General features: G+C 68.7%; 108 protein-coding genes, 3 tRNA genes and 1 other RNA gene (2 of these 112 only partly in view). 73 read left to right on the forward strand and 39 right to left on the reverse strand.

Translation table 11 applies throughout. The features are described 5' to 3' along the window. Positions 1-278: the 3' portion of a hypothetical protein gene (locus KIT89_RS02240; RefSeq protein ID WP_297602870.1), read on the forward strand. It extends 100 nt beyond the left edge of the window; only the last 278 of its 378 coding nucleotides appear in the window; the start codon falls outside the window, past its left edge; it ends in the stop codon at positions 276-278. Between the two features lie 10 nt (positions 279-288). Here KIT89_RS02240 and KIT89_RS02245 read toward each other — a convergent pair whose 3' ends face one another. Then, positions 289-957: an HAD hydrolase-like protein gene (locus KIT89_RS02245; protein ID WP_297602871.1), complete on the reverse strand. Its 669-nt coding sequence runs from the start codon at positions 955-957 to the stop codon at positions 289-291. A gap of 64 nt (positions 958-1,021) precedes the next feature. On the opposite strand from KIT89_RS02245, the gene hemW reads away from it, so the two are divergent. Further along, positions 1,022-2,248, forward strand: a complete 1,227-nt coding sequence (gene hemW, locus KIT89_RS02250; protein ID WP_297602872.1) for a radical SAM family heme chaperone HemW — start codon at positions 1,022-1,024, stop codon at positions 2,246-2,248. Between the two features lie 6 nt (positions 2,249-2,254). On the opposite strand, the gene KIT89_RS02255 is transcribed toward hemW, so the two are convergent. Both KIT89_RS02255 and KIT89_RS02260 read right to left on the reverse strand, forming a co-directional pair. Next, entirely contained in the window at positions 2,255-2,626 is a 372-nt protein-coding gene (locus KIT89_RS02255; RefSeq protein WP_297602873.1) for a DUF4870 domain-containing protein, read from the reverse strand. A gap of 68 nt (positions 2,627-2,694) precedes the next feature. Then, complete coding sequence (locus KIT89_RS02260; protein WP_297602874.1) at positions 2,695-3,090, reverse strand: DUF4870 domain-containing protein; 396 nt, start codon at positions 3,088-3,090, stop codon at positions 2,695-2,697. Between the two features lie 217 nt (positions 3,091-3,307). On the opposite strand from KIT89_RS02260, the gene hrcA reads away from it, so the two are divergent. Genes hrcA through era form a run of 9 tightly spaced genes read left to right on the forward strand, consistent with a single transcriptional unit; the run spans position 3,308 to position 11,094 of the window. Further along, positions 3,308-4,327, forward strand: a complete 1,020-nt coding sequence (hrcA, locus tag KIT89_RS02265) for a heat-inducible transcriptional repressor HrcA (RefSeq protein WP_297602875.1) — start codon at positions 3,308-3,310, stop codon at positions 4,325-4,327. Continuing rightward, positions 4,328-5,431, forward strand: a complete 1,104-nt coding sequence (gene dnaJ, locus KIT89_RS02270; RefSeq protein WP_297602876.1) for a molecular chaperone DnaJ — start codon at positions 4,328-4,330, stop codon at positions 5,429-5,431. Positions 5,432-5,433: 2 nt separating this feature from the next. Continuing rightward, on the forward strand, positions 5,434-6,177 hold the full coding sequence (locus tag KIT89_RS02275) for a 16S rRNA (uracil(1498)-N(3))-methyltransferase (protein WP_297602877.1): 744 nt from the start codon (positions 5,434-5,436) through the stop codon (positions 6,175-6,177). A 4-nt stretch (positions 6,178-6,181) separates the two neighbouring features. Further along, positions 6,182-6,934, forward strand: coding sequence for a phosphotransferase (locus tag KIT89_RS02280; RefSeq protein ID WP_297602879.1), 753 nt, complete (start codon positions 6,182-6,184; stop codon positions 6,932-6,934). Between the two features lie 5 nt (positions 6,935-6,939). After that, complete coding sequence (locus KIT89_RS02285) at positions 6,940-7,293, forward strand: histidine triad nucleotide-binding protein (RefSeq protein WP_297602881.1); 354 nt, start codon at positions 6,940-6,942, stop codon at positions 7,291-7,293. 55 nt (positions 7,294-7,348) lie between these two features. After that, positions 7,349-8,389 (forward strand): PhoH family protein, encoded by a 1,041-nt coding sequence (locus tag KIT89_RS02290; protein WP_297603884.1) that lies wholly within the window; start codon positions 7,349-7,351, stop codon positions 8,387-8,389. Between the two features lies 1 nt (position 8,390). After that, complete coding sequence (ybeY, locus tag KIT89_RS02295; protein ID WP_297602882.1) at positions 8,391-8,852, forward strand: rRNA maturation RNase YbeY; 462 nt, start codon at positions 8,391-8,393, stop codon at positions 8,850-8,852. Next, on the forward strand, positions 8,849-10,171 hold the full coding sequence (locus KIT89_RS02300) for a hemolysin family protein (protein WP_297602884.1): 1,323 nt from the start codon (positions 8,849-8,851) through the stop codon (positions 10,169-10,171). Before ybeY ends, KIT89_RS02300 begins: the two co-directional genes overlap by 4 nt. After that, positions 10,168-11,094: a GTPase Era gene (era, locus tag KIT89_RS02305; protein ID WP_297602885.1), complete on the forward strand. Its 927-nt coding sequence runs from the start codon at positions 10,168-10,170 to the stop codon at positions 11,092-11,094. The genes KIT89_RS02300 and era overlap by 4 nt, the downstream gene beginning before the upstream one ends. 235 nt (positions 11,095-11,329) lie before the next feature. On the opposite strand, the gene KIT89_RS02310 is transcribed toward era, so the two are convergent. Further along, on the reverse strand, positions 11,330-12,031 hold the full coding sequence (locus tag KIT89_RS02310) for a response regulator transcription factor (protein WP_297602887.1): 702 nt from the start codon (positions 12,029-12,031) through the stop codon (positions 11,330-11,332). Next, positions 12,028-13,245, reverse strand: a complete 1,218-nt coding sequence (locus KIT89_RS02315) for a histidine kinase (protein WP_297602889.1) — start codon at positions 13,243-13,245, stop codon at positions 12,028-12,030. The genes KIT89_RS02310 and KIT89_RS02315 overlap by 4 nt, the downstream gene beginning before the upstream one ends. A 334-nt stretch (positions 13,246-13,579) precedes the next feature. Here KIT89_RS02315 and leuA point away from each other — a divergent pair, with 334 nt between their 5' ends. Then, positions 13,580-15,340 (forward strand): 2-isopropylmalate synthase, encoded by a 1,761-nt coding sequence (leuA, locus tag KIT89_RS02320; protein ID WP_297602890.1) that lies wholly within the window; start codon positions 13,580-13,582, stop codon positions 15,338-15,340. A 238-nt stretch (positions 15,341-15,578) separates the two neighbouring features. On the opposite strand, the gene KIT89_RS02325 is transcribed toward leuA, so the two are convergent. The 3 genes from KIT89_RS02325 to KIT89_RS02335 are packed head-to-tail and all read right to left on the reverse strand — an operon-like array spanning position 15,579 to position 17,949. Next, positions 15,579-16,325 (reverse strand): SDR family oxidoreductase, encoded by a 747-nt coding sequence (locus KIT89_RS02325; protein WP_297602892.1) that lies wholly within the window; start codon positions 16,323-16,325, stop codon positions 15,579-15,581. A gap of 35 nt (positions 16,326-16,360) precedes the next feature. Continuing rightward, positions 16,361-17,269, reverse strand: coding sequence for an RNA polymerase sigma factor SigJ (gene sigJ, locus KIT89_RS02330; protein WP_297602893.1), 909 nt, complete (start codon positions 17,267-17,269; stop codon positions 16,361-16,363). Continuing rightward, the gene (locus KIT89_RS02335) at positions 17,266-17,949 is read right to left on the reverse strand and encodes a TRIC cation channel family protein (protein WP_297602894.1); all 684 of its coding nucleotides are present in this window, start codon (positions 17,947-17,949) and stop codon (positions 17,266-17,268) included. Before KIT89_RS02335 ends, sigJ begins: the two co-directional genes overlap by 4 nt. 134 nt (positions 17,950-18,083) lie before the next feature. Between KIT89_RS02335 and KIT89_RS02340 the strand changes: the two genes are divergently transcribed. The 7 genes from KIT89_RS02340 (at position 18,084) to KIT89_RS02370 (ending at position 25,500) form a co-directional block, all read left to right on the forward strand. Beyond that, positions 18,084-18,794: an NUDIX domain-containing protein gene (locus KIT89_RS02340; RefSeq protein ID WP_297602896.1), complete on the forward strand. Its 711-nt coding sequence runs from the start codon at positions 18,084-18,086 to the stop codon at positions 18,792-18,794. Then, positions 18,791-20,068 carry a quinolinate synthase NadA gene (gene nadA / locus KIT89_RS02345; protein ID WP_297602897.1) on the forward strand — a complete coding sequence of 426 codons (1,278 nt, stop codon included), beginning with the start codon at positions 18,791-18,793 and terminating at the stop codon, positions 20,066-20,068. The genes KIT89_RS02340 and nadA overlap by 4 nt, the downstream gene beginning before the upstream one ends. A 3-nt stretch (positions 20,069-20,071) precedes the next feature. Further along, on the forward strand, positions 20,072-21,712 hold the full coding sequence (gene nadB, locus KIT89_RS02350) for an L-aspartate oxidase (RefSeq protein WP_297602898.1): 1,641 nt from the start codon (positions 20,072-20,074) through the stop codon (positions 21,710-21,712). Then, a complete protein-coding gene (gene nadC, locus KIT89_RS02355) occupies positions 21,709-22,626 on the forward strand; it encodes a carboxylating nicotinate-nucleotide diphosphorylase (protein ID WP_297602900.1) in 918 nt (305 codons plus the stop codon). The genes nadB and nadC overlap by 4 nt, the downstream gene beginning before the upstream one ends. 9 nt (positions 22,627-22,635) lie before the next feature. Continuing rightward, on the forward strand, positions 22,636-23,799 hold the full coding sequence (locus KIT89_RS02360) for a cysteine desulfurase family protein (RefSeq protein ID WP_297602901.1): 1,164 nt from the start codon (positions 22,636-22,638) through the stop codon (positions 23,797-23,799). Positions 23,800-23,941: 142 nt separating this feature from the next. Further along, positions 23,942-24,709: a DNA repair protein RecO gene (recO, locus tag KIT89_RS02365; protein ID WP_297602902.1), complete on the forward strand. Its 768-nt coding sequence runs from the start codon at positions 23,942-23,944 to the stop codon at positions 24,707-24,709. Beyond that, positions 24,706-25,500 (forward strand): isoprenyl transferase, encoded by a 795-nt coding sequence (locus KIT89_RS02370; RefSeq protein ID WP_297602903.1) that lies wholly within the window; start codon positions 24,706-24,708, stop codon positions 25,498-25,500. Before recO ends, KIT89_RS02370 begins: the two co-directional genes overlap by 4 nt. A gap of 19 nt (positions 25,501-25,519) precedes the next feature. On the opposite strand, the gene KIT89_RS02375 is transcribed toward KIT89_RS02370, so the two are convergent. After that, complete coding sequence (locus KIT89_RS02375) at positions 25,520-26,455, reverse strand: LysR family transcriptional regulator (protein ID WP_297602904.1); 936 nt, start codon at positions 26,453-26,455, stop codon at positions 25,520-25,522. A gap of 80 nt (positions 26,456-26,535) precedes the next feature. Here KIT89_RS02375 and KIT89_RS02380 point away from each other — a divergent pair, with 80 nt between their 5' ends. The 9 genes from KIT89_RS02380 (at position 26,536) to KIT89_RS02420 (ending at position 37,489) form a co-directional block, all read left to right on the forward strand. Next, positions 26,536-27,633, forward strand: a complete 1,098-nt coding sequence (locus KIT89_RS02380) for an aminotransferase class V-fold PLP-dependent enzyme (RefSeq protein WP_297602905.1) — start codon at positions 26,536-26,538, stop codon at positions 27,631-27,633. Between the two features lie 59 nt (positions 27,634-27,692). After that, on the forward strand, positions 27,693-29,270 hold the full coding sequence (locus KIT89_RS02385; protein ID WP_297602906.1) for an ABC transporter substrate-binding protein: 1,578 nt from the start codon (positions 27,693-27,695) through the stop codon (positions 29,268-29,270). A 58-nt stretch (positions 29,271-29,328) separates the two neighbouring features. Further along, positions 29,329-30,267, forward strand: coding sequence for an ABC transporter permease (locus tag KIT89_RS02390; RefSeq protein WP_297602907.1), 939 nt, complete (start codon positions 29,329-29,331; stop codon positions 30,265-30,267). After that, positions 30,264-31,130 (forward strand): ABC transporter permease, encoded by an 867-nt coding sequence (locus KIT89_RS02395; RefSeq protein ID WP_297602908.1) that lies wholly within the window; start codon positions 30,264-30,266, stop codon positions 31,128-31,130. Before KIT89_RS02390 ends, KIT89_RS02395 begins: the two co-directional genes overlap by 4 nt. Next, entirely contained in the window at positions 31,127-32,902 is a 1,776-nt protein-coding gene (locus KIT89_RS02400) for an ABC transporter ATP-binding protein (protein ID WP_297602910.1), read from the forward strand. The genes KIT89_RS02395 and KIT89_RS02400 overlap by 4 nt, the downstream gene beginning before the upstream one ends. Then, positions 32,899-33,981: a peptidase C39 family protein gene (locus KIT89_RS02405; RefSeq protein WP_297602912.1), complete on the forward strand. Its 1,083-nt coding sequence runs from the start codon at positions 32,899-32,901 to the stop codon at positions 33,979-33,981. The genes KIT89_RS02400 and KIT89_RS02405 overlap by 4 nt, the downstream gene beginning before the upstream one ends. A gap of 153 nt (positions 33,982-34,134) precedes the next feature. After that, the gene (locus tag KIT89_RS02410; RefSeq protein WP_297602913.1) at positions 34,135-35,520 is read left to right on the forward strand and encodes a glycine--tRNA ligase; all 1,386 of its coding nucleotides are present in this window, start codon (positions 34,135-34,137) and stop codon (positions 35,518-35,520) included. A 232-nt stretch (positions 35,521-35,752) separates the two neighbouring features. Further along, a complete protein-coding gene (locus KIT89_RS02415) occupies positions 35,753-36,775 on the forward strand; it encodes a hypothetical protein (protein ID WP_297602914.1) in 1,023 nt (340 codons plus the stop codon). Between the two features lie 66 nt (positions 36,776-36,841). Continuing rightward, positions 36,842-37,489: a DsbA family oxidoreductase gene (locus KIT89_RS02420; RefSeq protein WP_297602915.1), complete on the forward strand. Its 648-nt coding sequence runs from the start codon at positions 36,842-36,844 to the stop codon at positions 37,487-37,489. A gap of 201 nt (positions 37,490-37,690) precedes the next feature. Here the strand turns inward: KIT89_RS02420 and KIT89_RS02425 are convergent, their stop codons facing one another. Further along, complete coding sequence (locus KIT89_RS02425) at positions 37,691-38,176, reverse strand: aminoacyl-tRNA deacylase (RefSeq protein ID WP_297602916.1); 486 nt, start codon at positions 38,174-38,176, stop codon at positions 37,691-37,693. 30 nt (positions 38,177-38,206) lie between these two features. Here KIT89_RS02425 and KIT89_RS02430 point away from each other — a divergent pair, with 30 nt between their 5' ends. The 11 genes from KIT89_RS02430 (at position 38,207) to KIT89_RS02480 (ending at position 48,105) form a co-directional block, all read left to right on the forward strand. After that, the gene (locus tag KIT89_RS02430; RefSeq protein ID WP_297602917.1) at positions 38,207-39,274 is read left to right on the forward strand and encodes a Gfo/Idh/MocA family oxidoreductase; all 1,068 of its coding nucleotides are present in this window, start codon (positions 38,207-38,209) and stop codon (positions 39,272-39,274) included. Between the two features lie 37 nt (positions 39,275-39,311). After that, complete coding sequence (gene dusB, locus KIT89_RS02435; RefSeq protein WP_297602918.1) at positions 39,312-40,463, forward strand: tRNA dihydrouridine synthase DusB; 1,152 nt, start codon at positions 39,312-39,314, stop codon at positions 40,461-40,463. Next, positions 40,460-41,746 (forward strand): deoxyguanosinetriphosphate triphosphohydrolase, encoded by a 1,287-nt coding sequence (locus KIT89_RS02440; protein ID WP_297602919.1) that lies wholly within the window; start codon positions 40,460-40,462, stop codon positions 41,744-41,746. Before dusB ends, KIT89_RS02440 begins: the two co-directional genes overlap by 4 nt. 10 nt (positions 41,747-41,756) lie before the next feature. After that, positions 41,757-43,661: a DNA primase gene (gene dnaG, locus KIT89_RS02445; protein ID WP_297602920.1), complete on the forward strand. Its 1,905-nt coding sequence runs from the start codon at positions 41,757-41,759 to the stop codon at positions 43,659-43,661. Positions 43,662-43,671: 10 nt separating this feature from the next. Beyond that, entirely contained in the window at positions 43,672-44,475 is an 804-nt protein-coding gene (locus KIT89_RS02450) for an ATP-binding cassette domain-containing protein (protein WP_297602921.1), read from the forward strand. 38 nt (positions 44,476-44,513) lie between these two features. Next, positions 44,514-45,563, forward strand: a complete 1,050-nt coding sequence (locus tag KIT89_RS02455) for an NAD(P)-dependent oxidoreductase (protein ID WP_297602922.1) — start codon at positions 44,514-44,516, stop codon at positions 45,561-45,563. Positions 45,564-45,615: 52 nt separating this feature from the next. Continuing rightward, positions 45,616-45,691 (forward strand) — tRNA-Asn (locus KIT89_RS02460). A gap of 90 nt (positions 45,692-45,781) precedes the next feature. Then, on the forward strand, positions 45,782-46,693 hold the full coding sequence (locus KIT89_RS02465; protein ID WP_297602923.1) for an ATP-binding protein: 912 nt from the start codon (positions 45,782-45,784) through the stop codon (positions 46,691-46,693). Beyond that, positions 46,690-47,094, forward strand: a complete 405-nt coding sequence (locus KIT89_RS02470) for a response regulator transcription factor (RefSeq protein ID WP_297602924.1) — start codon at positions 46,690-46,692, stop codon at positions 47,092-47,094. Before KIT89_RS02465 ends, KIT89_RS02470 begins: the two co-directional genes overlap by 4 nt. Next, entirely contained in the window at positions 47,078-47,797 is a 720-nt protein-coding gene (locus tag KIT89_RS02475) for an AzlC family ABC transporter permease (protein ID WP_297602926.1), read from the forward strand. The genes KIT89_RS02470 and KIT89_RS02475 overlap by 17 nt, the downstream gene beginning before the upstream one ends. After that, on the forward strand, positions 47,794-48,105 hold the full coding sequence (locus tag KIT89_RS02480) for an AzlD domain-containing protein (protein WP_297602927.1): 312 nt from the start codon (positions 47,794-47,796) through the stop codon (positions 48,103-48,105). Before KIT89_RS02475 ends, KIT89_RS02480 begins: the two co-directional genes overlap by 4 nt. 11 nt (positions 48,106-48,116) lie before the next feature. Here the strand turns inward: KIT89_RS02480 and def are convergent, their stop codons facing one another. Further along, positions 48,117-48,683, reverse strand: a complete 567-nt coding sequence (gene def, locus KIT89_RS02485; protein ID WP_297602928.1) for a peptide deformylase — start codon at positions 48,681-48,683, stop codon at positions 48,117-48,119. A 40-nt stretch (positions 48,684-48,723) separates the two neighbouring features. On the opposite strand from def, the gene KIT89_RS02490 reads away from it, so the two are divergent. The 6 genes from KIT89_RS02490 (at position 48,724) to KIT89_RS02515 (ending at position 54,476) form a co-directional block, all read left to right on the forward strand. Further along, positions 48,724-49,641: a DMT family transporter gene (locus KIT89_RS02490; protein WP_297602929.1), complete on the forward strand. Its 918-nt coding sequence runs from the start codon at positions 48,724-48,726 to the stop codon at positions 49,639-49,641. A gap of 125 nt (positions 49,642-49,766) precedes the next feature. Further along, positions 49,767-51,002 carry a glycosyltransferase gene (locus tag KIT89_RS02495; RefSeq protein ID WP_297602930.1) on the forward strand — a complete coding sequence of 412 codons (1,236 nt, stop codon included), beginning with the start codon at positions 49,767-49,769 and terminating at the stop codon, positions 51,000-51,002. A gap of 55 nt (positions 51,003-51,057) precedes the next feature. Continuing rightward, a tRNA-Ile gene (locus tag KIT89_RS02500) sits at positions 51,058-51,131 on the forward strand. A 33-nt stretch (positions 51,132-51,164) separates the two neighbouring features. Continuing rightward, entirely contained in the window at positions 51,165-51,908 is a 744-nt protein-coding gene (locus KIT89_RS02505; protein WP_297602931.1) for a hypothetical protein, read from the forward strand. Between the two features lie 78 nt (positions 51,909-51,986). Continuing rightward, positions 51,987-52,817, forward strand: a complete 831-nt coding sequence (locus KIT89_RS02510) for a DUF1684 domain-containing protein (RefSeq protein WP_297602933.1) — start codon at positions 51,987-51,989, stop codon at positions 52,815-52,817. A 39-nt stretch (positions 52,818-52,856) separates the two neighbouring features. Beyond that, positions 52,857-54,476, forward strand: a complete 1,620-nt coding sequence (locus KIT89_RS02515; RefSeq protein ID WP_297602934.1) for a bifunctional 3'-5' exonuclease/DNA polymerase — start codon at positions 52,857-52,859, stop codon at positions 54,474-54,476. A gap of 2 nt (positions 54,477-54,478) precedes the next feature. Here the strand turns inward: KIT89_RS02515 and KIT89_RS02520 are convergent, their stop codons facing one another. After that, on the reverse strand, positions 54,479-55,033 hold the full coding sequence (locus KIT89_RS02520; protein ID WP_297602935.1) for a PadR family transcriptional regulator: 555 nt from the start codon (positions 55,031-55,033) through the stop codon (positions 54,479-54,481). 204 nt (positions 55,034-55,237) lie between these two features. Here KIT89_RS02520 and KIT89_RS02525 point away from each other — a divergent pair, with 204 nt between their 5' ends. Beyond that, positions 55,238-55,741: a DUF3145 domain-containing protein gene (locus KIT89_RS02525; protein WP_297602936.1), complete on the forward strand. Its 504-nt coding sequence runs from the start codon at positions 55,238-55,240 to the stop codon at positions 55,739-55,741. A gap of 99 nt (positions 55,742-55,840) precedes the next feature. On the opposite strand, the gene KIT89_RS02530 is transcribed toward KIT89_RS02525, so the two are convergent. The 6 genes from KIT89_RS02530 to aceE all read right to left on the reverse strand — a co-directional run bounded on the left by KIT89_RS02530 (position 55,841) and on the right by aceE (position 63,482). Beyond that, on the reverse strand, positions 55,841-57,073 hold the full coding sequence (locus tag KIT89_RS02530; RefSeq protein ID WP_297602937.1) for a beta-ketoacyl synthase: 1,233 nt from the start codon (positions 57,071-57,073) through the stop codon (positions 55,841-55,843). Positions 57,074-57,165: 92 nt separating this feature from the next. Continuing rightward, positions 57,166-57,414: an acyl carrier protein gene (locus KIT89_RS02535; RefSeq protein WP_297602939.1), complete on the reverse strand. Its 249-nt coding sequence runs from the start codon at positions 57,412-57,414 to the stop codon at positions 57,166-57,168. Positions 57,415-57,502: 88 nt separating this feature from the next. Further along, entirely contained in the window at positions 57,503-58,510 is a 1,008-nt protein-coding gene (locus KIT89_RS02540; RefSeq protein ID WP_297602940.1) for a beta-ketoacyl-ACP synthase III, read from the reverse strand. Next, entirely contained in the window at positions 58,507-59,421 is a 915-nt protein-coding gene (locus KIT89_RS02545) for an ACP S-malonyltransferase (protein WP_297602941.1), read from the reverse strand. The genes KIT89_RS02540 and KIT89_RS02545 overlap by 4 nt, the downstream gene beginning before the upstream one ends. Positions 59,422-59,506: 85 nt before the next feature. Then, positions 59,507-60,685 (reverse strand): CdaR family transcriptional regulator, encoded by a 1,179-nt coding sequence (locus KIT89_RS02550; protein WP_297603885.1) that lies wholly within the window; start codon positions 60,683-60,685, stop codon positions 59,507-59,509. A 70-nt stretch (positions 60,686-60,755) separates the two neighbouring features. Next, positions 60,756-63,482: a pyruvate dehydrogenase (acetyl-transferring), homodimeric type gene (aceE, locus tag KIT89_RS02555; protein ID WP_297602942.1), complete on the reverse strand. Its 2,727-nt coding sequence runs from the start codon at positions 63,480-63,482 to the stop codon at positions 60,756-60,758. Positions 63,483-63,626: 144 nt separating this feature from the next. On the opposite strand from aceE, the gene KIT89_RS02560 reads away from it, so the two are divergent. Both KIT89_RS02560 and KIT89_RS02565 read left to right on the forward strand, forming a co-directional pair. Next, entirely contained in the window at positions 63,627-64,097 is a 471-nt protein-coding gene (locus KIT89_RS02560; protein WP_297602943.1) for a peroxiredoxin, read from the forward strand. Between the two features lie 41 nt (positions 64,098-64,138). After that, a tRNA-Val gene (locus tag KIT89_RS02565) sits at positions 64,139-64,211 on the forward strand. Positions 64,212-64,223: 12 nt separating this feature from the next. Here the strand turns inward: KIT89_RS02565 and KIT89_RS02570 are convergent. Continuing rightward, complete coding sequence (locus KIT89_RS02570) at positions 64,224-64,526, reverse strand: hypothetical protein (protein ID WP_297602944.1); 303 nt, start codon at positions 64,524-64,526, stop codon at positions 64,224-64,226. A gap of 74 nt (positions 64,527-64,600) precedes the next feature. On the opposite strand from KIT89_RS02570, the gene KIT89_RS02575 reads away from it, so the two are divergent. Genes KIT89_RS02575 through KIT89_RS02600 form a run of 6 tightly spaced genes read left to right on the forward strand, consistent with a single transcriptional unit; the run spans position 64,601 to position 71,043 of the window. Beyond that, on the forward strand, positions 64,601-65,542 hold the full coding sequence (locus KIT89_RS02575) for a hypothetical protein (protein WP_297602945.1): 942 nt from the start codon (positions 64,601-64,603) through the stop codon (positions 65,540-65,542). A gap of 25 nt (positions 65,543-65,567) precedes the next feature. Next, on the forward strand, positions 65,568-66,458 hold the full coding sequence (locus tag KIT89_RS02580; protein WP_297602946.1) for an EamA family transporter: 891 nt from the start codon (positions 65,568-65,570) through the stop codon (positions 66,456-66,458). A gap of 18 nt (positions 66,459-66,476) precedes the next feature. Then, the gene (locus KIT89_RS02585) at positions 66,477-69,032 is read left to right on the forward strand and encodes a cytosine permease (protein ID WP_297602947.1); all 2,556 of its coding nucleotides are present in this window, start codon (positions 66,477-66,479) and stop codon (positions 69,030-69,032) included. Next, positions 69,029-69,841, forward strand: coding sequence for a Nif3-like dinuclear metal center hexameric protein (locus KIT89_RS02590; RefSeq protein WP_297602949.1), 813 nt, complete (start codon positions 69,029-69,031; stop codon positions 69,839-69,841). The genes KIT89_RS02585 and KIT89_RS02590 overlap by 4 nt, the downstream gene beginning before the upstream one ends. 42 nt (positions 69,842-69,883) lie before the next feature. Further along, complete coding sequence (locus KIT89_RS02595) at positions 69,884-70,624, forward strand: hypothetical protein (RefSeq protein ID WP_297602950.1); 741 nt, start codon at positions 69,884-69,886, stop codon at positions 70,622-70,624. After that, entirely contained in the window at positions 70,621-71,043 is a 423-nt protein-coding gene (locus KIT89_RS02600) for a reverse transcriptase-like protein (protein ID WP_297602951.1), read from the forward strand. Before KIT89_RS02595 ends, KIT89_RS02600 begins: the two co-directional genes overlap by 4 nt. Before the next feature lie 24 nt (positions 71,044-71,067). Here the strand turns inward: KIT89_RS02600 and KIT89_RS02605 are convergent, their stop codons facing one another. Next, complete coding sequence (locus tag KIT89_RS02605) at positions 71,068-71,679, reverse strand: GAF and ANTAR domain-containing protein (RefSeq protein WP_297602953.1); 612 nt, start codon at positions 71,677-71,679, stop codon at positions 71,068-71,070. A 283-nt stretch (positions 71,680-71,962) separates the two neighbouring features. Here KIT89_RS02605 and KIT89_RS02610 point away from each other — a divergent pair, with 283 nt between their 5' ends. Together KIT89_RS02610 and rnpB are read left to right on the forward strand one after the other, a co-directional pair. Then, the gene (locus KIT89_RS02610) at positions 71,963-72,721 is read left to right on the forward strand and encodes a GAF and ANTAR domain-containing protein (RefSeq protein WP_297602954.1); all 759 of its coding nucleotides are present in this window, start codon (positions 71,963-71,965) and stop codon (positions 72,719-72,721) included. Positions 72,722-73,022: 301 nt separating this feature from the next. After that, positions 73,023-73,405, forward strand: an RNA gene (gene rnpB / locus KIT89_RS02615) — RNase P RNA component class A. 8 nt (positions 73,406-73,413) lie between these two features. Here rnpB and KIT89_RS02620 read toward each other — a convergent pair. Then, a complete protein-coding gene (locus KIT89_RS02620) occupies positions 73,414-74,889 on the reverse strand; it encodes an SDR family NAD(P)-dependent oxidoreductase (protein WP_297602955.1) in 1,476 nt (491 codons plus the stop codon). 35 nt (positions 74,890-74,924) lie between these two features. After that, the gene (locus KIT89_RS02625) at positions 74,925-75,668 is read right to left on the reverse strand and encodes a VIT family protein (protein ID WP_297602956.1); all 744 of its coding nucleotides are present in this window, start codon (positions 75,666-75,668) and stop codon (positions 74,925-74,927) included. A 271-nt stretch (positions 75,669-75,939) separates the two neighbouring features. Here KIT89_RS02625 and KIT89_RS02630 point away from each other — a divergent pair, with 271 nt between their 5' ends. Further along, positions 75,940-76,947, forward strand: coding sequence for an acyl-CoA desaturase (locus tag KIT89_RS02630; protein ID WP_297603886.1), 1,008 nt, complete (start codon positions 75,940-75,942; stop codon positions 76,945-76,947). 117 nt (positions 76,948-77,064) lie between these two features. Here KIT89_RS02630 and ppgK read toward each other — a convergent pair whose 3' ends face one another. Continuing rightward, entirely contained in the window at positions 77,065-77,826 is a 762-nt protein-coding gene (ppgK, locus tag KIT89_RS02635; RefSeq protein ID WP_297602957.1) for a polyphosphate--glucose phosphotransferase, read from the reverse strand. Positions 77,827-77,854: 28 nt separating this feature from the next. Beyond that, a complete protein-coding gene (gene map, locus KIT89_RS02640) occupies positions 77,855-78,721 on the reverse strand; it encodes a type I methionyl aminopeptidase (RefSeq protein ID WP_297602958.1) in 867 nt (288 codons plus the stop codon). Positions 78,722-78,754: 33 nt separating this feature from the next. On the opposite strand from map, the gene KIT89_RS02645 reads away from it, so the two are divergent. Further along, positions 78,755-78,922: a methionine aminopeptidase gene (locus KIT89_RS02645; protein WP_297602959.1), complete on the forward strand. Its 168-nt coding sequence runs from the start codon at positions 78,755-78,757 to the stop codon at positions 78,920-78,922. Positions 78,923-79,011: 89 nt separating this feature from the next. On the opposite strand, the gene panB is transcribed toward KIT89_RS02645, so the two are convergent. Further along, positions 79,012-79,860, reverse strand: coding sequence for a 3-methyl-2-oxobutanoate hydroxymethyltransferase (panB, locus tag KIT89_RS02650; protein ID WP_297602960.1), 849 nt, complete (start codon positions 79,858-79,860; stop codon positions 79,012-79,014). Between the two features lie 22 nt (positions 79,861-79,882). Then, positions 79,883-81,616, reverse strand: coding sequence for an NAD+ synthase (locus KIT89_RS02655; RefSeq protein ID WP_297602961.1), 1,734 nt, complete (start codon positions 81,614-81,616; stop codon positions 79,883-79,885). Between the two features lie 69 nt (positions 81,617-81,685). Between KIT89_RS02655 and KIT89_RS02660 the strand changes: the two genes are divergently transcribed. Both KIT89_RS02660 and KIT89_RS02665 read left to right on the forward strand, forming a co-directional pair. Then, positions 81,686-83,023 carry a glutamine synthetase family protein gene (locus tag KIT89_RS02660; protein ID WP_297602962.1) on the forward strand — a complete coding sequence of 446 codons (1,338 nt, stop codon included), beginning with the start codon at positions 81,686-81,688 and terminating at the stop codon, positions 83,021-83,023. 17 nt (positions 83,024-83,040) lie between these two features. Continuing rightward, positions 83,041-85,953, forward strand: coding sequence for a bifunctional [glutamine synthetase] adenylyltransferase/[glutamine synthetase]-adenylyl-L-tyrosine phosphorylase (locus tag KIT89_RS02665; protein WP_297602964.1), 2,913 nt, complete (start codon positions 83,041-83,043; stop codon positions 85,951-85,953). A gap of 83 nt (positions 85,954-86,036) precedes the next feature. On the opposite strand, the gene glnA is transcribed toward KIT89_RS02665, so the two are convergent. The 3 genes from glnA to lipB form a co-directional block, all read right to left on the reverse strand. Further along, entirely contained in the window at positions 86,037-87,461 is a 1,425-nt protein-coding gene (gene glnA / locus KIT89_RS02670) for a type I glutamate--ammonia ligase (protein ID WP_297602965.1), read from the reverse strand. Positions 87,462-87,576: 115 nt separating this feature from the next. After that, complete coding sequence (gene lipA, locus KIT89_RS02675; RefSeq protein ID WP_297602966.1) at positions 87,577-88,581, reverse strand: lipoyl synthase; 1,005 nt, start codon at positions 88,579-88,581, stop codon at positions 87,577-87,579. Then, positions 88,578-89,225 carry a lipoyl(octanoyl) transferase LipB gene (gene lipB, locus KIT89_RS02680; protein ID WP_297602968.1) on the reverse strand — a complete coding sequence of 216 codons (648 nt, stop codon included), beginning with the start codon at positions 89,223-89,225 and terminating at the stop codon, positions 88,578-88,580. Before lipB ends, lipA begins: the two co-directional genes overlap by 4 nt. A 38-nt stretch (positions 89,226-89,263) precedes the next feature. Here lipB and KIT89_RS02685 point away from each other — a divergent pair, with 38 nt between their 5' ends. Further along, positions 89,264-89,674 (forward strand): RDD family protein, encoded by a 411-nt coding sequence (locus KIT89_RS02685; protein ID WP_297602969.1) that lies wholly within the window; start codon positions 89,264-89,266, stop codon positions 89,672-89,674. A 3-nt stretch (positions 89,675-89,677) separates the two neighbouring features. On the opposite strand, the gene KIT89_RS02690 is transcribed toward KIT89_RS02685, so the two are convergent. Next, a complete protein-coding gene (locus tag KIT89_RS02690) occupies positions 89,678-90,388 on the reverse strand; it encodes a DUF4191 domain-containing protein (protein ID WP_297602970.1) in 711 nt (236 codons plus the stop codon). A gap of 66 nt (positions 90,389-90,454) precedes the next feature. Between KIT89_RS02690 and KIT89_RS02695 the strand changes: the two genes are divergently transcribed. Beyond that, positions 90,455-92,014, forward strand: a complete 1,560-nt coding sequence (locus KIT89_RS02695; RefSeq protein WP_297602972.1) for a hypothetical protein — start codon at positions 90,455-90,457, stop codon at positions 92,012-92,014. Between the two features lie 13 nt (positions 92,015-92,027). On the opposite strand, the gene sucB is transcribed toward KIT89_RS02695, so the two are convergent. From sucB to KIT89_RS02710, 3 genes are all read right to left on the reverse strand, one after another. Further along, positions 92,028-93,470 (reverse strand): 2-oxoglutarate dehydrogenase, E2 component, dihydrolipoamide succinyltransferase, encoded by a 1,443-nt coding sequence (sucB, locus tag KIT89_RS02700; RefSeq protein ID WP_297602974.1) that lies wholly within the window; start codon positions 93,468-93,470, stop codon positions 92,028-92,030. Positions 93,471-93,528: 58 nt separating this feature from the next. Continuing rightward, the gene (lpdA, locus tag KIT89_RS02705; RefSeq protein ID WP_297602976.1) at positions 93,529-94,902 is read right to left on the reverse strand and encodes a dihydrolipoyl dehydrogenase; all 1,374 of its coding nucleotides are present in this window, start codon (positions 94,900-94,902) and stop codon (positions 93,529-93,531) included. Positions 94,903-95,010: 108 nt separating this feature from the next. After that, positions 95,011-96,516, reverse strand: a complete 1,506-nt coding sequence (locus KIT89_RS02710; RefSeq protein WP_297602978.1) for a leucyl aminopeptidase — start codon at positions 96,514-96,516, stop codon at positions 95,011-95,013. Positions 96,517-96,599: 83 nt separating this feature from the next. Between KIT89_RS02710 and KIT89_RS02715 the strand changes: the two genes are divergently transcribed. From KIT89_RS02715 to KIT89_RS02730, 4 genes are all read left to right on the forward strand, one after another. Further along, complete coding sequence (locus KIT89_RS02715; RefSeq protein WP_297602980.1) at positions 96,600-97,520, forward strand: proteasome assembly chaperone family protein; 921 nt, start codon at positions 96,600-96,602, stop codon at positions 97,518-97,520. A 168-nt stretch (positions 97,521-97,688) separates the two neighbouring features. Next, positions 97,689-99,152 (forward strand): RNA polymerase sigma factor, encoded by a 1,464-nt coding sequence (locus KIT89_RS02720; RefSeq protein WP_297602982.1) that lies wholly within the window; start codon positions 97,689-97,691, stop codon positions 99,150-99,152. A 9-nt stretch (positions 99,153-99,161) separates the two neighbouring features. Then, positions 99,162-100,430 carry a MurT ligase domain-containing protein gene (locus tag KIT89_RS02725; protein WP_297602984.1) on the forward strand — a complete coding sequence of 423 codons (1,269 nt, stop codon included), beginning with the start codon at positions 99,162-99,164 and terminating at the stop codon, positions 100,428-100,430. Continuing rightward, a complete protein-coding gene (locus KIT89_RS02730) occupies positions 100,427-101,182 on the forward strand; it encodes a cobyric acid synthase (RefSeq protein ID WP_297602986.1) in 756 nt (251 codons plus the stop codon). Before KIT89_RS02725 ends, KIT89_RS02730 begins: the two co-directional genes overlap by 4 nt. 14 nt (positions 101,183-101,196) lie before the next feature. Here the strand turns inward: KIT89_RS02730 and KIT89_RS02735 are convergent, their stop codons facing one another. Genes KIT89_RS02735 through KIT89_RS02745 form a run of 3 tightly spaced genes read right to left on the reverse strand, consistent with a single transcriptional unit; the run spans position 101,197 to position 103,119 of the window. Further along, the gene (locus KIT89_RS02735; protein WP_297602988.1) at positions 101,197-102,267 is read right to left on the reverse strand and encodes an alanine racemase; all 1,071 of its coding nucleotides are present in this window, start codon (positions 102,265-102,267) and stop codon (positions 101,197-101,199) included. Continuing rightward, entirely contained in the window at positions 102,264-102,911 is a 648-nt protein-coding gene (locus KIT89_RS02740) for an alanine racemase (protein WP_297602989.1), read from the reverse strand. The genes KIT89_RS02735 and KIT89_RS02740 overlap by 4 nt, the downstream gene beginning before the upstream one ends. Beyond that, positions 102,895-103,119 carry a hypothetical protein gene (locus KIT89_RS02745; protein WP_297602991.1) on the reverse strand — a complete coding sequence of 75 codons (225 nt, stop codon included), beginning with the start codon at positions 103,117-103,119 and terminating at the stop codon, positions 102,895-102,897. Before KIT89_RS02745 ends, KIT89_RS02740 begins: the two co-directional genes overlap by 17 nt. 183 nt (positions 103,120-103,302) lie before the next feature. On the opposite strand from KIT89_RS02745, the gene KIT89_RS02750 reads away from it, so the two are divergent. Next, positions 103,303-105,384, forward strand: a complete 2,082-nt coding sequence (locus KIT89_RS02750; protein WP_297602993.1) for a DNA topoisomerase IV subunit B — start codon at positions 103,303-103,305, stop codon at positions 105,382-105,384. Between the two features lie 12 nt (positions 105,385-105,396). Here the strand turns inward: KIT89_RS02750 and KIT89_RS02755 are convergent, their stop codons facing one another. Next, positions 105,397-107,868: a DNA topoisomerase IV subunit A gene (locus KIT89_RS02755; protein WP_297602995.1), complete on the reverse strand. Its 2,472-nt coding sequence runs from the start codon at positions 107,866-107,868 to the stop codon at positions 105,397-105,399. A 12-nt stretch (positions 107,869-107,880) separates the two neighbouring features. On the opposite strand from KIT89_RS02755, the gene KIT89_RS02760 reads away from it, so the two are divergent. Next, complete coding sequence (locus KIT89_RS02760; protein ID WP_297602996.1) at positions 107,881-109,008, forward strand: alkaline phosphatase family protein; 1,128 nt, start codon at positions 107,881-107,883, stop codon at positions 109,006-109,008. A 17-nt stretch (positions 109,009-109,025) separates the two neighbouring features. Here the strand turns inward: KIT89_RS02760 and sepH are convergent, their stop codons facing one another. Next, positions 109,026-110,039 (reverse strand): septation protein SepH, encoded by a 1,014-nt coding sequence (sepH, locus tag KIT89_RS02765; protein ID WP_297602998.1) that lies wholly within the window; start codon positions 110,037-110,039, stop codon positions 109,026-109,028. A 203-nt stretch (positions 110,040-110,242) separates the two neighbouring features. Between sepH and KIT89_RS02770 the strand changes: the two genes are divergently transcribed. Further along, positions 110,243-110,533: a DUF4193 domain-containing protein gene (locus tag KIT89_RS02770; protein WP_297603887.1), complete on the forward strand. Its 291-nt coding sequence runs from the start codon at positions 110,243-110,245 to the stop codon at positions 110,531-110,533. Between the two features lie 18 nt (positions 110,534-110,551). Here KIT89_RS02770 and KIT89_RS02775 read toward each other — a convergent pair whose 3' ends face one another. Next, complete coding sequence (locus tag KIT89_RS02775) at positions 110,552-111,001, reverse strand: DUF3093 domain-containing protein (RefSeq protein ID WP_297602999.1); 450 nt, start codon at positions 110,999-111,001, stop codon at positions 110,552-110,554. A 33-nt stretch (positions 111,002-111,034) separates the two neighbouring features. Between KIT89_RS02775 and dut the strand changes: the two genes are divergently transcribed. From dut to KIT89_RS02795, 4 genes are all read left to right on the forward strand, one after another. Further along, positions 111,035-111,496, forward strand: coding sequence for a dUTP diphosphatase (gene dut, locus KIT89_RS02780; RefSeq protein WP_297603000.1), 462 nt, complete (start codon positions 111,035-111,037; stop codon positions 111,494-111,496). Further along, on the forward strand, positions 111,493-112,107 hold the full coding sequence (locus KIT89_RS02785) for a DUF3710 domain-containing protein (RefSeq protein ID WP_297603001.1): 615 nt from the start codon (positions 111,493-111,495) through the stop codon (positions 112,105-112,107). Before dut ends, KIT89_RS02785 begins: the two co-directional genes overlap by 4 nt. Beyond that, a complete protein-coding gene (locus KIT89_RS02790) occupies positions 112,104-112,814 on the forward strand; it encodes a DUF3159 domain-containing protein (RefSeq protein WP_297603003.1) in 711 nt (236 codons plus the stop codon). Before KIT89_RS02785 ends, KIT89_RS02790 begins: the two co-directional genes overlap by 4 nt. Before the next feature lie 108 nt (positions 112,815-112,922). Next, positions 112,923-114,223: the 5' portion of an aconitate hydratase gene (locus tag KIT89_RS02795; RefSeq protein ID WP_297603005.1), read on the forward strand. It continues 1,513 nt past the right edge of the window; 1,301 of the gene's 2,814 nt are visible here — the first part of the coding sequence; its start codon is at positions 112,923-112,925; the stop codon falls past the right edge of the window.

Below are 114,223 nucleotides of genomic sequence, written 5' to 3' on the forward strand. Positions count from 1 at the left end.
GCGTGCTGCCGACCGCGGCCGTCGCGCTCGTGCTGCTCGTGCAGATCGTCATCGGCATCGTGGCGCCCTTCGTCGGCAACGAGCCCACGGGCGACCTCGTCGAATGGTGGATCTACCTCGTCACCGCCCTCGTGCTGCCCCTCGCATCGATCGCCTGGGCGCTCGTCGACCGCACCCGCTGGGCCACCGTCGTCATGGGAGTCGCCAGCCTCGCCGTCGCCGTCATGCTCTACCGCATGCAGCAGATCTGGTTCGTGCAGGGCCTGCCGATCGGCTGACGGCCCAGCCCTACAGGGCGTCGATCGCGTCGAGCACCGCGTCGAGCGAGTCGGCCAGGTCTGCGACGACGAGCACGGCATTCGTCTCGCGCAGGTCGTCGACCGTGAACACGCCCGTCGCGACGCCGATGAACGGCAGCCCCGCGGCCGTCGCGGCCTCGTCGTCGCGCGGCGTGTCTCCGATGATGACGAGCGTGTCGTCTGGCAGGGCAGCCCGAGCCGCGGCGGTGATCTCGCTGCGGTCGCGGGCCGTCGCGCCGAAGAACGAGCGATCCCAGTCGAACCACTCGGGCCCGAGCCCCGCGCCCTCGAGCTTGACGCGGGCGCGCACGAGTGAGTTGCCCGTCAACAGGGCGTTGTGCCAGCCGCGGGCGGCGACCGCGGTGAGGGCATCCACCACCCCCGGCGCAGGCTCACGCCGATCGCCCGCCTGCGCCCGCTCGATCGACAGCTCGTCGAGCACGGCGCGTGCGCGCTCGTGCCAGCGGTCGTCGAAGCCGAAGTGGGCGAGAATCTCGCTGAGGATGAGCCCGTCGGGCTTGCCGTGCGTGCGCGGGAGTGGTGGGTGCAGCTCGCGGCCCACGGTGCGCTCGACGGCGGTGTGGTAGAGCTCGCCGCCCCCGCCGAACGAGTTCAGCAGCAGGGTTCCGTCGACATCCCAGAGAATCGTGGTGGTCACCCGTCTACCCTGGCAGAGCCGAGCGGCCGTCGTGTTGCGCGACGGAGCCTGGGAGTATAGGCGGGTGCCCAGCGCCTTGCCCCTCGCCGACCCGGCCCCCGACGACGGGTTGCTGCCGTCGAGTGCGCTCGACGGCATCGAGCAGCGCGACTTCGGCGTGTACCTGCACGTGCCCTTCTGCCGCGTGCGCTGCGGGTACTGCGACTTCAACACCTATACCGCCGACGAGATTCGCGGAGTCAAGCAGAGCGACTTCGCTGACCAGGCGATCGCCGAAGTCGTCTTCGCCGCGCGAGTGCTCGAGGCCTCGGGCGCACAGTCGCGACCCGCGAGCACGGTCTTCTTCGGGGGAGGCACGCCCACGCTGCTGCCGGCCGACGACCTGCGCCGCATGCTCGACGCCGTGCGAACCACCTGGGGCCTCGCCGAGGGTGCCGAGGTCACGACCGAGGCGAACCCCGACTCGATCGATGATGCGGGCATCGACAGCCTCGCCGCTGCGGGCTTCACGCGGCTCAGCGTCGGCATGCAGTCGGCCGTGCCGCACGTGCTCGCGACCCTCGAGCGCACGCACGACCCCGCCAATGTGGGGCGCGTCGTCGCCGCGGCCAGACGGTCGGGGCTCGCCGTGAGCCTCGACCTCATCTACGGCACCCCCGGCGAGTCGCTCGACGACTGGCACCGCAGTCTCGACGAGGCGCTGGCCCTCGAGCCTGACCACCTCAGCGCCTACGCGCTCATCGTCGAGCCGGGCACGAAGCTCGCGCGGCAGATCGCGCGGGGCGAGGTGGCGCCCGTCGACGACGATCTGCACGCTGTCTTCTACGAGGCGGCCGATGCCCAACTGGCGGCTGCCGGCCTCGACTGGTACGAGGTGAGCAACTGGGCGACGGCCCCCGAGCACCGCTCACGGCACAATCGCGCCTACTGGACGGGCCACGACTGGTGGGGAGTCGGCCCGGGCGCCCACAGCCACGTCGGCGGCGTGCGCTGGTGGAACGTCAAGCACCCCGCCGCCTACGCCGAGCGCCTCGCGCGAGCAGTGAGCCCCGCGGCCGGGCGCGAGACCCTCGACACCGAGACGCGCCGCATCGAGCACGTGCTGCTGCAGACCCGCCTTCGCGAAGGAGTGTCGACGGATGCTCTCACCGCGCTCGGCCGCCGCAACGTGGCCGGGCTCATCGCCGATGGGCTCGTCGAGCCGGGCCCAGCTCTGCGCGGCACCGTCGTGCTCACGCTGCGCGGGCGCCTGCTGGCCGACGGCGTCGTCAGACGGCTGCTGCCCGACTGAGGCCCGCTACTTGATGAACGGGATCGTGAGCGGGTAGAGGTAGGCCTCGCCGCGGTTGGCCGCGATCGCCGCGATGATCGACAGCACGATGATGAGCACGCTCACCGCGATGATGATGAGTATGCCGACGATGAGCCACGCCGTGATCGCACCGATTGCGGCGGCGATGACCATCGTGAGCTGAAAGTTGAGAGCCGTCGCGGTGTGACCGCGCACGAACGGGCCGCGGTTGCCCAGCACGAGAAAGCCGATGAGCGCCGGAACGAAGCCGAAGAAGATGCCGCCGACGTGCACGAGAGTGGCCCAGAGCTTCTCATCGGCGGGGCTCATCGGCTGCGGTGCGGCGGCGTACGGGTTGGCAGGAGGCTGATCGGTCATGCGGCCATTAAACACCCGAGGGGCCCGGCCGTGGTGGCCGAACCCCTCGAAGCGTCGAACGCGGTGGACTACTTGACGAGTCGAATCGCGATCGGGTAGCGGTAGGCGATGCCGTCTTTGGCCTTCGTGAAGCCGATGATCGAGAAGATCACCGCACCGATCCAGACGAGCGGGGTGAGGAGGCCGAGCAGGCCGCCGAGGCCGAACGTGAACGCGGCGATGATCCAGCTCAGCACGTTGACCGCGATGTAGGCGATCAGCACGGTGATCTGAAAGTTCAGCGCCTCTTTCGACTCTTCACGCGTGAACGCGCCGCGGTCTTTGAAGACGAGGAAGATGATGAGCGAGGGCAGGATGCCCAGGATGCCGCCGAGGTGCGCGAACGACGCCCACTGACGGTCTTCGGCCTCGCTCAGCGGCGCGGCCGGCGCGGGAGCGGCGGGGGGAGGGGTCTGGTCAGTCATGGGTGCTGCCTTTCAATGATCCGATTGCGGACGGTGTTTCCCGGGGTGGAGCACGAATGTGCGACGCAACGGTGCGGTGCGGCATTCACCATCATCGGCGCGAGCACGAGGCAAACCTAGCGCGCGCATCACGGTTCGGCAACGACCACCTCTCTGTGTCGCGGGGTAGAATTGGCAGTCGTCAACAGTGAGTGCCAGTCATCGAGGGGAGTCGGCCATGGTCTCAGAACGTGCACTGCACGTGCTGCGCGCGATCGTGCACGACTACGTCTCGTCGCGCGAGCCGGTCGGCTCGAAGGCCATCGTCGACCGGCACCAGTTCGGGGTCTCTGCCGCGACGATTCGCAACGACATGGCGATTCTCGAAGAAGAAGAGCTCATCGCCGCGCCCCACACCTCGTCGGGTCGCGTGCCCACCGACAAGGGCTACCGGGTGTTCGTCGACCAGTTCGCCGACCTCAAGCCGCTCAGCGCGGCGCAACGGCTCGCGATTCAGCAGTTTCTCGACCAGTCGGTCGACCTCGACGACGTCTTCGCCCGCACGGTGCGCCTGCTCTCGCACCTGACGAATCAGGTCGCCCTCGTGCAGTACCCCACGTTGGGCAACGCGCGCGTGCAGCACATCGAGCTCGTGCCGATGAGCGCGACGCGCCTCATGACGGTCTTCATCACCGACGGCGGCCGAGTCGACCAGCGCATCATCGAACTGCCGGTCGAAGCCGACGAGGTCTTCGTCGGCGAGCTGCGGGCCAAGCTCAACTCGACGCTCGCGGGGCGCGCGCTCAGCGATGTGACCGACGTCGCGGCAACGCTCGGCGAGCAGTTCGCCCCCGACCGCCGCCCCGCCGTCTCGGTCATCGGCGAAGCGCTCGTGGGGCACGTGGATGCGCATCGTTCAGACCGGCTCGTCATGGCGGGGGCGGCGAACCTGGTGCGCACCGAGGGCGACTTCGCGGGCAGCGTCTACCCCGTGCTCGAGGCGCTCGAAGAGCAGGTGACCCTGCTCAAGCTCTTCAGCGAGATGCAGGTCGACGAGAAGGGCGTGTCGGCGCGCATCGGCCGCGAGAACGACGAAGCGCTCAAAGAGACCGCGGTCGTCACGAGCGCGTATCGCGTGGGGGGCGACAACACGGCCAAGCTCGGCGTGCTCGGGCCCACCCGCATGGACTACTCGAACAACATGGCAGCGGTTCGAGCCGTAGCGCGCTACGTGTCTCGACTGCTCGGTGAGGAATAAGTGGCAGACCATTACGAGGTGCTCGGCATCGACCGGCAGGCGAGCGCCGACGAGATCAAGAAGGCCTATCGGCGGCTCGCCCGTGAGCTGCACCCCGACGTCAACCCGAGCGGTGACGCGGCCGAGCGGTTCAAGCAGGTCACGCACGCCTACGACGTGCTGAGCGACCCGCAGCAGCGGCAGCAGTACGACCTCGGCGGGTCGGGCGGCTTCGGCGGGGCATCCGGATTCGGCGGATTCGGCGACATCTTCGAGACGTTCTTCGGCGGCGCTCAGCAGCAGCGCGGTCCGCGCAGCCGCCGCGAGCGCGGTCAAGACGCCCTGCTGCGGGTCGAGGTCGAGCTCGACGAGATCGTCTTCGGCACGACGCGGCAGCTCGAGGTCGACACGGCGATTCTCTGCTCGACGTGCGAAGGCTCATGCTGCTCGCCCGGTACGAGCCCGCAAACCTGCGACATCTGTCGCGGCTCCGGCCAGATTCAGCGCACCGTGCGCAGCCTGCTCGGCAACGTCATGACGTCGAGCCCGTGCGGCACCTGCCGCGGCTACGGCACCGTGATTCCGAGCCCGTGCCCCTCGTGCGCCGGGCAGGGCCGCGTGCGTGCACGCCGCGCGATTCCGGTCGACATTCCGGCCGGCGTCGACACCGGGGTGCGCATCCAGCTGCCCGGTCAGGGCGAGGTCGGCCCCGCGGGCGGCCCCAACGGCGACCTCTACCTCGAGATCAAGGTGGCCACGCACGAGACCTTCAGCCGCAGCGGCGACGACCTGCTCGCCACCGTCGAAGTGCAGATGGCCGACGCCATTCTCGGCACCACCGTCACGCTGCCAGGACTCGACGGTGACGTGCCCGTCGAGATCAAGCCGGGCACGCAGAGCGCCGAGATCATCACCGTGAAAGAACGCGGCATCACGCGACTGCGCGGCTCGGGTCGGGGCGACCTCAAGATCGGCGTGCAGGTCGTGACACCCGTGCGCTTGAACGCGAAAGAGACCGAGCTCATCAGACAGTTCGCCTCGAGCAGGCGACCGGTGCCTCCCCAGTTCTCGACCTTCCAGCAGGGCATCTTCTCGAAGCTCCGCGACCGCTTCTTGAACCTCTAGCCGTGGCGCACTTCTACCTCGAGTCGACGCTGAGCGAGCAGCTCGGTGTCGACGAGAACGTGGTGCACCTGCGCGACCCCGATGCTCGGCACGCCGTCACCGTCGCGCGCGTGCGGGTCGGCGAGCCGTTGCGGCTCGGCGACGGCGCCGGGCTCGTCGTGCACGCAGTGGTCGCGAGCATCGAGCCGGGCGACCTCGCACTCGAGGTCGAGCGCGTCGAACGATACGAGCGGCCGAGCCCGAGCATCCACCTCGTGCAGGCGCTCGCGAAAGGCGACCGAGACGAACTCGCCCTGCAGGCGGCGACCGAGCTGGGAGTCGACGCGGTGATTCCGTGGCAGGCGGCGCGCAGCGTCTCGCGCTGGGATGCCGCGAAGGCGGTGAAGGGTCGCGAACGCTGGCAGACGATCGCGCGCGAGGCCAGCAAGCAATCGATGCGACCGTGGATGCCCGAAGTGCAGCCCCTCGTCACCACCACCCAGCTCGTGGCGCGGGCTGCCGACTCGACCGTGCTCGTGCTCGACCCCGCCTCAGACCACCCGCTCACCTCGGTCACCGCGCACGACCTCGGGCATCGCGATGTGCTCGTCGTCGTCGGGCCCGAGGGCGGCATCACCCCTGACGAGCTGCTCGCGTTCACCACCGCCGGCGCTCGCTGCGTGCGCCTCGGTGCGAGCGTGCTGCGCACCTCGACGGCGGGCCCCGCGGCGATCGCCGTGCTCTCGGCTGCGCTCGGCCGCTGGTAGCCGCGTGCCCATCGACCTGTCGGCGCAGTTGCTCGGCGATGAAGCGCCGCTGCCGACCTCACTCGTCGCGCTTGCCGACGAGCTTGTTCCGGGCGCACGCCTCATGCCTCTCTGGCGCAACGACCTCGGCGGCATCACCGTGCGCATCGACCCGCGGAGCGCACGATCGTCGCTCGTGCTCAAATTCAGCCCGCCCGGCCGAGAGATCGATCTCGCTGACGAGCGCGCCCGACTCGACTGGAGCGCCGCCTGGCACCCCGTGCCGCGCGTGCTCGACGCGGGTGAGTACCCGACGGGCAGCGGTGGGCTGGCACAGTGGCTGCTCATGTCGGCACTTCCAGGCGAGAGCGCGGTCGCTGACCGGTGGCGTGCCGAGCCGAGGACTGCCGTGCGGGCGATCGGCGAGGGCCTGCGGCGGCTGCACGAGGCCCTGCCTGTCGCCGAGTGCCCATTCGTGGGCCCGACGCTCGAGACTGATCAGTCGATCGACGTGCTCGTCGTCGCGCACGGCGATGCCTGCGCGCCCAACACCCTGCTCGACGGCGAGGGTCGCTTTCTCGCCCACGTCGACCTCGGGGCGCTCGGCGTCGCCGACCGCTGGTCTGACCTCGCCATCGCGTCGATGTCGCTCGAGTGGAACTTCGGCGGCGGGTGGGAGGCCGAGTTCTTCGCGGCGTATGGCGTTGCACCCGACGGCGAACGCATCCACGCTTGGCGCGAACGCTGGGCCGGCTCTGAGCCGCCCGCCGTAGACTGAGGTCCATGAGCACCGCTGAGCCGTCGATCTTCACGCGCATCATCGCGCGTGAGATTCCCGCCGACATCGTGCACGAGACCGACACGGTGATCGCGTTTCGCGACATCGCGCCGAAAGCGCCCGTGCACGTGCTCGTCGTGCCCAAGACGCCGCGCTACCGCGACGTCGGCGAGCTCGCCGCCGGCGACCCCGCCCTGCTCGCCGAGGTCGTCGCCGTCGCGAATCTCATCGCCAACGAGCACGCCGACGGGCACTTCAGGCTCGTCTTCAACACCGGCGCCCATGCCGGACAAACCGTCTTCCATGTGCACGCCCACGTGCTTGCCGGAGGCCTGACCGAGGGGTCCCTTGCCCACTGACGACTCGGCGCGACCCGCGCCCGCCCGCGAACAGCTCGACATCGACGGCATAGCGATGGTGAGGCTGCTGGGCCCCCAAGACCGCCTGCTGGCGACTCTTGAGACCCAGTATCCGCTCATCGACGTGCACGTGCGCGGCAACCAGATCACCCTCGAAGGCGACCCAGACCAGGTTGCCGCAGCGCGCACGCTCGTCGACGAGCTGCTCGCGATGGTGCGCGGGGGCCACGACCTCGGCGAAGTCGAGGTCACCAGCTCTGCGCGCATCATCGAGAAGGGCGCCGGCAGCCCTGCCGAGCTGCTCAGCCAGGCCATTCTCACGAGCAGGGGCAAGAGCATCCGCCCGAAGACGCTCGGGCAGAAGGCCTACGTCGACGCGATCGATCTGCACACGATCGTGTTCGGCATCGGCCCAGCCGGCACCGGCAAGACCTACCTCGCCATGGCGAAAGCCGTGCAGGCGCTGCAGCGCAAAGAGGTCGATCGCATCATTCTCACCCGCCCCGCCGTCGAGGCCGGCGAACGTCTCGGTTTTCTGCCGGGAACCCTGACCGACAAGATCGACCCGTATCTGCGGCCGCTCTACGACGCGCTCAACGAGATGATGGACCCAGAGCTCGTGCCCAAGCTGCTCGCGAGCGGCGTGGTCGAAGTGGCGCCGCTCGCCTACATGCGCGGGCGCACGCTCAACAACGCGTTCATCGTGCTCGACGAGGCGCAGAACACGAGCCCCGAGCAGATGAAGATGTTTCTCACGCGGCTCGGCTTCGGCTCGAAGATCGTCGTCACGGGCGACATCACGCAGATCGACCTGCCCACCGGCGCGAGCGGGCTGCAGCTCGTCACGCGAGTGCTCGACGACATCGACGACATCCACTTCGCGCGACTCACGTCAGATGACGTCGTGCGGCACTCGCTCGTCGGCCGCATCGTCGACGCCTATACGAAGTACGACGCCGAGAAGCAGGCCAGGCAGTACGCGCGCGAGAACGGGCTGCCCGACCCCGAACCGGGCGCCAACCGCGCCGAGCGTCGGCGCGGTCTGCCGCGCGACCGCGCCACCCGTCGACCACGACCAGGGGCCGGAGGGCACTGACATGGCCGTCGAAATCAACAACGAGTCTGGGGTGGCGGTCGACGAGTCGGCACTGCAGCGACTCGCCCTGCACGCCTTCGACTTTCTCAACGTTCACCGCGACGCCGAACTCGCCATCGTGCTCGTCGACGAAGCCGCGATCGAACAGTTGCACGTGCAGTGGATGGACGAACCGGGGCCGACCGACGTCTTGAGCTTTCCGATGGATGAGCTGCGGCCCGGCAGCGACGACGAGCCGACCCCACCCGGCTTGCTCGGAGACATCGTGCTGTGCCCGCAGGTGGCGATGCAGCAGGCCGAGGCGGCCGGCCACTCGACACTCGACGAGATTCTGCTGCTGACCACCCACGGTCTGCTGCACCTGCTCGGCTTCGATCACGCAGAACCCGATGAAGAGAAAGAGATGTTCGGCGTGCAGCGCGACATCCTGGTGAGCTTCACGCTCGCCGAACGACGGCGATGACCACGCTCACGGTCGTCTTCTTCTCGATCGCGGGCGTGCTGGTGGCATTCGGCGGCCTGCTCGCCGCGATCGACGCCGCACTCGGCGTCGTCAGCCGCATCGAGCTCGTCGACGTCGCGAGTCAGCGGCGTCACCCCGAACGCCTGCACGCCGTGGCCGCCGACGTCGGCGCGCACGTCAACGCGCTCAACTTCTTGCGCATCGTCGCCGAGACCATCGCCGCGGTGCTCATCACCTTGGCCTTCTCGACGCTGCTCACCGAATGGTGGGCAGTGCTCTTGGTGAGCGCGGGCATCATGATCGGCGTCTCGTTCATCCTCGTCGGCTCGAGCCCCCGGTCGGTCGGCCGCGCGCACCCGCGGGCCATGCTCGCGCGCAGCGACTGGCTCGTGCGCGGGGTGCGCGTGCTGCTCGGCCCGCTCGCCGACCTGCTCGTCGCGCTCGGCAACCGGGTAACGCCCGGCCGCCCGTCGAGCGCGAGCTTCTCGAGCGAAGAGCAGCTGCTGAGCATGGTCGATGAGGCAACCGAGCTCGACGTGCTCGAAGAAGAAGACCGCGAGCTCATCCACTCGATCTTCGAGTTCAACGACACGATCGTGCGCGAAGTGATGGTGCCGCGCACCGACATGGTCGTGCTCGAGAAGGGCGCCACCGTCGCCGACGCCATGACGCTGTTTCTCAGCCGGGGAGTGTCGCGCGTGCCGCTCGTCGGCGACAGCGCCGACGAGGTGATCGGCGTCATCTACCTGCGCGACGCCGCGCGACTCACCTTCGAGAAGCCCCAGAAGGCGGCGACGGCCCTCGTCGACAAGCTCGCCAAGCCGGCGCTCTTCTTGCCAGAGTCGAAGAAGGCCGACGACGCGCTGCGGCAGCTGCAGCTCGAATCGAATCACCTGGCGCTCGTCGTCGACGAGTACGGCGGCATTGCGGGGCTCGTCACCATGGAAGACCTCATCGAAGAGCTCGTCGGCGACATCTCAGACGAATACGACCGCGAGCAGGCCGACAGCGAGCAGCTCGACGACAACCTGTTTCGGGTCAGCGCGTTCATGCCCGTCGACGAGCTCGGAGACCTCTTCGGCATCGAGCTCGACGACGACGACGTCGACACCGTCGGGGGCCTGCTCACCAAGCACCTCGGTCGACTGCCCGTGGCCGGTTCGACCACCGAGGTCGACGGGCTGCACCTCACGGCCGAACGCACCGAGGGCCGCCGCAAACGGGTGACGACCGTGCTCGTGCGGGCAGACCAAGCGCTGCTCGACGCGCGCATCGCGTTCGCGGGCGACCGCGACACCGAACGAGACGAGTCAGAATGAGCACGCGCAAACCTCGCGGCGGCGCCGAGCCCGAACCGGTGTTCCGCGCCGGCTTCGTGACCTTCGTCGGCCGGCCCAACGTCGGAAAGTCGACGCTCACGAACGCCCTCGTCGGCGAGAAGGTCGCCATCACGAGTTCGAAGCCGCAGACAACGCGGCGCGCGATCCGCGGCATCGTGCACCGAGCATCCGGTCAATTGATCGTCGTCGACACGCCCGGCATGCACCGCCCGCGCACGCTGCTGGGCGAACGGCTCAACGCCGTCGTGCAAGACACGCTGGGCGACGTCGACGTCATCGGGTTCTGCGTGCCCGCCAACGAGCCGATCGGGCCGGGCGACAAGTTCATCAACGAGCAGCTCGAGAGTTTTCCGCGCACGCGCAAGATCGCGATCGTGACCAAGACCGACGCGGCGGGCGGCACGCGGGTGGCCGAGCAGCTGCTCGCGGTGTCTGAACTGCGCGAGTGGGATCTCGTGATTCCGCTGTCGGCGGTCACGGGCGACCAGGTCGAGCTGCTCGCCGAGCAGATCATTGCGCTCATGCCCGAGTCGCCGCCGCTGTACGACGACGACGCGGTCACCGACGAATCAACCGACGATCGAGTCGCCGAGCTCATTCGCGAAGCCGCGCTCGAAGGGGTCAGCGACGAGCTGCCGCACTCGCTCGCCGTCACCGTCGACGAGATGGCAGAGCGCTCGCCCGGCGGAGTGCTCGACATCTTCGCCAACGTGTGGGTCGAGCGCGACAGCCAGAAGGGCATCATCATCGGGCATCGAGGGTCGCGGCTCACCGAGGTGGGCACGCGCGCGCGACTCGAGATCGAGCAGCTGCTCGGCCGGCGCGTCTACCTCAAGCTGCACGTGAAGGTCGCCAAAGAGTGGCAGCGCGACCCCAAGCAGCTCGGCAAGCTCGGGTTCTAGGGCTTCACACCACCGAGCCCACTCACCGCCCCGTGTCGGGCCTACCTTCCAGCCCGTGTCCGCTTGACCCGGAGTTTCGCTCGACACGCCGAGCTTGACGCGCGCGGCACGGCGTGTCGCGGTAAACACCGGGTTGAAGCGACACCTGACCCGCGCCGGGAAAGCACGGGGAGTGCGATGCGGGCGCGGGTTGCTGAGGTTCGGGCTGCTGAGGTGCGGGATGCTCGCACCCCGCTCAGCGCCGGGGCAGCAGCCCGCGGTCGTGGGCGTAGAGCACCACTTGCACCCGATCTCGCAGACCCAGCTTCGCGAGGATGCGCCCGACGTGTGACTTCACCGTCGCCTCGGCGACGAACTCGCGCGCCGCGATCTCGGCGTTGCTGAGCCCTTCGGCGACGGCCGCGAAAATCTCGCGCTCGCGCTTGCTGAGCTCGGGCAGCTCGCGGGCCAGCGCCGCCTCGAGTTCGTCGGGGCTGAGCGTGCGGCGAGCATCCCGAGCACCGCCCACGTGGGCCAGCAGGTCGCCGATCGCTCCCGGCGCGACGACCGCGTGGCCGCCGTGCACCGCGCGGATGGCGGCGAGCAGAAACTCGGGCTCGGCGTCTTTCAGTAGAAAGCCGCTCGCCCCCGCTCGGATCGCTCGCAGCGCGGCATCGTCGAGGTCGAAGGTCGTGAGCACGATGACGCGCGGCGGCGTGCGCCCCGACCGCTCTGACGACTGCAGGATGCCCGCGGTGCCCGCGATGCCGTCGGCGCGCGGCATCCGGATGTCCATGAGCACCACGTCGGGCCGTGTCTCGTCGGCGACGCGCACGGCCTCGCCGCCCTCGCCGGCCTCGCCGACCACGGTGAGATCGGGTTGCGAGTCGACGAGCATGCGCACGCCGCGCCGGAACAGCGGCTGGTCGTCGACGAGCAGCACGCGAATGGCGGTCACGCCAGCACCTCGGCGGGCTCGGCCTCGAGCGGCAGGCGCGCCCGCACGCGGAACATCGCGCCGTCGTGCACGCTCAACTCGCCACCGGCGAGGGATGCCCGCTCGCGCATCCCGTCGATGCCGTGCCCCCGCTCGCCCTCGTCAGCAGCACCGCGCGCCTCGTTCGTCACGACGAGGTCGACGGCCTGGTCGCCCCACTCGAGCTCGACGGCCGCTGCGCCGTCGCCGTGCCGCAGCGCGTTCGTGAGCGACTCTTGCACGATGCGGTAGAGCGCGAGCTCGCGCGACTCGGTGAGGCGCCCGCGGTCGCCGAACTCGCGCACCTCGAGCGTGAGCCCCGAGTCGCGCATCGAGTCGAGCAGTGCATCGAGGTCGGCGAGGCCCGGTTGCGGCCCGGCCTCTTGAGTGTGGCGCAGCTCGGTGAGCAGCACGCGCACGTCGGCGAGGGCATCCCGAGCGGTCTGCGCGATCGTCTCGAAGGCGTCGGCCGCCGCGGGGGAGTCGCCCGCCGTCGCATACCGCGCCCCATCGGCCTGCGCGATCACGACCGTGAGCGAGTGAGCGACGATGTCGTGCACGTCGCGCGCGACTCGCGTGCGCTCGGCTTCGAGGTCGGCGCGCGTGAGGGCGGCGTCGCGCTGGGTGCTGACCGTCGCGACGGTCGCGCTGAGCTGACGCCGATTCCGGATGCTGCGCACGAGCTCGCCGAGCAGCCAGGGCACGAGGGCGAACGCCGACGTCATGAGCACGAAGGTTGCCTGACGAACCACGTAACCCAGGTCGACGCCGTAGAACACCCCGCTCGACGCGATGCCCGTCACGAAGATGACCAGAGCGGCGAGCCCCGAGAACGCCAAAGCAATCCACCGGACACCGGGCGAACCATGCGCGGCTGCTCCGAACATCACGATCGCCGCTGCGACATAGACGAACCCGTTGATCGGCGGGCCGTAGAAGAGGGTGCCGAAGACTCCGATGCTGCCGCTCGCCACGAGCGACGCCAGCGCGAGTTCGGGCCGCACGCGGTGCAGTGCCACGCCGAGGCCCAGCAAGACCGCCACGGTGAAGGTTATGACGGCGGCGAGGAAACCGCCGCGCCACGCCTGGTCGAGCATGAGCGCGAGCATGAGGAACGCGCCCAGCGCGATCTCGGCGGGAAAGGCGAGCGCGACGCGGCGCTCGGGCGTGAACCACGTGATGAGTCGATCGAACATGTCCGTCACGCTACGGCTCGCAGAGCCTGCAGCCGAGCGAAACCCGCGCCGCTCACCCGAGCGGAGGAGCGATTTCATCCGAAAGGCCTACGGACAGCATCCCGAACCCCGACAACGCGGCCAGATTCGCCACAAATCGGCTGTCATACCTGCCCAAGCGCCCACATGCGCCAGATCTGGCACGAAGCGGGGCGTGATGGGCGCGCGGGTGTACCCTGAAAGGGTGTTCGGCCTGCTCCTTCTTCGTTGCCGCGACGAGGCTTAGTCAACCAGCCTCCCTCGTCGCGGAGTTTGTTGTCGGCTGACAACCCCCAACGACCAGCAGGAGCACAGCATGCAGAACCGCCAGCAGCCCTCAGGGATGCCGATTCAGAAGTATCAGCCGTATCACGAGCAGTTCCGCGTCGAGCTGCCCGATCGCACGTGGCCGACGAAGCGCATCGAGCAGGCTCCGCGCTGGTGCGCGGTCGATCTGCGCGACGGCAACCAGGCGCTCATCGACCCGATGAGCCCCGAGCGCAAGCGCGTCATGTTCGACCTGCTCGTGCGTATGGGGTTCAAAGAGATCGAGGTCGGTTTTCCGTCGGCGAGCCAGACCGACTTCGACTTCGTGCGCTCGCTCATCGACGAGAACCTCATTCCTGACGACGTCACGATCCAGGTGCTGACGCAAGCCCGTGAGCACCTGATCGCCCGCACCTACGAGTCGATCAAGGGTGCGAAGCGCGCGATCGTGCACTTCTACAACTCGACGAGTGCACTGCAGCGCGAGGTCGTCTTCCGCACCGACGTCGAGGGCGTGAAAGAGATCGCACTGCAGGGCGCGCGCTGGTGCCAGCAGTACGAGTCGACCGTGCCCGGCACCGAGGTGTTCTACGAGTACAGCCCCGAGAGCTACACGGGCACCGAGCTCGAGACCGCGGTCGAGATCTGCAACGCGGTGATCGAGCAGATCGCTCCGACGCCCGAGCGGCAGATCATCATCAACCTGCCCGCGACGGTCGAGATGGCCGGCCCTAACGTCTACGCCGACTCGATCGAGTGGATGAACCGCCACCTCGCGCGCCGTGACTCGGTGATTCTGAGCCTGCACCCGCACAACGACCGCGGCACGGCCATCGCGGCCGCCGAGCTCGGCTACCTCGCCGGCGCCGACCGCATCGAGGGCTGCCTGTTCGGCAACGGCGAGCGCACCGGCAACGTCGACCTCGTCGCGCTCGGCATCAACCTCTTCACGCAGGGCATCGACCCGCAGCTCGACTTCAGCGACCTCGACGAGATCAAGCGCACGGCCGAATACTGCAACCAGCTCAAGGTGCACGAGCGCAGCCCGTGGGCGGGCGACCTCGTCTACACGGCCTTCAGCGGCAGCCACCAAGACGCCATCAAGAAGGGCTTCGAGGCGATGGATGCTCAGGCCGCTGCTTCGGGCGTCGGCGTCGACGACCTCGTGTGGGGGGTTCCGTACTTGCCCGTCGACCCGAAAGACCTGGGCCGCTCGTACGAGGCCGTCATTCGCGTCAACTCGCAATCCGGCAAGGGCGGAGTCGCCTACCTGCTCAAGACCGACCACGCGCTCGACCTGCCGCGCAAGCTGCAGATCGAGTTCAGCTCGGTGGTGCAGGCGAAGACCGACGCCGAGGGCGGCGAGGTCACGAGCGACCAGATCTGGGCGATCTTCCAAGACGAATACTTGCCCGCGGCCGACCCCGACGCCAAGTGGGGCCGCTTCGAGCTGCTCTCGACCCGCACGGCGAGCGACATGACCGGAACGGTCTCGCTCAACGCGACCCTGCGCGACGGAGAGGAGATTGCCGCGATTGACGCGACCGGTAATGGTCCGATCGCGGCGTTCCTCAAGATGATGCAGGGGCAGGGCATCGAGATCCGTCTGTTCGATTACGTCGAGCACGCTCTGTCTGCGGGCGGGGATGCCCACGCGGCGTCGTACGTCGAGCTCGAGGTCAACGGCCGCACCCTGTGGGGTGTCGGCATCGACCCCGACATCTCGACGGCGTCGCTCAAGGCCGTCGTCTCGGCAGTCAATCGGGCGATCAGGCTCGAGAGCCCCGAGCGCGAGCTCGTCTCCGCCTGACGAACTCTCGCTCGCGCCCGTCAACAACTCAGGACGAACGCGGCGACCACCTGAGGCTTCACGCACCAGCGCCCGTCAACAACTCAGGACGAACTGCCAAACGACTGAACTCTCGAGGCGCACTTCTGCGCGTGAGCAGCGCACCCCGTCCCGATCGTCCTGAGTTGTTGACGCGCAGCGGGTGCGGGCGCGAGGGGTGCTGCGTGAGATCGTCCTGAGTTGTTGACGCGGGCGGCGGTCAGGGGGTGGTGGCGGCCCACTCCGCAAACGGGATGCCCGGGCCGGGCACCCCGGTGGTGTGCAGCCCGGCGCGGTAGGCGTCGGCGAGCCTGCCGGGCAGGTGCCACTCGACGACGCGACGGCGGGCGGCCTCGGGTGCGGCGCCGCGCGCCTCGACCCACTGCCGGGCGAACTCGGCGAGCGGCAGCACTTCGGGCCCTCCGAGGTCGTCGACTCGACCGTGTGCGGGTGCCGTCGTGGCGAGCGCGGCGAGCCGCTCGGCCACCGCGGTCGTGCTGATCGGCTGCACCGGAACATCGAGCGTGATGACGCGCGGCAGCCGTCGCTGCGGCCGCAGAAAGTCGGCGACGAATTCGTGAAACTGGGTGGCTCGCACGATCGTGTACGGCACGCCCGACCCGGCGATGAGCTCTTCGCAGGCGAGCTTCGAGCGGTAGTAGCCGAGCGGCACGGCGTCGACGCCCACGATCGACACGTAGACGAGGTGCTGCACGCCGGCGGCACGCGCGGCGTCGAGCAGGTGCTGCGTGGCGCGAGCATCCGACCGCCGGTTGGTGGCGAGGTGCAGCACGGTCTCGGTGCCGTCGAGTGCCTGCGGCAGCCCTGCCCCCGTCTGCAGGTCGGCGACGACGTGGTCGGCGCCCGGCCGCCGGCTCAGGATGCTCGGTGACTGCCCGGCAGCGCGCAGCGTCTCGACGACGCGGCGCCCGAGGGTTCCGGTGCCGCCCGTGATGGTGATGCTCATGGTGCTCCTCTCTGCGGGGCGCGCACTGCGCCCTCTCAGAGTCGACCGGATTGCTCGCCGCTCTGTGACACGACCGTGCGAGTGATGCGCTCGAGCTTGCGCGGGTTGCGCACGATGAGCACGCCGGCGACGCCGTCGCGGCCGATGTCGAGCGTCCAGAGCGCAACGGGCGAGGCATCGGGGCCCGGGCCGGTGAGCGCGAGGAAGGCCGTCGCACCGTTGGCCTGCACCGGCACGGTGTGCAGCCCTTGCCCGAACTTCTCGATCACGCCGAGCACGAAGCGCGCGACGCTCTCGGCACCGTGCACGGGCTTGCGTGCCGCGCTCGCGAGCCCGCCGCCGTCGCTGATCGCGACGGCATCGCCGACGAGCAGCGATTCGAGTGCGGCGAGGTCGCCGCCCTGCGCCGCCGTGACGAAGGCGGTGAGCAGTCGATGGCGCGTCTCGTCGTCGACGCGCTGCCGCCGGTGGCCGTCGAGGGCGCGACGCCCCCGTGAGACGAGCTGCCGGGCTGCGGCTTCGCTCGTGTCGAGCACGTCGGCGAGGCTCGCGTAGTCGTAGGCGAAGGCTTCACGCAGCACGAGTGCGGCCCGCTCGGGGCCGCTGAGCCGTTCGAGCAGCAGGAGGGTCGCGAGGTCGAGCGCTTCGGCGGTCTCGGCGCCGAGCGCGGGGTCGGCGCTCGTGTCGACCGGTTCGGGCAGCCACGGGCCCACATACTGCTCGCGTCGCACGCGCGCAGAGTCGAGGGCGGTGAGCGAGAGCCGCGTGACGATCGTCGTGAGGTAGGCTTCGGCGTTGTCGATGCCCGTGCCCGCGACGGCGCTCCAGCGCGGCCAGGCGTCTTGCACGACGTCTTCGGCTTCGGCCCACGAGCCGAGCAGGCGGTAGGCGAGGCCGGTGAGCCGGGGCCGTGCGGCTTCGAACTCGGCGAGTCCGGCGGTCATGGGCGGGGCCCCCGCGGCGGTCGGCCGGGTCGGGGCAGCCGCGGCAGGCGTTCGATGCTGCGCTGCTCTGGCAGGCTCCAGCCGAACAGCACCGAGGCGATGCGCACGGCGAAGGTGATGGCCACGCCCACGATGCCGGCGACGAGCACGTTGACGTCGAGGGCGAGCAGCACGGCGATCGTTCCCGATCCGGCGGCGGCGGCGACGGCGTAGAGCGAGCCCACGTGCATGAGCGCGATGGGCAGGTTCAAGAGCAGGTCGCGCAAGATCGACCCTCCGACGGCGGCGAGCACGCCGACGAAGACGGCGGCCACTTCGGGCAGCCCGACGGCGAGGGCCTTGGTCGTGCCGATCGCTCCGAAGAGGCCGATGGTGAGAGCATCCAGCACCGTGATGAGGCGGCCCAGCCGCGAGAAGACTCGCTCGAGCAGCATGCCGAGCAGGGCTGCCCCGGTGGCGACGACGACGTACCAGTTCGACTGCAGGGGAGCCAGCGGAACGTTCAGCAGCAGGTCGCGCAGCAGACCGCCCCCGAAGCCGACGACGATGCCGATGATCGCGACGCCGAGCCAGTCGAGGCGGCGGTCGCGAAACTGCGCGGCGAAGAGCGCGCCTTGCAGTGCCCCGATGCCGACGGCGAGCAGGTCGGCCCAGAGGGGAATCACGAAGACGGCGTCCACTGCTCCATTCTGGCGGGTGGATGCTCGCCGCGGGCACGACGCACCGACGGGTTCGTGTCACCTCTACCCGAAGTGCTAGACTGTGTTCAGGTCAGCGTGACTGTAACAGTCGGGGTCGAGCGGAAGGAGCATCCATGACGAGCACCACCGCCATCGGCCTCGCCGTCTCGACCGTCATCTTCGCCCTGCGCGCCGACGGCGACGGCGCACCGGCCGTCTGGATGCCCCTCGTGCGTCGCATCCGCGAACCGCACCTCGATCGCTGGGCGCTGCCCGGCGGCATGGTGCGCACCGACGAGAGCCTCGAAGGCGCTGCGCGACGCAACCTCGGTGAGACCACCCGCCTCGCGCCCACCTACCTCGAGCAGCTCTACGCCTTCGGCGACGTCGACCGCTCGCCCGACCAGCGGCTCGTCTCGATCGTCTACTGGGCCCTCGTGCGGCCCGATGAGGCCGAGCAGGTGACGCTCGGCGATAACGTGCGCTGGTTCGCCGCCGACGACCTGCCCGAGCTCGCCTTCGACCACAACCTCATCGTCGACTACGCGCTGTGGCGCTTGCGCACCAAGATGGAGTACTCACGCATCGCCCACGCCTTCCTCGGCCCGCGGTTCACGCTCGCCGAGCTGCGCGAGGTCTACGAAGCGGTGCTGCAGAAGCCGCTCGACCCCGCCAACTTCAGGCGCCAAGTGCTCGCCTCGGGCGCGATCGAAGCCACGGGCGAAGTGGTGACGGGCGGTCGGCACCGGCCCCCCGAGCTCTATCGCTATGTCGGCGACGTCGAACTCGTCGACGCCGGCCCCCTGACCCGCCGCCCCACAGCCACCGCAAGGACGACATCATGACCCTCAGCGTCGACACGACGATCCGCCTCATCACGAACGGCCAGGCACCGGGCGAGACGTGCACGCCCGAGCTCGCCCAGGGGCCGTGGCAGTTCGACGCCGAGCCGGGCTACGGGCCTGGCTCGTCGATGTTCGACGTCATCCCCACCGGCTCGCCGCGCCAGGGCTCCCTGCCCGAGCAGTATCAGCGCGCCTCGAACGACGAGCTGCACGCGCGCATCCGCGCTGCGAAAGAGACGCTCGGCGATCGCCTCGTCATTCTCGGGCACTTCTACCAGCGCGACGAGGTCGTGCAGCACGCCGACTTCCTCGGCGACTCGTTCCAGCTCGCCAACGCCGCGCTCACCAAGCCCGACGCCGAGTACATCGTGTTCTGCGGCGTGCACTTCATGGCCGAGACGGCCGACATTCTGGCGCGCGATGCTCAGCGCGTCATCCTGCCGAATCTTGCTGCGGGATGCTCGATGGCAGACATGGCAGACATCGACTCTGTGCAAGCGGCGTGGGACGAGTTGCTCTCGGTCTACGGCACCGAGCCCGACGCCGACGGCCGCGCCCCGATCATTCCCGTCACCTACATGAACTCCTCCGCCGCACTCAAGGCGTTCTGCGGCGCCAACGGCGGCATCGTCTGCACCTCGTCGAACGCGAAGACCGTGCTCGAGTGGGCCTTTGAGCGCGGGCAGCGGGTGCTGTTCTTCCCAGACCAGCACCTCGGCCGCAATACCGCCAAGGCCATGGGCGTGCCGCTCGAGCAGATGCCGATGTGGAATCCGCGCCGGCCGCTCGGCGGCTCCACTCGTGACGAGCTGCTCGATGCCCGCGTCATTCTGTGGCACGGATTCTGCAGCGTGCACAAGCGCTTCACCGTCGAGCAGATCGAGCGGGCGCGCGCCGAGCACCCCGGGGTGCGCGTCGTCGTGCACCCCGAGTGCCCCATGCCCGTCGTCGATGCGGCCGATGAAGCCGGGTCGACCGACTACATCAGGCGCGCCGTTGCCGGGGCGACGTCGCCGACCACCTTCGCCATCGGCACCGAGGTCAACATGGTCAACCGGCTCGCGGCCGAATACCCGCAGCACACCATCTTCTGCCTCGACCCCGTCATCTGCCCGTGCTCGACCATGTACCGCATCCACCCCGGCTACCTCGCGTGGGTGCTCGACGAGCTCGTCGCGGGCCGCGTCGTCAACGAGATCGCCGTCGACGCGACGGTGCAGGCCGATGCTCGCCTCGCGCTCGAGCGCATGCTCGACGCGAAGCCGCGAGACTGAGCCATGGCGCACATCCTCGTCATCGGCAGCGGCATGGCCGGGCTCGTCGCCGCGCTGCGCGCCGCTCGTCGGCACGACGTCACGATCGTCACGAAAGACGTGCTCACGGCTGGCTCGACCGCGTGGGCGCAAGGCGGCATCGCTGCAGCGGTGTTTCCCGACGACTCGGCGGCGCTGCACGCGCACGACACGCTGCTCGCGGGCGCGGGGCTGAGTGATCCCGCCGCCGTCGAGATTCTCTGCACCGAGGGGCCCCGCCGGGTGCACGACCTCGTCGCCCTCGGGGTGGCCTTCGACCCCGCGCCGGGGGCCGTCGCGCCCTTCGACGACGTGAGCGACTGGGCCCGCGGGCTCGAGGCCGCCCACTCGATCGCGCGCATTCTGCACGCGGGCGGAGACGCCACCGGCCGAGTGATCGAGACGGCTCTCGCCGCCGCGGTGCGCGAGGGGCGCATCCGGTCGCACGAATTCGCGCGCGCCATCTCGCTCATCGTGCGCGATGGCGCGATCGCCGGCGCGGTGATCGAGAGCCCCGCGGGCGTCGAGCGCGTCGCTGCCGACGCCGTCGTGCTCGCGACCGGGGGCAACGGGCGGCTCTACCGGCACACCACCAACCCGCCCGTGTCGACCGGAGACGGCGTGCTGCTGGCCTACGCGGCCGGCGCGGCGATCGCCGACCTCGAGTTCGTGCAGTTTCACCCCACGGTGCTTGCCGGGGGAGGGCTCGTGTCTGAAGCCGTGCGCGGCGAGGGCGCGACGCTGCTCGACGCCGACGGCCGACGCTTCATGCCCGACATCGACCCGCGGGCCGAGCTCGCTCCGCGCGACATCGTGGCGCGCGCGATCGCGCGGCAGATGCGGAAGCAGGATGGCCAGCCGGTGCTGCTCGATGCGACCGCGCTCGGCGCTGCCGTGCTGGCCGAGCGTTTTCCGACGATCGACGCGCTCGTGCGCGCGACCGGGGTCGACTGGTCGGTCTCGCCCGTGCCCGTCACTCCCGCCGCGCACTACGCCATGGGCGGCGCGCTCACCGACATGGATGGCCGCACCACGGTTCCTGGCTTGTTCGCTGTGGGCGAAACCGGGTCGACGGGGGTGCACGGGGCCAACCGCCTCGCCTCCAACTCGCTGCTCGAAGCCGTCGTCGTCGGGTGGCGCGCGGGCGACGCCGTCGGCGCGGCGGGCACCTCCGCTGCGCGCCCGCTGCCCCTCCCGCCGTCAACAATTCAGGACAATCTCCCTGACGGCCAGCTCGAGGCCCCCGTGCCGGTCGTTCGCGAGATCGCGGCCGACGCACTCGTCGACGGTAGCGTCGCGTGGAGTGCCGACCGCATCCGCGACCGCGCGTGGCAGGCGCTCGGGCTGGAACGCACGGGTCACGAGATGGCCGATTTCGCCCGAGAACTGGCGGATGCTCGCCCTGGCGACGACGAAGCCCGCTCGTTGCTGCCCCTCGCGCGCTTGACCGCCGCGGCGGCGCTTGCCCGCACCGAATCGCGTGGCGCGCATTGGCGTGATGACTTCCCCGAGACCGACCCCGCGCAGCGTGTGCGGCGTGCGGTCGAGCGACCCTCGGCAGATCGTCCTGAATTGTTGACGCCGACCGGCGACGCGCGGGTCGGCACGATGGAGGTGCGCGCATGACCGACGACGTGCAGGGGCTCACGCTCGCCAGCGTCACGGCGATCGTCGATCGAGCGCTCGACGAAGATGCGCCGTGGGGCGACGTGACGAGCGAGGCGGCGATTCCCGTGAGCGCGACGGCCACGGCGCGCGTCGTGAGCCGCGTCGACGGCGTGTTCGCGGGCGGACTGCCGCTCGAACTCGCCTTCACGCGGGTCGACCCGACCCTCGCGGTCAAACGGCACTCCGCCGAGGGCGACCCGATCGCGCCGGGCACGCTCATCGCCACCGTCGAGGGCTCGGCGCGCGCCATCCTGCGCGGAGAGCGCGTGGCGCTCAATCTCGCGCAGCGGCTCAGCGGCGTCGCGACCCTGACGCGGCGCTACGTCGAAGCGGTTGCGCACACGAGCGCGCGCATCGTCGACACGCGCAAGACCACTCCGGGGCTGCGCGTGCTCGAGAAGGCCGCCGTGCGAGCGGGCGGCGCCCACAACCACCGACACTCGCTGAGTGACGCGGTCATGCTGAAAGACAACCACTTGGCGGTGCTGCAGGCGCAGGGGCTCGACCTCACCGAGGCCATTCGGGCGGTGCGCGCGCGCATTCCGCACACGATGCACCTCGAGGTCGAGGTCGATCGGCTCGCTCAGCTCGAAGCGGTGCTCGCCGCCGAGCCCGACACGATCATGCTCGACAACTTCAGCCTCGACAATCTAAGGGCCGGGCTAGCCCTCATCGGCGGCCGCGCGACGGTCGAGGCGAGCGGCGGCGTGACGCTCGACACCGTGCGCGCGATCGCCGAGACCGGGGTCGACGTCATCTCGGTGGGCGCCCTCACCCACAGCGCCGCGGCGCTCGACCTGGGCCTCGACATCGTCATCGACGCCGCAACCCCGCACCCCGAGCTGGGCGGCGCTGCCGGCGGCGGGCGCTAGCGAGCATCCGTGTCGTTCATCGATCTTGACCAGGCGGCGACCACGCCCGTGCGCCGCGAGGTGCTCGAGGCGATGTGGCCGTGGCTCACGGGCGAGCACGGCAACCCCTCGTCGACGCACTCGCTCGGTCGTCGAGCCTCCGACGCGCTGACGGATGCTCGCGCCCGCATCGCCCGCCTCGCCGGCGTTCGCCCCGCGCACGTCGTGTTCACGAGCGGAGGCACCGAGAGCGACAACCTCGCCGTCATCGGCCTCACGCTCGCCGCCATCGCGCGCGGGCGGGGCCGTCACATTCTGGTGAGCGCGATCGAGCACGAGGCAGTGCTCGAATCGGCGGCGTACCTCGAGCGCTGGCACGGCGTCGAGGTCACGCGCGTCGCGGTCGACGCCGACGGGGTGGTGGATGCTCGCGCCGCGATCGCCGCCCTGCGACCCGACACCGCTCTCGTCAGCGTGCACGCCGCGAACAACGAGGTGGGCACGCTGCAACCGCTCGCGGCTCTGGGGGCCGCGGCGCGCGAGGCCGGAGCGCTGCTGCACACCGATGCGGTGCAGCTCGCCGGGTGGTACCCGCTCGACGCCGCTCGCAATCCCGACCTCGTGCACGCCGACGCCGTGACGATTTCGGGGCACAAGCTCGGTGCCCCGAAGGGAGTCGGGGCGCTGCTGCTGCCGACGGCGGCCGCGATCGAGCCGCTCATCCACGGCGGAGGCCAGGAGCGCGACCGTCGTTCTGGCACCGAGAACGTGGCGGGTGCGGTGGGGCTCGCGGCGGCGCTTGAACTGGCCGAGGCCGAGCGACCTGCGATCGCTGAGCTCGAAGCCCGGCGCGACGACTTCATCGCTCGAGTGCTGCAGTCCGTGCCCGGCGCGCAGCTCACCGGGCACCCGGCTCGGCGGTTGCCCTGCCACGCCTCGTTCGTCGTACCGGGCTTCGGCGGCGAGCCGTTGCTCATTGCGCTCGACGATCGCGGCATTCTCGCCTCGAGTGGCTCGGCGTGCGCGGCCGGCCGCGACGAGCCCTCACCCGTCCTGCTCGCGATGGGCTTCGACCCCGACATCGCCCGCACCGCAGTGCGCTTCACCTGGGGTGCGTCAACAACTCAGGACGAACTCGAGACTGCTGCCCGTGAGCTCGCAGAATCTGCGGCCTCTCTGGGCAGGTTGGGCTGAGCATCCACCGTTCGTCCTGAATTGTCGACCACGCCCGCAGCGCGATTGTCCTGAGTTGTCGACGCACCGCGTCGGGCGCGCTGAACGCCCGACGCAGCGCGCCGCCCGGCCGGTTCGCACCCGGGCACGCGATACTGGAGCGGTGCCGACCTACCGTGACGAGATCGTCGTGCTGCGTACCCACAAGCTGGGTGAGGCCGACCGCATCGTCACGATGCTGAGCCGCAACCACGGCAAGATTCGCGCAGTGGCCAAGGGTGTGCGCCGCACGGCGAGCAAGTTCGGTGCGCGCCTCGAGCCGTTCATGGTCGCCGACGTGCAGCTCTACGCCGGCCGCAGCCTCGACATCGTGCAGCAGGCCGAGTCGCTCGGCTCGTACGGCGCCGACATCACGGCAGACTACGGCAGCTACACGGCCGCGAACGTCATGGTCGAGACGGCCGATCGCGTCACGGGCGACGACGGCGGGGGAGTGCAGCAGTACCTGCTGCTGGTCGGCGCGCTGCGCTCGCTCGCGCGCGCAGAGCATCCGCCGGGGCTGACGCTCGACAGCTATCTGCTGCGGGCGCTGTCGATTGCAGGATGGGCGCCCACCTTCGGCGACTGCGCCGTCACCGGCGCGCCCGGCCCCCACAGCGCGTTCGTGGTGCAGCTCGGAGGTGTCGTCGCCGACGATGTCGCCCCTCCCGGCGCCCCGCGCGTCTCGGACGAGACGCGCGAGCTGCTCGCGGCTCTGCTCGAAGGCAAGTGGGCGGTGGCCGAGGCGAGCAGCGAGGCCGCGCGTGCGCAGGCCAACGGCATCGTGGCGGCCTACACGCAGTTTCACCTCGAACGCGGGCTGCGCTCGCTGCCGCACGTTGACCGAGTCGACGCCCGAGTGCCGGTGTCGACAATTCAGGACTCCGCGTGAGCCGCGCCGCGAAGAACCCCGAACCTCTGCGCCCTCTCGACTGGACGGGCGAGGTTCCTCCTGAGTTGTCGACGAAGGTCGTGCCGCAGCACGTCGCGATCGTCATGGACGGCAACGGCCGCTGGGCCAACCGCCAGGGCCTGCCCAGGGTGGAGGGCCACCGCGCCGGCGAGGCGAGCCTGCTCGACGTGGTGGCGGGCGCCGTGCAGATCGGCGTCAAGCACCTCAGCGTGTATGCCTTCAGCACCGAGAACTGGAGCCGCAGCCCCGACGAGGTGCGCTTTCTCATGGGCTTCAATCGCGAGGTGCTGCGCCGCCGCCGCGATCAGTTGCACGCCTGGAACGTGCGCATCCGCTGGGCGGGCCGCCGCCCGCGGCTGTGGCGCAGCGTCATCGCCGAGCTCGAAGAGGCGCAGGCGATGACGGCCGGCAACACGGGCCTGACGCTGACGATGTGCGTCAACTACGGCGGCCGTGTCGAGCTGGTGGATGCCGTGCGAGCCCTCGCCGCCGACGTCAAGGCCGGTCGCGTCGACCCGGCGCGCATCACCGAGCGCTCGATCGCGAAGCACCTCTACGAGCCCGACCAGCCCGACGTCGACCTCTTCGTGCGGTCGAGCGGAGAGCAGCGCACGAGCAACTTCATGCTCTGGCAGAGTGCCTACGCCGAGATGGTGTTCTTGAACACGCTGTGGCCCGATTTTCGGCGCCGTCACTTGTGGGCGGCGATCGAAGACTACGCGGGTCGCGATCGCCGCTTCGGCGGCGCGGTGGATGCTCCCGACGCCTGACCCGCGGCCTCCACTGCGCTCATCCGGCGGCCACCCAGTCGGCGACGTCGAGTTCGGCTGAGGCCCGCAGTGCGGCCGCCACGGCCGGCACTCCTTGCGCGGCCCGCAGCGCGACGGCGTGCACGGTGCGGCTCGGCACGCCGGCGACCTGCAGCAGCCGAACTCCCTCGGGCACGGTGACGCTCGAGAGCGCGAGTCTGGGCAGTTGCGCGACGCCGAGCCCGTTGGCGACGAGCCCCAGCACGGCGGCCGCATTGTCGGTCTCGTGGGCGATGCGCGGCTGAAACCCGGCGCTCTGGCAGGCCTGCAGCAGGTTGCCGCGGCACTGCGGGCACCCGGCGATCCAGTCGGCGTCTGCATACTGCTGCAGCGTGGTGCGGCTGCCGTCGCGGTCGTGGGCGGCGGGTTCGGCGACGAGCAGCTCGTCGTCGAAGAGCGGCAGCATGGTGAGCTCGTCTGGGTAGCGAGCGTGCGGGTCGCTCCAGTCGTCTGGGTAGCGGAAGGTGATGGCGAGGTCGGCGCGACCGTGCCGCAGCAGGTCGAGAGCTTCGGGCGGTTCGACTTCGACGTAGCTGAGGCGTATGCCGGGGTGCCGCGCTGCCATGGCTCCCAGCAGTCGGGGCACGACGGTCGCCGACGCGGTCGGAAAGGCGGCGACGCGCACGACCCCTGAGCGCAGCCCGCCGAGGTCGGCGAGTTCTCCGCTCGCGGCGTCCAGCGCCGATTGCACGGTGACGGCGTGCCGGGCGAGCACGGCTCCTGCTTCGGTGAGCCGCACGGTGCGGCCGGCCCGCGTCACGAGCGGTTGGCCGATGCGAGTGGATGCTCGAGCGAGGTGCTGGCTCACTGCCGGCTGGCTGTACCCGAGTGCGGCGGCGGCTCCGCTGAGGGTCTTCTCGTCGGCGATGGCCCGCACGATGCGCAGGGTGGTGAGGTCGATCTCGGTCGCGGTCACACTCAAACATAACCCAGGGTTATGAATCACCGAAGCAAGCTGCTCTTGTTGAATGAGACGGCGACCGCGACCCTGGGAGAGTGCACCTGACTCTCGACGACGCCCGCCGCCAGTTTCCGACTGGATCCGGCTACCTCGATGCCGCCACGATGGGCATCCCGCCGCTCAGCGCCATCGACGCCCTCAGCGAAGACCTCATGCTGTGGGGTTCGGGGCGACGAGACCCTGCCCACTACGGCGGGGTGGTGGAACGCGCTCGTGCCGCCTACGCGCGACTCGTGCGAGCATCCGTCGACGATGTCTCGATCGGGGGCCAGACCTCGGTGATGGCCGCACTCGCGGCAGACGCGGTGCCGCACGGTGGCGAAGTGCTCGTGGTCGACGGCGACTTCACCTCGGTGGTCTACCCCTTCAAGGTGCGGCACCCCGAGAGCACCCGCTCAGTGCCTCTGCACGCCCTCGCCGACGAGATCGGGCCGCAGACGGCGATGGTGGTCTTCTCGCTCGTGCAGTCGTCGACCGGCCAGCTCGCGCCCGTCGACGAGATTCGCGCGGCCGCCGCAGCCGTCGGCGCGCTCACCGTCTGCGATGTCACCCAGGCCGCAGGGGTCTACCCCGTGGCGGCGAGCGACTGGCACATCACCGTGTGCCATGCATACAAGTGGCTGTGCAGCCCTCGTGGCGTCGGCTTCATGACGGTGTCGAGCGAGATTCGCGACCGCGTCGCGCCGCTGCACGCCGGGTGGTACGCCGGCGACGACGTGTGGCAGTCGATCTACGGCCCCGGCATGCGGCTCGCCGACAACGGCAGGCGCTTCGACATCTCGCCGGCCTGGCAGGCGTGGGTGGGCGCAGCCCCCGCGCTCGACCTGTTCGCCTCGCTCGACATCGCTGCGCTGCACGCGAGAACCAGCGCTCTCGCTGACGCCGCGCTCGAGGCGCTCGACCTGCAGCCTCAGGGTCAGTCGATCGTCGCGCTCGACGACGCCGACGGCCGACTGCTCGCGGCGGTGCGGTCAGCCGGGCTCACCGCGAGTGGCCGTGACGGTCGAATTCGTCTGTCGTTCCACGTCTGGAATGACGATATTGACGTCCTGCGAGTCGCCGGGGCTCTGAAGTCGTTGCGTGAACCGAAAGGAGTTTTGCTCGCCCAGCACGTCCAGCACCCAATAGAGTGAATCGCCATTCAAAGAACTCGTGGACGATTCGCGCATCCATCGACGGAGGTCAACACAGCATGTCTCGACTATCTCGCCGCTTCGCGGTGACCACCGCCGCCCTCGTGGCGGCGGCACTCGCGCTCAGCGCCTGCACGCCCGCGGGCCCATCGAGGTCTGGCGACGACACCCGCCTCACCGTGGCGCTGCCGGGCTCACTCTCGAACCTGTATGTGGGTCAAGAGAACGGCATTCTCAACTACTACGTCGCCTCGATCGCGCAAGAGGGCCTCGTGTCGCTCGACGCCGAGGGGCAGATTCAGCCCGCTCTCGCCGAGAGCTGGGAGCAGGTCGACGACGTCACCTACGTCTACACCCTGCGTGAGAACGCGACCTTCCACGACGGCACGCCCGTCACGGTCGACGACGTCATCTTCTCGATCGAGAAGGCGCAAGACGCCGAGATCTCGCCCGGCTTCGCGTGGTACCTGGGCGGCCTCGAGTCGATGGAAGAGACGGGCGAGCGCGAGCTCACCATCACGCTCGTCGAGCCAGACGCCACCTTCGCCACCCTCATGAGCACGGTCGGCGCGCTCTACGTCACCTCTCGCGCCTACTGGGAGGCCAACGAGGGCACGATCGGCACCGGTTCGGGCCTGCTCATGGGCACCGGCCCGTTCCAGGTGACCGAGTTCGTGCCAGACTCGCACGTCGAGTTCACGGCAGTCGACACCTGGTGGGGCGGTGTGCCCGACCTCGAGTCGGTGCGCATCGACTTCATCCCCGACGAGAACACGCGACTGCTCGCGGCCCAGTCGGGCCAGATCGACGTGGCGTTCAACGTGCCGTTCACGCAGGCCTCGCAGTGGGAGTCGATCTCGGGCGCCGAGGTGCAGTTCGTCAACGACCTCTCGTACGTCGGGTTGCTGTTCGACCTGAGCGTGGCGCCGTTCGATGACCTCAAGGTGCGCGAGGCCTTCGCCCACGCGGTCGACCGCGAGGCCGTCGTGTCGAGCGTGCTCGGCGGTCACGGCGAGGTGGCGCTCGCCATCCCGACCCCCGAGTCGCTGTTCACGGCCTATGGCCCCGACGGAGCCGCCGCAGCCCTCGCCGAGGGCGAGCAGTTCGCGTTCGACCTCGAGGCTGCTGCTGCCGCACTCGCGGCGTCGAGCGTGCCCGAGGGCTTCACGACCGAGCTCACCTACCCGGCGACGGGCCCCGAGCTGGGCCGTTCGGCGCTCGCCCTCGCGGCCAACCTGGCCGAGATCGGCGTCACCGTGAACGTGCGCGAGGTCACGATCGAAGAGTGGCTCGCCACGATCGGCGACGGTGAGCACGGCGTGGGCTACATGTGGTACTTCTCGACGACGGGCGACCCCGGAGAGGTCATCTCATACCTCTACGGGCCCGAGAACCCCTCGCAGTACGAGAACGAGGCTGTGCGTGCGCTGCTCGCCGGGGCCTTCGTCGAGAGCGACCCGGTCACGCGCGCCGACCTCATCCTCGAGGCCGACAACCTCGCGCGGCCCGACCTCGCGAGCGCCCCGCTGTGGTGGGGCCAGTCGGCGACGGCGTTCCTCAACGGCTGGAGCCTCAGCACTCCCTCGCCGTTCGTGTTCACCAACCCCTGGCCGACCCTGCTGACGAAGGCCGGCTGATATGCAGAGTGCGCCTCGCCGCGCACTCCTCGCGGGGTGGGCATCCTCCTTCTGGGGGATGCTCACCCTGCGTCTGCTCGGAGTGCTCGTGATCGTCGCGGTGCTGTCGGTGCTGATCTTCGGCATGATGCACCTGATTCCGGGCGACCTCGTGCGCAACCTCTTGGGGCTGCGCCCCGCGAGCCCCGAGACGATCGCGGCCATCCGCGAGCAGTACAGACTCGACGACCCGATCTGGCTGCAGTACCTCAACTGGCTCGGCAACGCCCTGCAAGGCGATCTCGGCACCTCGATCCGCTATCAGGTGCCCGTCGCCGACGCCATCGCGAGTCGCATTCCCTTGACGTCGATGCTCGCCGTGATGGCCATGCTCATCGCCGCGGTCACCGCGATTCCCCTCGGCGTCATCGCAGCGCGCCGCCACCAGTCAGCGATCGATCAAGCGCTCACAGGCTTCTCGGTCATCGGCTTGAGCGCTCCTGCGTTCGTCGTCTCGTTGCTGCTGCTCTACGTCTTCGCCTACTACCTTCCGATCTTTCCCGTCTATGGCGGAGGCACCGACTTCGGCTCGCGGGTCTACCATCTCGTGCTGCCCTCGATCGCTCTCGCCGTCGGTCTCGCGGCCATTCTCATGCGGCTCACGAGGGCGGCGATGATCGAGTCGCTCGCGAGCGACTACGTCACCTTCGCGCGCTCGCGCGGGTTGAGCGAGCTGACGGTGCTCGGTCTCGCGCTGCGCAACTCGTCGATTCCGATCATCACCGCGGCTGGCTTGGTCTTCACCTACGTCATCGGAGGCACGATCCTCGTCGAGACGGCCTTCGCGCTGCCGGGCCTCGGGCTCATGCTGCAAGACGCCGTGCTCTTCAAAGACATCGCCCTCGTGCAGGCGCTCGTCTTGCTCATCGCCGTGGTGATCGCGCTCATCACGGTGGCGATCGATCTCACCTACGCGGTGATCGACCCGCGCGTGCGGCGCGGCAGGAGGGCATCATGACGGCCACCACGACCACGGCGATCGCACTCACACCCGCCGTCACGGCCCGCAGAGGCGGTCGAGCGCTGCTCGTCATCACGAGCACCATGGTCTCCCTGGCGCTGCTGCTCGCCGCCTTCGGCTCGTTCATCGCGCCCACGGCACTCTCGCAAGACATCCTGCACGGAGTCACCCCGCCCGGCACCCCGGGTCACCCGCTCGGCACCGACGAGCTGGGTCGCGATGTGCTGCAGCTGCTCATCGCGGGGTCGGGCTCGGCACTCGCCGGGCCGCTCGTCATCGCCCTCGGCTCGATGCTGCTGGGCATCATCGTCGGCACGCTCTCGGGGTATGTGCAGGGGCCGTTCGACTTCGTCATGGGCCGCGTCACCGACCTCCTGCTCGCTCTGCCCGTCGTCGTCGTCGCGATCGTCGTGGCCGGCATGTTCGGCAGCGGCTACTGGGTGACCGTGGCCATGCTCGTCGTGCTGTTCGCCCCGTCTGACATCAGGCTCGTGCGCGCCGCAGTGCTCGAGCAGTCGGCGCGGCCCTACATCGAGTCTGCGCGCATGCTGCGGCTGAACCCGCTGCGCGTCATGTTCCGCCACATCCTTCCGAACGTGAGCCCGATCATCGTCACGAACGCTCTCGTCAACATGGCCATCGCGATCGTCGCGCTCTCGTCGCTGTCGTTCCTCGGCGTCGGCGTGGCGCCGGGCGCCGCCGACTGGGGCCGGCAGCTCGATGACGGTCGCGCGCTGCTGCTCAGCAACCCCGCGGCGTCGCTCGCTCCGGCCATCGCGATCGTGGTCGTGGCGTGCGCCATCAACCTGCTCGGCGACGCCATCGCGGCGCGCGCCGACTCGAGACGGAGTGCCGCATGAGCGAGGCGACCCCCCTGCTGCAGGCGCGCGGGCTGACCGTGCACGGCCCCAGCGGCATCATCGTCGAACCGCTCGACCTCGACGTGCACGCGGGCCGCACGCTCGCCATCGTGGGCGAGTCGGGCTCGGGCAAGTCGCTCACGGCCCGCGCGCTCACGGGGCTGCTCGACCCGGCGCTGCGGGCGGCCGGCTCGGTGCAGCTGGGCGAGCGCCAGTTCGATCTGGGCGCCGACGTGCCGTGGCGGCGCCTGCGCGGCTCGGCCGTGTCGCTGCTGCTGCAAGACCCCTTCACCTCGCTGAGCCCTGTGCATCGATGCGGCAGCCAGATCGCCGACACCGTGCGAGCCAGCGCGCAGCGCTCGCACGTGACCCTCTCGCGCCGGCGCGTCGACGCGATCGTCGCAGAGCGACTCGCCGAGGTCGGCCTCGACCCCGCAGTCGCTCGACGCTACCCCCACGAGCTGTCGGGCGGCATGCGGCAGCGCGTCGCCATCGCGGCGGCGATCGCGGGCGACCCCGAGATTCTCATCGCCGACGAGCCCACGACCGCGCTCGACTCGTCGACGCGCGGCGAAGTGCTCGCCGTCATCGCCGAGCTGCAGTCGCGTCGAGGGCTCGGCGTCATCCTGATCTCACACGACCTCGGCGTCGTGCGAGGCTGCGCCGACGACCTCATCGTCATGTACGCGGGCTCGGCAGTCGAGCGCGGCCCCGCCGCGGTCGTGCTCGATCAGCCCGTGCACCCCTACACCGAGCGACTGCTCGCCGCCGAGCCGCCGCTCGACCACCGGCTGCACGAGCTCGCCGGCATTCCCGGCTCGGTTCCCTCGCCGGGCTCGCGCGCAGAGGGCTGCTCGTTCGCCCCGCGCTGCGCACTCGCCACCGACCTCTGCCGCATCGAGACCCCGCCCCTCCGCGTCGTGGCGACGGGAGCCCTCGCCGCCTGCCACCACAGCAGCGAGCCCATCGTGTCGACCGACCGCGCCGCGGCCTCGGCGCGCTCGCTCGATGAGCGCCCCGACACGGTGCTCAGCGTGCGCGGCCTGCGCGCTCGCCACGGCGCCACCGAAGTGCTGCACGGCGTCGACCTCATCGTCGGCAGCCGCGAGATCGTCGGTGTCGTGGGCGAGTCGGGCTCGGGCAAGACCACCCTCGCCCGCTGCATCGCGGGGCTGCACACCGATCACGACGGCGACCTCCGGCTCGACGGCGTCACGCTGCCGCGCGGGCTCAGCGGCCGCGATCCGCGCAGTCTGCAGATTGTCTTCCAAGACCCGTACTCGGCCCTCAACCCCCGGCTCGCCGTCGGCGCCGTGCTGCGCGAAGCACTCGCCGTCGGCGAACGGCCGCCGAGCGATCTCGGCGCGCTGCTCGACAGCGTGGGGCTGCCCGCGCACTACGCGCGCAAGCGACCGCGCGACCTCTCCGGCGGAGAACGTCAGCGCGTCGCCATCGCCCGGGCCCTCGCCCCCCGGCCCCGGCTGCTCATCTGCGACGAGTCGGTCTCGGCCCTCGACGTGTCGGTGCAGGCGCAGATTCTCAGCCTGCTGCTGAGCATTCGAGACGAGCTCTCGACCCCCGTGCTGTTCATCACCCATGACCTCGCCGTCGTGCGGCAGGTGTGCGACCGGGTGCTCGTGCTGCGCAACGGCGAAGCGGTCGAGAGCGGCATGGTCGACCTCGTCTTCGATGAGCCCGAGCATCCATACACGCGCTCGCTGCTCGTTGCGAGCGCCCCCGTTCCCGACGTGAAAGGTGCCACCCTCACATGAGCGCAACGCTGAACGCAGAGCTCGTCGACGTCGCGCTGCTCGAGCCGACGGTGCCCGCGAGCGAGCAGCAGCCCGAGCTGGCGGTACCGGCGTCGGTCTCCGGGGTGTGGATGCACGCCACCGGCTCGGCGATCGTGCACCGTGCGCTGCTCGGCGAGCCGAGCGACCTCCGGGCCGCAGCGCTGCTGCGTCGGCGCCCGCACACGGCAGGGTCGGTCATCGTCGGAGCGTTCGGAGACGCCGCAGCACTCGCCGTCGTGATCGAACGACTCGTGCAGCTCGAGCGCGAGGCGGGGCATCCACTGCTCAGATGGCAGGTGCTGCCGGGCGAGACCGTCGACCCGGCCGCCCACGGATTCCGGCCGCTCACGGCCGCGCGCCCGTCGGGAGACGGCACCGAACCGGGCATCGACGGCTGGGTGCTCGACCTCGTCGACTGGCCGCGCGGCGAGATCGCGTACTACCGGCAGACCACCGAATTCACTTGCGGGGGAGTCTCGGCGCTGCTCGCGCTCGAAGCGGCCGGCATCACGATGCTCGGTGACGACGTCGACGCCAACCGGCTCACCGAGCTGCGCGTGTGGCGCTCGGCGACGAACGTGCCGGCGTGCGACCCGCTCGCGCTCACGGCCACCCTCGAGCGCCTGCGCGGCGACGGCCAGCGCGTCGAGGTCTACCTCGACGCCGACGACGCCGTGCTGCTCGAGCACCTCACCGCGCCAGACGACCTCGCGTTCCGCGGCGACCTGCAGCGCCTCGCCGCGATCGAGCTCGAGGCGGCGGGCGTCGCGCGCCACAGCACGCGGCCGAGCATGGCCGACATCGGGGCCGCCGTCGAAGCAGGAGCCATCGCGCTGCTGCTCATCGACCTCGAGCCGCTCATCGACGACCCCACGCCGCACTGGGTCGTCGCGGCCTCGGCGCGCGAAGGCGTGCTGCTCATCGACGACCCCTGGGTCGAGACCTCGATCGGCGAGACCTGGGTCATGACCCACGAGCTGCCCATCACCGCCGACGAGCTCGAAGGAATCGTGCGGTGGGGCAGCGGGTATCGAGGCGTCATCCTGCTGCACCCCTGAGCGGTGTGCGACTGAGCGCTGCACCCCGTGCCGCGCCGTGCCCTGCCGGCCCGGGGGCGTGGGCTACCCGCGCATGCTGCGCTCACTAGACTTCTGATCTACGCGTTACTCGGCGCCGGGCATCCAGCTCGGTCAGAACAGGAGACTCCCACCGTGGCTGCACCCTCTCGGCTCGACAAGGTCATCGCGCTCGCCAAGCGGCGCGGCTTCGTCTTTCAGGCCGGTGAGATCTACGGCGGCTCGCGCTCGGCGTGGGACTACGGGCCGCTCGGTGTCGAACTGAAAGAGAACATCAAGCGCCAATGGTGGCGTGCGATGGTGACGCGCCGAGCCGACGTCGTCGGGCTCGACTCGAGCGTCATCCTGCCGAAGCGCGTGTGGGAGGCCTCGGGCCACGTCGACGTCTTCAGCGATCCGCTCGTCGAATGCCTCAGCTGCCACAAGCGCTACCGCGCCGACCACCTCGAAGAAGAGTACGAAGAGAAGAAGGGTCGGGCGCCCGAGAACGGCCTGGCCGACATCGCGTGCGTCAACTGCGGCACGCGGGGACAATGGACAGAGCCGAAAGAGTTCTCGGGGCTGCTGAAGACCTTTCTCGGCCCTGTCGAAGAAGAGTCGGGGCTGCACTACTTGCGCCCCGAGACGGCCCAGGGCATCTTCGTCAACTTCGCCAACGTCGTCAACGCCGCTCGCATGAAGCCGCCGTTCGGCATCGGGCAGATCGGCAAGTCGTTCCGCAACGAGATCACGCCCGGCAACTTCATCTTCCGCACGCGCGAGTTCGAGCAGATGGAGATGGAGTTCTTCGTCGAGCCCGGCACCGACGAGGAATGGCACCAGTACTGGATCGACACGCGCCTGCAGTGGTACATCGACCTCGGCGTGAACCCCGACAACCTGCGACTCTACGAGCACCCCGCCGAGAAGCTGTCGCACTACTCGAAGCGCACCGTCGACATCGAATACCGCTTCGGCTTCTCCGGCTCAGAGTTCGGCGAGCTCGAGGGGGTTGCCAACCGCACCGACTTCGACCTCTCGACGCACTCAGAGCACTCTGGCGTCGACCTGTCGTACTTCGACCAGAGCAAAGAAGAGCGCTGGGTTCCGTATGTCATCGAGCCCGCCGCGGGCTTGACCCGCTCGCTCATGGCCTTCCTCGTCGACGCCTACTTCGAAGACGAGGCGCCGAACACGAAGGGCGGCGTCGACACCCGAACCGTGCTGCGCCTCGACCGCCGGCTCGCGCCCATCAAGGTCGCGGTGCTGCCGCTCTCGCGCAACGAGCAGCTCTCGCCCGTGGCGCGCGAGCTCGCCGAGCAGCTGCGACAGCACTGGAACGTCGACTTCGACGACGCCGGCGCCATCGGCCGGCGCTACCGCCGCCAAGACGAGATCGGCACGCCGTTCTGCGTCACGGTCGACTTCGACACGCTCGACGATCAGGCCGTCACGGTGCGCGAGCGCGACACGATGCAGCAAGAGCGCATGCCGCTCGCGGCCCTCGAGTCATACCTCGCCGCCGAGCTGCTCGGCTCCTAGCCGCGCCCCGCGCTCCAGCCCGCCCGCGGTGCGTCGACAACTCAGGACGAACTGCGGTTGCGCGGCTCGTGCGCGCCAGATCGAGCGGCTTCTGAGCAGATAGTCCTGAGTTGTTCACGCCTCCCGGCGGGGGGCGGGGCGCGGATCCTCCCCACGGCGTGAGCGCAGCATCCTGTACCGAGATCGCCACCGCAGCCGGCTGGGCCGCGCGCGCCCGGGCACGCTATCGGCCATGTTCTCCGATCTCGTCGCCGAGGTGCACCGCGCGGGAGGCGCCGCCGGTCGCGAGCACCTGGTTGCGCTCGGGTTCTCTGACCGGATGCTCTCCGCCGCCCTGCACGCCGGCGCACTCACCCGGCCGCGGCGCGGCTGGTACACGACCTGGGCCGAGGGCGACCCGCGCCTGCGCGCACTGAGGGTCGGTGGTCGGCTCACCGGGCTCAGCGCGGTCGTCGCGTGGGGCGGGTGGGTGCGCGAGCGGGGCAGGATGCTCGTCGCCGTGCCCGCGAACGCCTCACGCCTGCGCTGCCCTCACCGGCGCACTGTTCGCTTCGCGCACTCGCCGCAACGCGACAGCGTCGAACTGCACTGGACGCGCGAGCGCCACGACCGCGACATGTCGACCGGCACAGTGTCGCTGCTCGAGGCGCTCGAGGTCGTGTGCCTCGTCGAGCCTGCCGAAGATGCCATCGCCGCGATCGACTGGGCGCGCCGGTCGGGGCGGCTCGACACGATCGGGCTGGCCGAGCTCGCCGAACGGCTGCCCGCGAGTCACCGAGCACTCGTGCGCCGGTCGAGCGGGTCGTGCCACTCGCTGCCCGAGAGTGTGGCGCGCACGCGACTGCAGAGCGCGGGCTTTCGCGTGCGAGAGCAGGTGGCCTTGCCAGACCATCCGAGCCCGATCGACCTGCTCGTCGAAAACTCCATCGCGCTCGACGTCGATGGCGAAGCGTTCCACCGCGACCGCTTTCTGCCTGATCGTACGAAAGACCTGGCGGCGACACGCTCGGGCTATCACGCCGTGCGGCCCGCCGCCCGACACGTCTTCGACGAGTGGCCCGCGGTGCTCGAGGCCATCCGGGTTGCCCTTGCGGCCCGCGCCGTGCCGCTGCCCGCGGTCGCCGCGCACCCGGCATCAGCATCCGGTGTCGACAATTCAGGACGATCTCGCAGGCGGCGGCGACGGAAGCGCGCGAAACCGCGAACGTCGAGCGCTCGTCCGCGCGCTCGGCCGCCGATCGTCCTGAGTTGTTGACGCACGCGCGGGCGCACGGCGACCCAGCGCAGGGAATACCCGAGCCGAGCCCGCGTTGACCCCAGTGTGAGCATCCCCCTCGACGTGCAGATCTGGTCAGACGTGCAGTGCCCGTGGTGCTACATCGGCAAGCGCAAGTTCGAGGCGGCTCTCGAGCAGTTCGAGGGCGAGGTGCAGGTCACCTACCGCAGCTTCGAGCTCGCGCCCGACACTCCAGTCGACTTCGACGGCTCGCCCGTCGACTACCTCAGCCAGCGCAAGGGCATCAGCCCCGAGCAGGCGCAGCAGATGGTCGACCGCGTCACCGGCATCGCCGAGTCAGTCGCGCTCGAGTACCACTACGACCGCATCCACCAGACGAACACGGTGCTCGCGCACGAGCTGCTGCACTTCGCGAAGGCGCACGGCAAGCAGGCCGAGCTCAAAGAGCGACTGCTGCGCGCCTACTTCACCGAGGGGCGTCACATCGGTCGCGCGGCCGACCTGGCCGAGCTCGCCGCCGAGGTGGGACTCGACCCGGTCGCCGCGGCCGCTGCGCTCGCCGAGCACACCTTTCTGCCCGCCGTGAAGGCCGACATGGAGCAGGCGGTCGAGTACGGCATCCAGGGCGTGCCGTTCTTCGTCATCGACAACCGCTACGGAATCTCGGGCGCGCAAGAGACCGCCACGTTCGTCGCGGCGCTGCGGCAGGCGGCCGGCGAGAGAGCATCATGACGGGGGATGCTGCACCCACGCCTTTCGCCATGCTCGGCGACCCCGCTGCCGAGGCCTGCGAGGGTGACTCGTGCCTGGTCTCCCCGCCTGCCGCGTCAACAACTCAGGACTAACCTGCTGCTCGCGCCCCGTGCACCCCGCCAACGCGCGCCGCGCGCACTCGAGCCCACGAGTTCGTCCTGAGTTGTCGACACAACCCGGCTAGGGGTTGGCGGGCTCGCTGATGTCGGCGACCACCGCGCTGAGGGCGGCGAGCAACTCGTCGGCATGCACGAAGAGCGAGCAGCCGTGCTCGCCAGCGCCCAACGACACGCGGCGCCCGAGCATGCTCGCATCGGCATACACGGGCCAGTCGCCGGTCGAGCCGAGTGGAGTGATGGTTCCCCTTTCGTAGCCGGTCGCGGCGAGCGCGGCCTCGGGCGAGGGCAGTTGCAGCTTGTTCACGCCGACGAGCGCGCGCAGTTTGGGCCACGAGAGCTGGCGGTCTCCGGGCACGAGCGCGAAGAGAAACGTGCCGTCGCTGCGCTTGACGACGAGTGTCTTGACGATGTCGGCCGGGGTGATGCCGAGCAACGAGGCGGCTTCGTCGAGTGACCGTGCGCGCATCCGCTCGACGAATTCGACGTCGAGCCCGCGCGCCGCAGCGTCTGCCGCGACGCGCTCGCGCCCGCTGAGTTCTGCTGCCACGCGCACCTCTCGAGGTCGTAGGGTGAAGTCATGAGCATCGACGCCCCGATCAGAACCGGCATCATCGGCTTCGGGCTCGCAGGTCGAGTCTTCCACGCCCCGTTCGTCGCGACGAACCCGGCGTTCGCGCTCACGGCGATCGCGACGAGCGACGCCGATCGGGCCGCGCAGGCGAGGGCCGAGCATCCCGATGCCGAGATCATGTCGACGGATGCCCTGCTCGCGCGCGCCGCCGTCGGCGACCTCGATCTCGTGATTCTGGGCTCGCCCCCGCACGTGCACCGCGAGCAGGCGGTCGCCGCGCTCGAGGGCGGGGCCGCGGTGGTCATCGACAAGCCGTTCGTGCCGTCGGTCGCCGACGCCGAGGCGATCATCGCCGCTGCCGACAAGGCCCGGCGACCCCTGATGATCTTCCAGAACCGCCGGTGGGATGGCGACTTCCGCACGGTCACGAAGCTGGTCACCAGTGGAGCTCTCGGCACCGTGCACCGCTTCGAGTCGACGTTCGAGCGCTTCGGGGCTCCGAAGCGCGAGCAGTGGCAGGGCCAGATCACGCCGGCGCAGGGCGGGGGCATTCTCTTCGACCTCGGCAGCCACCTCATCGACCAGGCGCTCACGCTCTTCGGCCCGGCGACGCTCGAGGTGGCCGAGCTGCGCGCCGTGCGCGAGGGGCTCGCGAGTGAAGACGACGCGTTCGTCTCGCTGCGGCACGACAGCGGCGTGCGCAGCCACTTGACGATGAGCCGGGTGGCCGCGCAGAGCGGGCCGCGGTTTCGTGTGCTCGGCGACGAGAGCGGCTACAGCGTGTACGGTCTCGACGGTCAAGAGCCAGACCTCAAGGTCGGGCGCTGGCCGGGCAGCGAGGGCTACGGCGTGACGCCGAAGGCCGAGTGGGGGTTGCTGGGCGTCGACAACGGCGAGCAGCCGCTCACGCCCGTGCCGACCGAGCAGGGCGCATACCCCGATTTCTACGCGCAGGTGGCGGCGAGCATCCGCGATGGTGCTGCGGTACCCGTGGATGCTCGCCACGCCCTCGAGACGGTGCGCATCATCGAGCAGGCGCACGCCCTGAGCGCTCGCGCCTCGGGCTCGCTCTGACGCACGACTCAGCGCGACCTGGGAGACTAGAACTCTCATGCCCACTGCAACTCTGCCCGCGCCGCTCAGCATCGGCTCTATCCCGCTGAGTGTTCCTGTCGTGCTCGCGCCGATGGCGGGCATCACGAACACGGCGTTCCGGCGGCTGTGCCGCGAGTACGGCGCCGGTCTCTATGTGAGCGAGATGATCACGAGTCGAGCGCTCGTCGAGCGCACGCCTGAGAGTCTGCGCCTCATCACCCACCATGAGAGCGAGTCGCCGCGCAGCATCCAGCTCTACAGCGTCGACCCGGTGACGGCAGGGGAGGCGGCGGCGTTTCTCGCTGGCGAGGGCCTCGCCGACCACATCGACATGAACTTCGGCTGCCCCGTGCCGAAGGTGACGCGCAAGGGCGGGGGTGCCGCCCTGCCGTGGAAGCTCGAGCACTTCCGCCGCATCGTCGAGGCGACGGTGAAGGCCGCTGGCGAGATTCCGGTGACGGTGAAGATGCGCAAGGGCATCGACCCCGACCACCTCACCTACCTCGAGGCCGCGAAGGCTGCCGAGGGCGCCGGCGTCGCCGCGGTCGCACTGCACGCGCGCACGGCCGCTGACTTCTACAGCGGCCATGCTGACTGGGAGGCGATCGGCAGGCTCAAAGAGGCGATCACGAGCATCCCCGTGCTCGGCAACGGCGACATCTGGTCGGCTGAAGATGCTCTGCGCATGGTCGAGCAGTCGGGCTGCGACGGCATCGTGGTCGGGCGCGGCTGCCTGGGTCGGCCGTGGCTGTTCGGTGACCTCGCCGCCGCCTTCACCGAGCGCCACGTGCGCATTCAGCCGAGTCTCGGTGAGGTGGCCGACGCGTTTCGTCGGCACGCCGAGCTGCTCGTCGAGTTCTTCGACGACGAGGCGAAGGCGTGCCGTGATATTCGCAAGCATGTCGCCTGGTACTTCAAGGGCTACCCCGTCGGTGGCGAGCTGCGTGCCAGGCTCGCGGCCGTCGAGAGCCTGCAGCACATGGACGATCTGCTCGGTGAGCTCGACCGCGACGAGCCGTACCCGGGCGCCGCAGCCGAGGGGCAGCGCGGGCGCGCCGGCACGCCGAAGAAGCCTGCTCTGCCCGACCGCTGGCTCGAGAGTCGCGAGTTGACGGGCGCGAGCCGCGCCGAGGTCACCGCCGCCGAACTGCACCATTCGGGAGGGTGAGCGTGCACGATCACCTTCCGGCGGGGTACGGCCCCGCCGACGCAGAGCGATGGATGCCCGAGCAGCACTCGAGCCGCCGCAGCGACTTCGCTCGCGACCGCGGCCGGCTGCTGCACTCGAGCGCGCTGCGCCGCCTCGCCGCGAAGACGCAAGTGCTGAGCCCGACCGCGGGGCTCGATTTCGCGCGCAACCGCCTGACGCACTCGCTCGAGGTGGCGCAGGTGGGGCGCGAGCTCGCGGCGAGTCTCGGTCTCGACCCCGACGTCGTCGACACCGCGTGCCTCGCTCATGACCTCGGCCACCCGCCGTTCGGGCACAACGGCGAGCGTGCGCTCAACGAGTGGGCCCATGCCATCGGCGGGTTCGAGGGCAATGCGCAGACGCTGCGGCTGCTCACGCGCATCGAGCCGAAGGTGTTCGGGCCCGATGGCCGCAGCTACGGCCTCAATCTGACGCGTGCGAGCCTCGATGCGAGCACGAAGTATCCGTGGCCGCAGTCGCAGGGCATCGCCGACCCGAGCGGGCGCAGCAAGTTCGGCTTCTACGACGACGATGCCGCCGCATTCGAGTGGATGCGCGGCGGCTCGCCCGACCGGGTGCGCTGCATCGAGGCGCAGGTCATGGATCTCTCTGACGACATCGCCTACTCGGTGCACGACTTCGAAGACGCCATCGTCAGCGGGTACCTCGATGTGCCGGCGTTGGGCGCCCGCGTCGACCACGATGCGCTCGTCGACTCGATGTTCGAGTGGATCGGCGGCGAGATCGCCCACGACGAGCTCATCGCGGCGTTCGACCGCCTCGATCACCTCGACGCCTGGGTCGAGTCGTGGGATGGCTCTCGGCGCGATCTCGCGCGGCTCAAGAATCTGACGAGCCAGCTCATCGGCCGGTTCGCGCACGAGGCGGTGCACGCGACGCGCGAGGCGCACCCCTCTGGTTCGCTCGCGCGTTTCGGGGCCGACGTCGTGGTGCCGCGCGAGACGCAGGCCGAAATCGCCGTGCTCAAGGGCATCGTCGCCGCGAACGTGATGTCGACGAACTCTCGGCGGCCCATCTATGCCCGGCAGCGCGAACTGCTCATCGAGTTGGCCGATGCCTTGTGGAGCGCCGGGCCGACCGAGCTCGATCGCGCGTTCTCTGACGACTTCGCGGCGGCGGCCGACGATGCGGCCCGTCGACGGGTGATCGTCGATCAGGTCGCCTCCCTCACCGACCAGGGTGCGATGACGTGGCATGCACGGCTGGTGGCGGCCGCGGGCGCCCCGCGCTCGCGGGCCTAGAATCGGCCCTGTGGCAGGCCTGATTCGACGCAGCGACATCGACGAGGTCAGGTCGCGCACGAATCTGGCCGACATCGTGGGCGACTACGTCACGCTCAAGAGCGCGGGCGTGGGCTCGATGAAGGGCTTGTGCCCTTTTCATGACGAACGCAGCCCCAGCTTCCACGTTCGCCCTCAGGTCGGCTTCTACCACTGCTTCGGCTGCGGCGAGGGCGGTGACGTCTTCACCTTCTTGCAGAAGATGGATCACGTCACGTTCTCTGAAGCGGTCGAGCGCCTCGCGGGTCGGCTCGGCTACACCCTGCACTACGAAGATGGAGCCTCGGCCGCCGATCAGGGCAACCGCAGCCGGCTGCTCGCGGCGAACGCTGCCGCCGAAAAGTTCTTTCGCGAGCAGCTCAGCACCGAGGCGGCAGAGCCGGGCCGACGCTTTCTGGGTGAGCGCGGGTTCGACTCGGCGGCCGCAGAGCACTTCTCGATCGGCTTCGCTCCGAACTCGTACGACGCGCTCGGCGATCACCTGAGGGGCCTCGGCTTCACGGCAGAAGAGCTGCTCGCCTCGGGCCTGCAAGGGCAGGGCGATCGCAAGCCCTATGACCGGTTTCGGGGCCGACTGGTGTGGCCGATCAAAGACGTCACGGGCCAGACGCTGGGCTTCGGTGCGCGCAAGCTGCTCGAGAGCGACAACGGGCCGAAGTACTTGAACACGCCCGAGACACCGGTCTACAGCAAGTCGAAGGTGCTCTACGGCCTCGATCTCGCGAAGCGTGACATCGCGAAGGGCAAGCAGGTGGTCGTCGTCGAGGGCTACACCGACGTCATGGCCTGCCACCTGGCCGGCGTGACGACCGCGGTCGCCACCTGTGGCACCGCGTTCGGCAGCGACCACATCACGATCATCCGACGCGTGATGGGCGACGTGGCCAACAGCGATTCGCACGGGCTCGGCGAAGTGGTCTTCACCTTCGACCCCGACGAGGCAGGGCAGAAGGCCGCGTCTCGGGCGTTCGCCGACGAGCAGCGGTTCGCGGCGCAGACCTACGTCGCGGTGGCGCCCGACGGCCTCGACCCCTGCGACCTGCGCCTGCAGCGCGGTGATGACGCAGTGCGCCTGCTCGTGCAGGGCCGCAAGCCCATGTACGAGTTCATGGTGCGTCGCCGTCTCGACACCTTCGATCTCGAGACCGTCGAAGGCCGCGTCGCCGCGCTGCGTGCGACGGCGCCGATCGTGGCAGGAATCCGCGATGAGTCGCTGTCGATCGGCTACTCCCGCACGCTCGCCGGGTGGATCGGCATCGACCCCGCCGAGGTGACGCAGGCTGTGCGATCGGCGCGGCGTGCCCCGTCGGGCGGCTCGAGCGCAGCATCCACCGCCGCCCGGTCGACCTCGCCGGCCGAGCGCACGGCGGGCGATGCCCCCGATGCCGACCCTGTCGCACCCGTCATCGGCATCGCCCAACTGCCCAACGACCCCGTCACGCGACTCGAGCGCGAGCTGCTCATGGCGCTGCTGCAGCATCCGGACGAGATCGGGCGCGACACTGCCGTGCGCGCCCTGCACACGACGTTCACGCAGCCGGCGCTCGCCACCGTGCGCGATGCGCTGCTCACCTCGATCGAGTCGTACTCCACCCCAGAGTGGGCGCGGCGGGTCACCGATGAGGCGCCGCCGGCGTTCCAGCCGCTCGTGACCCAGTTGGCGATCGCTCCGCTGCCGATTCGGGCGGGGCGCGTCGCCGAGTACTGCGCCGGGGTCACCACCTCACTCATCGAACGAGACCTGCTGCGCCGCAAGACCGAGCTGCTGGGCGCCTTGCAGCGCACCGATTCCACCGCCGACCCCGAGCGCTATCGCGACCTGCAGCGGCAGCTCGTCGAGCTCGAGGTCGAACGGCGTCGAGTGCGGGGCGACTAAGATCGCACGGGTGACCGAACCTGCCGTGCGTGCTCGAGATCTCACGCTGCGGTATCGCGGCCCGGTCGGGCGCAAGGCAGTGCAGGCAATCACGGGCGTCAGCCTCGACATCGCCCCCGGCGAGACTCTCGCGGTGGTCGGCGATGCGGGCAGCGGCAAGAGCACGCTCGCTCAAGCGATCGCGGGCTACACCTCGCGCAGTGTCGACCGCGGAGTCGACATCGCGGGCGGGGCGCTCGAGGTGCTCGGCATCGACGTGCGCCGCTTGCGCCGGCACCACGACGACGAGCTGGCCTTGCGCGTGGGCTATGTGCCCCAAGACGCGGGTGCGGTGCTCGACCCGCACTTGACCGTGGGCGAGAACGTGGCGGTGCCCCTCTTTCAGCGCGACCCCAAGCTGTCGAAGTCGTTCGCGGGCGGGGTCGTCGCCGAGGCGATCGACGCGATGCACTTGACGCTCGCGACGATTCCGAAGTATCCATACGAGCTCAGTCGAGGGCAGCGTCAGCGCGTCGCGATCGCGAGGGCCCTCGTGCTCGACCCCGACCTGCTGGTCGCCGATGAGGCGACGGCCGGCATCGACGCCACGGTGCGCGGCACGATTCTCACGCACCTCGCCGAGGTGCAGCGTCGGCGCGGCTTCGCGGCCTTCGTCGTGAGCAGCGAGATCGGCGAGGTGCGCCGCCTGTCGCACCGGCTCGCGGTGCTGCACCGCGGCACGATCGTCGGCATGGGCGACATCGACGCGGTGCTGCGCGATGCCACTCACCCCTACGTTCGACGGCTCGCCGAGCTCAGCGCCGCCCGGGTCTGAGCCCGCATCGCCGCCACCGACCGAGAGAGGCAGACCCCGTGCAGACCCCTGATCGCATGTCTCAGTCGGTGAATGCCGCGTTCGACGCCGCCTTCGTGCCGGTCGACCAACACCGAGACCCGGCCGCCGGTCGTGGTGCTCTGCCGCCTCGCCGACCTGAGCCGGGCCCGATCGCGGTGCTGCCGCAGGTCTCTGCGCTGTTCACCGAGGCGGTGCGGGCCGGGGGCGCCGAGGTCGCCGACCTGGGCCCAGACACGCGGGGGCTGATCTGGCTGAGCGAGCAGCGTGCCGACGAGCTGGCGTCGATTCTGGATGCTCACCCCGGCATCGGCTGGGTGCAGCTGCCCTGGGCAGGTGTCGACGTTTTCGCCGAGGTGCTGGCCCGCTACGCCGACGGCTCGGGGCCGGTGTTCACGAGTGCGAAGGGCGCATACTCAGAGCCGGTCGCCGAGCACGCTGTCGCCCTCAGCCAGGCAGTGCTGCGCGAGTTCGCGCCCAAGGCACGCGCGGCGCGGTGGCAGCCGAGGCGCACGGGGCGCTCGCTCTACGGCCTGCGGGTCGTGATCGTCGGAGCGGGGGGAATCGCTGCGGAGATCATCCGTCTGCTGCAGCCCTATCGCGTGCACATCACGGTCGTTCGCCGCACCGATGCGCCGATGGCGGGGGTGCAGCGCACCGTCACCGCCGAAGCCCTTCTCGGCGTGCTGCCCGAGGCCGACGTGCTGATGCTCGCGGCGGCGTCGACCGAGTCGAGTCGACACCTCATCGGCGCGGCCGAGCTCGCCGCGCTGCCGACGGGCGCCGCGCTCGTGAACATCGCGCGGGGCGCCCTCGTCGATCATGATGCGCTGGCCGACGCTCTCGCGCGGCAGCACCTCGCGGGCGCGGGCCTCGATGTCACCACTCCCGAACCGCTTGACGATGGTCATCGACTCTGGAGCGAACCGCGGTGCCTCATCACCTCGCACTCGGCCGACACGCCAGAGATGACGGCTCCGCTGCTCGCGGGCCGCATCACCGAGAATGTGCGCGGCTTTCTCGGTGACGGGCGATTCGTGGGTCTCGTCGACCCGGCCGCCGGCTACTGACGTCATCGGCGACCCTCGCGGTTCTGCTAAGTTAGGAGGGCTGTTTCAGCGATCCTCGATAGCTCAATTGGCAGAGCAGCCGGCTGTTAACCGGCAGGTTCTTGGTTCGAGTCCAAGTCGGGGAGCCACCGCTCCTCCCGCACCTTTTCGCACTCGGTCCACCGCGGGCCGTGGTGCGGATCGTGCACCAGAGGCCCAGCACGAGAGGACCACCGGCGATGGAAGCGTGGATCACCGAGAATCTCATGGCTGCCGCCATGGTCGCCGCCGCCATCGGGGCGAGCCTGCTGCTGCTCGTCATCGTGCTGCTCGTGGCGTGGATCAGAGCGCGCCGCCGCGCAGCGGGCTCAGAATTCGATCGCACCGCCGCAGAGCGCCAGCGCATCGAGCTCGAACTCTCGCTCGCCGAGCAGGCCGGCCGACTGCGCATCATTCGAGAGCTGCACGAAGTCTCGGTGCACGCGCTCTCGGTCATCGTCAGTCAGGCAGATGGTGCCCGCTACGCCGCCACTGCTGACCCTGCTGCCGCGTCTCGCAGCGCGGCGGTCATCGCCGACTCCGCTCGCGCGACGCTCGCCGACCTTCGGCGCGTCATGGCCGTCGCGCGCGAGGGCGAAGCGAGTGCAGCGCCGCACCCGCGCCTCAAGTCGACCCGCGAGCTGTTCGCCGTCATGCGCGAGTCTGGCCTCGAGGTCGAGTTCGAAGAGTCGGGGCAGCCGTTCGAGCTGAAGCAGGGTGCAGAACTCGCCATCTACCGCATTCTGCAGGAGGCGCTCGCGAACGCGCTGAGCTATGGCGGGCCGGGCACCGAGGTGCGCGTCGGGTTCACGTGGGGTGATGACGGTCTGCACGTTCGCGTCGACGATGACGGCATCAGGGCGTCGGCCCGGCGTGACGGGCTGGACCCCAACGACGCGAGCGCAGTGGCGTACACGATCGACGACGACCTCAAGGCGCTCACTGACGAGCCGAGCGGGCGCGGCATCACCGAGATGCGGTCGCGCGCTGAGCTGTACGGCGGAATCCTGACCGCGTCGACGGTGCCCGGTGTGGGGTTCTCGCTCTCTGTCGTGTTTCCGGGCCTGCGCTTCGACGGCGGTTCGCGCGGGGTGAAGTCGGGCAGCTCGTGACGGTCAGGGTACTCATCGCCGACGACTCGAGCCTGCAGCGCAGCGGATGGCGGATGGTGCTCGAGTCGCAGCCAGACCTCGAGATCGTCGGAGAGGCCGGCGACGGCGCTCGCGTGCTCGCGATCGTGCGCCGCGAACCCACCGACGTCGTGCTCATGGACGTGCACATGCCGCGAGTCAACGGGCTGGTGGCCAGTGAGCGCATTCTCACCGACGCAGCCGTGCGCGAACTCGGCGCGCCGCCGCGCATCGTGCTCGCGACAGCGCTCGAGCTCGACGACCACCTGGCCGAAGCGGCGCGCGCCGGAGTCTTCGCGGTGATTCACAAAGACACCGACCCAGAATCGTTGTTCGACATCGTGCGTGCCGCCGCGTCGGCCGTCGATGGCCGCGCAGACTGAGCGCAGGGCGGCCTGGCGCGCGTCGCTTGCCGTCGCCCTGGCCGTCTCCGCCTACGGCATCTCATTCGGCGCTCTCGCCGTGGCCTCGGGCCTCGACATAGTGCAGACGTGCGTGCTGAGCGTCGTCATGTTCTCGGGCGGGTCGCAGTTCGCCCTCATCGGCGTGCTCGCCACGGGAGGCACCGCCGCGGGTCCGGCGGCCATCGCCGGCGCGACGCTGTTGGGCCTGCGCAACGGCCTCTATGCCATTCGCGTGTCACCGATCATCGGCCCCGGGTGGGCCAAGCGTCTGCTCGCCGGCCACTTCACGATCGATGAGTCGACGGCAGTCGGCACTGCCCAGCCGACGCTCGAGAGCCAGCGCATCGGCTTCTGGGCGACTGGAGCGATGATCTACATCGGGTGGAACCTCACGACCCTGCTCGGTGCCATTCTCGGCGACCAGCTCGGCGACGTGCGGCAGTGGGGGCTCGACGCCGCGGCCGCGGCGGCCTTTCTCGGTCTGCTCTGGCCGCGCCTGACAGCGCTGCAGCCGGTCGCGGTGGCGATCGCCGCGGCGGTCGTCGCCGTCGTGCTCATCCCGGTGCTGCCGCAAGGTGTGCCGGTGCTGGCCGCCGCGCTGGTCGCCGTCATCGTCGGGCTCACCAACCTGTTCGGCACCGACGGCACGGCGCGCAGTGCTGAGTCGAGGGAGTCGACATGACCATCTGGCAGATCATCATCGTCGCCTCGATCGCCGTGCTCGCCATCAAGCTCATCGGGTATGCCGTGCCCCCGAAACTGCTCGAGTCTGCACGCGCGGCTCGCACGGCCGAGTTGACGACGGTCGCGCTGCTGGCGGCGCTCATCGTGGTGCAGACGGCGGGAATCGGTCAGGGCATCATGATCGATGCACGGCTGCCGGCGATCGTCGTCGCCGCCGTCTTGTTCGCCCTGAGGGTGCCCTTCATCGTCGTCATCATCGCGGCTGCTGCCACCGCGGCAGGGCTGCGACTGCTCGGCTGGTCATGATGATCAGCTGCTCAGCCCTCGAGATCGTCTTCGCCGGGCATCCAGCTCTGGCCAGGTGAGCCCCACGAGCGCTTGCGAATCGCCTTCGCGGCCGCCTTGCTGTGAGGGTGCTGCAGTCGATCGACGTAGAGCACGCCCTCGAGATGATCGAACTCGTGCTGGAAGATGCGGGCCAACCACCCGTGCGCGTCGATCTCGAAGTGCTCGCCCTCGAGGTTCGTGGCTCGCAAGAGCGCTCGATCTGATCGCGACAAGGCGAACCGTTCGCACGGCACCGAGAGGCAGCCTTCTGCGTCGAGGTCGACGTCGGGCTCGCCGACCGGGGGAGGGCTGACGAGCAGCTCGGGGTTGATCGCGACACCCCTCCACTGCACGTCGTCGCTGTCGGTGTAGTCGAACACGAAGACTCGAGCATCCACCCCCACCTGCGGAGCCGCGAGACCGACTCCAGGTGCCGCCTGCATCGTCTCGACCATGTCTGCCACGAGGGTGCGCACCTCGTCGTCGATCTCGACGACCTCAGCAGCCCGACGGTGCAGAACGGGCTCGCCGGTGATGACAATGCGAAGAGCGGCCATTCGTTCAGAATATCGACCTCGTGGGGAGTAGATTGACCGGGTGCTGGGCGACTTGAGCGACGTGACCGAACAGATCTCGCTCACCCCATACCAATCGATCGGCATTCCCATCGCCTTGGTGGGTGCCGTCTTTCTCGCCCTCGGCGCCCAGTTGCAGCACCGCGGGGTGTCGACCGTCGAGACCACGCACGGCGATGGCTCGAAGGCGGGGCTGAGCCTCGCCCAACTGACCCGACTGCTCGCGCGCCCATCGTGGCTGCTGGGCACCACGATGCTCGGCCTCGCCATACTCTTTCAGCTCACGAGCCTCGGCTTCGCGCCCCTCATCGTGGTGCAGCCGCTGGGGGTCGTCGCACTCGTCGTCACCGCGATCGTCAATGCGCGAGTCTCGAAGCACCGCCTCGACCGCCACGCAGTGCGCGCCATCGCCATGTGCGTCACCGGCGTGGGCATCTTCGTCGCGATCGCGGCCGTCTACGCGGTGGAGAAGCCCATCACCGAGGTGCAGCTCTTGACCGTGCTCGCCGTGCTCGGCGTCATCACTGCGGCCTTCGGCGTCGCGTTCGCACTGAGCCGCCGCGTCGTCGGAGCCATGTTCTACATCGTGGGCGCCGGTGTGCTGTTCGGCTTCGTCGCGACGCTCGCGAAGGTCGTCATCAACCGCATCCTCAACGGCAACTTCGAGTGGCTCACCGTGATCGCCATGGTCGCGCTGCTCGCCTCAACGGCACTCGGGGCCTACTTCGTGCAGACGGCCTACTCGGTGGGCTCACCAGACCTCGTCATCGCGGGGCTCACCGTGATCGACCCGCTCGTCGCGGTGCTCATCGGCGTCATCGTGCTCGGCGAAGCCGCGCAGATTCCCCCCGCCTTCGCCATCGTGGCCGTCGTCGCCGGAACCGTCGCCATCATCGGCGTGCTGCAGCTCGCGAAGCACCACCCGCAGACCCACCGCTAGCTCTTCGACAGAGGTGGCGCGTGAGAGGCGCCCGCCCGCGCACCTGCGGTAGCGTAGAGAGAAGGTATTCCTCGTGTCCACGGCGCGATCGCGCCCACCGTCGAGAAGCAAGGATCACCCCCACCGTGCCTGATGCACCGCATCCCGCAAGCGATTCACCTCGCCCCCTGAAGATTCTGATCGGCGGAGACACATTCGGGCCCGACGTCAACGGTGCCGCGAAGTTCGCCGAGCGCCTCGCCGCTGGCCTCGTCGAGCGCGGCCACGAGGTGCACATCGTCGCCCCCGGCGCAGAAGACGGCCCCAATGTCACGCGCACCGAGGTGCACGAGGGCCAGCCCATGACCGTGCATCGGCTTCGCTCGTGGCGCTGGCGCCCGCACCCCTGGCTGCGATACGCCCTGCCGTGGCGCATCGAGCAGAACGCCGCCCGCATTCTCGACGCCGTGAAGCCCGACGTCGTGCACTTTCAATCGCACATCGTCGTCGGCCGCGGGCTCGCAAGAGAGGCCGCCAAGCGCGGCATCAGGGTCATCGGCACCAACCACTTCATGCCGGAGAACGCCCTGCAGTTCACTCCGTTCATCGGTGCACTGCGCGAGCCGGCCATTCGCATGGCGTGGAAGGCGGCGGGGCGAACGTTCGGTCTCGCTGAAGCAGTCACGACGCCGACGCGCAAGGCTGCCGACTACATCGAGCGATACACCGAGCTGAGCGGAGTGCACCCGATCAGCTGCGGGCTGCACATCGATCACTACACACCCAACATGGCCCCGCGATCTGAGAACGTGGTGCTGTTCCTCGGCCGAGTCGAGGCCGAGAAGCACATCGAAGAGCTGCTGCGCGCAGCGGCGAAGCTCGACCCGGCCCTCGATGTTCGGGTCGAGATCATCGGAGACGGTGAGCAGCGGCCCGCGCTCGAGAAGCTCGCGACCCAGCTCGGCATCGCGCACCGAGTGCACTTCGCAGGCCACGCGCCCGAAGACTACTTGAAGCAGCAGCTCACGCGAGCATCCGTCTTCGCCATGCCGTCGCGAGCCGAACTGCAGTCGATCGCCACCATGGAGGCCATGGCGTCTGGGCTGCCCGTCATCGGCGCCAACGCCATGGCGCTGCCGCACCTCATTCACGATGGTGAGAACGGCTACCTCTACGAACCGGGAGACGTCGACCACTTCGCCGAGCTGCTCACGCGCATCTTCACGATGCCGCACGACGAGCTGCTCGCGCTCAAGGCCGAGAGCCTGCGCATCGTGCAAGCCCACGACATCAACCGCACGCTCGACACCTTCGAAGCGCTCTACCGAGGTGAAGAGGTCATCGACCCCATCGTCGATGACGCCGACGCGATCGCTCCCTGAACCGTGCCGCTCCACTCGATAGAGTGGGCGCTGGTCGTGCTCTCGGGTGCACCACGGGGCGGTAGCTCAGCTGGTTAGAGCAGTGGACTCATAATCCATCGGTCACGGGTTCAAGTCCCGTCCGCCCTACGAACGTCGTCAGGGCCGCCGGAAGGAGCCACCGTGTCGTCGAACGTCATCGCTTCACGGGCCAGCGCTCGAACGGTGCACGCCGTGTCGGCCGCCGCCCACCTCGTGATCGCAATCGCGCTCGGGGCGCTCGCCGCCGCCCAAGCCTCGATTCTGCTGCCTGTGTCGCTGTCGGTGCCCGTCGGCGCCCCGCTCGGAGCCTTCGCCAGCGTCGATTTCGCCGCGGCTGCCGCGATCGTCATGCTGATCGGGGCCACGGCACATGCAGCACTGGCGCTCGGTGCCGCGGCTGGCGGCGACGGAGTGCAGTCGAGGCTGCTGCAGCTCGTCGCGTTCGCCCAGGCCTCGGGCATCACGGTGTTTCTCATCGCGCAGCTCAACGGGGTGACCGAGGCCGGAGCACTCATTCTGATCTACGCCTTCGGCGGCGGCGCAGCGGGGCTGCTCTGGCTGCAGGCCCGCGAGACCGACGACCGGCTGCGCACCCGTTGGCCGTTCAGCTTCGGCGCCGGGCTCGCGGTCGTGCCGTGGGGCATCGTCGCGCTGTACCAGGTCGTCGCGCTCGTCGCAGGCGCACCCCCTGCGCCGATCGTGCGCGTGCTCACTGTGGTCATCCTGCTCATCGTGGCGCTCGCCTGGTTCACCGAGCGTCGCTGGCAGCTCGGCCTCACGCCGGCGCCCCGGGCGGCACTGCTGCACTCGGTGCTCTCGCTGGCCAACGGCATCGCGCTGCTGGTGCTCGCCGCGGGCCTCTCGCGCCCGTCGGCGCTGCTCTAGCCCCCATCGGCGCCGGGTGTCGGGAATCACCGCGCGTCGACGCTCGTTGCACTCGCTGAAGCCGACAGGATGGATGACATGACCGAGACCGCCGCCCCCTCGACCCCCGCTGAGCGGTACGCAGTCTTCCGCGAGCGTCGCGCTCTGGCCGCTGTGCAGCCGCAAGGCCCCCTGGCGCTCGTCAACACTCAGTGGGTCGGCGACGAGCAGACCATCTGGGGGGTGCCGGGGCGCTGGACACCCGCTCCGAAGGGCACGAGCGGCCTCACGGTGACCGCCGAGGCTGCGGAGGGCATCCACGTCGACGGCGTGCTCGTCGACGGCACGGTGCTGGTGCGAGGCAAAGACGACCCTGCGCCCTCGAGCGTGCAGTTCGACGATCACACCACCGGATTCGTCATCGCCGGCGACGACGGTCTCTACGCCCTGAGGGTCTGGGATTCGCAGAGCGAGGGCATACAGAAGTTCGGATCGATCGACGCATTCGACTACGACCCCGACTGGGTCATCACCGGCACGTTCCGTGAGATCGACGGCGGCTCGGTCATGGGATTCGAGCACCTGAAGAGCGATGGCAAGACGCGAGATGCCGTCGTGCCAGGCGAGATCAGGTTCACGCACGACGGTGCCGAGTACGACATCGCGGCATTCAAAGCCGGCAACGCGCTGCAGCTCGTCTTCGCCGACGCCACCAACGGAGACGACACCTATAGCGTGGGTCGGTTCTTGTTTCTGGCGCCGAACCCCGACGGTTCGATCACGCTCGATTTCAACACCGCCATCCTGCCGCCCTGCGCGTTCAGCTACGCCTTCAACTGCCCGCTACCGCCGAAGCAGAACCGGTTTCCGTTCCGCATCGAGGCGGGCGAGAAGAACGTGCTGGCGAGCGACGGCACGCTGCTGCACTGATCGCGCCCGCATGCCGTCGCCCACCGGCAGACTGTGAGCATGCACATCGTCGTCGACCGGCGCCCCGAGGGGCTGGCGGTGGTCGACGAGAGCGGCGCAGAAGCGCTCGTGCCTGCGGAGTCGTTCGCGGCGCACGTGCGCGAGCGCGAAGCCGAGCATCCGCGATGGGTCTGGACTGACACCGCGCAGTGGTACCCCGCCCTGCTGCGGGCGGGAGTGCGCGTCGAGCGCTGCCACGACCTGCGGCTCGTCGACGCGATTCTTGCGGGCATCGAGGGTCGGCCGCCGCGCACCGAGTGGGGCAAGGCAGTGCCCGTGCGCGCCAACACGCTGTTCGACTTCGATTCGGGGCAGGATGCTCGCACCGCCCCGTCTGCGCCCGACGTCTTCGCCGAGCAGCGGGCTGCGATCGCGGCTCAACCCTCGCCAGGGCGCACCGCTCTGCTCGCCGCGGCCGAGTCGGCCGGAGCCCTCGCCGCCGCCGAGATGGAGTTCGTCGGACTGCCGTGGAACGCCGAGGCGCACCACCAATTGCTCGTGGAGGCGCTCGGAGAGCGCCCGCCGCCTGGTCGTCGACCGCCCGCGCTCGAGCGGCTTGCCGGCGAAGTGGAAGCGCTGCTCGACGTCGGCCCGGTGCCGATCGACTCTCCGCCCGAGCTCGTGAAGTCACTGCGACGTGCGGGACTCGACGTGCAGAGCACGCGATCGTGGGAGCTGAAGAAGCTCGATCACCCCGCCATCGCACCACTGCTGCAATACAAGTCGCTCAGCAGACTGCTGACGGCCAACGGGTGGAACTGGCTCGAGGAGTGGGTGCACGATGGCAGGTTTCGGCCCACCTTCGTGCCGGGCGGGGTGGTCACGGGCCGGTGGGCCTCTGACGGCGGGGGAGCCCTGCAGCTGCCGAAGCAGGTGCGATCAGCGGTGCAGGCCGATGCTGGCTGGGCGCTCGTGGTCGCCGACGCCGCTCAACTCGAGCCGCGCGTGCTGGCAGCGCTGTCGGGCGACGCGGCGATGGCGCAGGCCGGTGCCGGCGTCGATCTCTACGCCGGGATCGTCGCGAGCGGTGCCGTCGAGTCGCGTGAGCACGCGAAGGTGGGCATGCTCGGGGCGATGTACGGCGGCACGACGGGCGTTAGCGCCCAGGTGCTGCCGAGGCTCGCCCGCTCGTTTCCGCGAGCCATCGGGTTCGTCGAGGCGGCCGCGAGGGCGGGGGAGCGTGGGGAGCGCGTCGAGACTCGCCTCGGCCGAACGTCGCCCCGACCCGGCGCCGAGTGGCGTGAGCGGCAGTCGATGGCGAGTTCTGACGGTGCGGGCGAGGCTGATCGTGCCCGCGCCCGCAGCGAGTCGCGCTCGTGGGGTCGGTTCACACGAAACTTCGTCGTGCAGGGCACGGCCGCAGAGTGGGCGCTGTCGTGGATGGCCGGAGTGCGCCGCAGGCTGTGGCAGCCCGAGCTCGGCCCGATCGAGCAGCAACCGCACCTCGTGTTCTTCTTGCACGACGAGCTCATGGTGCATGCGCCTCTCGATCGCGTCGATGAAGTGCAAGCGGCACTGCACGACGCGGCCTTCGACGCCGCGCGCATCGTCTTCGGGGCGACGCCCGTGACCTTTCCGGTGACGGTCGCCGTCGTGCAGCGGTACAGCGACGCGAAGTAGCCTCAGGCTGGGGGATGCGCTGCGTCGACAGCCCGCCGGCCGCGACGGCGGCGATCGGTTCGCAGGGGCCAGGGGTCGATGTCAGGCAGCGAGTCGAGCCAGGCGAGGGCCGCTGACTGCAGCAGTCGTGCGGCGTGCTGCGCGGCGGCCTGGGAGGCGCCGCCCGTCGGGTCGACGACCTCGTCAGACGTGCCGCGACGGGGCGCCCAGAGCGTGCGGAAGTTGGCGATGAGGGTGGGCAGATGGTTGCCGGGAAGCGAGATCGCGAGCAGCACACGCTCGACCATGTCGTGCCAGTCGGCTAGGTCGGGCTCGGTCAGGTACATGCGCGCCTCGATGGCTCCCGCGTCGGTCAACTGATACAGCGGCAGATTGTCTGGTGTGCTGCCGGCATCTTCGATGAGCGCGTCGCGACGAAGGCGGTCGAGGGTCGAATACACCTGGCCGACGTTGAGGGGCGCGTCGCGGCGGGTGCGTTCGACGACCTCGGCGTGCAGCTGGTAGCCGTAGGCCGGCCCGAGCGTGAGAACGGCGAGGAGGGAGTGTCGCAGCGTCATGCGTCAACACTATGCCGCGTATGCATGCGCAGAGACTATGCGTGCGCCTGTTCACGCGATTGTCACGAAAGGAATGACACTCTTGTGATTCTGCCGCTCAGTGGGGCATAATTCGTTCCAACGGGCAACCGTTGAAACTGAATACGCCGCACACTCCGTGCCAGGTCGATGGGGAAGTCGCACCTGAACGAAACGGAGTGAACAGTGGCTGATGCAACGGCTCGCGGAGTGCTCTTTGTGCACTCCGCTCCTCGCGCGCTCTGCCCCCACATCGAGTGGGCTGCCGGTCGCGCCATCGATCGCGCCGTGAACTTCGAGTGGATCGAGCAACCCGCGCTCAAAGGTGCCCAACGCACCGAGTTCGTGTGGGAGGGCGAGAGAGGCACGGGCGCGAAGATCGCGAGCGCCCTGCGCGGGTGGGAGCACTTGCGCTACGAGGTCACCGAAGACGCCGGACTCGGCACCGACGGCGGCCGCTGGATGCACACGCCCGACCTCGGCATCTTCTTCGCGCAGACCGATGTCGCCGGCAACACCGTGATACCCGAAGACCGCATCCGCTACGCGATGGAGGTCGCGGGCAGCAACGCACTCGAACTGCACCGTGAGCTGCGACTCGCCCTCGGACAGGCCTGGGATGACGAGCTCGAAGCCTTCCGCCACGCGGGCGACGGCTCACGCGTCGTGTGGCTGCACCGCGCTGGCTAGGTGCGCCGCCGCTTCTGCGGCGCACGCGCTTCGCGCGCCGTACACGCCGCCGCGCTGCGCTGGGCTGGCTAAGTGCGCCGCCGCGCTCCGCTCAGCCGGTTAGACGCTGCGGAAGGCGACGACCGAGTTGTGGCCGCCGAAGCCGAACGAGTTCGAGATGGCCAAGAGCGGCCCGTCGCCGAGCGCTCGCGGCGACGTCACGATGTCGAGCGGAATCTGCTCGTCTTGAGTGTCGAGGTTGATCGTCGGCGGCGCGGTGCGCTCGTGCAGCGCGAGAATCGTGAACACGGCTTCCAGTGCTCCGGTGCCGCCGAGCAGGTGGCCTGTCGACGCTTTGGTCGCCGATACGGGGATCTGCCGCACGCGGTCGCCGAAGACGCGCTCGAGCGCGTTGTACTCGGCGATGTCACCGACCGGGGTCGATGTGGCGTGGGCGTTGATGTGAGACACCTCGTCAGGGGTGGCTCCCGCTTGCGCGAGCGCGGCAAGCACGGCGCGAGCGGCACCTGAACCCTCGGGGTCGGGGGCGGTGATGTGGAACGAGTCGCTCGTCACCGAACCGCCAGCCAGCTCGGCGTAGATGCGCGCGCCGCGCGCCATGGCGTGCTCTTTCGTCTCGAGCACAATGGCGGCAGCGCCCTCGCCGAGCACGAATCCGTCGCGGTCGACGTCGTAGGGGCGCGAGGCCGCAGCAGGGTCGTCGTTGCGCTTCGAGAGCGCCTGCATCGAGGCGAACGCCGCGATCGGCAGGGGGTGCACGACGGCTTCGGTGCCGCCGGCGACGACGACGTCGGCGAGGCCCTGCTGCAGGTGCTCGTAGGCGTTGGCGATGGCTTCGGTGCCCGACGCGCAGGCAGAGACGACGGTGCGGGCTCCGGCCCGAGCGCCGAGGCCCATGCTGATCGCCGCGGCGGCCGCGTTGGGCATGAGCATGGGGATGGTCATCGGCAGGACGCGCCGGGGGCCCTTCTCGCGCAGGGTGTCCCATGCATCGAGCAGGGTCCAGAGCCCGCCGATGCCGGTCGCGTAGTCGACGAGGATGCGTTCGGGGGCGACGTCGGGCGACCCGGCGTCAGCCCAGGCTTCGCGGGCCGCGATGAGGGCGAACTGCGCCGAGGGGTCGAGCCGCTTGATCTCTTGGCGCTCGAGCACGTCTTCGGGGCGCACTTTCGCCTCGGCGGCGAAGGTGACGGGCAGCTCGTGCTCGGCCACCCAGTCATGCTCGAGGGTGTGGGTTCCCGACTCCCCTCGCAGCAGGGCGTCCCAGCTCTCGCGAGCGGTTCCGCCGATGGGTGAGGTGGCACCGATTCCGGTGACGACGATCGTGGTCATAGCGTCAACTCTCTGCAGGTGGTGGTTCTGCGCGGGTTCGCCGGGGTCGCCGTGGTGGCCGACCCCGGGCGTTCCGCGCGTCGTGACGTCGGCTAGGCCGAGGCGTTCACGATGAAGGTGACGGCGTCACCGACCGTGGTCAGGTTCTTGACCTCTTCGTCGGGAATCTTGACGTCGAACTTCTCTTCGGCGTTCACGACAATGGTCATCATCGAGATCGAGTCGATGTCGAGGTCGTCGGTGAACGACTTGTCGAGCTCGACCGAGTCGGTGGCGATGCCCGTCTCGTCGTTGATGAGTTCTGCGAGTCCGGCGAGAACTTCTTCGGTGGACAGTGCCATGGTTATCTCCTTGTGGGTGTCGTATGACCGTGCATAATCCTAGGGCGGGCCGGGGCCGAGCGCAGTCGAGCGCGCGGATCACCGTCTGTTACGGCAACCGCACCACCTGGGCTCCGTAGACGAGGCCTGCCCCGAACCCGATCTGCAGGGCGAGTCCGCCGCTCAGTTCGGGATGCTCGTCGAGCAGCCGGTGCGTCGCGAGCGGTATCGACGCCGCCGAGGTGTTGCCGGTCGTGGCGATGTCGCGCGCGACCACCACGCTCTCGGGCAGCTTCAGCTGCTTGGCGAACTCGTCGATGATGCGCATGTTGGCCTGGTGGGGAATGAACGCGGCGAGCTGATCTGAGGTGATTCCGGCGGCGTCGAGCGCCTGCTGCGCCACCTTCGCCATCTCCCACACCGCCCAGCGGAAGACCGTCTGACCTTCCTGGCGCAGGGTCGGGTACTCGCCGTCGGGGTCGTCGAAGGCTTCTTTGAACGGCCTGTCCATGCCCACGGCATCCCACTTCGAGCCGTCTGAACCCCACACGGTGGTCGCAATGCCGGGGGTGTCGCTCGGCCCGACGATGGCGGCCCCGGCGCCGTCGCCGAGCAGAAACGAGATGGTGCGATCGGTGGGCTTGGCGTAGTCGCTGAGCTTCTCGGTGCCGACGACGAGCACATACTCTGCCAGGCCTGCGCGCACGAAGGCGTCGGCCTGGGCGATGCCGTAGGTGTAGCCGGCGCACGCCGCAGACACGTCGTATGCTGGGGCGGGTGCGGCCCCGATGCGCTCGGTCAGCAGCGCGGCGAGAGAGGGCGTCTGCACGGTGTTGCTGATCGTCGAGACGATCACTGCGCCGATCTGGGTGGGCGAGATGCCCGCGCGCTCGATGGCCTCTCGAGCGGCCGTCTCGGCGAGGTCGACCGCGTTGACCGATGCCGAGGCTCGCGTGCGGGTGATCACTCCGGTGCGCTGCCGAATCCACTCGTCGCTTGAGTCGATGGGCCCGGCGATCTCGTCATTGGTGACGATGAGGTCGCCGCGCGCGGCTCCGACGCTGTAGATGCGCGTGAACGGTGCGCCGACTGACTGCGTGAGCGTGGGCTGTGTCATGAGTTCTCCAGCATGTCGATGGCGGCGGCGAGGTCGTCGGGGCTCGTGACGGCGATGGTCGGCACTCCCTTGAGGCCGCGCTTGGCGAGGCCGACGAGTGCGCCTGCGGGCAGCAGTTCGATGATGCCGGTCACCCCCGCGTCGGCGAACGACTGCATGCACAGGTCCCAGCGCACGGGCGATGACACTTGACCGATCAGCAGGTCGACGAAGTCGGCGCCGACGTCGACGCGGCTGCCGTCGCGGTTGGTGTACAGGGGGATGCTCGGCTCACCCGGCACGACCGTCGAGGCCGCGCTGCGCAGGCGCTCGACCGCGGTGCTCATGTAGCTCGTGTGAAACGCGCCGGCGACCTGCAGCGGGATGACGCGAGTGCCCGGCACCGGTTCGGCGGCGAGGGCCGCGAGGTTGTTCAGCTCACCGGCGACCACGGTCTGGCCGCCACCGTTGACGTTCGCGGCATCGAGGCCGAGCTCGGTGAGCCGCGCAGCGAGCGCATCGGGGTCACCCCCGATGACGGCGCTCATGCCCGTCGGAACAAGCGCGGCAGCGTCGGCCATCGCTCGGCCGCGCTCGCCCACGAGGCGCAGGGCGTCGCGGTCGCTGAGCACGCCGGCGATCGCCGCTGCGGCGAACTCTCCCACCGAGTGGCCGGCGACGGCGCCGACACGGTCGCGTCGGCCGTCGAGCAATGCGGCAGCGCACAGGAGGCTCGCTGCGACGATGAGCGGCTGGGCGATGGCGGTGTCGCGAATGGTGTCGGCGTCTGACACCGTGCCGTGTTCGATGAGGTCGACTCCGGCCGCCTCCGAATACTGCGCCAGTCGGTCTCGGTGGGCGGGGTCGGCAACCCATGGCTGCAAGAACCCGGGCTTCTGAGACCCTTGGCCGGGGGCCACGACGACGATCATGAACTCAATCCTCCCAAGGTGGGGTGAGGGGTGCGGGTGGGGATGTCGTTGACAAACGTACAACGACGTTGTGGGCCTTCTACAGTCAGCGTCGGGCGGGCGGCTCGGGCTCCGCGATCGATCCGACGATCAGGGCGCACTGCAGAATCAGCGCCTCGCGCGCCCCGGTCGCATCCCAGCCGATCACTTCGCTGATGCGCTTCAGCCGATATCGCACCGTGTTGGGATGCACGAAGAGCTCGCGAGCAGTCGCCTCGAGGCTGCGACCGTTGTCGAGGTAGGCCCACAGGGTGACGAGCAGTTCGGGGTTGTGCGCCTTGAGCGGCTTGTAGATGCGGTTGATCAGGGTTCCGCGGGCGATCGGGTCGCCTGCGAGAGCCCGTTCGGGCAAGAGATCGTCTGCGAGTGTCGGTCGTGGGGCGTTCCGCCACGAGCGCGCGACCGCGAAGCCCGCGAGGGCTGCCTTGGCGCTCTTGCCGGCCTCGACCACGTCGGGAACCTCGGGCCCGAGCACGAGGTGGCCGGCGCCGAAGCTGGGCTCGAGCGCTTCGGCGATCTGCGCGAAGGTGTGCGCGTGCTCGAGCGGAGCATCCTGCTCTCCGCGAGGTGTCGCCCGGCCGATCACCACCACCAGGCGGCTGCCCTGCACGCCGATGAGCACGTCGGCGTCGACGTGCCGGGCCGTGCGGCGAATCTGGTCGACATCGACGATGCGCGGGGCGGTGCCGACGAGCACGCACACTTCGCCGTGACCGTTCCAGCCGAGCGCTGCGATGCGGCTCGGCAGCTCGTTGTCGTACTCTCCGCTGAGGATCGAGTCGACGACGAGAGCTTCGAGCCGGGCATCCCACAGCCCGCGTGCCTCAGCGGCGCGCGCATAGACGTCAGCCGCCGCGAAGGCGATCTCGCGACTGTAGAGCAGAATGCCGTGCCGCAGGTTCTCGTCGCGATCGCGCACGCGCTCTTCGACGACTTCGACGACGACACGGATGAGCTGCAGCGTCTGCTGCAGGCTGACCGAGCGCAAGAGCTCGCGCGGCGCTGCCCCGAACACGTCGGCGGCGATCCACGGCTGCGAGGTGGGGTCGTCGTACCAGCTGATGAACGAGGTGATGCCGGCCTGTGCGACGAGACCGACGGCAGATCGCCTGCTGGGGGGCATCGTGCCGTACCAGGGCAGTGTGTCGTCGAGTCGCTTGAGCGTCGCCGTCGCCAATTCACCCGAGATGTTGCGCAACCACTGCAGTGTCTGCGCTTTGGTCAGCTCTGCCACCGTGCTCCTTCGGTGAAGCGAGGGGGCGAGGCCCTCACGGCCGCCGCCCCCTCGACCGGTGCTATGACTCGCCGCCCGCTGAGCCGGTGGTTCCGGCCGTCACGTCGTAGAGACGGTACTTCTCGATCGCAGCGCCGACAGCGCTCGGGTCAACCTCACCGCGCCGCACCAGCTGCTGCAGGGTGCGCACCACGATCGACGGGCCGTCGATGGTGAAGAAGCGCCGAGCCGCGGGTCGGGTGTCGCTGAATCCGAAGCCGTCAGCGCCGAGCGTCGCGTAGTCGCCGGGAACGAACTGCCTGATCTGGTCGGGCACCGCGTGCATGAAGTCGGTGACGCCGATGAATGGCCCTTCAGCGTGCTGCAGCTTGCGCGTGACGTACGGCACCTTGGGCTCTTCGTGGGGGCGCAAGAAGTTGTGCTCGTCGACGGCGAGCCCGTCTCGACGCAGCTCGTTCCACGACGTCACGCTCCACACATCGGCGGCGACATTCCAGTCGTCGGCGAGCAATTGCTGGGCCTCGAGCGCCCACGGCACGGCGACGCCGGAGGCGAGAATCTGTGCCTTCGGGCCGATGACGGGGCTCTGCGCGAGCAGGTAGATGCCGCGCAGCACTCCGTCGACGTCGAGGTTCTCGGGTTCGGCGGGCTGCACGTTGGGCTCGTTGTAGACCGTCAGGTAGTACATGACGTTCGGCTCGGGGTGCGTCTCGCCGTACATGCGCTCAAGGCCGGCTCGCACGATGTGGCCGATCTCGTAGCCGTAGGCCGGGTCGTAGGTCACGACCGCAGGGTTGGTGCTCGCGAGCAGCGGCGAGTGCCCATCGGCGTGCTGCAGCCCTTCGCCCGTGAGCGTCGTGCGACCCGCCGTGGCGCCGATGATGAAGCCACGGGTCATCTGGTCGCCTGCCGCCCAGAACGCATCCCCCGTGCGCTGGAAGCCGAACATCGAGTAGAAGACATACACCGGGATGAGCGGCTCTCCGTGCGTCGAGTAGCTCGACCCGACGGCGGTGAAGGCGGCCACCGCTCCCGCCTCGTTGATGCCGGTGTGGATGATCTGGCCCTGCGGGCTCTCTTTGTAGGCCAGCAGCAGTTCGCGATCGACCGAGGTGTAGTGCTGCCCGTTCGGGTTGTAGATCTTCGACGTCGGAAAGTAGGCGTCCATGCCGAACGTGCGCGCTTCATCGGGAATGATCGGCACAATGCGGTGACCGAAGTCTTTCGACCGCAGCAGGTCTTTCAGCAGTCGAGCGAACGCCATGGTCGTCGCGACCTCTTGCTTGCCAGAGCCCTTCTTCACGACGTCGTAGGTCGAGGCGGGCGGCAGTGCGACCTGCGTGTACTTCGAACGGCGCTCAGGCACGAACCCGCCCAGCGCGCGCCGGCGCTCGAGCATGTACTCGATCGCCGGGTCGGTCTCGCCCGGGTGGTAGTAGGGCGGCTGGTACGGGTCGGCCTCGAGCTGAGCATCCGTGATCGGAATCCGCATCTCGTCACGGAACTGCTTGAGGTTGTCGAGCGTGAGCTTCTTCATCTGGTGGGTCGCGTTGCGACCCTCGAAGCTGGGGCCCAGGCCGTAGCCCTTGACGGTCTTCGCGAGAATCACGGTGGGCTGGCCCTTGTGCTCGCTCGCCGCCTTGAAAGCCGCGTAGACCTTGCGGTAGTCGTGGCCGCCGCGCTTGAGCTTCCAGATCTGGTCATCGCTGTAGTCGGCGACCATCGCCGCGGTGCGCGGGTCGCGCCCGAAGAAGTGCTCGCGGATGAACGCGCCCGACTCTGCCTTGTAGGTCTGGTAGTCGCCGTCGGGAGTGCGGTTCATGAGGTCGCGCAGCGCGCCCTCGTGGTCTTGGTCGAGCAGGGCATCCCATTCGCGCCCCCAGATGACCTTGATGACGTTCCATCCGGCACCGCGGAAGAAGCTCTCGAGCTCTTGAATGATCTTGCCGTTGCCGCGCACCGGGCCGTCGAGGCGCTGCAGGTTGCAGTTGATGACGAAGTTCAGGTTGTCGAGGCCGTCGTTGGCGGCGAGCTGCAGCGCTCCGCGGCTCTCGACCTCGTCCATCTCGCCGTCGCCCAAGAACGCCCACACCTGGGTGTCGTCGGCCTCGGCGATGCCGCGGTGGGTGATGTACTTGTTGAGCTGCGCCTGGTAGATCGCGTTGATCGGCCCGAGACCCATCGACACCGTCGGAAACTGCCAGAAGTCGGGCATGAGGCGCGGGTGCGGGTAGCTCGACAGCCCGCCGCCTGCGTGCGACTTCTCTTGACGAAAACCGTCGAGCTGCTGCGGGCTCACACGGCCTTCGAGAAAGGCGCGGGCGTACATGCCGGGGGAGGCGTGGCCCTGGTAGAACACCTGGTCGCCGCCGCTGGGGTGATCGAGACCCCGGAAGAAGTGGTTGTTGCCGACCTCGTAGAGGGCCGCGCTCGACGCGTAGGTCGAGATGTGCCCGCCCACGGCGATGCCCGGCCGCTGGGCGCGGTGCACGGTGATCGCGGCGTTCCAGCGAATCCAGGCGCGGTATCGGCGCTCGATCTCTTCGTCACCCGGAAACTCGGGCTCGTTCTCCGGCGCGATCGTGTTCAGGTAGTCGGTCGTCGGCACCATCGGCACGCCGAGGTGCAGCTCTTTCGACCGCTTGAGCAGGCTGAGCATGATCTCGCGACCGCGCTGCGGGCCGCGCTCGTGAACGACCGCGTCGAGCGACTCGTTCCATTCCGCCGTTTCTTCCGGATCTGCATCCGTGTGTTCGACCGAATACGGATCCTGGTCGTTGACCGTCACCCTTGACCTCTTCCTGGTGGTAGACAGAGTGTGTCGGCACGAGCGCGGCGGCCGGGTTGCGGCGCGCGATCGTACGAGCGATGTCGAGTCTAGTCACCCTGCCCCGTGCCTTCTGCGCGGGCCCGAGCGCACCGGAGGGCGCCCATGGCCGCTGACGCACTGATCGCCCCTGGGCAGTCTGCGCCCGACTTCGAGCTGCGCGATCAGTTCGGTCAGTCTGTCGCCCTCCGCAGCTTTCGCGACGCCTCTGCCGTGGCGCTCGTGTTCTTTCCCCTAGCCTTCACCGCCACCTGCACGAGCGAGTTGTGCGAGCTGCGCGACAACCTGGCGCTGTTCGACGGTGCGGGCGTGCGACTGCTCGGCATCTCGGTCGACTCGACGGCCACCCTGCGCGAGTTCGCCGACCGAGAGGGCTACACCTTTCCACTCTTGGCCGACTTCTGGCCGCACGGCGGCGTCGCACAGCGGTATGGCGCCTTTCTGCCCGACAAGGGGTTCGCGGCCCGCGCCACGGTGCTGGTCGACAACTCAGGACTCGTGCGCGCCTCGTTCTGTTCTCCACCCGGCGAGGCGCGAGAACTCGCGGCCTATCGTCAAGCGCTCGCGACGCTGTGAGTCGATCGTCCTGAGTTGTCAACGGTACGCTGGGGTCGTTGGGGCTCTTAGCTCAGCTGGTAGAGCGCCTCGTTTACACCGAGGATGCCGGGGGTTCGAGTCCCTCAGGGCCCACCCATCGAGCCGTCAGGCGAGGGGCGCTGCGAGAGTGGATTGCGCTGCCCGAACGGCGTCGACCCAGGCGCTGAGGGCGGGCCATTCGTGCGCCTCGACCGTGACGGCGATCGCTGGTCCGCGGCCGCCGCCCTGCGTGCTGATGACGGCCTTGTATCGATGGTGCTGGTCGGGGCCAGAGACTTCGACGATGGCAAGGGCGAGGTGCAGGCGGTAGGTGTCGTAGGCGTTCGCTGTGAACATGGCGACCTGATCACCGTCGAGCGACAGCACGGCCTGGCCGAGCACCACATCGTTTACTCGAACCCAGGCCATGCGGTGAGCGTAGCAACGGTGCATTCCCTTCGACCAGGGCCGACCCTGTCAGTGCACCTGCTTACGGTGGCAGTGTGCCGCAGAGTGTCGAGCAGTGGTGGGCGCGCCGTCAGTGTGTGACGGGCGAGCAGACCCCGTATGCGATCGGTCGCTATCGCGATGCGTGGGCTCCGTTCACCGTTCTCGTCGAGCAGTTCCGCCCGGAGCGCAACGGCGAGCTCGTGCTGTCGCAGATTCCGCCGGCGGCCGATGTCTACCTCGTCTGGGTGTGCTCGATCGGCCATGAGTTCGTTGCCACGCCGACTGAGCAGCGCTCTCGGCCGGGCCGCTCGCGCTCGTCTCGCTCGTGGTGCCCCGTCTGCGCCGAGCCTTCAGCCCTGCGGCCCGCGCGCCGCTGGCCGCCAGCCCCTGTCGTCGACAATTCAGGACAACGTGCATCCGTATCGCGTTCATCTCGCGTCCCAGCGCGCGTGGCCGGCACCGCACGGGATGTTCGTCCTGAGTTGTTGACACCGCAGGCGGCGCGGCGTGCGGCCCTGCAGGGTGCGCGGCCCGCGGCAGAGGTGCGCCCGGGTGAGGCGTTCGTGAGCGCGGCGGCCTCGCACGCGACCTCGGCCATGCAGGGCGAGTTGCGGCGGCTGCTCGAGAAGCGGCTCGATCTCGAGTTCGCGTTCACCGCCGTGCGCGTGCGCACCCCGTTCTTCGGCAAGCTCGAGGTGTGGCCCGACGTGATCGTCGCCGAGCTGGCAGTCGCGATCGAGCTCGACACCGTCGGGCGCAACGGCGACGAGCACGTCGGGCGGCGCGAGCGCTCTGACCGCCGCAAAGACCAGCTGCTGCGCGAGGTCGGGTGGCATGTCATCAGGCTGCGGTGCCGCCCGCTGCGCGCTCTCGGCCCCGACGATCTGGTGGTCGCGGGAGTATCGGCGTCAGCGGTCGACGCGCTCATCGAGCGCATCGGCGAGGTGCGTGGCGCGCTGCTCGTCGAGGCATACTGTCGCAGTGCCGGCGCGTAGCCCGGCGTGCGCCAGAATGAACAGCGTGTCGTCTGCCGTCTGGGCCCTCGTTGCCGCGTGTGTGCTGTGGGGCACGACCGGCACCGCCGCCACGTTCTTCTCGAGCGACGTCAGCCCGCTCGCGATCGGCGCGAGCACCATGGCGCTGGGCGGCGCTCTGCTATTCGCCACCAATCGCGGGCCATCGTGGGCGGTCATCCGCGACCGCTCGGCTCGTGCGTGGCTGCTCGCCGCCGCCGCGGGCATGGTCGCCTACCCGTTGGCCTTCTACGCGTCGATGAATCTCGCCGGCGTCGCGATCGGCAACGTCGTGTCGCTCGGCTCTGGCCCCCTCTTCGCGGCGGTGATCGAGTGGGTGGTGCACCGAGACCGGTTGACCTGGCGCTGGATGCTGAGCGCGAGCACCGCCATCGCCGGTGTCGCCCTGCTCGTCGCCGGCGGGCACGGCTCCGGCTCGCCCGTCGACCCGTCGGGCATTCCGCTCGGCGTCGCCCTCGGGCTCGTCGCGGGGGCGGGCTATGCGCTCTTCACCTTCGCCTCGGGAACGGTGATCAGGCGGGGCCACACGGGTCGCGCGACCATGGGTGCGGCGTTCGGCATCGCCGCGCTGCCGCTCGCCGTCGTGCTGCTCGTCACGGGTGCTCCGCTGCTTGGCAGCGCGCAGAACGTCGGCATCGCCGTCTATCTCGCGGTCGGGCCGATGTTCGTCGCCTACCTGTTCTTCGGCTGGGGCATCAGGGCGTTGCGCTCGAGCACCGTCACGGTGATCACGCTGCTCGAGCCCTTCGTGGCCACGCTGCTCGCGGTGGCTGTGGTCGGCGAGCGGCTCGAGCCGCTCGGCTGGGTGGGGCTCGCGCTCATCATTCTCGGAGTTGCCGTGCTTTCCTCGGCTCGGCAACCGCGTCAGGTGCCGTGACCGCCCTATCATCGGGGCATGGTCGAGGATGAGCTGCCGGTGAACGATGAGGGGCAGGGCGTGCCGCCCGAGGGTCCGCGCCGGTCGACCTTCACGCCGCCGCCTGCCGGGGTCAGCTACGACCCGGCGTCGACCGACGACGACGCCCTCGCGGGCGCGCTGTCGCAGCAGTTTCAGCGCTGGGCGCCTCCGACCGCGCCGACCGCCGCGCCTGAGCCGAGCGCCGCACCTGTGCCGAGTCCTCAGACTGAGCCGAGCGCCACACCTGAGCCGAGCCCTCAGCCTGAGCCCAGCGCCACACCTGTGCCGAGCCCCGTCGCCGAGTCGAGCAGTGAGTCTGTGTCGAGCCCCGCAGCCGACTCGAGCATCCCGCCGCCGCCTCAGCGGCAGTCGCTCACCGACGAAGAGCTGCTGGCTGCCGCCGACCTCGACGACCCTTCGCATGACACGGGCGCGCTGCTCGATCTCGTCGAGCGCGAGCTGCAGTTGCGGCAGCGGGAGGCCGAACGTCTCGCCGCGTGGGAGCAGACGGTGCGAGAGCAGGTCGGCCCCGACGCCGAGCAGCTGGTCTCAGAGGTGCGGTCGACCTTCACGGGCGTCGTGCCGATCGTCGCTCCCGTCGCCCCTGCGCCTCCGACCGTGGGTGCCCCGCCGCCCGAGCCTCCGCCGCCACCGATCGTGAGCGCTCCGAGCGGTCCAGAGCTCGATCTGGCACTCGCCGACGCGCCGCCGCCCTTCGGGGCCGCGGTGACCGCGGTTCCGCCGCCTCCGGGCTCGGTGCCCGCCCCGCCCGAGCTCGTTGAGCCGTCGATCCCTGACACGGGGTCGGTCGCGATCAGCGCCCCCACTGCGTTCGAGGCTCTGCTCGCAGCGGCCGATGCGCCGACCGGCGAGAACGACACCTCCAGCGCAGCAGCCGAGAGCCTCGAGCCGGCCGGTGACGTTCAGGGCGAGCCGTGGAGCCTCGGCGACACGGTCATCGAGCCCGTGCCGAGCGATGAGCCGACCGCCGTCGTCGACGAGCCGGCAGACCTCGATGCCGTCGAGGCCGAGCCGCTCGAGCCCGCTCGAGCACCGCGCGTCGAGCAGAGCGCTCTCGAGCCGACTCCGGCCGAAATGCGCACGGGTCGGTCGATCAGGCTCTTCTGGCTGTGGTTCGCGGTGAACGCCTCGGTGGTGAGCGTGGCGCTCGGCGCCGTGCTGCTCGGCATGGGCATGAGTCTGCGCCAGTCGATTCTGTCGGCGCTCATCGGCGTGGCCGTGTCGTTCTTGCCGCTCGGTCTCGGCACCCTCGCGAGCAAGTGGAGCGGCCAGCCGACGATGGTGGTCTCTCGAGCCACGTTCGGCACGGCGGGCAACGCGATTCCGGTACTGCTGGCGTTCGTCACCCGACTCGTCTGGGCGGGCGCCCTGCTCTGGCTGCTCGGCACCGGCGTGGCCGAGGTGCTCGTCGGCAGCGGTGTCGTCGACGGCGTGCCGATCTTCATGCTCGCGCTCATCGTCTCCGCCACCGGGCTCGTCATCGCCGCCGTGCTCGCCGGCATCGGGTTCCGCGCGATCGCGGCGCTCGGCGCGGTCGTGACCGCGCTGGGGGTCGTGCTCGTCGGTGGGCTCATCGCCCTCACGGTGCCCTATGTCGACCTGGGCGCGGCGCTGTCGCTCGCGGATGGCCCCTGGGTGCTCATGGCGAGCGGCGCCGTTCTCGTCTTCAGCGTGGTGGGCCTGGCGTGGGCGAACAGCAGCGGAGACATCGCGCGCTACCAGGCGAAGGCAACCTACGGCTCGTCTGCTGTGCTGTGGTCGGCGTTCGGGGCGACGATTCCCGCCTTCGCGCTCATCAGCTGGGGTGCGCTGCTCGCAGCCTCGAACCCGTTCGTGGCTGAGGGGCTCGTGTCGAACCCGGTCGACATCATCGCGCGCATGCTGCCGGTCTGGTACCCCGTGCCGCTCGTGCTCGCTGTCGGCCTGGGGCTGATTGCGGCCGCGACGCTCGCCCTCTACTCGGGAGGGTTCGCGCTGCTCGCGCTGGGCATCCGCAGTTCGCGCCCGGTCAGTGTGCTCATCGTCGTGATCGTGACCGGCGCCGTCACGGCGGGCCTCGCACTGCTCGTGGTCGACATGACCATGCTCTTCCGCGATGTGGTGACGACGCTCGCGGTTCCTGTCGCCGCATGGGCGGGCATCTTCGGCGCCGAGACGATGATTCGCACGCGTCGAGTGCATTCGCCGTCTCTCTTGACCGCCGGTGGGGTCTACCCCCGCGTGCGCTGGGTGAACACCGTCATGCTGCTCGTCATCACGGCCGTCGGGTGGGGCTTCACCACGGCGGTGATCGCCGGGCTGCAGTGGCAGGGATACCTGTGGGGCGTGCTCGGCATTCCTCTCGACAGCGCGCTCGGCGCCTCTGACCTGGGTGTCGGCGTCGCGCTCGCACTCGGTCTGCTGACGCCGCTCGTGGCGGGCATTCCCGCTCTGCGAGCGCTGCAGACCGCCGAGCGGGCGGCAGCCGAGGCAGACACGCCTGCCGCGCTCAGCGACGACCTCATGACGACTGCGACCCCGAGCACCCCATGACCACGGTCGCCGACGTGTCGGCCGCCGCAGAGCGGCTCTGGCCCCTCTCGGGCGCTGAAGACTGGGATGCCCCCGGGCTGCTGAGCGGAGATCCGGCAGCAACGGTCTCGCGCATCGTGCTCGCCGTCGACGCCGTGGCAGACACGGTCGACGAAGCCGTCGAGCTGGGCGCCGACCTGCTGCTCGTGCACCACCCTCTGCTCATGCGCGGCGTCACGACCGTGGCTGAGTCGACCGCGAAGGGCGCACTGCTCTCGCGGCTCATTCGTGGCGGCTGCGCCCTGTACAGCGCGCACACGAACGCCGACATCGTCGCGAGCGGAACCAGCGCCCGCCTCGCCGAGCTGCTGCAGCTGACGTATGCTCTTCCGATCGTCGAGACCGCGCCAGGGCTCGGTCTGGGCAGGGTCGGGGCCCTTGCTGAGCCGACGACGCTCGGTGCTCTCGCGCGGCAGCTCGCGGGCATCCTGCCCCCGACGGCGACGGGTGTTCGCGTGGCGGGGCAGTTCGACCGACCGGTGTCGCGCGTGGCGTTGTGCGGGGGAGCCGGCGATTCACTGCTCGGCGAGCCCGCGGTGCGATCGGCCGATGTGTACATCACCTCTGACCTTCGCCACCACCCGGCGAGCGAATCGGTCGAGACGGCTCGCGTTGCCGCAGGCCCGGCGCTCATCGACGTGTCGCACTGGGCGAGCGAATGGCTGTGGCTCGAGACAGCCGCCGCCGAGCTGCGCGGCGAGCTGCCCGGCGTCGACGTCATCGTGAGCGAGCTGCGCACCGACCCGTGGGACTTCGTGGTCGTACAGTAGGGCGAGACCGATCGACGATCACGACCACGAAATGAGCTTCGCATGGCCTTGACCGCCAGCCCCGCAGACCAGCGTCTCTTGCTCGATGTGCAAGCGCTCGACACGACGCTGCAGCAGCTCGCGCACCGCGAACGCTCACTGCCCGAGAAGGCGGCGCTCGACGCGTTGACCGCCGAAGCCGACGTCATTCGCGACTTCATGGTGCAGCGTCGGGGCGAGCTCGAAGACGCCCGCATCGAGCTCGGCAGAGTCGAGGGCGACGTGCAGCTGGTCGAGACCCGCATCGCTCGAGACGATCAGCGGCTGCAGGCCAGCTCTTCGGTGAAAGACATTCAAGGGCTCGAGCACGAGCTCGCCACGCTGCGCACCAGGCTGGGCGATCTCGAAGAGATCGAGCTGGTCGTCATGGAGAAGGTCGAGACGCTCGAGAGCGAGCTCGTGTCGGCCACCGAGGCTCACGAAGCGCACGTGCAGAAGGTCGCAGAGGCCAGGGCCGCCCTCGAGTCGGCGATCGCGAGCCTCGCCGTCGAGCGTGCTGACGCGCAGCAGCGTCGAGACGCGATCGTCGCCGGTCTGCCCGCAGACCTCATGGCGCTCTACGAGAAGCAGCGCGAGCGCTACGGCACGGGAGCCTCGCACTTGCGCGCGCGCATCTCGAGCGCGAGCGGCGTCGAGCTGACGGGCAGCGACCTCGCCGCGGTGCGAGCGGCAGCGCCCGATGCGGTACTGCTGTGCCCCGACTCGAACGCGATTCTCGTGCGCACCGACGAGAGCGGCCTGTGACTCGCGAGCTGCTCATCGAGGCCGACGGCGGGTCGCGGGGCAACCCTGGCCCGGCCGCCGGAGGGGCCGTCGTCATCGACCCGGCGAGCGGTGAGGTGATCGCCGAGGTGGGAGTCTGGGTCGGCACCGCCACGAACAACGTCGCCGAGTACAGCGGCATGCTCGCCGGTGTGCGCCGCGCGCTCGAGCTCGACCCCGATGCCGAGCTCACGATCCGCATGGATTCGAAGCTCGTCGTCGAGCAGATGATGGGTCGCTGGAAGATCAAGCACCCGGCCATGGCAGAGCTCGCCGCCGAGGCGCGCGCCCTGCTCTCGGGCACTCCCGTGCGCTTCGAGTGGGTGCCGCGCCTCGAGAACGCGCGCGCCGACGCGTGCGCCAATCAGGCGATGGATGCTCGCGCCTCGTTCTCGCGCTGAGCACACTGTGCGTACCGCGCCTCATCAGTCGATATCGGCTCCGTCGATCGTGCCGGTGACGATATCGAGCGATACCGCAGTGATCGACCGCCCGCTCGATATCGCGTACCCCCGTAGTCGAGCGAACGCCTCGGTCGTCGACACATCGAGTTGGGCGCTGAGCATCCCGGTTGCCTGATGCACCTCGCGGCGCAACCCGGGGCCGCTTCCCTCAAGCTCGACGTTGCCTTCCGACCGTGCCCGTTGCAGTGCCTCGCGCACGGCAGGTGCTGATGCAGACCTGGCGAGTGATATTGCCACACTGACGTTGTCTGAGGTGAGGGGCCCGGCACGCGTGCGGTACAACCCCACGACGCCTACCGTCGCCATGCCTAGCGTGAGCGGAAACGCGAACAGTGCTCTGACCCCGAGGGCGACGAGATGTGCTCCGATCACGGGATTCAGGGCGGCTTCACGAGCATCGCTGACGAGTTGGGGTGCTGACTCCACGGTGGCGTCAGTGAGGGGGCCGGTGCCGAGTTCGAGTTCGAGCTCATCCCAGCGGGCTGCAACGGGGTCTGTGACGGCGACAGTCGACCTGTGGCCCACCCGATCGATGACGGCAATGACCGCGCCTGAGATGGGCAACTCTGTCATGAACGGAGTGCACAAACCCCAGGGGTTCGACGTTGCAGCGTGCACTCCATCGGGCGGCTGCCGTTCTGCCATGTCGGCTCCCGCCTCATTCGGCCGGCGGAACGCCACCACTAAGGGAGAGAGCGTCGGGGTGGCCAGTGTATGCGTACTTCGTGCGTTCCCGTAGTCGTGCGCCTAGACTGAGGCGCACTCCGCTCGCAACTCGAGTCGCCCACACACCCGTGAACTGTTCTCCGCCTGGCCCAGGTGGGGAAGCGCATCCTCCTTATCAAAAGGAACTCTCATGAGCGAGAAGTCTCGGGAACAGCGCACTGCCGACGCTTTCGTCTCAGTCGCCGACACGTTGATCGCCGACTTCGACGTCATCGACCTGTTGCACCGGCTCGTCAACGAATGCGTCGAACTGCTCGACGTCGATGCGGGCGGCCTCGTGCTCGCCGACGAGAGCGGTGAGCTTCAGCTGGTCGCCTCGTCGAGCGAGCAAGCGCAGTTCGTCGAAGTCATTCAGTTGAGCGCGGGGGCTGGCCCGTGCGTCGACTGCTTCAGACAGGGGGCGGCGGTCACCGTCGCCGACATGCAGAGCGAGGGCGGGGCATGGCCCGTGTTTCAGGCCGCCGCCCTGCAGCAGGGTTTTCACGCCGTCTTCGCGACGCCGATGCGGCTTCGAGGCCAGGTCTTGGGCGCGATGAACCTCTTCAGCAGAGCGTCAGGCGGCCCCACTGAGCAAGACGCACTGATCGCGCAGGCCTTGGCCGATATCGCCACGATCGGCATCTTGCACGAACGCAGCATCCGCGAAAGCCATATCCTCAACGAGCAACTGCAGAGAGCGCTCGAGAGCCGCGTGCTCATCGAACAGGCGAAGGGCGTTTTGGCGGCGGTGCGCTCGCTCGACATGGATCAGGCGTTCACCACACTGCGCGAATACGCGCGATCGCACAACATGACCTTGCGTGATGTCGCCCAGCAGGTTGCGGCACGCACCCTGACAGACATCTTCGAGTCGACCGCGCTACCGAGTTCTGGCGGTAGCACGGTGTAGCATCAAGCAACGCCCCAGACCTTGGCCGACGCACTGTTCGCTGAGGAAGGGCTGGTTCACTGGTGTCTCTCGACTACGGTCTTGCTCCCGATCCCCCTCCCGTCAACGCGTTCGAGACAGAACAGCACGACGCGTCCCTCGGTGACGTCGATGGGGTTATTCGTCTGTGGCTGTCGGGCATTCGCCGCAACTACCGCCGACCCGTTCACGGCCGTTCAACTCTGCGGCCGCTCGCGTCACCACCGCCCAAGGGCAAACATCGGGCCCCGTGAGAGCGAGGGCGTATCCTGATCAGTGCAAGTGGGCCGGCCAGACGGTCGCGTCGGAGGCACGCCCCGCAAGGGGAACGACTCTGCCGAGGAACGTCCGGGCTCCGCAGAGCAGGGCGGTGGGTAACACCCACCCGCAGAAATGCGCGAGAACAGTGCAACAGAGAGCAGACCGCCTCCGACGCAAGTCGGCGGTAAGGGTGAAACGGTGGTGTAAGAGACCACCAGAAGCCCGAGTGATCGGGCTTGCTAGGTAAACCTCGCCCGGAGCAAGGTCAGACAGACACCGTTGACGCTGCTCGCCGAGGTGTCGGGTAGACCGCTAGAGCGTGTCGGCAACGGCTCGCCGAGAGAGATGGCCGTCGAAGGGAAGCAATTCCTGGAACAGAACCCGGCGTATCGGCCGACCCACTTGCCTCACCCTCACCACTGAGAGGGTTTGTAGTCTTTCAAGAACACCCCGAAGAGGTCTTCGCCCGCCTCGCCGCGCACGATGGGGTCGTAGACGCGAGCCGCGCCGTCGACGAGGTCGAGCGGGGCGTGGAAGCCTTCGTCGGCGAGCCGCAGCTTTGTGGGGTGCGGTCGCTCGTCGGTGATCCACCCGGTGTCGACGCTCGTCATGAGAATGCCGTCGGTCTCGAACATCTCGCGAGCGCTCGTGCGCGTGAGCATGTTCATGGCGGCTTTGGCCATGTTGGTGTGCGGGTGGCCCGGCCCCTTGTAGCCGCGGCCGAAGACGCCCTCCATCGCGCTGACGTTGACGACGTAGGTGCGGGCGAATGGCGACGCGGCGAGCGAGGGCCGCAACCGGTCGACGAGAATGAACGGCGCGATCGAGTTGGCGAGCTGCACCTCGAGCATCTCGAGGGGCTCGACGGCGCCGACCGCCTGCGTCCAGCTGTTGACGTCGTGCACGTCGGGAACAAGCCCGCCCGCATCTATCGCGGTGCCGGCCCGGTGGCGCTCGATGGATGCACTGCCGGCCGTCATCGCCGCGTGCGTCAGCTGCTCGGCCTTCGCCGCCGCGGCCGAGAGAATCGGGTGGGCTGACACTGACTCTGCCAGCGCCAAGGGGTGCGGATCAGTCGTGTGGCCGAACGTCACGAGCTCAGGTAGCGGCCCGTCTGGCAGGGGAGCGAGCTCGGCCTCGATGAGCGGCTGATAGGCGCCGGGTGAGCGTCGTACGGTCTGCGCTGCGTTGTTGATGATGATGTCGAGGGGCCCGGCGGCGGCGACCGATTCGGCGAGCCCGATCACTTGCGCCGGGTCGCGCAGGTCGATGCCGACGATGCGCAGTCGGTCGATCCACTCGGCTGAGTCTGGCAGGGCCGAGAACCGCCGAACCGCGTCGCGCGGAAAGCGCGTCGTGATCGTCGTGTGCGCGCCGTCTCGCAGCAGGCGCAGAGCGATGTACATGCCGATCTTGGCGCGGCCGCCGGTGAGCAGGGCTCGGCGCCCGGTCAGGTCGGTGCGGGCATCCCGCTTCGCGTGATTGAGTCGCGCGCACTCGGGGCACAGCTGGTGGTAGAAGGCGTCGACGAGCGTGTACTGCTGCTTGCACACGTAGCACGCCTGCGGGCGCGTGAGCTCGCCCGCGAAGGGGGCGTCGGTCGACGAGCTGATGTCGACGCCGCGCGTCTCGTCGTCGATGCGGTCGGGCGAGCCGGTCGCGGTCGCCTCGATGACGGCCTTGTCGGCCGCGAGCACTTCGGCGCGCTTCGAGAGGCGCCGGTGCACTTTGACGGCGCGGAACATGTGCGCGGTCGCGTGGCGCACGGCGATGAAATCAGGATGCTCGTGGTCGAGCTCGTGCAGCGTGCTCAGCACTCGCAGCGTGGTCGCGAGGTCATCGGGGTCGATGGCGTGCGCATCGGGGGAGTGGTGGGGGTCGGAGGGCACACGCCAGGGTACCCGTCGTGCGCTGGCGGCGAGAACTAGCCGATCGCGGTGCCGAGCAGCGCGCCGATGCCGAAGGTGACCGCGAGGGCGATCGTGCCGCCGATGAGAACGCGCACGGTGGGCCGCACCCACGGGCTCTTGCCGAGCACCGCGCCGAGCGCCCCGGTGATGCCGAGGGCCAGCAGCGTGGCGGCGAAGGTGATCGGAATCCGCAGGTCGGCGGGTGGCAGCGTGATCGCGAGCATCGGCAGCACCGCGCCGAGCAGAAACGCGGCGAATGAGGCCCACGCCGCCTGCCAGGGCTTCAAGACCTCGGTCTCGTCGATGTGCAGCTCGGCCTCGAGGTGCGCGGCGAGCGCATCATGCGCCGTCAGCTCTTCGGCGACGCGCTGCGCGGTCTGGGCGCTGAGCCCCTTCGCCTCGTAGATGGCCGCGAGCTCGGCCAGTTCTTCGTCGGGCATCTCGGCGAGCTCGCGCTTCTCTTTCGCGATGAGCGCGGTCTGGCTGTCGCGCGCGCTCGCGACCGACACATACTCGCCCAGCGCCATCGAGAAGGCTCCGCCCACCACGGCGGCAGCGCCGGCAGTGATGATCGGCGCGAGCTCGCTCGTCGCGCCAGCCACACCGACGACGACCGCGGCGACCGAGACGATGCCGTCGTTCGCCCCGAGAACTCCGGCGCGCAGCTTGTTGAGCCCGTCAGAGAACGCGCCCCGGTCGTGCGGTTCTGCGTCGTGCAGACCCGATGTCGGCGAAGGTTCTGACTGCGACTTGCTCATCGCCACAGTCAACTCCCGCCTCACGTCGACAGCAAGCAAGGTAAGCCTCTGCTGTGCATCGGCCCGGCATGCCGCGTTTGGCATGCGGGCGTGCGTAGAGTCAGAACATCTGGTGAGCACTCGCTCGCACACCGTGACGGCTGGGAAGTCGCATACCGACCCCGAAGGCCTCATGACCTCTCTTGCCTCCTCCGGTTCACTCGGCTCCGTGCGCACGACGACTCCGCGTGATCCGAACGCTGTTCCGATCACCGCGTCATACTCGGCCCTCATGCGCACGGTGCGCGATGCCGGTCTGCTGAGGCGTCGCGAGGGGTTCTACTACCTCGTCTTCGCCGCCCTCGCTGCGGCCCTCGGCGGCATCGTGACCGGCATGGTGCTGCTGGGCGACAGCTGGTTCCAGCTGCTTATGGCCGCCGCGCTCGGCATCGTGCTCACGCAGATCGCCTTCGTCACGCACGAGGCTTCGCACCGCCAGATCTTCGCGTCGGGCAAGGTCAACGACTGGGTCGGGCGCATTCTCGCCACCGCGGTGGTCGGCATCAGCTACCACTGGTGGATGCACAAGCACTCGCGCCACCACGCCAAGCCCAATCAGAAGGGCGCCGACCCCGACATCGAGCCAGACACGATCGTCTTTACCGAGGCCGACGCCGAGAAGTCGACGGGATTTCTCGCCCTCATCACACGCCGCCAGGGGTACCTGTTCTTCCCGCTGCTGACGCTCGAAGGCATCAATCTGCACTTCCGCTCGGTGCTCACGCTCTTCGAGAAGGGCAAGGTCGAGCACCGCTACCTCGAGCTCGCACTCATCTTCTTGCGGCTGTCGCTGTACATCACCGCGATCTTCCTGTTCCTGCCGCTCGGCATGGCCTTCGCATTCTTGGGCGTGCAGCTCGCGGTCTTCGGCGTCTACATGGGAGCATCCTTCGCCCCCAACCACAAGGGCATGCCGATTCTCGAGAACGACACCTCGCTCGACTTCTTGCACCGCCAGATTCTGACCTCGCGCAACCTCAAGGGCGGCTGGTGGGCGACCGTCATGTTCGGCGGTCTCAACCACCAGGTCGAGCACCACCTCTTTCCGAACATGCCGCGCCCGGCGCTCAGCCGTGCCCGAGAGATCGTGCGCGAGTATGCGGCCACGACGGGCATCTCGTACACCGAGACGGGCGTGATTCGCTCGTACGGCATCGTCATCGACTATCTCAACCGCGTCGGACTCTCAGCGCGCGATCCCTTCGACTGCCCGCTCGTCAACCAGTTCAAGCGCCAGTAGCCGGCGCCGCGCCTGCGCCCGCGCGCGACAGTCGCCGTGCGTGGCATGAGTCGTGAAACGTTCGGCGACTAGCGCCACAGACGGCAACTCTGACGTGCCCGCGACGCCTGACCAGGGCTAGCGCGCGTGGCGCTCGGCGAGAGCAGCGGCACCCATGATGCCCGCGTTGTTGCGCAGCTCGGCCGGAACGATGGGCGTCTCGACGTCGATGAGGTGCATGAACTCGTCATGCTGCTTCGAGACCCCGCCGCCGATGACGAGCAGGTCGGGTGAGAACAAGAACTCGACGTGTCGGTAGTAGCGGGTCAGTCGTGTCGCCCACTCCTCGAACGACAGCTCTTCGCGCTCGCGGGCTGAGTTGGCCGCCCAGTGCTCGGCGTCGTCTCCGTCGAGCTCGAGGTGCCCGAGCTCGGTGTTGGGCACGAGCACGCCGTCGTAGATGAAGGCGCTGCCGATGCCGGTGCCGAGCGTTGTGACGATGACGAGACCGCGCTGGTCGCGCGCTGCGCCGTAGACCGCTTCGGCATATCCCGCAGCATCGGCGTCGTTGACGAAGTGGATGTCGCGGCCGAGGGCCTCGCCGAAGAGGGTGTCGGCGTCGAGCCCGATCCAGTCGTCACTCACGTTCGCGGCCGACATCGTGCGACCGTTGCGCACGATCGCCGGAAAACACACCCCGATGTGGGCGACGTCGTCGCCGCCGTGCTCACTGATGAGCTCGTCGACAATCTGCCGCACGGTGTCGATGATCGCGTCGGGCTCACCGCCTTCCGGGGTGTTCTGCTTGACGCGCTCGCTGACGAGCTCGCCCGCATCCAAGTCGACGATCGCCCCTTTGATGCCGGTGCCGCCGATATCGATGCCGATGGCGCGGGTCATGCGGGTCTCCTGTCGTTGCGGCGGGCTCTCACGGCAGTGTGAGAATCTCGGCCCCTCGTTCGGTGACGACGAGCGTGTGCTCGAACTGCGCCGTGAGCTTCTTGTCTTTCGTCGTGACCGTCCAGTCGTCGGCCCACATGTCCCACTCGATCGTGCCGAGGGTCAGCATCGGCTCGATCGTGAAGACCATGCCCACCTCCATAACCGTCGAGTAGTCGGGCGCGGCGTCGTAGTGCGGAACGATGAGCCCCGAGTGAAACGACCGCCCGACGCCGTGGCCCGTGAAGTCGCGCACCACCCCGTAGCCGAACCGCGTGGCGTAGGCCTCGATCGCTCGGCCGATGACGTTGATCTGGCGTCCGGGTGCGACGGCCTTGATGCCGCGGTTGAGCGCCTCGGCGGTGCGCTCGACGAGCAGGCTCGCCTCGTCACTCGCTGCGCCCGCGATGAAGGTCTTGTTGAGGTCGCCGTGCACGCCGTTCTTGAAGGCTGTGATGTCGATGTTGACGATGTCGCCCTCGGCGATGACGGTGTCGTCGGGGATGCCGTGGCAGATCACCTCGTTGAGGCTCGTGCAGCACGACTTCGGAAACCCGCGGTAGCCGAGCGTCGACGGGTAGGCCCCGTGGTCGAGCACGTACTCGTGCGCGATGCGGTCGAGCTCGTCGGTCGTGACGCCCGGCGCGATGGCAGCGCCGACGGCCTCGACGGCTTGCGCGGCGATGCGGCCAGACTCGCGGATGAGCTCGATCGTCTCGGCGTCGTAGACATCGCCGCCGACGTGCGGTGGCGGTGCCGCTTTGCCCACGTACGGCGGCTTCGGGATGCTCGCCGGAACACTGCGCTGCGGTGACAGTCGCCCGGCGACGAGGTGACCGTGTTCGTCGCGGGGCATAGAGTCGAGTCTACCGAGCGAGGGGAGTGGCCCATGGCAGAGCAGTGGTGGTACAACCACAAGACCGGCGAGGTCGAGCAGGGCCCGCAGTCGCTGGGCATGGATCGTGACGGCCCTTACGACTCGGAGGCCGAAGCCCGCCGCGCCCCCGAGATCGCGCGCGAGCGCTCGCGCCAGTGGGACGCCGACGAAGAGGAGTAGTTCCCCTCCAGATCTGGCGCAAAAGGGCGTTCACGTCGCGAGGTCACCACGGTTTGTGGCGAATCTAGCGACGTTCGCCAGTGGCGAAGCTAGTTCGCGCGCTCCTGCAGCGCTTTCTCGGCGGACTCGTCGCTGTAGCTGTGCGCCTCGTCGGGGTAGGCGCCCGACTCGACGTCGGCCTTGTACGCGAGCGCAGCATCCGTCAGCACCTGGCGCAGGTTCGCATACTGCTTCACGAACTTCGGAATGCGCCCGCCGGTGAGGCCCGCCCAGTCTGTCCAGACGACGAGCTGGCCGTCGCAGTGGGGGCCGCCGCCGACACTGATGGTCGGGATGCTCAACTCGGCGGTGATCTGCCGCGCCACTTCGGCGGGAATCATCTCGAGCACGACGGCGAACGCTCCAGCCTCTTCGACCGCGCGCGCGTCGGCCAGCAGGGCTTCGGCCGCCTCGCCGCGACCCTGAATGACGTGGCCGCCGAGCCCGTGCTCGCTCTGCGGCGTGAATCCGATGTGCGCCATGACGGGGATGCCCGCCGACACGATGCGGCGTATCTGCTTGGCCGAGCGAACTCCGCCTTCGAGCTTCACGGCGTGGGCTCCGGTCTCTTTCATGAACCGAAACGCCGTGTGCAGCGCCTCTTCGGGGCCGGTCTCGTACGAACCGAACGGCATGTCGGCGACGACCAGGGCGCGCTTGACGCCGCTCACGACGCCTCGAGTGAGGGGTATGAGCTCGTCGATCGTCACCGGCAGGGTCGTGTCGTAGCCGAGCACGGTGTTGCCCGCAGAGTCGCCGACGAGCAGAAAGTCGATGCCGGCCTCATCGAAGATCTGCGCGGTGAGCACGTCGTACGACGTGAGCCCGGTGATCTTGATGCCCTGTTCTTTCGCCCGCGCGAAGTGTCGAGTGCGAACGCGCTTCGGTGCCTCAGCCATGCTCACCACCCTAGACCGGTGGCTACTCAGTCGGCCTGTACGTAATCGGCAGCCGTCGGTCGCGCCCGAAAGCCATGCCCGAGATCTTCGGCCCGATGGCACCCTGCCTGCGCTTCCACTCCGAGCGGTCGACGAGCCCGGTGACGAAGTCGACCGTCTCGCGGTCGTAGCCGAGCGCGACGACGTCGTCGTGCCCGAGCGCGCGGGTGACGTAGGCGTCGAGAATCGCGTCGAGCACTTCGTAGGGCGGCAGCGTGTCTTGGTCGGTCTGGTCGGGCCGCAGCTCGGCGCTCGGCGGCTTCTCGATCGACCCGCGCGGAATCGGCGGGGTTTCACCGCGCGCGACCGCAGCGTCGTTGCGCCACCGCGCGAGCTCCCAGACGAGCAGCTTCGGCACGTCTTTGATGGGGGCGAACCCGCCGACCGAGTCGCCGTAGATCGTCGAGTAGCCCACCGCGAGCTCGGTCTTGTTGCCCGTCGTGAGCACGAGGTGCCCGTGCATGTTCGACAGCCCCATGAGAATGATCGCTCGAATGCGCGCCTGCAGGTTCTCGGCGGCGACCCCGGTGAGCGCGAGCTGACTCTCGACGGGCTGAACGAGGTCGGCGATGGGCTCGACCGAATAGTTGAGCCCGATGCGCTCCGCGAGTTCGTCGGCATCGCTGCGCGAGTGGTCTGAGCTGTAGCGCGAGGGCATCGAGACGCCGTAGACGTTCTCGGCCCCGATCGCGTCGGCCGCGATGGCCGCGCACACGCTCGAGTCGATGCCGCCCGAGAGCCCCAGAATGACGCTGCGAAACCCGTTCTTGCGCACGTAGTCGCGCGTGCCTGTGACGAGTGCGTTCCAGAGCTGCTCGCGGTCATCCGCGAGCACGGCAACGTCAGTGGCGATGGGATGCTCCTCCGCCGCACCCCGCACCTCGAGTTCGACGCGCCGCACGTTCGGCGGCAACTCGGTCTCGGTGTGGTCGGCCGCATCCACGTCGACCACCAGCAGGTGCTCGACGAACTGCGGGGCGCGCGCCAGTATCGTTCCTTGGCCGTCGACGACGACGCTGTCGCCGTCGAACACGAGGTCGTCTTGACCGCCGACGATGTTGACGTAGGCGACGACGGTGTCTGTCTCGGTCGCCCGACGCGTCACGAGGGGCAGGCGCACTTCGTCTTTGTCGCGTTCGAAGGGGGAGGCGTTGATGACGATGAGCACTCCGGCGTCGGCGTCGAGCACTCGGCCGACGGGGCCGCCGTCGCGCCAGAGGTCTTCGCACACGATGACGGCGACGTCGACGCCGCGCAGGCGCAGCACGAGCAGTTCGTCTCCGGGAATGAAGATGCGGTATTCGTCGAAGACCGAGTAGTTGGGCAGGTGGTGCTTGGCGTAGCGGGCGACAACCTGCCCGCGATGCAGCACGCTCGCACAGTTCTGCGCGATCGCGGTGGGGGCGTTCGAGGTGCCGAGCAGTCGAGGCTCATGCGGGCCGTCTGGGTGCCCCACGATGACGACGGTCTCGCCGAGCCCTTCGTCAGCGAGTCGTGCGGCGAGGGCGGGCACTGCGCGCGAGGCGGTCACCAAGAACGACGGGCGCTGGGCGAGGTCTTCGATCGGGTATCCGGTGAGTGCCATCTCTCCGGTCGCCACGAGGTCGGCTCCCTGCTCGGCGGCCGCGCGCACGGCGTCGACGATCTGCTGAGCGTTGCCGACGAGGTCGCCGACGACGGGGTTCGACTGGGCCAGGGCGACGCGCAGGCGGGGCATACGCAGTAGCCTAATGGCGGGGCTGTGAGAGCCCGTTCGACCGCACTCTCGGCTATCAGAAGGGTCAGCATGGACAAGCAGCGCGACTTCGTTCTTCGCACGATCGAAGAGCGCGGGGTCAAGTTCGTGCGGCTGTGGTTCACCGATGTGGTGGGCAGTCTGAAGATGGTCGCGGTCGCGCCCGCCGAGGTCGAGGGTGCGTTCGCCGAGGGGCTGGGCATCGACGGTTCGTCGATCGAGGGCTTCACGCGGGCGTTCGAGGCCGATGTGCTGCTGCATCCCGACCCGACGACGTTCCAGATTCTGCCGTGGCGCGGCGAGGTCGACCCGACTGCGCGCATGTTCTGCGACATCACGACTCCCGACGGTCAGCCCGCTTCCGCTGACCCGCGCAATGTGCTCAAGCGCACGCTCGCCAAGGCCGCCGACCGCGGCTTCACGTTCTACACGCACCCCGAGATCGAGTTCTACCTGCTCAAGAGCAGCAAGCTCGGCCCGAAGGGCCCCCAGCCGGTCGATTCTGCCGGGTACTTCGACAACGTGCCGGGCGGTAGCGCCCACGACTTCAGGCGCCGCGCGGTGCGCATGCTCGAAGATCTCGGCATCTCGGTCGAGTTCAGCCACCATGAGGCGGGTCCCGGTCAGAACGAGATCGATCTTCGATACGCCGATGCGCTGACGACGGCCGACAACATCATGACCTTCCGCACGGTCGTGAAAGAGGTCGCTATCGAGCAGGGCGTCTACGCCACCTTCATGCCGAAGCCGCTCGCCGCGCAGCCGGGTTCGGGCATGCACACCCACATGTCGCTCTTCGAGGGTGACACCAACGCGTTCTTCGATGCTTCAGGGCAGTACCAGCTCTCGAAGATCGGTCGTCAGTTCGTGGCGGGTCTGCTCACTCACGCGCCCGAGATCACGGCGATCACGAATCAGTTCGTCAATTCGTACAAGCGCTTGTGGGGCGGCGATGAGGCCCCGAGCTATGTCACCTGGGGGCACAACAACCGGTCGGCGCTCGTGCGCGTGCCGCTCTACAAGCCGGGCAAGGGGCAGAGCGCCCGCGTCGAGTACCGCGGCATCGATTCGGCCGCGAACCCTTACTTGTCCTACTCGCTCCTGCTCGCTGCCGGTCTCAAGGGCATCGAGAACGGCTACGAGTTGCCCCCCGAGGCTGAAGACACCGTGTGGGCGCTGACCGAGTCTGAGCGGCGTGCTCTGGGCTACCAGGCGCTGCCGTCGAGCCTCGATCGAGCCCTCGCCCTCATGGAAGACAGTGAGCTCGTCGCCGAGACGCTCGGTGAGCAGGTCTTCAACTACGTGCTGCTCAACAAGCGTCGCGAGTGGTCGGCCTACCGCGCTCAGGTCACCCCGTACGAACTCGAGAGCAATCTCGAGATTCTCTAACCTGGGCCGGCCCCACCATGACGCGAAGCCCGTCAACGCTGACTGAGCTCGCTCGACTCGGTTTCTCTGAGTTGAGCGAGGCGCGTGACGCGCTCGAAGGCTTTGAGTCGCTGCTCGACGCCTTCAGCCTCGCGGCCGACCCTGACCGCGCGCTGCGGCAGCTGGTGCGGCTGCACGAGCAGCATCAGGATGCCCTCCGGCCGGTGCTCGACGACGCAGCCTGGGCGACCAGGCTCGTGCGCGTGCTCGGCGCGAGCGAGGGTCTCGCCGAGTTTCTGCGGCGCAGACCCGATGAGCTTGCGGCCCTGCGCACGCCGTTGCGCGCCCTGCCCGGTGTCGACGAGTTGCGCCGAGATCTCTCGGCCGCGGTCGACGCGCACGCTGACAACGAGGCCGCTCGCACCGCGATGCGGGTGCGCTACCGCCACTGGTTGACCCGCATCGCCGCGTGGGATCTCGAGCATGCAGACCCCCTCGAGGCGCAGCCCGTGGTATCAGCGGCTCTCGCCGACCTGGCCGGTGCGACGCTCGATGCCAGTCTGCTGCTCGCACGCCGCGCGAGCAGCTTCGCCACCGATGAGGTGGCGCGCACGCGGCTCGCGATCATCGGCATGGGCAAGGCGGGCGCGCGCGAGCTCAACTACATCAGCGACGTCGACGTCATCTATGTCGCCGACGCCGCCGACGATCTTGAGCCGTCGCGCGCGGTCGAGATCGCCACTCGACTCGCGGCCGAGACGGCACGCGGCATTCAAGAGCCCGGCTTCGAACCGCCCCTGTGGGAGGTCGACGCGAACCTGCGCCCCGAGGGCAAAGACGGCGCGCTCGTGCGCACGCTCGAGTCGCACCGCGCCTACTACGACCGCTGGGCGAAGAGCTGGGAGTTTCAGGCGCTCTTGAAGTCGCGACCCCTGGCCGGAGACCCCGAGCTGGGTCGGCTGTACTGCGAGAGCGTGCATCCCTTGGTCTGGTCGAGCTCGCAGCGCGAGGGCTTCGTCGAATCGGTGCAGCGCATGCGCGAGCGTGTCACCGACCATATTCCTTCTGACGAAGTGGATGTTCAGCTCAAGCTCGGCCCGGGCGGGCTGCGCGACGTCGAGTTCACGATTCAGCTGCTGCAGCTCGTGCACGGCCACGGCGACGATCGGGTGCGTCAGCCCGACACGCTCGGTGCGCTCGCGGCGCTCGCTCAGCACGGCTATATCGGCCGGGTCGAAGCTGCCGAGTTCGGCCGCGACTACCGGCTGCTGCGCGTCATCGAGCACCGCGTGCAGCTCGAGCGTCTGCAGCGCACGCATCTCATGCCGCGCGATGACGACCGGTTGCGCGTGCTCGCGCGCGCCACGGGCTTGGCGCCCAGCGCCGGCGAGCTCATCGACCGATGGCAGCAGACGAAGATCGCGGTGCGCTCGCTGCACGAGCGGCTGTTCTACCGCCCCCTGCTGTCGGCGGTGGCGGCGCTGCCCGACGACGGGCTGGCGCTCACGAGCGAGCAGGCGGTCGCGCGACTCAGCGCTATCGGCTTCGTCGACCCTCGGGGCGCGCTGCACCACATTGCGGCGCTCACGAGCGGGGTGTCTCGCCGGGCGCAGATTCAGCGCACGCTGCTGCCCGTCATTCTGCAGTGGCTCGCCGACGGCGCCGACCCCGACTATGGTCTGCTCTCGTTTCGTCGCCTGAGCGACGACCTCGGTGAGGCCTATTGGTTCTTGCGCATGCTGCGCGATTCGAGCGGTGCCGCCCAGCGTCTGACGAGCGTGCTCGCGTCATCGCGCTATGTCGGCGGCTTGTTCGAGCGCATTCCCGAGGGTGCCGCGTGGCTCGAGAACGAAGACGAGCTGCGCCCGCGCGCGCTCGCGACGCTGCTCGATGAGGCGCGCGCGACGGTCGCCCGGCACGACGGCGACATCGACGCCGCCGCGAAAGCGCTGCGCACCGCGCGACGGCGCGAGCTGCTGCGCCTGGCCCTCGCCGCCATCTTGAACGTCATCACCGTCGATGAGCTCGGGCGCGCCCTGAGCGACGTGACGACGACGGTGCTCACCGGGGCGCTGTCGCTCGCCCACCGGTTCGGCGACGGCATCGAGTTCGCGATCATCGGCATGGGTCGGTATGGGGGAGCCGAGCTGGGCTTCGGCTCTGACGCCGACGTCATGTACGTCTACCGAGACGCCGGCGCTGGTGACGAGGCGCAGTCGCGTGCAGAGCGCATCGTGCACGAGCTCGCACGGCTCACCGACGACATTCGGCTTCCGCTCGACCTCGACAACGACCTCAGGCCCGAGGGCAAGAACGGTGCGATCGTGCGCTCGCTCGACTCGTATCGCGCCTACTACGAGCGCTGGTCGCTCACCTGGGAGGCCCAGGCGCTGCTGCGCGCGCGCGCCGTGGCGGGCGACACCGAGCTCATGGCCGATTTCACCGCGCTCGCCAACACCGTGCGCTACCCGGCCTCGCTCGCCGAGGCGGACGCCCGTGAGGTTCGACGCATCAAGGCCCGCGTCGAATCAGAGCGCTTGCCGCAAGCCGCCGACCCTGCGCGGCACCTCAAGCTGGGGCGGGGCTCGCTGAGCGACGTCGAGTGGTTCGTGCAGCTGCTGCAGCTGCAGCATGCCGCTGACGAGCCCGCGCTGGCCACGACGTCGACGCTGGAAGCCCTCGATGCGGCGATGGATGCTCAGCTCGTGTCGGCGTCAGATGCTGAGCGCCTGCGTGCCGCGTGGGTGATCGCCTCTCGTGCGCGGTCGGCCCTGACGCTCTGGAGCGCCAAGACCTCAGACGTGCTGCCGACCGACCGGCCCCAGCTCGAGGGCGTCGCGCGGCTCATGGGCTACCCGGCGGGGGGAGCTTCGCAACTCGAGGAAGACTACTTGCGCACGACGCGCCTGGCCCGCCAGGTCTTCGAGCGCGGCTTCTACGGCACGACGTAGCTCGCGCGAGCATCCCGAACAGCGCGAAGGCCCCGCTCCGAAACGGAACGAGGCCCTCGCGTGCTGTGGTGGCGGGGTGAACGCTAGACCGAGAAGTACAGCTCGTACTCGAACGGGTGCGGTCGCTGCGCTGCAGGAAGAATCTCTTTCTCGCGCTTCCAGTCGATCCAGGTCTCGATGAGGTCTTTCGTGAAGACCCCACCCTGCAGCAAGAACTCGTGGTCGTTCTCGAGCGCGACGAGCGCCTCTTCGAGCGACCCGGGAACCTGCGGAATGCCCTTGGCCTCTTCGGGCGGCAGCTCGTAGAGGTCTTTGTCGACGGGCTCGTGCGGCTCGATCTTGTTGAGGATTCCGTCGAGGCCGGCCATCATCTGCGCCGCGAACGCGAGGTACGGGTTGCCCGAGGCGTCGGGCGCGCGGAACTCGATGCGCTTGGCCTTGGGGTTCGTACCCGTGATCGGGATGCGGATGGCGGCCGAGCGGTTGCCCGCCGAGTACACCAGGTTGACGGGAGCCTCGAAGCCCTTGACGAGTCGGTGGTACGAGTTCAGCGAGGGGTTCGTGAACGCGAGCACCGCGGGGGCGTGCTTGAGCAGGCCGCCGATGTACCAGCGCGCGATGTCGCTGAGCCCGCCGTAGCCGGCCTCGTCGTAGAACAGCGGCTTGCCGTCGTTCCACAGCGACTGGTGGGTGTGCATGCCCGATCCGTTGTCGCCGAAGAGCGGCTTCGGCATGAAGGTGGCGACCTTGCCCCACTCGAGGGCGGTGTTCTTGACGATGTACTTGAACTTCAAGATGTCGTCGGCGGCCGACACCATGGTGTCGAACTTGTAGTTGATCTCACCCTGGCCGGCGGTGCCCACCTCGTGGTGGCTGCGCTCGACGTCGAGCCCGACCTCGATGAGCTTGACGACGATGTCGTCGCGAAGGTCGGCGTGCTGGTCGACCGGGCTGACCGGAAAGTAGCCGCCCTTGAAGGGGGTCTTGTTGGCGAGGTTGCCGCCCTCTTCGGCGCGCGCGGTGTTCCACGCGGCTTCGCTCGAGTCGACCGAGTAGAACGAGGTGTTCTGCTTCACTTCGTAGCGCACGTCGTCGAAGATGTAGAACTCGGCTTCGGGAGCGAAGAACGCCGTGTCGGCGATGCCGGTCGAGGCGAGGTACTTCTCGGCCTTCTTCGCCACCTGGCGCGGGTCGCGACTGTAGATCTCGCCGTTGCGCGGGTTGTAGATGTCGAAGATCATGATGAGCGTGCGCTCGGTGCGGAAGGGGTCGACGTAGGCCGTCGACACGTCTGGGATGAGCTGCAGGTCAGACTCATGAATCGACTGGAAGCCTCGAATCGAGGAGCCGTCGAACAGTTGGCCGACCGTGAAGAACTCTTCGTCGACGGTCGCGGCGGGGATGTTGAAGTGCTGCTGGACACCGAGGAGGTCGGTGAAGCGGATGTCGAGGAAGACGACGTCCGTGTCCTTGATGAACTTCAGCACCTCGGAAGAATCACTGAACATGTGACAGATCTCCTGAGCTTGGTACCGGATGACTGCAGGCGCAGCCTCGCATCGACTCTAGGCGCAGGGCATTTCTCGTCAGTGTCCCGATTGTTTCGGGGATGTTACGGCGTGCTCAGCCCACGGCTTGGGCGAAACCCGCTGTCGTGTCGGCGAGAGCACGCATCGACTCGGGTATCGGCCGGCCCTTCGCGACCATCGACTGCGCCCAGAGGCGACCCGCCCGGTAGCTCGAGCGCACGAGCGGGCCGGCCAGCACGCCGAGAAACCCGATCTCTTCGGCTTCGGCCTTGATCTCGACGAACTCGTCTGGCTTGACCCAGCGGTCGATCGGGTGGTGGCGCGGTGTCGGTCGCAAGTACTGCGTGATCGTGACGATGTCGGTGCCCGCGGCGTGCAGATCGCGCAGTGCCTGCGAGACCTCCTCGCGTGTCTCACCCATGCCCAGAATCAGATTCGACTTCGTGATGAGGCCGTAGTCGCGCGCCTGCGTGATGACGTCGAGCGACCGCTCGTAGCGAAAGGCCGGTCTGATGCGCTTGAAGATGCGCGGCACCGTCTCGACGTTGTGCGCGAACACCTCGGGCCGCGAGTCGAACACGACCCGCAGCAGCTCGGGGTTTCCCGAGAAGTCGGTCGCGAGCAACTCGACCCCGGTGCCCGGGTTGAGCTCGTGAATCTTGCGCACAGTCTCGGCGTGCAGCCAGGCGCCCTCGTCTGGCAGGTCGTCGCGCGCGACACCGGTGACCGTCGCGTACCGCAGGTTCATCTCGACGACCGACTCGGCGACCCGGCGGGGCTCGTCGGTGTCGTAGTCGGCAGGCTTGCCCGTGTCGATCTGGCAGAAGTCGCAGCGCCTCGTGCACTGGCTGCCCCCGATGAGAAAGGTCGCCTCGCGGTCTTCCCAGCACTCGTAGATGTTGGGGCACCCCGCCTCTTGGCAGACGGTGTGCAGCTGCTTCTCGCCGACGAGCGAGCGCAGCGCGGTGTACTCGGGGCCCATCGAGGCGCGAGTCTTGATCCACTCGGGCTTCTTCTCGATGGGGGTCTGCGCGTTGCGCACCTCGAGTCGCAGCAGTTTGCGGCCCTCTGCAGGATGGGTGGCGGGTGTCGTGGTCATGCAGAGACTCCTTGTGAGACGGCGGCGTGCACGTGAGCACTGAAGTGGCGTTCGATGAGGGGGATGACCTCCGTCGGCGTGACGGTTCGCCCCAGTTCTCGGCTGATCGAGGTGACTCCGGCATCGTCCAGCCCGCACGCGATGATCGTGTCGTACGCGTCGAAGCTGTTCGAGCAGTTCAGCGCGAAGCCGTGCATGGTCACACCCTGGGCCACGCGCACCCCGATGGCCGCGATCTTCTCTGAGCCGCGCATCCATACGCCGCTTCGCCCGTCGACGCGGCCAGCGTCGACGATGCCGAGATCGGCGAGCACCGCCATGATCATGCTCTCGAGGCTGCGCACATAGCGCACGACGTCGACGGGTTCGACGAGCCGAATGATCGGGTAGCCGACGAGCTGACCGGGACCGTGCCAGGTGATCTTGCCGCCGCGATCGACATCGATGACGGGCGAGCCGTCTGTGGGCCGCTCGTGGGGCTCAGTGCGCTTGCCTGCGGTGTACACGCTGTCGTGCTCGAGCAGCATGACGGTATCGGGCGCCCGGCCCTCGACGACAGCGGCATGCAGGGCACGCTGCTGTTCGAGACCCGACAAGTACGGCACGGAGTTGGCGCTTAGCCCCGTGACGACGAAGTCGATCACGTTGTCAGTCTAGGCCCGCGCGGTGCTCGTAGGCTGTGATGGTGACCAACCCTGCCGCGCCTCCGGCCCCCGACTGGCCGGGCCAACGACTCGGGCTGCCAGAATCGGGGCCGCGTTCTGTGGGGCGCCTGGGCCGCCGCATCGCGGCCCTCACGATCGATTGGATGCTCGCCGTCGTCATCTCGGCGGCGTTCTTCTCGTATCAGCCGCTCGTGACGCTCGCGATCTTCGTGGGCCTGCAGGTGCTCATGACCGTGGTCGTCAACGCGAGCATCGGCCACGCGATGCTCGGCCTCAGAGTGGTGCCGATGGAGGGCGGGCTGCTCGGAGTCTGGCGACCTGCAGTGCGAGCGCTGCTCATCGCCCTCGTGATTCCCGCCCTGCTCTGGGACGAGAACAACCGCGGCCTTCACGACCGGCTGTCGCGAACGATCCTGCTGCGTCGCTGAGCGCTAGCGCGGCTTGGGCGCGCGTGCCTTCAGCGGGTCGATGCCCTTCGGAATCGGGAGGGTGCTCGACTTGCTCAGCGAGGTCAGGCGGTTGCTGACCGCGAACACTTCTGCCTTGCTGAGCACCTTCTTGTGCTTGTTGAGCGTCTTGGCGAGGTTCTCGAGCTTGGTGCTCTCGGCATCGGGGCCCACGTGCACGAAGTGCACGGGAACGTTCGGCACGATGCGGTTGACGTTGCGCCGCTCATCTTCCATCATGCGCCGAGTGCGCGACTGCGGGCCTTCGCCGATGATCATGACTCCGGGCTTGCCGACCGCCCGGTAGACGGCGTCTTGCGTCTTGGGGCTCACGGTGATGGGCATCTCGCTCGCCTGCCAGGCGCGACGCAGTGATGACTTCAGCACGGCGCCCACGGCACCGGGCTGGCCCGAGATCTGCCGGTAGGCGACTCGTTCGGCACGACGGCCGAGAATGATCATCGCGGCGAGAATGCCGCCGAGCACGCCCGTGGTCACCCAGAGGAACCCGGCGAGAACATCGCCGGGTGTGGCGAAGACGGCGAGCAGCACGCCCGCGAGAATCGGCAGCAAGAACCAGAGCAGCATCACCCAGACAGCGAGCGGGTCCATCCGCCGCGTCATCTGGAACACCTGCCACATCTGCTTCATGCGACCGGGTTCTTTGGCGGGTTTCTGAGCAGAGGTGCGAGCCATGACTACCAGAATAGGGCCACGCGTCGCTCCTCCCCGTCGCGCGCAGCAGAGTTGCTTCTCCCGCAGATGGCCGAGCGCGTCAGCGAGCACGATCGTCTCGACGACCATGGGGGCATGCCGCACGCCGTGAGCTCGATCGATGCCAGCAGCGCCGTGCGCGAGGTCGGCGGGTTTCGCGTGGTGAGGGTGCTCGCGGCGAGCCCTCGCGCTCAGACCCTGGTCGCCCACGCCGACGGTGAGACGGTCGCGGTGCGGGTTCTGCACCGCGAGACTGCCGATGCAGTGATCGACGCCGAGGTCGCCATCTCAGATGCGGCGAAAGGCGCGGGGGGAGCGATCGCCGATCACCTCTCGCTCGTGACCGATCTCGCGACCCTCGCCGATGGTCGCGTCGCGCTCTTCTCTGCCCACCTGGCCGGGCCCCGGCTCGACAGCGTGCTGCACGCGCAAGCGGGGCTCGTGACGCTGGGTGAGGCGATCACGGTGCTCGCACCCCTCGCTGATGCCCTCGACAGCGCGCACCGACTCGGCATCACCGGGCTGCCGCTCACGGCAGACTCTGTGCGCTTGAGCGCGGCCGGTGCGCCGGTGCTCACGCGTCGTCACCGTGCTCGCCTGGGGCCGGTGCTGCCCGACCGCTTCCGCGATCACGAACCGGCCTACGCCGCCGACCTCGATGCGTTCGACGCACTCGGCGCAACGGTCGCCGCGGCCACTGACGTCTCGCAGCGCCCGGCCCTGCAGGCGGCGCTGAGGCACCGCGGGCCGGCGCTGCTGCACGCCCTCTTCGACCTGGCCGAACCCCATCCGTTGCAGGTCGAGCGCGAAGCCGAGCCTGCGAGTCGGCCCGCCGACGAGGTGACCGGTGTCAGCGTGATGGTCGATCGAGATCTCGCCGCCCCACCTCCCGCTGCTCCGTCCACCGCGCTGCCGAGGCGGCTCGAGGCTCTCGTGTCAGCCGTCGAGAGCGTCGGCCTTCCCCGCGACATCGCGACGGTCGTGCGCGGTTCGGCAGAACGACTCGCCCTCGGTGCTGGTGAGGTTCGATCTGCGCTCACTCGTCGACTGCGGACCGGGGTGACACGGGTGCGCCCGCGATTCCTGCTGGTCGGCCTCGCCGGGGCGGCCGCTCTCGCGCTCGCGGTCGTGGTGCTCGGCCAGTCGACTGCCTCGGTCAGCGAGCGGGTCGAGGCAGGTGTCGCGGTCGATGGCACCAGCGCCGGTCTGTCTGAGCCCTCTCTGCCCGAGTCCGCACTGCCCGAGTCCGCACTGCCCGAGTCCGCACTGCCCGAGACAGCACTGCACCCCGATGCCGACGAGTGGGCGGCGCTCGTGGCTTCGCTCGTCGATCGCTGGTTCGCGTGCGGGCCAGCAGAAGACACCGTCGATTCCGGTTGCGTGGCGAGGGTCGCCCACGCGGGTTCGGCCGCTGAGCGACTCATCGCCAGCTCAGACCCGCGTCACGCTGCGCTGCTGCAGTGGCAGCAGTCTGGAGGCGAGGTCGTGGTCACTGAGCGCATGGGCGCTGCGGTGCTCGTCGACCTCATCACCCCAGACACCACCGCGGCCTCACTTCTGCTGGTGAGAAGTGAGGCCGGTTGGCGTATTCGAGACGTCGTGGCCTAGGTCGCGCGACCGATCAGATGCCCAGGTCGGCGTCGAAGTCGGCGTCTTCGAGTCGGGCCTTGATCGCGCTCAAGAACCGCGCGGCGTCAGCGCCGTCGACGATGCGGTGATCGTACGACAGGGCGAAGTAGACCATCGACCGCACTGCGATGACGTCTGAGCCGTCGACGCTGATGACCGAAGGCTTCTTCGTGACGATGCCGGTGCCGAGAATGGCCACTTGAGGCAAGAACACCACCGGGGTGTCGAACAGTGCGCCGCGAGAACCGGTGTTCGTCAACGTGAACGTTCCGCCGGCGAGCTCGTCGGGCTTCAGCTGGTTGTCGCGAGTGCGAGCTGCGAGGTCGGCGATCTCGGTGGCGAGACCGGCGATGCTCAGGTCTGATGCGTTGCGAATCACGGGCGTCAGCAGGCCACGCTCGGTGTCGACCGCGATCGCGAGGTTCTCGGTCTCGGGGTAGACGATCGAGTCGTCCTCGACGGTCGAGTTGATGATCGGGAAGGCGCGCAGCGCCTCAGTCGCCGCCTTCGCGAAGAAGGGCATGAACGAGAGCTTCGTGCCGGTCGCCTTCTCGAAGTCGGCCTTGACGGCGGTGCGCAGGGCCGCGACCTTGGTGACGTCGATCTCGACGACTGTCGTGAGCTGCGCCGTCGACTGCATCGAGATGACTGCGCGCTCGGCGATGACCTTGCGCAGTCGCGACATGGCCACGGTGGTGCCCCGCAGCGGTGACGTCTCGAGCTCGCGCGGCGCCGAGGCGGCCGCGCTCGACCCCGAGCCGGTCGCCGCGGCCAGCACGTCGTGCTTGCGAATGCGGCCGCCGACACCAGTGCCAGTCACGGTGGCGAGATCGACACCCTTCTCCTGTGCCAGCTTGCGCACGAGCGGCGTGATGTAGCCAGCGGCACTCGCGGTGTCAGCCGTCGGCGCCGCGGCAGGCGGAGCCGGTGACGGGGCTGGCGCGGGAGCCGGCGCCTCGGCAGCGGGTGCCGCGGGAGCCGACGGTGCCGGAGCAGACGGGGCGGGAGCCGACGGTGCGGGAGCCGACGCAGCGGGAGCCGACGGTGTGGGTGCTGAGGCGGCCGGAGCCGAGGCCGCAGGAGCAGGCTCGGGTGCTGTCGGCGCCGGTGCTGGCTCCGGCTCTGCCGCGGGGGCCGGTGCCTCTGCCGCAGTCTCGGCGGGCGCCGATGCGGGGGCGGGCGCTGCGGCGGCCGAGTCGCCGGTGCCGATGCGCACGAGGGGGGTGCCCACCTCGACCGTCTCGTCTTCAGCCACGAGGATCTCTTCGACCACTCCCGCGACGGGCGAGGGAATCTCGGTGTCGACCTTGTCGGTCGAAACTTCGAGCAAGGGCTCGTCAACCTCGACTCGGTCTCCCACGTTCTTCAGCCATCGGGTTACCGTGCCCTCGGTCACGCTCTCACCGAGCGCCGGGAGGTTGACGGATTCGCTCATTATTTCGTGCTCCTTTGAAGCATGTCGGTGGTGTCTAGCCTACGGTGCGCCCGCGCGCTCACATCGCGTGCAAGGGCTTGCCCGCGAGTGCGAGAAACGCCTCGCCGAGGGCTTCGTTCTGGGTCGGGTGGGCGTGCAGCAGTGGCGCGACGTCTTCGGGGTGGGCATCCCAGTTCACGGCAAGCTGCGCTTCGCCGATCAGTTCGCCCACGCGAGCACCGATCATGTGCACGCCGACCACGGGGCCATCGACGACGCGCACGACCTTGATCGAGCCGGCCGTCTCGAGAATGTGGCTCTTGCCGTTGCCCGCGAGGTTGTAGTCGTACGAGGTGATCGCGGCGTCGCCGTACTGCTCTTTCGCCTTGGCCTCGGTCAGGCCGACCGAGGCGACCTCGGGCTCGCTGTAGGTGACCTTCGGAATGTTGACGTCGGCGATGACGACCGGGTTGAGCCCCGCGATCTCTTCGGCGACGAAGATTCCCTGCTGAAAGCCGCGGTGCGCGAGCTGCAGGCCCGGAACGATGTCGCCGACGGCGTACAGGCCCGGGATGCTCGTCTCGAGCCGCTCGTTGGTGAGCACGAATCCGCGATCCATGGCCACGCCGACCTCTTCGAAGCCGAGCCCTGCGGTGGCGGGGCCCCGACCCACGGCGACGAGCAGAATGTCTGCCTCGATCGTGGCGCCGTTCTCGAGGGTCACGACGACGCCCTGGTCATTCTGCGTGACGCTCTGGAAGCGCACGCCGAGGGTGAACTCGATGCCGCGCTTGCGGTAGGCGCGCTCGAACTGCTTCGAGATCGACTCTTCTTCGAGCGGCACGAGGTGGGGGAGTGCTTCGATGATGTGCACGTCTGCACCCCACGAGCGCCAGACGCTCGAGAACTCGACGCCGATGACGCCGCCGCCGAGCACGGCGACCTTCTTCGGCACGAAGTCGAGCTGCAGTGCGCCCTCGGAGGTCATGACGCGACCGCCGATCTCGAGCCCCGGAAGGGTGCGCGAGTACGAGCCCGTCGCGAGCACGACGTTCTTGCCGGTGATCGTGCTGTCTCCCACCTGCACGGTCGTCGGCGAGGTGAGGCGGCCTTCGCCCTCGATCGTCGTGATGCCTCGAGCCTTGATGAGCCCTTGCAGGCCCTTGTACTTGCTGGCGATGATGCCTTCGCGGTACTGGATGACGGCGGGAACATCGACGCCCTCGAGCGTGGCCTTGACTCCGAACTGGGCGGCGTCGCGGGCCGCATCGGCCACCTCTGCCGCGTGCAGCAGCGCCTTGGTCGGAATGCAGCCGACGTGCAGGCAGGTTCCGCCGACCTTCGACTTCTCGATGAGTCCGACGCTCATGCCGAGCTGGCTGGCGCGCAGCGCTGCGGCATACCCACCGCTTCCGGCACCGAGAATGACGAGGTCAAAAGAGTGATCAGACACCGGGTGAGGCTCCTTCATGCGTCAAGGGCTGTCGCGCAGGGGCCAAACTCGTGGTGGCGGGTCGACCCGACGAACGGCACGTTTGTTTCGTGCCCGCAGTCGAGCCTACTACTTGGTCGCGAAGCGCTCAGCGACTCGGATGAGCGTTCGCGTGATGACCCCTGACGAACCTTTGGGCGTGTAGCCGAACGGGGCTGTCGCGTTGTTGGCAGGCCCGGCGATGTCGAGGTGCGCCCACGGGATGCGCGGCGCATCATCGCCGTCACCCCGACGCCCCACGAACTCACGCAGAAAGACTGCCGCCAGCAGCATGCCCGCCGCAGTGTTGCCCGGCTTGGCGTTTGCGATGTCGGCGACATCGGTCTTCAGCAGCGCGCGAAGCTCGGCAGGCAGGGGCATGGGCCACACGAGCTCACCGCTCTCGCCAGCGGCGGCACGCACCTCGGCGACGAGCTCGTCGTCGCCCATGAGGCCGGCGTAGCGCTCGCCGAGCGCCACGCGCGCCGCGCCGGTGAGGGTTGCGACATCGATGATGGCGTCAGGCTGCTCTTCGCTCGCGGCGGCGAGGCCGTCGGCCAGCACCAGTCGGCCTTCGGCGTCGGTGTTGAGCACTTCGACGGTCGTGCCGCTACGCGTCGAGATGACGTCGTTGGGGCGCAGGGCAGAACCCGAGGGCATGTTCTCGGCGAGGCACAGCCAGCCCGTCACGCGCGCGTCGACGCCCAGGCGTGCGGCCGCGATCGTGGCGGCGAGCACCGTCGCGGCACCCGTCATGTCGTACTTCATGCCGACCATCGCCGCTGCGGGCTTGAGCGAGAGCCCGCCCGAGTCGAAGGTGATGCCCTTGCCGACCAGGGCGAGGTGCGGGGCGGTCTCGCTCGGCCGATAGCGCAGCGCCATCAAGCGGGGCGGGCGGGCCGACCCTTGACCGACGCCGAGAATGCCCCCGAAGCCGCCGGCCTCGAGCTCGTCGGTGCCCCACACCTCGACGTCGAGGGGCAGGCCTTCGGCCGCGCGAACGGCGCGCTCGACGAAGGTCTCGGGGTAGAGCTGATTCGGGGGAGTCGTGACCAGGTCGCGCACGAGGCACACGGCCTCTGCTGTGATGGCGGCCACCTCGGCGGCTGCCGCGGCGTCGTCGACCTGGGTGCAGAGCTCGATGGTGGCGATGCCGGCTGGCGGGTCGCTGACAGCGTCGCCCTCGCGCGCCGGCCCGAAGCGGTATGCCCCCAGGGCAGCACCCTCGAGCACGGCCTGTACTTCAGTCGCTGAGGTCGTCGGCAGTGCGATTGCGACCCGTGAGGCACCGCCCGCGGCGCGCGCGGCCGTGCCGGCGACCGAGCGCAGACCTTCGGGGTTGAGGGGCGCGCGCCCCACTCCGACCAGCAGGATGCTGCGGGCAGCGACACCCTCGGGCGAGGGGATGCGCGCCGTCTCGTCTGTCGCGCCCGTCAACCCCAGTGCGCTCAACTGCTCGGTGATCGCGGCGAGCGGCCCCGCATCCGCCCCCACGATCACAGCACCGACCTCACCCGGTGCGATGCCGACTATGAGAGCGTCGACGTCGAGATTCCAGGGCGATTCGAGAGTGGCGGCAAGAGAGGCAACGGGCATGGCGGCCATGCTATCTGCGCGTGTTCGCTCTGAGCGCGCGCCAGCTCGCAGGTCGCGCGCGATGGCGGTTCTACCATGGAGTCATGCGGAATCCCACAGAGCTCTACACCGTGGTGCTCACGGAGGCCGACGTTCCGGCGGGGCTGCCGCTCGTGATCGGCCTGACCGGTTTCGTCGATTCTGGGGGCGCCGTCGGGCAGGTCTCGCAGTACCTCATCGATGAGCTCGAGCATCGTGATGTCGTGGTCTTCGACAACGACGAGCTGCTCGACTACCGGGCGCGGCGGCCGATTCTGGTCTTCGACGAGACCCGCATCACCGAGTTTCGCCGCCCCGCGCTGACCGTGCGCCTCGCACATGACGAGATCGGTGCGCCCTTTCTGCTGCTCACCGGGTACGAGCCCGATTTTCAGTGGGAGCGCTTCGTCGCTGCCCTGCTCGAGATCATCGAGCGGTATGCCGTGGCGTCGACCACGTGGGTGCACGCCATTCCGATGCCTGTGCCGCACACGCGCGGCATCGGCGTGACCGTGAGCGGCAACCGCGACGAGCTCATCGAGTCACTGTCGGTGTGGCGCCCTCGAACGCAAGTGCCCGGCAACGTGCTGCACCTGCTCGAGCACCGGCTGACGCAAGCGGGCCACCCGACCGCGGGGTTCGTGCTGCTCGTGCCGCACTACCTCGCCGACACCGAGTTTCCGTCGGCCGCAGTGACCGCCCTCGAGAGCATCACGGCCGCGACCGGCATGCTCTTCCCGACCGATCGGCTGCGCGCCGAGGGCCGCGAGTTTCTCGCGCGCATCGAAGACCAGGTCGAAGGCAACACCGAGCTGGCTCGCCTCGTCGGCACGCTCGAAGAGCGGCACGACAGCTACATGGAGGACAACCCGCTGCGGTCTCCGCTGACCGACGAAGACGGCGAGCTTCCGAGTGCCGACGCGATTGCCGCCGAGCTCGAGAAGTTCTTGGCCCATCGCCAGTCGTCAGATGACGAGCCGCGCTGACCCCGTGGTCGGCGCGCACAGCAGTTCGTGCAATAATTGTCCCTCACGACCCAGTCGGTCGCACGGTAGATTCGGCCCGCTTCTCGCAGCAGAAGCACACTGCATCACACACCTCGCGACTTGACATGGGTCGTTGTACTGCCCGCAGAACGCGAGATTGAGGGGCCCATGGCTACCCGAGCGACCAGCACCACGACCACGACTGCGAAGAAGACTGCCTCGGCCGCGGCCGCCACGGCCGAGAAGCCGGCATCGAAGACCGCAGCGTCGAAGACTGCAGCTGCGAAGACCGCAGCCCCGAAGACTGCTGCTGCGAAGACCGCAGCGCCGAAGAACACGGCATCGAAGACCCCAGCGACGAAAGCCCCAGCGGCGAAGGCTCCCGCGGCGAAGAAGACGGCTGCGAAGGCTCCCGCGGCCACGAGCGCGCCGACGAAGCAGTCGCGCGCCAAGAAGCCCACAGCGGCAGCTGCAGCCGGTGCAGCCGACGACAGCGACGAGGTCGAGATCGTCATCGATGCCGATGCAGACGAGGCCGTCGAGCCCGCAGACACCGCGGCCGACGACACCGCCGAGAGCCCCGCCGCTGATGCGACTGACGATGATGACGACTCTGACGACGACTCGGGCTCAGCTGGTCCGTTGCCGACCGGCGCCATCGTCATCTCGAACACTGACGATGACGAAGTGCCGGTCTATTCGACGACGATCACCGGTGCGACCGCTGACCCGGTCAAGGACTACCTAAAGCAGATCGGCAAGGTTCCGCTGCTGAACGCCGCCGAAGAGGTCGAGCTGGCGATGCGCATCGAGGCAGGGCTCTTCGCCGAGGAGAAGCTCTCGACGATGAGCGAGAAAGAGAAGCGCACCGCCATGGGCCGCGACCTCGCCTGGGTCGCGCGTGACGGCCAGCGCGCCAAGAACCACCTGCTCGGCGCGAACCTGCGTCTCGTCGTGTCGCTCGCCAAGCGCTACACCGGTCGCGGCATGCAGTTTCTCGACCTCATCCAAGAAGGAAACCTCGGTCTGATCAGGGCCGTCGAGAAGTTCGACTACACCAAGGGCTTCAAGTTCTCGACCTACGCCACCTGGTGGATCCGTCAGGCGATCACGCGCGCCATGGCAGACCAGGCCCGCACGATCCGTATTCCCGTGCACATGGTCGAGGTCATCAACAAGCTCGCCCGAGTGCAGCGGCAGATGCTGCAAGACCTCGGCCGCGAGCCCACGCCCGAAGAGCTGTCGCGCGAACTCGACATGACTCCCGAGAAGGTCATCGAGGTTCAGAAGTACGGCCGCGAGCCCATCTCGCTGCACACACCCCTCGGTGAAGACGGCGACAGCGAGTTCGGTGACCTCATCGAAGACACCGAGGCTGTCGTGCCGGCCGACGCAGTCGGCTTCACGATGCTGCAGAAGCAGCTCGAGAGCCTGCTCGACTCGCTGTCTGAGCGCGAAGCAGGCGTGATCCGCATGCGGTTCGGCCTCGGCGACGGCATGCCCAAAACCCTCGATCAGATCGGCGACACCTTCGGTGTCACGCGCGAGCGGATACGGCAGATCGAGTCGAAGACGATGGCCAAGCTGCGCCACCCCTCGCGGTCGCAGGCCCTGCGCGACTACCTCGAGTAGGCACGCATCGTGCGCATCCGTCTCGCGGTGATCGTCGGCCGCGTCGTGCGTGCACTCGCGCGGCTGCGCGGAGGCGGCTCGGCGATACCGGGCAACATCGCGTTGCGCATCGCGCCGGGATTTCTCGAGCACGCTCTCGGATCGATGGCGCTCGGAGTGGTGTTCGTCACCGGTTCGAACGGCAAGTCGACGACCACCAACATGCTCGTGGCCGTGCTGCGTGCACACGGTATGCGGGTGTTCACGAACCCCAGCGGGGCGAACCTTCCGCAGGGAATCGCATCAGCGCTGCTGGCGACCGTGCCGCTCGACGGCAGGGTGCGCGACGATCTGGCAGTGCTCGAAGTCGACGAGGCGTACGGCGTCGGTCTCGCCGAGCGGCTGGCGCCGACCGACGTGCTGCTGCTCAACCTGCAGATCGATCAGCTCAACCGCTTTCACGAACCCGACCGCGTCTACCGCATGCTCGAGCAGATCGCCGCCCGTGCGCGTCGACGACTGATCGTCAATGCGGCCGACCCGAACACGGCCGACCTCGGCCGCGGTGCTCGCGCAGACCAGCAGGTCGTCGTGTTCGACGTCGCACCCGCCGCGCTCGCGGCGAGCCCGCACGGTGTCGCACCGGCTCCGAGGCTGACGAGCGGCGCAGGTGAGACTCTGCCCGACGCCGAGGTCGTGGTCGAGAGCACCGCGGGCAGTGCGGCTGTGCTCACCGTCGACGGTGAGCGGGCATCCGTCGCCTTGCCGTCACGCGGGCTGCACTATGCGGTGGATGCTGCCGGCGCGATCGCGACCGCGCGCAGTCTGCTGGGCGATCGGTTCTCGATCGAGACGGCGAGCACAGCGCTCGGCTCACTGGAGACCGTCTACGGACGCGGCGAGGTGCTCGACGCGAAGGGCCAGGCCATCGAGCTCGTCATGATGAAGAACCCGCCGAGCCTGCAGCTCAACCTCGATTCACTCGGGCGCGTGCCCCAGTGCGTCATGATCGCCGTCGACGAGGGCACGCCCGACCCCTCGTGGATCTACGACACCGATCTCTCGATGCTCGACCATGTCGACGTTGTCACCGGAACGAAGGCCCACCAGTGGGCGACGAGGCTTGCGTACGCCGGCATTCCTGTCGGCACGGTCATCGAAGACTTCCGCACGGCGGTCGACGCCTTCCTCTCCCTCGACACCCCGGACGACGGCCCGAAGGTGGGCATCGTCAACTACGAGCTCATGATGGAGCTGCGCCTCATGATGGGGTATCTCGATCTGGAGGGCGGCTCGTGACCGCTCTGCGCATACTGCACCTCTACCCGCACGAGCTCGGCATCAACGGTGACGCAGGCAACGTGCTCGCACTGCGACGCAGGCTCGAGTGGAGAGGCATCGAGGCCGAGGTGCTGCTCTGCGGCACCGGCGACCCCCTGCCTGTCGACGTCGACCTCGTGCACATCGGCAGCGGCCCCGCATCAGCGCGAGACGCGGTGCTGCCCGACGCGCTGCGTCACCGAGATGCACTCGCCGCCTGGGCAGACGATGGGGTGCCGATGATCGGCATCGGTGCCGGCTTCCATCTGCTGAGCCGATCGATCGAGACTCGTGACGGCTCCCGACGCGCAGCCCTCGACGTGCTGCCGGTCGTCATTCGCGATCGAGAGCGGCGAGCAGTGGGCGAAGTGCTCGCCGAGCCGAGCGGCGGGCATCGCATGGCCGGCTACCTGAATCACGGCGCGAGCGTGATGCGCGACGACGGCGTGCCGCTCGCCACGCTCGATCATCGATCGCGGTCAAGCGCCATCCACGACGACGCCGACCGGTACGAAGGCGTGCGCATCGGATCTCGCATCGGCACGCACCTGCACGGCCCGATCCTGCCGATGAACCCGTTCATCGCCGACGAGCTGCTCGCCGGCGCACTCGCGCGCAGGGGCGAGACCCTGCCTGACCGCGACGAGCGGACGGTCGCGGCAGACGAGCACGCTCGACTGTCGCGCGCCGCGATCGCCCGACGGCTCGGTGCGGCCGGCGTCGAGGTCTGAAGCGCTGATCGCTCTCAGCGGCGCGCGAGACCTGAGCGGTCGTGGTGGCGAGGCACCCGCGGCGGCACGCCCGTGACGATCTCGTCGCCGATGGTGCCGCTGCTGCGGGCCCAGTCTTCGGCGCTCGGTTCGCCCGCCCCCGGTTCTCCGAAGATCGTGACCACCTGAGAATCGAGGGTGTCGGTGTCGTCAGGGGGAGCGACGATGAGCGTTCTGTCGACCTCGACGGTCTCGACCGCGTATCGAACGCCGCCGATCGACACGTCTGCGCCTGTGGCACCGAGCGGAACGCCGTCTGCCCAGCCCGCGGCGATCCAGCGGCGCCCTGCAGGGGCGGGGGAGTCGAGCAGCGTCGTTCGCAGGGTCATGACTGCACGCAGCCCGAGATCGTGGCCCGTGTGCTCATCGAAGGGCGAGATGCCGTAGGCGGCGATGCCGAATCGCACGAGGTCGTAGCGGGCGCGGGGTTCACGCCACCCGGCAGAACTCGCGGCGATGTGCCGCACGCGCGCGGTGACTCCGAGCTCGGCGGCCTCGGCCAGGGCCCGTGCGAAGGCGGTGAGCGCGGCGTCGTCGGCGTCGACCGAGGTGTCGGCGAGGTGCGACCAGATGCCCTCGATGACGATGCGGCCAGCGGCGGCGTGCGCGCGCGCGGCAGTCACGAGCGCCGCCCACTGCTCGGGAAGCGCACCGTTGCGGTGCAGACCGGTGTCGATCTTCAGATGCACCCGTGCGGGGAGACTGCCGGTGGCTGCTGCGGCGATGCGATCGAGCTCGTGCAGGCTCGACACACCGAGATCGACCCGTGCCGTGATCGCCGCAGCGAAGTCGCTCTCGGCTCCGTGCAGCCAGGCGAAGAGCGGGCATTCGACGGCCGCCGCGCGCAGCGCAAGCGCTGCAGGAATCTCGAGCACTGCGAGCGAGCGGGCGCCAGCAGCGAGGGCTGTGGCCGCGAGGTCGAGCATGCCGTGCCCGTAGGCGTCTGCCTTGACGGCGAGCATGACCTCTGCAGGAGCGGCTCGAGCCGTGAGCATCGAGACATTGTGCGCGAATGCGGCGTGGTCGATGACGGCGATGGCGCTCACTCGTCACTCCAGATGCGCGCGACGCGCGACCCCAGGCGCGCCGTCAACTGGTCGGCCGTGCGGCCCGTCGCCGTGCACCAGGCAGCCAGGCTGCCGCTGTCATTCCAGAGCACAGCCGGGTCACCGACCGCCGCAGTCGAGTGGGCAAGGTCGACGACGAGCTGGTCCATCGCGATGCGACCGGCGATCACCCCTCGTGCGTTGCCGATGCGAACGCTGGCGCGATTGGAGGCGCTGCGCGGCACTCCATCTGCATAGCCGAGAGCGATCAGCGCGAGGGTCGATTCGTGCGCCGTGACGTAGGTGTACCCGTACGACACGGGGGTGCTCGCCGGCACTCTCTTCACGGCGATCACTTCGCCCTCGAGGGTCATCAGCGGCTCGTGACCACCGTCGAACCCGTAGATCACTCTCGACGGGGCCTCGGCAGGAGGCGCGTCGCCGTCGCGTGTGAAGCGCGAAGCACCATGGGCTCGAGCGGCGGCCTCGATCGCAGCGGCCCCGTGCCCGTACGCATCAGCGCGCAGGTCGATCGCGGGCGCATCGGCTCCGCGCCAGTCGCGCTGTGCAAGCGCTTGATTAAGCGCTCGTCGAGAGAGGCGCGCGACCCGGCGCACGCCAGGGAGCTCAGGCGCCGCGCTCATCGAGCAAACGGCTCGATTCGTCGTGCCAGGCGAGTGCCGAGCCCGAGAGCTTCTCCTTGAAGCGGGCAGCGTGGTGGGCGCAGAACAGCAGCTCGCCGGTCGCGAGGGTGGCGCGAACATAGGCTTGAGCACCGCAGCTGTCGCACCGGTCCAGCGCAGTCAGGGGGGCGGTCGCAACAGTCGGGTTCTCGGTGGTGATCTGCGTCATGATGTGACCCTCGCTCTCCGTGTGCTGTGCGAACCTTCGAGGTCTCATTGCACCACACCGAAGCGACAGTGCCGTGTCAAACCGCCCCGATTTCGCTGAACGCGTATGAGCATCCGACAGTCGCGTCGCGCCCTGCGGAGTGGGAGCCGAGCGTCGTCAGCGGCCGCATCTACGATGAGCGTCGTGGCAACTTCTGATTACTCCGCTCGTCATCTCTCTGTGCTCGAAGGCCTCGAAGCGGTGCGCAAGCGCCCGGGAATGTACATCGGCTCTACCGACTCTCGCGGGCTTATGCACTGCCTGTGGGAGATCATCGACAACTCGGTCGACGAGGCTCTCGGCGGCCACGGAGACCAGATCGACCTGCGGCTGCACCCAGACGGCAGCGTCGAGGTGCGAGATCGCGCGCGAGGAATCCCCGTCGACATCGAACCGAAGACGGGCCTCAGCGGTGTCGAGGTGGTCTTCACGAAGCTGCACGCCGGCGGCAAGTTCGGTGGAGGCTCATATGCCGCATCCGGCGGGCTGCACGGAGTCGGCGCATCAGTGGTGAACGCACTCAGCGAGCGTCTCGATGTCGAGGTCGATCGCAACGGTGCGACGTGGGCGATGTCGTTCCACCGCGGCGAGCCCGGCATCTTCGACGATGGCGCAGACGGTCCTCGCCCCGACTCGCCGTTCACGCCCTTCATCTCGGGCAGTGAGCTTCGCAAGGTGGCCAAGGTGGCGAAGGGGGTCACCGGCACTCGCATCCGGTACTGGGCAGACCCGCAGATCTTCACGAAAGGCGCGAGCTTTCTCACCGACGAACTCGTCGGCCGGCTGCGTCAGACCGCGTTTCTCGTGCCAGGCATCACGCTCACGCTGCGCGATGATCGTGCCGAGACGCCCACCGAAGAGTCCTTCCGTTTCGATGGCGGCATCAGCGAGTACGCCGAATTCCTGTCACCGGATGCCCCCATCACCGACACCTGGCGCATCACGGGCTCTGGCTCGTTCACTGAGACGGTTCCGGTGCTGCAGCCGAACGGGCACATGGTGCCGACCGAGGTCGAGCGCGAGTGCGTCGTCGACATCGCTCTGCGGTGGGGCACCGGGTACGACACCACCTTCCGCTCGTATGTCAACATCATCGCCACGCCGAAAGGCGGCAGCCACCAGTTGGGATTCGAGCAGGGCCTGCTGAAGTTCTTGCGGGCCGAGGCCGAGAAGAACGCCCGCCGACTCAAGCTGGGCAGCGACAAGCTCGAGAAAGACGACGTGCTCGCCGGCGTGACCGCCGTGCTGACCGTGCGTCTGCCTGAGCCGCAATTCGAGGGTCAGACGAAAGAGATTCTCGGCACCCCGGCGGTTCGAGCGATCGTGTCGAGCGTCATCGCACGCGGACTCGCCGAGCGGTTCTCATCGAGCAAGCGCGACGACAAGACGCAGTCGGCCCTCGTGCTCGAGAAGGTCGTCTCAGAGATGAAGAGCCGCATTTCGGCTCGCGCGCACAAAGAGACCCAGCGGCGCAAGAATGCGCTCGAGAGCTCGGCGCTGCCGGCCAAGCTCGTCGACTGCCGCTCGAACGACGTCGAGAGCAGCGAGTTGTTCATCGTCGAGGGCGACAGTGCCCTCGGCACCGCGAAGCTCGGGCGAGACAGCGAGTACCAGGCGCTGCTGCCCATTCGCGGAAAGATCTTGAACGTGCAGAAGGCATCGGTGAGCGACATGCTCAGCAATGCCGAGTGCGCCTCGATCATCCAGGTGATCGGAGCAGGGTCTGGCCGCACGTTCGACCTTGCCCAGGCTCGCTACGGCAAAGTCATCATCATGGCCGACGCCGATGTCGACGGTGCGCACATTCGAACGCTGCTGCTGACGCTCTTCTTCCGCTACATGCGCCCGATGATCGACGAGGGGCGAGTGTTCGCCGCGGTGCCACCACTGCACCGCGTCGTCGTGCTCAACCCGGGCTCGAAGCCCAACGAGACGATCTACACCTACAGCGAGGCCGAGTTGAACGGTGTGCTCGCCGCCTTGAAGAAATCGGGCAAGCGATACCAAGACCCGATTCAGCGGTACAAGGGGCTCGGCGAGATGGACGCAGATCAGTTGGCCGACACCACGATGAGCCGCGCCCACCGCACGCTGCGTCGAGTTCGAGTAACCGATGCAGAGGCTGCATCGGCTGTCTTCGAGCTGCTCATGGGCAACGAGGTGGCGCCGCGCAAAGAGTTCATCATCGCCGGCCAGGGGCTCGACCGCGACCGCATCGACGTCTGAGCTCGCGCCGAGCTACGCGATCGTCGTGCCGATCGACCCGATCGGCGAGTCGAGCGCGAGGCCCGAGGCGTCTCGCTTCGCACCGCCGTCTGGCAGCGAGCGCTGCGAGCCGTCAGCACCCACCGCGAGTGGGTTCTCACCCACCCAGGCGAGACGCAGCACGTCTTCGCCCTTGAGAAAGGCGTGGCACCGCACGCCACCGGTGGCGCGACCCTTCGCCGGAAACTGCGCGAAGTCTGAGACCTTCGCCCGACCAGGGTCGACGCCGGCGATCGTCTGGCTCGAGCCCGACACCGTCACGACGGCGGCGGCGTCAGATTCGACGGCAGTGAAGTGCACGACGCGGGCGCCTGCAGCGAGTTTGATGCCTGCCATGCCGCCAGCGGCGAGGCCTTGGGGGCGAACGTGCTCGGCAGCGAAGTGCAGCAGCTGCGCGTCAGACGTGACGAAGACGAGGCGATGGCCATCGGTCGCGGGGGCCGCGCCGATCACGGCATCTCCGGCTTTGAGACCGATGACTTCGCCGTCGGGTCGAGCGGGCCACGAGCCGGGCAGCACCCGCTTCACGACGCCGTCTCGAGTGCCGAGTGCGAGCGCAACGTCGCTCTCTGCATCGATGACCGTGAGCACTGTCTCTGTCGCATCGGCGAGCGCCAGGTAGTCGCGCATCTTCACGCCCGCGGCGAGCTGCACAGAGTTCGCAGGAACGCTCGGCAGGTCGACGGGGGTGAACCGCACGAATCGCCCTCTCGAGGTGATCGCGATGAGCTCGCCTCGCGTGGTCGAGTCGATCGAGCAGAGCAGGGCGTCGTGCTTGCTGCGCCTGGCTGGCGTCAGCACGGTCGTCTCGTCGGTGAGCTCGACGCGAACGGCGCGACCCGTCGTCGACACGAGCACTCTGCACGGCGCGTCGGCGATCTCGAGCGAGACGGCGGCGGCGTTGCGGCTGCGCGAGGCGGCGGGCGCCGGGCCAGCTTCGGTGAGCAGCGTTCGGCGCGGGGTGCCGAATCGCTCGGCCGTGGCGTCGAGCTCGTCGGCGACGACCAGACGGATGCGCGCCGAATCGCTCAAGAGCGTCTCGAGCTCGGCGATCTCGGCACGCAGCTGATCGCGCTCTGCTTCGAGCTCGATACGACTGAACTTGGTGAGCCTGCGCAAGCGCAGCTCGAGAATGTAGTCGCTCTGCAGCTGACTGAGATCGAAGACCTCCATGAGCCGGGTTCGCGCCTGGTCGGCATCGTCAGAGCTGCGGATGACCTGGATGACGTCGTCGATGTCGAGAATCGCGATGAGCAGGCCGTCAACGAGGTGCAGTCGCTCGCGGCGGCGCGCAAGGCGGTATTCGCTGCGACGCGTGACGACCTGGATGCGGTGGTCGAGGTATACCCGCAGCAGTTCTTTCAGGCCGAGCGTCTGGGGCATTCCGCCGACGAGGGCGACGGCGTTGATCGAGAAGCCGTCTTCGAGCGGCGTGTAGCGGTACAGCTGCTCGAGCACCGCCTCAGGGCTAAACCCGGTCTTGATGCCGATGACCAGTCTGAGGCCGTTGCGTCGATCGGTGAGGTCGGTGACGTCGCTGATGCCAGACAGCCGCTTCGACTGCACGCCGTCTTTGATCTTCTCGATCACCTTCTCGGGGCCGACCAGGTACGGAAGCTCGGTGACGACGATGCCGGTCTTCCGCGCCGTGATGGGTTCGATCGAGACCTTCGCCCGAGTCTTGAAGCTGCCTCGGCCGGTCGCATAGGCCTCACGAATGCCGTCGAGGCCGATGATCGTTCCGCCGGTGGGCAGATCGGGTGCGGGCACGTAGGCCATGAGGTCGTCGAGGGTGGCGTCGGGATGCTCGAGAAGATGCCGCGCGGCCGACACCACCTCGATCAGGTTGTGGGGCGCCATGTTGGTCGCCATGCCCACGGCGATGCCGCTGGCGCCGTTGACGAGCAGGTTCGGGAAGGCGGCGGGCAGAACCGACGGCTGCGTGAGCTGGTTGTCGTAGTTCGGCACGAAGTCGACGACGTCTTCGTCGAGGCTGTCGACCATCGCCATCGCCTCTGGCCTCAGGCGCGCCTCGGTGTAGCGAGCGGCGGCGGGGCCGTCGTCGAGTGATCCGAAGTTTCCGTGGCCGTCGATGAGAGGCACCCGCAGCGTGAAGTCTTGCGAGAGCCTCACCAGGGCGTCGTAGATGGCGCTGTCGCCGTGCGGGTGCAGCTTTCCCATGACTTCGCCGACTACTCTCGCCGACTTCACATGCCCGCGATCGGGGCGCAGACCCATCTCGGCCATCTGATAGAGGATTCTGCGCTGCACGGGCTTGAGACCATCGCGAGCGTCGGGGAGAGCTCGCGAGTAGATCACCGAGTAGGCGTACTCGAGAAACGAGCCTTGCATCTCGTCGGCGAGGTCGACGTCGTCGATGCGCTCGCCCACGGGCGCGTCAGAGGGGGTCGAACCGCCGGAGCGGGAGGGAGGAGGGGGAGTCATAAGATGGCCCCCATGCTACCGGCGCCCCGCGGCGACATCCCGTCACTCGCCGACGTGTTGACGGGTTCGTTCTCGGCACTGCAGGGCCGACCCAGCAGACTCGAGCTTCCGGCGGTGCGCAGTGCTGCCGTGATTCTCGTCGATGGCCTCGGCATGGGCTCGCTCTCGGTCAACTCGGGCCACGCGCGTCGGCTGCTGGCGGCCATACCGCGGCGGGGGGGCGTGATCGAGTCGGCGTTTCCGACCACCACTGCCGCGGCACTCGCCACCCTGACGACGGGTGCGTCGGCCGGCGAGCACGGCCTCGTGGGGTACCGCTCAGTCGACCCAGACGCCGACCGAGTCGTCGCGCTGCTGCGCGACTGGGATGCGACCATGGTGCCTCGGCAGTGGCAGCGTCGAGACACGGTCTTCGAAGCGGCGGCGCGGGCAGGCATCGACCCGGTCGTCGTCGGGGCAGAGCGCTACCGCTCGACCGGGTTCACCGAGGCCGTCCTGCGCGGTGCCCGCTTCACGCCCGCGGGGTCGATCACCGAGCGTGTCGAGACGGCGATTCGATTGCTCGACGGCGGCGAGAGCCGACTCGTCTACGCCTACATCCCCGAGCTCGACATGGCTGGTCACTCCCACGGCGTCGACTCTGATGCCTGGCGGGCGCGCCTCGACGAGCTCGATGCGGCGCTCGCGGTGCTCGACTCGGCGGTGCCTCGAGACGCGGGCGTGCTGCTGACTGCCGATCATGGAATGCTCGATGTTCCGGCGCACCGGCGCATCGTCATTGCTGCCGAGAGTCCTGTGTGGGCCGAGGTGAGGCACGTGGCAGGAGAACCGCGCTGCCTGCATCTGGGGCTGGAGAATCCCTCTGCCGCCGTTCGGGTGCGCGACAGATGGCGCGACGCCGAAGGCGAGCGGGCGTGGGTCGTGACGCGTGACGAGGCCATTGGGGCCGGCTGGTTCGGCGTGGTCGAGCCTCATGTGCTGCCGCGAATCGGCGACGTGCTCGTGGCAGCGCGGGCTGCAGTGGCGTACTACGACGAGCGGTCGGCCACGTCGCAGTCGCTCGCGATGGTCGGTCAGCACGGTTCGTTCTCTCCCGACGAGACGCGCATTCCGCTCGCGCGTTGGGGAGCCTTCGCCTGAGACGACGTCAGCAGGCGTCAGGCGGGATCATCGTCGGGTCGGGCTCCGAACACGATCTCGTCCCACGATGGCATGGCAGCGCGACCGCGCCGAGCCCCGGTCTTGCTCGTGGGGGCTGGGGTGTCGACCTCGAGCTCAGCGTCGGCATCATCGCCCGACACCTCATCGTCAGTGACGTCGAGCGGCACGTCGACGATCCTGATGCTGCCGGTCGAGGGGTGCGCGGCGCGAGATGACTCCCAGTCTTCGTTCGCTGCGGCTTCTCGCTCGCCGCGGCGTCGTCGAAGCGCGTCGAGCAGGTCGGCGGTGGCGCCGACATCGCTCGACTCAGCGGTATCGGTCTCGGCGATGCGCGCCACCGGACGCTGCATCGGCTCAGCGCCTCCGGGTGAAGCAGTGGTGGGGGTGAAGGCTCCGCTGTCGAATCGAGTGGTCGAGGGTTCGTCGGCCGCCACCGCTCGAAGGCGCGGTGGCATCACGCCAGGGCTCGCGCTCTGCTGCGACAGCGCCTGCGCCTCATGGTCGGCGGGTGCCAGAGTGAGCTTCTTCGCGTCATACGCCCACGTCGCCCGCCGTTCGATGGTTCCTTCGATGAAGTCGACCACGATGAGCCAGTGCGCGTCTTTCTTGCGGCTCGACCAGTGGATGTCGCGGGCTCCGAGCTCATCGAGTCGTGCATCGATCGCTGAACCGAATAAGGCGATGCCATCGTGCTCGGCAGCGGTTGCGACGGCGACCGACCGAGCAGCCGTGATCACATACTCGCGCTCGGCGAGCACTGGGCCTTCGAACCTCTGGATGTACTCGATCGGCTCGCCCGTGCGCTCGGCGACTTCGGCCGCGGTCATGCCAGACCTGATCATCGCCTGCACGTCTCGAGGGCCGACGCGATGGGCAGCGGGAGATGCCGGCCGGTTCTGTCGCAAGGCGGTGTGCAACGCCTCGGTGATGGGCACACGAAAACGAGTGCCGTCGGCGGAGACGACGATGAGAGCGCCGTTCTCGACACCGATCACTGACAGTTCGTCCATGTGAGACCTCCCGTACCGGGCTTGCTGCGCTCAGCATCGCACGTTCGAGGCGCTCGGCTCGGGAATAGAGCGGGCGTGCCGAAAGTTGACGGCAGAGCGAACATTGGCCGCTCTTTCTCGACTGCGTTTGCGTTTACCGCAGGCATACTGCAAACTGTGGCCGCTGAACGCGCCCGATGAGTGATGACAAGAAGTGGACTGGCATGGCAACGGACTACGACGCCCCCCGCAAGACTGACGAAGACACCGATTCGATTCAGGCATTGCAGGAGCGCGTTCCCGACAAAATGTCAGGCGTTGTCGATGTCGACGATGCCGACAATCCCGGCTTCGAACTGGCCGGGCAAGACCTTGCAGATCTCGATCTCGACGTCGTCGTCTTGCCCCCTCAGGCCGACGAGTTCACCTGCATCAGCTGCTTCCTGGTGAAGCACCGCTCGCAGCTCGACCACGATGAGAAGCTCGGCTCGGTCTGCCGGGAGTGCGCTTCCTGAGCTTCCGCTCGTCAGCGCTCATGCAGAGTGCGCGCGGGCAGCGTCGAGTGCCGCTCTCAGCGCCTCAGGTCGCCGCGTCGAGACGAGCCAGTACGGGGTCGGATCCTGCGGGTCGACGATCTCGATACGCACGACGGGGTCGATGTCGCCTCGAATGACCAGGTAGGCACGGGCATCCAGCCCCGGTCCTCGAGCGTGCCGCGCCTCGACACCTCGCGCGAGCTCTGTCTCGCCGACAAACGCGAGCGGTACCCGCGCCTTGCCAGCGCGCAGCATTCCGCCGCTCACGTCGATCGTCGGTGCCGAGATCGTCGCGAGCGCGATGACTCCGCTGAACAGCACGATGCCGGTGAGGGCACCGACCACCAGGTCGATCGCGGCGAAGGTCAGCAGGCTGGCCGGAATCGCGAGGGCGGCGATGGCGATGATCCAGGGGGAGGGCCAGAGGCGCTCTCGGTACTCACTCATGACGACCATTCGACCATGCACTAGCCTCGACGCGTGCCGCACGACGTCGATGTACTCATCATGGGTGACCACCTGCCGCTCTATGCGCACCCCGGAGACGCGGGGGCAGACCTCGTCGCCGACGAAGCGGTGGTGCTCGGGCCAGGCGAGCGGGCGACGGTGGGCACTGGCACGGCGATCGCTCTTCCCGAGGGCTTTGCCGCGTTCGTGGTTCCGCGCAGCGGCCTCGCCGCTCGTGACGGCATCACCATCGTGAACGCGCCGGGGACGGTCGACGCCGGCTATCGAGGCGAGATCAAGGTCACCCTGCTGAACACCGATCGCGATCACGAGTTTCGTGTGGAGCGAGGTGATCGCATCGCCCAGTTGATCGTGTGGCCGGTGTCGCGAGCGCACTTCGTGCCGGTCGACTCGCTTCCGGGCTCGCATCGAGGGGAGCGGGGATTCGGCTCGACCGGCTACCGTGGTGTGCCGACTGAAGGAGAACTCGAGTGACCGATTCGACCCCAGGCGAGACGCTGCCAGACGACGCCAAGTCTGCTCCGGCAGATCGCTCAGAGCTCGGCCCTCTCGACGAGAGCGAGGCCAACGCGGTGCGGCCCTATGTCGACCTCGGAGGCGTGAAACTGGTGCCGCGCGAGGGCCTGCAACTGCGCCTCGAGATCGAAGAGGGCTCGAAGCGCGTCGTTGCGGTCGGAATCGACTACGCAGGATCAACGCTGCAGGTGCAGCCGTTCGCCGCCCCCCGTTCGAGCGGGCTGTGGCACGAGATCCGTGCGCAGATCGTCGAGCAGATCCGGTCGCAGGGCGGCGAGACGCAGCAGCGTGACGGCACGCTCGGCCCCGAGGTCGTCGCGCAGATTCCCGTCGCTGGCGGTGCGGCGGGCGCCACTCGGGTCGCACGCTTCATCGGCGTCGATGGCCCGCGTTGGTTCTTGCGAGGTGTCGTCGCCGGTGCAGGTGCCGTCGAACCCGAAGCAGCAGCCGCGATCGATGAGGTGTTCCGCAGCATTGTCGTCGTGCGGGGAACGACACCGATGCCTCCGCGCGACCTGATTCCGCTGCATGTTCCGCAGGGAGCCGTGCAGCCCCCCGCAGCACCATGACGCACGGCGACTCCGAGAACGACTCGCTCGAGCCAGACCCTGACGTGCGGGCGGCTCTCGCGGCTGCTGCGCAGCGATCGGGGTTCGCGCGCGTCACCCCCGGCGAGCGGCCGACCGCTCAGGCGCTCTGGGGCGCCCTCGGTGGCGTCAGAGGACTCATCGAGTCGCTGCTGCCCGGCTTTCTGTTTCTCGTCGTCTACACGATCACGGCAGAAGTCGCGCCGTCGGTCTTGATTCCTCTGGCCATCGCCGTCGTGTTCGTGCTCGTCCGTGTCGTCATGCGTTCTGCGGTGATGCCTGCAGTGATCGGCCTCGTCGGCATCGCGTTGTCGGCGGGCTTGGCGCTCTGGTCGGGCAGGGCAGAAGAGAACTTCGTGCTCGGCTTCATCATCAACGCTGTCTGGCTCGCCGCGCTGCTCGTGAGCCTGCTGGCCAGGCGGCCCCTCATCGGCATCATCACCGGTCTGCTCACGGGTGATCATGACTGGCGCGCAGACCCCGCCAAACGCACGGTCTTGACCGTCACCACCTGGCTGTGGGCCGCACTCTTCGCTTGTCGACTGGCGGTGCAGGTGCCGCTCTACCTGAGCGAGCAGGCCGCCGCGCTCGCCGCGACCAAGCTGCTCATGGGGCTGCCGCTCTATGCGGCGGTGCTGTGGGTCACGTGGCTCATGATCCGTGCGGTCTACGCGCGCCGAGCATCCTGAGTGATAGCATTATTTATCTCGACATCAAGATAGTTTCGGGCCGCTAGGCTGAAGCCGTCGCCCCGTCGTCGTGCATGACGAACGGTATTTTGCGTAGAGGAGACTCCTGTGTCTGCAGTCAACAGCTTCGGTTCTATCGACACTCTGACGGTGGGCGGCGTCGACCACCAGGTGTTCCGCATCGACGCGGTGCCCGGTCACGAACGGCTTCCCTTCAGCCTCAAGGTGCTGCTCGAGAATCTGCTGCGCACCGAAGACGGCGCCAACGTCACGGCCGAGCAGATCACCGCCCTCGGTTCATGGAACCCCGAGGCCGAGCCTGACACCGAGATTCAGTTCACGCCCGCTCGAGTCGTGATGCAGGACTTCACCGGTGTTCCCTGCATCGTCGACCTCGCGACCATGCGCGAAGCCGTCGCAGCACTGGGTGGAGACCCCAAGAAGATCAACCCGCTGTCACCTGCCGAGCTCGTCATCGACCACTCGGTCATCGCCGACCTCTTCGGCACCGCGAACGCGCTCGAGCGCAACGTCGAGATCGAGTACGAGCGCAACGGCGAGCGCTACCAGTTCTTGCGCTGGGGCCAGACCGCGTTCGACGACTTCAAGGTGGTGCCGCCTGGCACCGGCATCGTGCACCAGGTCAACATCGAGCACCTCGCCAAGGTGACCTACACCCGCGAGGTCGATGGGGTGCTGCGCGCATACCCTGACACCTGCGTCGGCACCGACTCGCACACCACGATGGTCAACGGGCTCGGCGTTCTGGGCTGGGGCGTCGGCGGCATCGAGGCCGAGGCGGCCATGCTCGGGCAGCCCGTGTCGATGCTCATTCCCAAGGTCGTCGGGTTCAAGCTCACCGGCGCAATCCCGACCGGAGTGACCGCGACCGATGTCGTGCTGACCATCACCGAGATGCTGCGACACCACGGCGTCGTCGGCAAGTTCGTCGAGTTCTACGGCGCCGGAGTCGCGGCCGTGCCGCTGGCCAACCGTGCCACGATCGGCAACATGAGCCCAGAGTTCGGCTCGACCGCGGCGATGTTCCCGATCGACGACGTGACGCTCGACTACCTGCGACTCACCGGGCGCAGCGACGCGCAGGTCGCGCTCGTCGAGGCATACAGCAAGCTGCAGAAGCTCTGGCACGACCCCGAGCAAGAACCCGTCTACAGCGAGTACATCGAGCTCGACCTGTCGACCGTGGTTCCGTCGATCGCCGGCCCCCGTCGCCCGCAAGACCGCATCGAGCTGTCATCGGCCAAGCCTGCCTTCGAGACGGCTCTCGCCGACTTCACGTCGAACGAGCACACGCTCGTCGATGCGGCCATCGAGGGCTCGTTCCCCGCCTCAGACCCTGCAGGGTTCACACCTGAAGACGAAGGCGCCGACGAGACGGTCGCGCACCG

Source organism: Microcella sp., assembly GCF_025808395.1.
In the GTDB taxonomy this organism is placed as follows: Bacteria; Actinomycetota; Actinomycetes; order Actinomycetales; family Microbacteriaceae; genus Microcella.

Excerpts from the sequence above, each read along its gene's own strand:
- KIT89_RS02255 (WP_297602873.1), bottom strand. The coding sequence starts at position 2,626 with ATGACCGATCAGCCTCCTGCCAACCCGTACGCCGCCGCACCGCAGCCG.
- KIT89_RS02260 (WP_297602874.1), bottom strand. The coding sequence starts at position 3,090 with ATGACTGACCAGACCCCTCCCCCCGCCGCTCCCGCGCCGGCCGCGCCG.
- hrcA (WP_297602875.1), top strand. The coding sequence starts at position 3,308 with ATGGTCTCAGAACGTGCACTGCACGTGCTGCGCGCGATCGTGCACGAC.
- KIT89_RS02285 (WP_297602881.1), top strand. The coding sequence starts at position 6,940 with ATGAGCACCGCTGAGCCGTCGATCTTCACGCGCATCATCGCGCGTGAG.
- KIT89_RS02290 (WP_297603884.1), top strand. The coding sequence starts at position 7,349 with ATGGTGAGGCTGCTGGGCCCCCAAGACCGCCTGCTGGCGACTCTTGAG.
- ybeY (WP_297602882.1), top strand. The coding sequence starts at position 8,391 with ATGGCCGTCGAAATCAACAACGAGTCTGGGGTGGCGGTCGACGAGTCG.
- KIT89_RS02300 (WP_297602884.1), top strand. The coding sequence starts at position 8,849 with ATGACCACGCTCACGGTCGTCTTCTTCTCGATCGCGGGCGTGCTGGTG.
- era (WP_297602885.1), top strand. The coding sequence starts at position 10,168 with ATGAGCACGCGCAAACCTCGCGGCGGCGCCGAGCCCGAACCGGTGTTC.
- KIT89_RS02315 (WP_297602889.1), bottom strand. The coding sequence starts at position 13,245 with ATGTTCGATCGACTCATCACGTGGTTCACGCCCGAGCGCCGCGTCGCG.
- leuA (WP_297602890.1), top strand. The coding sequence starts at position 13,580 with ATGCAGAACCGCCAGCAGCCCTCAGGGATGCCGATTCAGAAGTATCAG.
- KIT89_RS02325 (WP_297602892.1), bottom strand. The coding sequence starts at position 16,325 with ATGAGCATCACCATCACGGGCGGCACCGGAACCCTCGGGCGCCGCGTC.
- sigJ (WP_297602893.1), bottom strand. The coding sequence starts at position 17,269 with ATGACCGCCGGACTCGCCGAGTTCGAAGCCGCACGGCCCCGGCTCACC.
- KIT89_RS02340 (WP_297602896.1), top strand. The coding sequence starts at position 18,084 with ATGACGAGCACCACCGCCATCGGCCTCGCCGTCTCGACCGTCATCTTC.
- nadA (WP_297602897.1), top strand. The coding sequence starts at position 18,791 with ATGACCCTCAGCGTCGACACGACGATCCGCCTCATCACGAACGGCCAG.
- nadB (WP_297602898.1), top strand. The coding sequence starts at position 20,072 with ATGGCGCACATCCTCGTCATCGGCAGCGGCATGGCCGGGCTCGTCGCC.
- nadC (WP_297602900.1), top strand. The coding sequence starts at position 21,709 with ATGACCGACGACGTGCAGGGGCTCACGCTCGCCAGCGTCACGGCGATC.
- KIT89_RS02385 (WP_297602906.1), top strand. The coding sequence starts at position 27,693 with ATGTCTCGACTATCTCGCCGCTTCGCGGTGACCACCGCCGCCCTCGTG.
- KIT89_RS02390 (WP_297602907.1), top strand. The coding sequence starts at position 29,329 with ATGCTCACCCTGCGTCTGCTCGGAGTGCTCGTGATCGTCGCGGTGCTG.
- KIT89_RS02395 (WP_297602908.1), top strand. The coding sequence starts at position 30,264 with ATGACGGCCACCACGACCACGGCGATCGCACTCACACCCGCCGTCACG.
- KIT89_RS02400 (WP_297602910.1), top strand. The coding sequence starts at position 31,127 with ATGAGCGAGGCGACCCCCCTGCTGCAGGCGCGCGGGCTGACCGTGCAC.
- KIT89_RS02405 (WP_297602912.1), top strand. The coding sequence starts at position 32,899 with ATGAGCGCAACGCTGAACGCAGAGCTCGTCGACGTCGCGCTGCTCGAG.
- KIT89_RS02415 (WP_297602914.1), top strand. The coding sequence starts at position 35,753 with ATGTTCTCCGATCTCGTCGCCGAGGTGCACCGCGCGGGAGGCGCCGCC.
- KIT89_RS02430 (WP_297602917.1), top strand. The coding sequence starts at position 38,207 with ATGAGCATCGACGCCCCGATCAGAACCGGCATCATCGGCTTCGGGCTC.
- dusB (WP_297602918.1), top strand. The coding sequence starts at position 39,312 with ATGCCCACTGCAACTCTGCCCGCGCCGCTCAGCATCGGCTCTATCCCG.
- KIT89_RS02465 (WP_297602923.1), top strand. The coding sequence starts at position 45,782 with ATGGAAGCGTGGATCACCGAGAATCTCATGGCTGCCGCCATGGTCGCC.
- KIT89_RS02475 (WP_297602926.1), top strand. The coding sequence starts at position 47,078 with ATGGCCGCGCAGACTGAGCGCAGGGCGGCCTGGCGCGCGTCGCTTGCC.
- KIT89_RS02480 (WP_297602927.1), top strand. The coding sequence starts at position 47,794 with ATGACCATCTGGCAGATCATCATCGTCGCCTCGATCGCCGTGCTCGCC.
- def (WP_297602928.1), bottom strand. The coding sequence starts at position 48,683 with ATGGCCGCTCTTCGCATTGTCATCACCGGCGAGCCCGTTCTGCACCGT.
- KIT89_RS02510 (WP_297602933.1), top strand. The coding sequence starts at position 51,987 with ATGACCGAGACCGCCGCCCCCTCGACCCCCGCTGAGCGGTACGCAGTC.
- KIT89_RS02515 (WP_297602934.1), top strand. The coding sequence starts at position 52,857 with ATGCACATCGTCGTCGACCGGCGCCCCGAGGGGCTGGCGGTGGTCGAC.
- KIT89_RS02520 (WP_297602935.1), bottom strand. The coding sequence starts at position 55,033 with ATGACGCTGCGACACTCCCTCCTCGCCGTTCTCACGCTCGGGCCGGCC.
- KIT89_RS02530 (WP_297602937.1), bottom strand. The coding sequence starts at position 57,073 with ATGACCACGATCGTCGTCACCGGAATCGGTGCCACCTCACCCATCGGC.
- KIT89_RS02535 (WP_297602939.1), bottom strand. The coding sequence starts at position 57,414 with ATGGCACTGTCCACCGAAGAAGTTCTCGCCGGACTCGCAGAACTCATC.
- KIT89_RS02540 (WP_297602940.1), bottom strand. The coding sequence starts at position 58,510 with ATGACACAGCCCACGCTCACGCAGTCAGTCGGCGCACCGTTCACGCGC.
- KIT89_RS02545 (WP_297602941.1), bottom strand. The coding sequence starts at position 59,421 with ATGATCGTCGTCGTGGCCCCCGGCCAAGGGTCTCAGAAGCCCGGGTTC.
- KIT89_RS02560 (WP_297602943.1), top strand. The coding sequence starts at position 63,627 with ATGGCCGCTGACGCACTGATCGCCCCTGGGCAGTCTGCGCCCGACTTC.
- KIT89_RS02570 (WP_297602944.1), bottom strand. The coding sequence starts at position 64,526 with ATGGCCTGGGTTCGAGTAAACGATGTGGTGCTCGGCCAGGCCGTGCTG.
- KIT89_RS02585 (WP_297602947.1), top strand. The coding sequence starts at position 66,477 with ATGGTCGAGGATGAGCTGCCGGTGAACGATGAGGGGCAGGGCGTGCCG.
- KIT89_RS02590 (WP_297602949.1), top strand. The coding sequence starts at position 69,029 with ATGACCACGGTCGCCGACGTGTCGGCCGCCGCAGAGCGGCTCTGGCCC.
- KIT89_RS02595 (WP_297602950.1), top strand. The coding sequence starts at position 69,884 with ATGGCCTTGACCGCCAGCCCCGCAGACCAGCGTCTCTTGCTCGATGTG.
- KIT89_RS02605 (WP_297602953.1), bottom strand. The coding sequence starts at position 71,679 with ATGACAGAGTTGCCCATCTCAGGCGCGGTCATTGCCGTCATCGATCGG.
- KIT89_RS02610 (WP_297602954.1), top strand. The coding sequence starts at position 71,963 with ATGAGCGAGAAGTCTCGGGAACAGCGCACTGCCGACGCTTTCGTCTCA.
- KIT89_RS02625 (WP_297602956.1), bottom strand. The coding sequence starts at position 75,668 with ATGAGCAAGTCGCAGTCAGAACCTTCGCCGACATCGGGTCTGCACGAC.
- KIT89_RS02630 (WP_297603886.1), top strand. The coding sequence starts at position 75,940 with ATGCGCACGGTGCGCGATGCCGGTCTGCTGAGGCGTCGCGAGGGGTTC.
- ppgK (WP_297602957.1), bottom strand. The coding sequence starts at position 77,826 with ATGACCCGCGCCATCGGCATCGATATCGGCGGCACCGGCATCAAAGGG.
- map (WP_297602958.1), bottom strand. The coding sequence starts at position 78,721 with ATGCCCCGCGACGAACACGGTCACCTCGTCGCCGGGCGACTGTCACCG.
- KIT89_RS02645 (WP_297602959.1), top strand. The coding sequence starts at position 78,755 with ATGGCAGAGCAGTGGTGGTACAACCACAAGACCGGCGAGGTCGAGCAG.
- panB (WP_297602960.1), bottom strand. The coding sequence starts at position 79,860 with ATGGCTGAGGCACCGAAGCGCGTTCGCACTCGACACTTCGCGCGGGCG.
- KIT89_RS02655 (WP_297602961.1), bottom strand. The coding sequence starts at position 81,616 with ATGCCCCGCCTGCGCGTCGCCCTGGCCCAGTCGAACCCCGTCGTCGGC.
- KIT89_RS02660 (WP_297602962.1), top strand. The coding sequence starts at position 81,686 with ATGGACAAGCAGCGCGACTTCGTTCTTCGCACGATCGAAGAGCGCGGG.
- KIT89_RS02665 (WP_297602964.1), top strand. The coding sequence starts at position 83,041 with ATGACGCGAAGCCCGTCAACGCTGACTGAGCTCGCTCGACTCGGTTTC.
- glnA (WP_297602965.1), bottom strand. The coding sequence starts at position 87,461 with ATGTTCAGTGATTCTTCCGAGGTGCTGAAGTTCATCAAGGACACGGAC.
- lipA (WP_297602966.1), bottom strand. The coding sequence starts at position 88,581 with ATGACCACGACACCCGCCACCCATCCTGCAGAGGGCCGCAAACTGCTG.
- KIT89_RS02685 (WP_297602969.1), top strand. The coding sequence starts at position 89,264 with ATGGTGACCAACCCTGCCGCGCCTCCGGCCCCCGACTGGCCGGGCCAA.
- KIT89_RS02690 (WP_297602970.1), bottom strand. The coding sequence starts at position 90,388 with ATGGCTCGCACCTCTGCTCAGAAACCCGCCAAAGAACCCGGTCGCATG.
- KIT89_RS02695 (WP_297602972.1), top strand. The coding sequence starts at position 90,455 with ATGGCCGAGCGCGTCAGCGAGCACGATCGTCTCGACGACCATGGGGGC.
- sucB (WP_297602974.1), bottom strand. The coding sequence starts at position 93,470 with ATGAGCGAATCCGTCAACCTCCCGGCGCTCGGTGAGAGCGTGACCGAG.
- KIT89_RS02710 (WP_297602978.1), bottom strand. The coding sequence starts at position 96,516 with ATGCCCGTTGCCTCTCTTGCCGCCACTCTCGAATCGCCCTGGAATCTC.
- KIT89_RS02715 (WP_297602980.1), top strand. The coding sequence starts at position 96,600 with ATGCGGAATCCCACAGAGCTCTACACCGTGGTGCTCACGGAGGCCGAC.
- KIT89_RS02720 (WP_297602982.1), top strand. The coding sequence starts at position 97,689 with ATGGCTACCCGAGCGACCAGCACCACGACCACGACTGCGAAGAAGACT.
- KIT89_RS02740 (WP_297602989.1), bottom strand. The coding sequence starts at position 102,911 with ATGAGCGCGGCGCCTGAGCTCCCTGGCGTGCGCCGGGTCGCGCGCCTC.
- KIT89_RS02745 (WP_297602991.1), bottom strand. The coding sequence starts at position 103,119 with ATGACGCAGATCACCACCGAGAACCCGACTGTTGCGACCGCCCCCCTG.
- KIT89_RS02755 (WP_297602995.1), bottom strand. The coding sequence starts at position 107,868 with ATGACTCCCCCTCCTCCCTCCCGCTCCGGCGGTTCGACCCCCTCTGAC.
- KIT89_RS02760 (WP_297602996.1), top strand. The coding sequence starts at position 107,881 with ATGCTACCGGCGCCCCGCGGCGACATCCCGTCACTCGCCGACGTGTTG.
- sepH (WP_297602998.1), bottom strand. The coding sequence starts at position 110,039 with ATGGACGAACTGTCAGTGATCGGTGTCGAGAACGGCGCTCTCATCGTC.
- KIT89_RS02770 (WP_297603887.1), top strand. The coding sequence starts at position 110,243 with ATGGCAACGGACTACGACGCCCCCCGCAAGACTGACGAAGACACCGAT.
- KIT89_RS02775 (WP_297602999.1), bottom strand. The coding sequence starts at position 111,001 with ATGAGTGAGTACCGAGAGCGCCTCTGGCCCTCCCCCTGGATCATCGCC.
- KIT89_RS02790 (WP_297603003.1), top strand. The coding sequence starts at position 112,104 with ATGACGCACGGCGACTCCGAGAACGACTCGCTCGAGCCAGACCCTGAC.